The organism is Albidovulum litorale (assembly GCF_025751495.1).
In the GTDB taxonomy this organism is placed as follows: domain Bacteria; phylum Pseudomonadota; class Alphaproteobacteria; order Rhodobacterales; family Rhodobacteraceae; genus Albidovulum; species Albidovulum litorale.
The window spans coordinates 170,024-282,929 of record NZ_JAOWKZ010000004.1 but is presented as its reverse complement, the minus strand read 5'-3'; the positions used below and the strand labels follow the sequence as shown (position 1 = coordinate 282,929).

112 protein-coding genes, 2 tRNA genes and 1 pseudogene (1 of these 115 only partly in view) are annotated in these 112,906 nt (G+C 62.3%); 58 read left to right on the top strand and 57 right to left on the bottom strand.

The genetic code is table 11. The annotated features are described in order from the left end of the window. The 5 genes from OEZ71_RS16625 to OEZ71_RS16605 all read left to right on the top strand — a co-directional run. Positions 1-445: the final stretch of a DNA polymerase III subunit delta' gene (locus OEZ71_RS16625; protein ID WP_263741162.1), read on the top strand. 686 nt of this gene lie to the left of the window's left edge; 445 of the gene's 1,131 nt are visible here — the last part of the coding sequence; its start codon lies off the left edge, out of view; it ends in the stop codon at positions 443-445. Positions 446-514: 69 nt separating this feature from the next. Further along, the gene (locus OEZ71_RS16620; RefSeq protein ID WP_263741160.1) at positions 515-1,321 is read left to right on the top strand and encodes a TatD family hydrolase; all 807 of its coding nucleotides are present in this window, start codon (positions 515-517) and stop codon (positions 1,319-1,321) included. Between the two features lies 1 nt (position 1,322). Beyond that, complete coding sequence (locus OEZ71_RS16615) at positions 1,323-2,123, top strand: MBL fold metallo-hydrolase (protein WP_263741159.1); 801 nt, start codon at positions 1,323-1,325, stop codon at positions 2,121-2,123. A gap of 20 nt (positions 2,124-2,143) precedes the next feature. Then, complete coding sequence (locus tag OEZ71_RS16610) at positions 2,144-3,073, top strand: AEC family transporter (protein WP_263741431.1); 930 nt, start codon at positions 2,144-2,146, stop codon at positions 3,071-3,073. A 149-nt stretch (positions 3,074-3,222) separates the two neighbouring features. After that, positions 3,223-3,663, top strand: a complete 441-nt coding sequence (locus OEZ71_RS16605; RefSeq protein ID WP_263741157.1) for a lipocalin-like domain-containing protein — start codon at positions 3,223-3,225, stop codon at positions 3,661-3,663. Between the two features lie 234 nt (positions 3,664-3,897). Here OEZ71_RS16605 and OEZ71_RS16600 read toward each other — a convergent pair whose 3' ends face one another. The 9 genes from OEZ71_RS16600 to OEZ71_RS16560 form a co-directional block, all read right to left on the bottom strand. Next, on the bottom strand, positions 3,898-5,115 hold the full coding sequence (locus OEZ71_RS16600) for an ABC transporter permease (RefSeq protein ID WP_263741155.1): 1,218 nt from the start codon (positions 5,113-5,115) through the stop codon (positions 3,898-3,900). A gap of 5 nt (positions 5,116-5,120) precedes the next feature. Next, a complete protein-coding gene (locus OEZ71_RS16595) occupies positions 5,121-6,758 on the bottom strand; it encodes an ABC transporter permease (RefSeq protein WP_263741154.1) in 1,638 nt (545 codons plus the stop codon). Positions 6,759-6,842: 84 nt separating this feature from the next. Next, positions 6,843-7,937 (bottom strand): extracellular solute-binding protein, encoded by a 1,095-nt coding sequence (locus OEZ71_RS16590; RefSeq protein ID WP_263741152.1) that lies wholly within the window; start codon positions 7,935-7,937, stop codon positions 6,843-6,845. Positions 7,938-8,020: 83 nt separating this feature from the next. Then, positions 8,021-9,127, bottom strand: coding sequence for an ABC transporter ATP-binding protein (locus OEZ71_RS16585; RefSeq protein WP_263741150.1), 1,107 nt, complete (start codon positions 9,125-9,127; stop codon positions 8,021-8,023). Between the two features lie 201 nt (positions 9,128-9,328). After that, positions 9,329-9,574: a MoaD/ThiS family protein gene (locus tag OEZ71_RS16580; protein WP_263741149.1), complete on the bottom strand. Its 246-nt coding sequence runs from the start codon at positions 9,572-9,574 to the stop codon at positions 9,329-9,331. Further along, positions 9,574-11,814, bottom strand: coding sequence for a xanthine dehydrogenase family protein molybdopterin-binding subunit (locus OEZ71_RS16575; RefSeq protein ID WP_263741148.1), 2,241 nt, complete (start codon positions 11,812-11,814; stop codon positions 9,574-9,576). Before OEZ71_RS16575 ends, OEZ71_RS16580 begins: the two co-directional genes overlap by 1 nt. 1 nt (position 11,815) lies before the next feature. Then, complete coding sequence (locus tag OEZ71_RS16570) at positions 11,816-12,292, bottom strand: (2Fe-2S)-binding protein (protein ID WP_263741146.1); 477 nt, start codon at positions 12,290-12,292, stop codon at positions 11,816-11,818. Beyond that, the gene (locus OEZ71_RS16565) at positions 12,289-13,152 is read right to left on the bottom strand and encodes an FAD binding domain-containing protein (protein ID WP_263741144.1); all 864 of its coding nucleotides are present in this window, start codon (positions 13,150-13,152) and stop codon (positions 12,289-12,291) included. The genes OEZ71_RS16570 and OEZ71_RS16565 overlap by 4 nt, the downstream gene beginning before the upstream one ends. Positions 13,153-13,252: 100 nt before the next feature. Next, complete coding sequence (locus OEZ71_RS16560) at positions 13,253-15,295, bottom strand: NADH:flavin oxidoreductase (RefSeq protein WP_263741143.1); 2,043 nt, start codon at positions 15,293-15,295, stop codon at positions 13,253-13,255. A 148-nt stretch (positions 15,296-15,443) separates the two neighbouring features. Between OEZ71_RS16560 and OEZ71_RS16555 the strand changes: the two genes are divergently transcribed. Further along, positions 15,444-16,088 (top strand): TetR/AcrR family transcriptional regulator, encoded by a 645-nt coding sequence (locus tag OEZ71_RS16555; RefSeq protein ID WP_263741142.1) that lies wholly within the window; start codon positions 15,444-15,446, stop codon positions 16,086-16,088. Here OEZ71_RS16555 and OEZ71_RS16550 read toward each other — a convergent pair. Then, a complete protein-coding gene (locus tag OEZ71_RS16550) occupies positions 16,072-16,299 on the bottom strand; it encodes a sulfurtransferase TusA family protein (RefSeq protein ID WP_263741140.1) in 228 nt (75 codons plus the stop codon). The two genes, OEZ71_RS16555 and OEZ71_RS16550, sit on opposite strands and share 17 nt — an antisense overlap. 187 nt (positions 16,300-16,486) lie before the next feature. Here OEZ71_RS16550 and OEZ71_RS16545 point away from each other — a divergent pair, with 187 nt between their 5' ends. Together OEZ71_RS16545 and fdhF are read left to right on the top strand one after the other, a co-directional pair. Next, positions 16,487-18,172 (top strand): NAD(P)H-dependent oxidoreductase subunit E, encoded by a 1,686-nt coding sequence (locus OEZ71_RS16545; RefSeq protein ID WP_263741139.1) that lies wholly within the window; start codon positions 16,487-16,489, stop codon positions 18,170-18,172. Position 18,173: 1 nt separating this feature from the next. Then, a complete protein-coding gene (gene fdhF / locus OEZ71_RS16540; protein WP_263741137.1) occupies positions 18,174-20,954 on the top strand; it encodes a formate dehydrogenase subunit alpha in 2,781 nt (926 codons plus the stop codon). A gap of 423 nt (positions 20,955-21,377) precedes the next feature. On the opposite strand, the gene OEZ71_RS16535 is transcribed toward fdhF, so the two are convergent. Continuing rightward, positions 21,378-21,620, bottom strand: coding sequence for a hypothetical protein (locus OEZ71_RS16535; RefSeq protein ID WP_263741136.1), 243 nt, complete (start codon positions 21,618-21,620; stop codon positions 21,378-21,380). A gap of 154 nt (positions 21,621-21,774) precedes the next feature. On the opposite strand from OEZ71_RS16535, the gene OEZ71_RS16530 reads away from it, so the two are divergent. After that, the gene (locus tag OEZ71_RS16530; protein ID WP_263741135.1) at positions 21,775-21,972 is read left to right on the top strand and encodes a hypothetical protein; all 198 of its coding nucleotides are present in this window, start codon (positions 21,775-21,777) and stop codon (positions 21,970-21,972) included. A gap of 21 nt (positions 21,973-21,993) precedes the next feature. Here OEZ71_RS16530 and OEZ71_RS16525 read toward each other — a convergent pair whose 3' ends face one another. Together OEZ71_RS16525 and OEZ71_RS16520 are read right to left on the bottom strand one after the other, a co-directional pair. Beyond that, on the bottom strand, positions 21,994-22,641 hold the full coding sequence (locus OEZ71_RS16525) for a response regulator (protein WP_263741133.1): 648 nt from the start codon (positions 22,639-22,641) through the stop codon (positions 21,994-21,996). Then, positions 22,641-23,948, bottom strand: coding sequence for a sensor histidine kinase (locus OEZ71_RS16520; RefSeq protein WP_263741132.1), 1,308 nt, complete (start codon positions 23,946-23,948; stop codon positions 22,641-22,643). The genes OEZ71_RS16525 and OEZ71_RS16520 overlap by 1 nt, the downstream gene beginning before the upstream one ends. A 457-nt stretch (positions 23,949-24,405) precedes the next feature. On the opposite strand from OEZ71_RS16520, the gene OEZ71_RS16515 reads away from it, so the two are divergent. Together OEZ71_RS16515 and OEZ71_RS16510 are read left to right on the top strand one after the other, a co-directional pair. Next, the gene (locus OEZ71_RS16515) at positions 24,406-24,555 is read left to right on the top strand and encodes a hypothetical protein (protein WP_263741131.1); all 150 of its coding nucleotides are present in this window, start codon (positions 24,406-24,408) and stop codon (positions 24,553-24,555) included. 667 nt (positions 24,556-25,222) lie between these two features. After that, positions 25,223-25,441, top strand: a complete 219-nt coding sequence (locus tag OEZ71_RS16510; RefSeq protein ID WP_263741129.1) for a hypothetical protein — start codon at positions 25,223-25,225, stop codon at positions 25,439-25,441. Positions 25,442-25,695: 254 nt separating this feature from the next. On the opposite strand, the gene OEZ71_RS16505 is transcribed toward OEZ71_RS16510, so the two are convergent. Both OEZ71_RS16505 and OEZ71_RS16500 read right to left on the bottom strand, forming a co-directional pair. After that, positions 25,696-27,015, bottom strand: coding sequence for an amidohydrolase family protein (locus OEZ71_RS16505; protein ID WP_263741127.1), 1,320 nt, complete (start codon positions 27,013-27,015; stop codon positions 25,696-25,698). Next, complete coding sequence (locus tag OEZ71_RS16500; protein WP_263741126.1) at positions 27,012-27,836, bottom strand: purine-nucleoside phosphorylase; 825 nt, start codon at positions 27,834-27,836, stop codon at positions 27,012-27,014. The genes OEZ71_RS16505 and OEZ71_RS16500 overlap by 4 nt, the downstream gene beginning before the upstream one ends. A gap of 186 nt (positions 27,837-28,022) precedes the next feature. Here OEZ71_RS16500 and OEZ71_RS16495 point away from each other — a divergent pair, with 186 nt between their 5' ends. The 3 genes from OEZ71_RS16495 to OEZ71_RS16485 are packed head-to-tail and all read left to right on the top strand — an operon-like array spanning position 28,023 to position 33,180. After that, positions 28,023-29,075, top strand: a complete 1,053-nt coding sequence (locus OEZ71_RS16495; RefSeq protein ID WP_263741125.1) for an efflux RND transporter periplasmic adaptor subunit — start codon at positions 28,023-28,025, stop codon at positions 29,073-29,075. Further along, a complete protein-coding gene (locus OEZ71_RS16490) occupies positions 29,072-30,136 on the top strand; it encodes an efflux RND transporter periplasmic adaptor subunit (protein ID WP_263741124.1) in 1,065 nt (354 codons plus the stop codon). Before OEZ71_RS16495 ends, OEZ71_RS16490 begins: the two co-directional genes overlap by 4 nt. Continuing rightward, positions 30,133-33,180 (top strand): efflux RND transporter permease subunit, encoded by a 3,048-nt coding sequence (locus tag OEZ71_RS16485; RefSeq protein WP_263741123.1) that lies wholly within the window; start codon positions 30,133-30,135, stop codon positions 33,178-33,180. The genes OEZ71_RS16490 and OEZ71_RS16485 overlap by 4 nt, the downstream gene beginning before the upstream one ends. 52 nt (positions 33,181-33,232) lie before the next feature. Here the strand turns inward: OEZ71_RS16485 and OEZ71_RS16480 are convergent, their stop codons facing one another. Continuing rightward, positions 33,233-34,165 (bottom strand): ribokinase, encoded by a 933-nt coding sequence (locus OEZ71_RS16480; protein WP_263741122.1) that lies wholly within the window; start codon positions 34,163-34,165, stop codon positions 33,233-33,235. Between the two features lie 239 nt (positions 34,166-34,404). Here OEZ71_RS16480 and OEZ71_RS16475 point away from each other — a divergent pair, with 239 nt between their 5' ends. The 3 genes from OEZ71_RS16475 to OEZ71_RS16465 all read left to right on the top strand — a co-directional run bounded on the left by OEZ71_RS16475 (position 34,405) and on the right by OEZ71_RS16465 (position 37,309). Beyond that, complete coding sequence (locus OEZ71_RS16475; protein ID WP_263741120.1) at positions 34,405-34,590, top strand: caspase family protein; 186 nt, start codon at positions 34,405-34,407, stop codon at positions 34,588-34,590. 53 nt (positions 34,591-34,643) lie between these two features. Next, positions 34,644-34,859 (top strand): hypothetical protein, encoded by a 216-nt coding sequence (locus tag OEZ71_RS16470; RefSeq protein ID WP_263741119.1) that lies wholly within the window; start codon positions 34,644-34,646, stop codon positions 34,857-34,859. Positions 34,860-34,939: 80 nt separating this feature from the next. Then, positions 34,940-37,309 carry a caspase family protein gene (locus OEZ71_RS16465; RefSeq protein WP_263741118.1) on the top strand — a complete coding sequence of 790 codons (2,370 nt, stop codon included), beginning with the start codon at positions 34,940-34,942 and terminating at the stop codon, positions 37,307-37,309. Positions 37,310-37,455: 146 nt separating this feature from the next. Here OEZ71_RS16465 and OEZ71_RS16460 read toward each other — a convergent pair whose 3' ends face one another. The 4 genes from OEZ71_RS16460 to trpB form a co-directional block, all read right to left on the bottom strand. After that, a complete protein-coding gene (locus OEZ71_RS16460; RefSeq protein WP_263741117.1) occupies positions 37,456-38,016 on the bottom strand; it encodes a helix-turn-helix transcriptional regulator in 561 nt (186 codons plus the stop codon). 39 nt (positions 38,017-38,055) lie between these two features. Beyond that, positions 38,056-38,559, bottom strand: coding sequence for a hypothetical protein (locus OEZ71_RS16455; RefSeq protein ID WP_263741116.1), 504 nt, complete (start codon positions 38,557-38,559; stop codon positions 38,056-38,058). 177 nt (positions 38,560-38,736) lie between these two features. After that, positions 38,737-39,048 carry a hypothetical protein gene (locus OEZ71_RS16450; RefSeq protein ID WP_263741114.1) on the bottom strand — a complete coding sequence of 104 codons (312 nt, stop codon included), beginning with the start codon at positions 39,046-39,048 and terminating at the stop codon, positions 38,737-38,739. Between the two features lie 348 nt (positions 39,049-39,396). Further along, positions 39,397-40,629 (bottom strand): tryptophan synthase subunit beta, encoded by a 1,233-nt coding sequence (trpB, locus tag OEZ71_RS16445; RefSeq protein WP_263741112.1) that lies wholly within the window; start codon positions 40,627-40,629, stop codon positions 39,397-39,399. Positions 40,630-40,765: 136 nt separating this feature from the next. On the opposite strand from trpB, the gene OEZ71_RS16440 reads away from it, so the two are divergent. Further along, on the top strand, positions 40,766-41,785 hold the full coding sequence (locus OEZ71_RS16440) for an endonuclease/exonuclease/phosphatase family protein (RefSeq protein ID WP_263741111.1): 1,020 nt from the start codon (positions 40,766-40,768) through the stop codon (positions 41,783-41,785). Positions 41,786-41,803: 18 nt separating this feature from the next. On the opposite strand, the gene OEZ71_RS16435 is transcribed toward OEZ71_RS16440, so the two are convergent. Genes OEZ71_RS16435 through ihfB form a run of 4 tightly spaced genes read right to left on the bottom strand, consistent with a single transcriptional unit; the run spans position 41,804 to position 43,569 of the window. Beyond that, complete coding sequence (locus tag OEZ71_RS16435; protein ID WP_263741110.1) at positions 41,804-42,250, bottom strand: GNAT family N-acetyltransferase; 447 nt, start codon at positions 42,248-42,250, stop codon at positions 41,804-41,806. Then, on the bottom strand, positions 42,247-42,897 hold the full coding sequence (locus tag OEZ71_RS16430) for a phosphoribosylanthranilate isomerase (protein WP_263741109.1): 651 nt from the start codon (positions 42,895-42,897) through the stop codon (positions 42,247-42,249). The genes OEZ71_RS16435 and OEZ71_RS16430 overlap by 4 nt, the downstream gene beginning before the upstream one ends. Before the next feature lie 21 nt (positions 42,898-42,918). Further along, a complete protein-coding gene (locus OEZ71_RS16425) occupies positions 42,919-43,278 on the bottom strand; it encodes a LapA family protein (RefSeq protein WP_318527854.1) in 360 nt (119 codons plus the stop codon). Between the two features lie 9 nt (positions 43,279-43,287). Continuing rightward, on the bottom strand, positions 43,288-43,569 hold the full coding sequence (gene ihfB, locus OEZ71_RS16420) for an integration host factor subunit beta (RefSeq protein WP_263741108.1): 282 nt from the start codon (positions 43,567-43,569) through the stop codon (positions 43,288-43,290). Positions 43,570-43,877: 308 nt separating this feature from the next. On the opposite strand from ihfB, the gene OEZ71_RS16415 reads away from it, so the two are divergent. Further along, complete coding sequence (locus tag OEZ71_RS16415; protein WP_263741106.1) at positions 43,878-44,957, top strand: M14 family metallopeptidase; 1,080 nt, start codon at positions 43,878-43,880, stop codon at positions 44,955-44,957. Between the two features lie 63 nt (positions 44,958-45,020). Here OEZ71_RS16415 and rpsA read toward each other — a convergent pair whose 3' ends face one another. Next, the gene (rpsA, locus tag OEZ71_RS16410) at positions 45,021-46,706 is read right to left on the bottom strand and encodes a 30S ribosomal protein S1 (RefSeq protein ID WP_263741105.1); all 1,686 of its coding nucleotides are present in this window, start codon (positions 46,704-46,706) and stop codon (positions 45,021-45,023) included. Positions 46,707-46,812: 106 nt separating this feature from the next. Further along, positions 46,813-47,409 (bottom strand): (d)CMP kinase, encoded by a 597-nt coding sequence (locus OEZ71_RS16405; protein WP_263741104.1) that lies wholly within the window; start codon positions 47,407-47,409, stop codon positions 46,813-46,815. Positions 47,410-47,506: 97 nt separating this feature from the next. Here OEZ71_RS16405 and OEZ71_RS16400 point away from each other — a divergent pair, with 97 nt between their 5' ends. The 4 genes from OEZ71_RS16400 to OEZ71_RS16385 all read left to right on the top strand — a co-directional run bounded on the left by OEZ71_RS16400 (position 47,507) and on the right by OEZ71_RS16385 (position 50,736). Next, positions 47,507-47,950, top strand: coding sequence for a MarR family winged helix-turn-helix transcriptional regulator (locus tag OEZ71_RS16400; protein ID WP_263741103.1), 444 nt, complete (start codon positions 47,507-47,509; stop codon positions 47,948-47,950). After that, complete coding sequence (locus tag OEZ71_RS16395; RefSeq protein ID WP_263741102.1) at positions 47,947-48,588, top strand: cysteine hydrolase family protein; 642 nt, start codon at positions 47,947-47,949, stop codon at positions 48,586-48,588. The genes OEZ71_RS16400 and OEZ71_RS16395 overlap by 4 nt, the downstream gene beginning before the upstream one ends. Positions 48,589-48,663: 75 nt before the next feature. Beyond that, on the top strand, positions 48,664-50,217 hold the full coding sequence (gene bchE / locus OEZ71_RS16390; RefSeq protein ID WP_263741100.1) for a magnesium-protoporphyrin IX monomethyl ester anaerobic oxidative cyclase: 1,554 nt from the start codon (positions 48,664-48,666) through the stop codon (positions 50,215-50,217). A gap of 39 nt (positions 50,218-50,256) precedes the next feature. Then, complete coding sequence (locus tag OEZ71_RS16385) at positions 50,257-50,736, top strand: YHS domain-containing (seleno)protein (protein WP_263741099.1); 480 nt, start codon at positions 50,257-50,259, stop codon at positions 50,734-50,736. Between the two features lie 16 nt (positions 50,737-50,752). On the opposite strand, the gene OEZ71_RS16380 is transcribed toward OEZ71_RS16385, so the two are convergent. The 4 genes from OEZ71_RS16380 to trmB all read right to left on the bottom strand — a co-directional run bounded on the left by OEZ71_RS16380 (position 50,753) and on the right by trmB (position 54,466). Continuing rightward, the gene (locus OEZ71_RS16380) at positions 50,753-51,250 is read right to left on the bottom strand and encodes a hypothetical protein (RefSeq protein ID WP_263741098.1); all 498 of its coding nucleotides are present in this window, start codon (positions 51,248-51,250) and stop codon (positions 50,753-50,755) included. Continuing rightward, positions 51,247-52,596 carry a 3-phosphoshikimate 1-carboxyvinyltransferase gene (gene aroA / locus OEZ71_RS16375; RefSeq protein ID WP_263741097.1) on the bottom strand — a complete coding sequence of 450 codons (1,350 nt, stop codon included), beginning with the start codon at positions 52,594-52,596 and terminating at the stop codon, positions 51,247-51,249. The genes OEZ71_RS16380 and aroA overlap by 4 nt, the downstream gene beginning before the upstream one ends. Before the next feature lie 66 nt (positions 52,597-52,662). After that, on the bottom strand, positions 52,663-53,724 hold the full coding sequence (locus tag OEZ71_RS16370; RefSeq protein WP_263741096.1) for an amidohydrolase family protein: 1,062 nt from the start codon (positions 53,722-53,724) through the stop codon (positions 52,663-52,665). 49 nt (positions 53,725-53,773) lie between these two features. Next, positions 53,774-54,466 (bottom strand): tRNA (guanosine(46)-N7)-methyltransferase TrmB, encoded by a 693-nt coding sequence (gene trmB / locus OEZ71_RS16365; RefSeq protein WP_263741094.1) that lies wholly within the window; start codon positions 54,464-54,466, stop codon positions 53,774-53,776. 162 nt (positions 54,467-54,628) lie between these two features. Between trmB and era the strand changes: the two genes are divergently transcribed. The 3 genes from era to OEZ71_RS16350 all read left to right on the top strand — a co-directional run bounded on the left by era (position 54,629) and on the right by OEZ71_RS16350 (position 57,412). Continuing rightward, positions 54,629-55,543, top strand: a complete 915-nt coding sequence (gene era / locus OEZ71_RS16360) for a GTPase Era (protein WP_263741093.1) — start codon at positions 54,629-54,631, stop codon at positions 55,541-55,543. A gap of 102 nt (positions 55,544-55,645) precedes the next feature. Continuing rightward, a complete protein-coding gene (locus OEZ71_RS16355) occupies positions 55,646-55,981 on the top strand; it encodes a DUF1491 family protein (protein ID WP_263741092.1) in 336 nt (111 codons plus the stop codon). 351 nt (positions 55,982-56,332) lie between these two features. Next, on the top strand, positions 56,333-57,412 hold the full coding sequence (locus OEZ71_RS16350) for a DUF2235 domain-containing protein (protein ID WP_412175643.1): 1,080 nt from the start codon (positions 56,333-56,335) through the stop codon (positions 57,410-57,412). Here OEZ71_RS16350 and OEZ71_RS16345 read toward each other — a convergent pair. Together OEZ71_RS16345 and metF are read right to left on the bottom strand one after the other, a co-directional pair. Continuing rightward, complete coding sequence (locus OEZ71_RS16345) at positions 57,396-57,878, bottom strand: PaaI family thioesterase (RefSeq protein ID WP_263741428.1); 483 nt, start codon at positions 57,876-57,878, stop codon at positions 57,396-57,398. The genes OEZ71_RS16350 and OEZ71_RS16345 overlap by 17 nt on opposite strands. Before the next feature lie 94 nt (positions 57,879-57,972). After that, positions 57,973-58,839, bottom strand: a complete 867-nt coding sequence (metF, locus tag OEZ71_RS16340; protein ID WP_263741091.1) for a methylenetetrahydrofolate reductase [NAD(P)H] — start codon at positions 58,837-58,839, stop codon at positions 57,973-57,975. 103 nt (positions 58,840-58,942) lie between these two features. On the opposite strand from metF, the gene OEZ71_RS16335 reads away from it, so the two are divergent. The 4 genes from OEZ71_RS16335 to OEZ71_RS16320 all read left to right on the top strand — a co-directional run bounded on the left by OEZ71_RS16335 (position 58,943) and on the right by OEZ71_RS16320 (position 63,002). Further along, positions 58,943-59,848, top strand: coding sequence for a LysR family transcriptional regulator (locus OEZ71_RS16335; protein WP_263741090.1), 906 nt, complete (start codon positions 58,943-58,945; stop codon positions 59,846-59,848). 71 nt (positions 59,849-59,919) lie between these two features. Beyond that, positions 59,920-61,332 (top strand): MFS transporter, encoded by a 1,413-nt coding sequence (locus OEZ71_RS16330; RefSeq protein WP_263741088.1) that lies wholly within the window; start codon positions 59,920-59,922, stop codon positions 61,330-61,332. Between the two features lie 52 nt (positions 61,333-61,384). Further along, positions 61,385-62,146: a glycerophosphodiester phosphodiesterase gene (locus OEZ71_RS16325; protein ID WP_263741087.1), complete on the top strand. Its 762-nt coding sequence runs from the start codon at positions 61,385-61,387 to the stop codon at positions 62,144-62,146. A 64-nt stretch (positions 62,147-62,210) separates the two neighbouring features. After that, positions 62,211-63,002, top strand: coding sequence for an inositol monophosphatase family protein (locus OEZ71_RS16320; RefSeq protein WP_263741086.1), 792 nt, complete (start codon positions 62,211-62,213; stop codon positions 63,000-63,002). Positions 63,003-63,080: 78 nt separating this feature from the next. Here the strand turns inward: OEZ71_RS16320 and OEZ71_RS16315 are convergent, their stop codons facing one another. From OEZ71_RS16315 to putA, 3 genes are read right to left on the bottom strand one after another with little or no spacing between them, the layout of a single operon-like run. After that, positions 63,081-63,467, bottom strand: coding sequence for a GFA family protein (locus tag OEZ71_RS16315; protein WP_263741084.1), 387 nt, complete (start codon positions 63,465-63,467; stop codon positions 63,081-63,083). Next, complete coding sequence (locus OEZ71_RS16310) at positions 63,464-64,207, bottom strand: rhomboid family intramembrane serine protease (RefSeq protein ID WP_263741083.1); 744 nt, start codon at positions 64,205-64,207, stop codon at positions 63,464-63,466. Before OEZ71_RS16310 ends, OEZ71_RS16315 begins: the two co-directional genes overlap by 4 nt. A 31-nt stretch (positions 64,208-64,238) precedes the next feature. Next, the gene (gene putA, locus OEZ71_RS16305; protein ID WP_263741082.1) at positions 64,239-67,679 is read right to left on the bottom strand and encodes a bifunctional proline dehydrogenase/L-glutamate gamma-semialdehyde dehydrogenase PutA; all 3,441 of its coding nucleotides are present in this window, start codon (positions 67,677-67,679) and stop codon (positions 64,239-64,241) included. A 103-nt stretch (positions 67,680-67,782) separates the two neighbouring features. Here putA and OEZ71_RS16300 point away from each other — a divergent pair, with 103 nt between their 5' ends. The 7 genes and pseudogenes from OEZ71_RS16300 (at position 67,783) to OEZ71_RS16270 (ending at position 71,235) form a co-directional block, all read left to right on the top strand. Then, on the top strand, positions 67,783-68,247 hold the full coding sequence (locus tag OEZ71_RS16300; RefSeq protein ID WP_263741081.1) for an Lrp/AsnC family transcriptional regulator: 465 nt from the start codon (positions 67,783-67,785) through the stop codon (positions 68,245-68,247). A 41-nt stretch (positions 68,248-68,288) separates the two neighbouring features. Beyond that, a tRNA-Leu gene (locus OEZ71_RS16295) sits at positions 68,289-68,374 on the top strand. Positions 68,375-68,377: 3 nt separating this feature from the next. Then, entirely contained in the window at positions 68,378-68,554 is a 177-nt protein-coding gene (locus OEZ71_RS16290; protein WP_263741080.1) for a hypothetical protein, read from the top strand. A 160-nt stretch (positions 68,555-68,714) separates the two neighbouring features. Next, entirely contained in the window at positions 68,715-69,962 is a 1,248-nt protein-coding gene (locus OEZ71_RS16285; RefSeq protein WP_263741079.1) for a calcium-binding protein, read from the top strand. 409 nt (positions 69,963-70,371) lie between these two features. Then, positions 70,372-70,653: a hypothetical protein gene (locus tag OEZ71_RS16280; RefSeq protein ID WP_263741078.1), complete on the top strand. Its 282-nt coding sequence runs from the start codon at positions 70,372-70,374 to the stop codon at positions 70,651-70,653. Between the two features lie 50 nt (positions 70,654-70,703). Next, positions 70,704-70,832 (top strand): annotated as a pseudogene (locus tag OEZ71_RS16275) (IS5/IS1182 family transposase); the annotation flags it as partial. Between the two features lie 73 nt (positions 70,833-70,905). After that, positions 70,906-71,235, top strand: a complete 330-nt coding sequence (locus tag OEZ71_RS16270; protein WP_263741447.1) for a hypothetical protein — start codon at positions 70,906-70,908, stop codon at positions 71,233-71,235. A gap of 88 nt (positions 71,236-71,323) precedes the next feature. On the opposite strand, the gene OEZ71_RS16265 is transcribed toward OEZ71_RS16270, so the two are convergent. After that, positions 71,324-71,400: transfer RNA gene (locus tag OEZ71_RS16265), tRNA-Pro, on the bottom strand. A 61-nt stretch (positions 71,401-71,461) separates the two neighbouring features. After that, positions 71,462-72,433 carry a DMT family transporter gene (locus OEZ71_RS16260; RefSeq protein WP_263741076.1) on the bottom strand — a complete coding sequence of 324 codons (972 nt, stop codon included), beginning with the start codon at positions 72,431-72,433 and terminating at the stop codon, positions 71,462-71,464. 113 nt (positions 72,434-72,546) lie between these two features. On the opposite strand from OEZ71_RS16260, the gene OEZ71_RS16255 reads away from it, so the two are divergent. Beyond that, complete coding sequence (locus tag OEZ71_RS16255; RefSeq protein WP_263741075.1) at positions 72,547-72,996, top strand: lytic transglycosylase domain-containing protein; 450 nt, start codon at positions 72,547-72,549, stop codon at positions 72,994-72,996. Between the two features lie 69 nt (positions 72,997-73,065). Here the strand turns inward: OEZ71_RS16255 and OEZ71_RS16250 are convergent, their stop codons facing one another. Next, the gene (locus OEZ71_RS16250) at positions 73,066-73,524 is read right to left on the bottom strand and encodes an Lrp/AsnC family transcriptional regulator (RefSeq protein WP_263741074.1); all 459 of its coding nucleotides are present in this window, start codon (positions 73,522-73,524) and stop codon (positions 73,066-73,068) included. A gap of 139 nt (positions 73,525-73,663) precedes the next feature. Here OEZ71_RS16250 and ald point away from each other — a divergent pair, with 139 nt between their 5' ends. Continuing rightward, complete coding sequence (ald, locus tag OEZ71_RS16245; RefSeq protein WP_263741073.1) at positions 73,664-74,782, top strand: alanine dehydrogenase; 1,119 nt, start codon at positions 73,664-73,666, stop codon at positions 74,780-74,782. 66 nt (positions 74,783-74,848) lie between these two features. On the opposite strand, the gene OEZ71_RS16240 is transcribed toward ald, so the two are convergent. From OEZ71_RS16240 to OEZ71_RS16220, 5 genes are all read right to left on the bottom strand, one after another. Next, on the bottom strand, positions 74,849-75,694 hold the full coding sequence (locus OEZ71_RS16240) for an N-acetylmuramidase domain-containing protein (RefSeq protein ID WP_263741071.1): 846 nt from the start codon (positions 75,692-75,694) through the stop codon (positions 74,849-74,851). 157 nt (positions 75,695-75,851) lie between these two features. Beyond that, positions 75,852-76,247: a large-conductance mechanosensitive channel protein MscL gene (gene mscL, locus OEZ71_RS16235; RefSeq protein ID WP_263741070.1), complete on the bottom strand. Its 396-nt coding sequence runs from the start codon at positions 76,245-76,247 to the stop codon at positions 75,852-75,854. A 134-nt stretch (positions 76,248-76,381) separates the two neighbouring features. Further along, positions 76,382-77,554: a DNA recombination protein RmuC gene (locus OEZ71_RS16230; RefSeq protein WP_263741069.1), complete on the bottom strand. Its 1,173-nt coding sequence runs from the start codon at positions 77,552-77,554 to the stop codon at positions 76,382-76,384. Continuing rightward, positions 77,551-79,395 carry a DNA mismatch repair endonuclease MutL gene (gene mutL / locus OEZ71_RS16225; protein WP_263741068.1) on the bottom strand — a complete coding sequence of 615 codons (1,845 nt, stop codon included), beginning with the start codon at positions 79,393-79,395 and terminating at the stop codon, positions 77,551-77,553. The genes OEZ71_RS16230 and mutL overlap by 4 nt, the downstream gene beginning before the upstream one ends. 66 nt (positions 79,396-79,461) lie before the next feature. Further along, a complete protein-coding gene (locus tag OEZ71_RS16220; RefSeq protein ID WP_263741067.1) occupies positions 79,462-80,328 on the bottom strand; it encodes a LysR family transcriptional regulator in 867 nt (288 codons plus the stop codon). A 99-nt stretch (positions 80,329-80,427) separates the two neighbouring features. Here OEZ71_RS16220 and tmpA point away from each other — a divergent pair, with 99 nt between their 5' ends. The 9 genes from tmpA (at position 80,428) to OEZ71_RS16175 (ending at position 87,104) form a co-directional block, all read left to right on the top strand. After that, entirely contained in the window at positions 80,428-81,570 is a 1,143-nt protein-coding gene (tmpA, locus tag OEZ71_RS16215; RefSeq protein ID WP_412175652.1) for a 2-trimethylaminoethylphosphonate dioxygenase, read from the top strand. Beyond that, positions 81,567-82,154 carry a (R)-1-hydroxy-2-trimethylaminoethylphosphonate oxygenase gene (tmpB, locus tag OEZ71_RS16210; protein WP_263741066.1) on the top strand — a complete coding sequence of 196 codons (588 nt, stop codon included), beginning with the start codon at positions 81,567-81,569 and terminating at the stop codon, positions 82,152-82,154. The genes tmpA and tmpB overlap by 4 nt, the downstream gene beginning before the upstream one ends. 71 nt (positions 82,155-82,225) lie before the next feature. After that, positions 82,226-82,840 carry a ribonuclease D gene (locus OEZ71_RS16205; RefSeq protein WP_263741065.1) on the top strand — a complete coding sequence of 205 codons (615 nt, stop codon included), beginning with the start codon at positions 82,226-82,228 and terminating at the stop codon, positions 82,838-82,840. A 3-nt stretch (positions 82,841-82,843) separates the two neighbouring features. Next, positions 82,844-83,812, top strand: a complete 969-nt coding sequence (locus tag OEZ71_RS16200; protein ID WP_263741063.1) for a KpsF/GutQ family sugar-phosphate isomerase — start codon at positions 82,844-82,846, stop codon at positions 83,810-83,812. Positions 83,813-83,816: 4 nt separating this feature from the next. Then, on the top strand, positions 83,817-84,422 hold the full coding sequence (locus OEZ71_RS16195; RefSeq protein ID WP_263741062.1) for a hypothetical protein: 606 nt from the start codon (positions 83,817-83,819) through the stop codon (positions 84,420-84,422). Between the two features lie 49 nt (positions 84,423-84,471). Next, the gene (gene lptA / locus OEZ71_RS16190) at positions 84,472-84,933 is read left to right on the top strand and encodes a lipopolysaccharide transport periplasmic protein LptA (RefSeq protein WP_412175651.1); all 462 of its coding nucleotides are present in this window, start codon (positions 84,472-84,474) and stop codon (positions 84,931-84,933) included. Beyond that, positions 84,933-85,694 carry an LPS export ABC transporter ATP-binding protein gene (lptB, locus tag OEZ71_RS16185; protein WP_263741060.1) on the top strand — a complete coding sequence of 254 codons (762 nt, stop codon included), beginning with the start codon at positions 84,933-84,935 and terminating at the stop codon, positions 85,692-85,694. Before lptA ends, lptB begins: the two co-directional genes overlap by 1 nt. 335 nt (positions 85,695-86,029) lie before the next feature. Beyond that, positions 86,030-86,602 carry a ribosome hibernation-promoting factor, HPF/YfiA family gene (gene hpf, locus OEZ71_RS16180; RefSeq protein WP_263741426.1) on the top strand — a complete coding sequence of 191 codons (573 nt, stop codon included), beginning with the start codon at positions 86,030-86,032 and terminating at the stop codon, positions 86,600-86,602. 37 nt (positions 86,603-86,639) lie between these two features. Next, a complete protein-coding gene (locus tag OEZ71_RS16175) occupies positions 86,640-87,104 on the top strand; it encodes a PTS sugar transporter subunit IIA (RefSeq protein WP_263741059.1) in 465 nt (154 codons plus the stop codon). Between the two features lie 3 nt (positions 87,105-87,107). Here the strand turns inward: OEZ71_RS16175 and OEZ71_RS16170 are convergent, their stop codons facing one another. From OEZ71_RS16170 to cysQ, 7 genes are all read right to left on the bottom strand, one after another. After that, positions 87,108-88,523, bottom strand: coding sequence for a nodulation protein NodH (locus tag OEZ71_RS16170; RefSeq protein WP_263741058.1), 1,416 nt, complete (start codon positions 88,521-88,523; stop codon positions 87,108-87,110). Positions 88,524-88,532: 9 nt separating this feature from the next. Beyond that, a complete protein-coding gene (locus OEZ71_RS16165) occupies positions 88,533-90,230 on the bottom strand; it encodes a beta-1,6-N-acetylglucosaminyltransferase (protein WP_263741057.1) in 1,698 nt (565 codons plus the stop codon). Positions 90,231-90,240: 10 nt separating this feature from the next. Next, a complete protein-coding gene (locus tag OEZ71_RS16160) occupies positions 90,241-91,251 on the bottom strand; it encodes a glycosyltransferase family 2 protein (RefSeq protein ID WP_263741056.1) in 1,011 nt (336 codons plus the stop codon). A 251-nt stretch (positions 91,252-91,502) separates the two neighbouring features. Continuing rightward, the gene (gene galE / locus OEZ71_RS16155) at positions 91,503-92,489 is read right to left on the bottom strand and encodes a UDP-glucose 4-epimerase GalE (protein ID WP_263741055.1); all 987 of its coding nucleotides are present in this window, start codon (positions 92,487-92,489) and stop codon (positions 91,503-91,505) included. Between the two features lie 6 nt (positions 92,490-92,495). Beyond that, entirely contained in the window at positions 92,496-93,389 is an 894-nt protein-coding gene (gene galU / locus OEZ71_RS16150; RefSeq protein ID WP_263741054.1) for a UTP--glucose-1-phosphate uridylyltransferase GalU, read from the bottom strand. Positions 93,390-93,622: 233 nt separating this feature from the next. Continuing rightward, positions 93,623-94,423 (bottom strand): 3-deoxy-manno-octulosonate cytidylyltransferase, encoded by an 801-nt coding sequence (locus tag OEZ71_RS16145; protein ID WP_263741053.1) that lies wholly within the window; start codon positions 94,421-94,423, stop codon positions 93,623-93,625. After that, a complete protein-coding gene (gene cysQ, locus OEZ71_RS16140) occupies positions 94,420-95,217 on the bottom strand; it encodes a 3'(2'),5'-bisphosphate nucleotidase CysQ (RefSeq protein WP_263741052.1) in 798 nt (265 codons plus the stop codon). Before cysQ ends, OEZ71_RS16145 begins: the two co-directional genes overlap by 4 nt. 128 nt (positions 95,218-95,345) lie before the next feature. On the opposite strand from cysQ, the gene OEZ71_RS16135 reads away from it, so the two are divergent. Beyond that, positions 95,346-96,167: an ABC transporter permease gene (locus tag OEZ71_RS16135; RefSeq protein WP_263741051.1), complete on the top strand. Its 822-nt coding sequence runs from the start codon at positions 95,346-95,348 to the stop codon at positions 96,165-96,167. On the opposite strand, the gene OEZ71_RS16130 is transcribed toward OEZ71_RS16135, so the two are convergent. Continuing rightward, positions 96,164-96,736: an alpha-ketoglutarate-dependent dioxygenase AlkB family protein gene (locus OEZ71_RS16130; protein WP_412175650.1), complete on the bottom strand. Its 573-nt coding sequence runs from the start codon at positions 96,734-96,736 to the stop codon at positions 96,164-96,166. The two genes, OEZ71_RS16135 and OEZ71_RS16130, sit on opposite strands and share 4 nt — an antisense overlap. A gap of 241 nt (positions 96,737-96,977) precedes the next feature. Between OEZ71_RS16130 and dnaK the strand changes: the two genes are divergently transcribed. The 6 genes from dnaK (at position 96,978) to OEZ71_RS16100 (ending at position 104,295) form a co-directional block, all read left to right on the top strand. Then, positions 96,978-98,894 (top strand): molecular chaperone DnaK, encoded by a 1,917-nt coding sequence (dnaK, locus tag OEZ71_RS16125; protein ID WP_263741050.1) that lies wholly within the window; start codon positions 96,978-96,980, stop codon positions 98,892-98,894. A gap of 73 nt (positions 98,895-98,967) precedes the next feature. Then, complete coding sequence (gene dnaJ / locus OEZ71_RS16120; RefSeq protein ID WP_263741049.1) at positions 98,968-100,113, top strand: molecular chaperone DnaJ; 1,146 nt, start codon at positions 98,968-98,970, stop codon at positions 100,111-100,113. 68 nt (positions 100,114-100,181) lie between these two features. Then, positions 100,182-100,943, top strand: a complete 762-nt coding sequence (gene radC / locus OEZ71_RS16115) for a RadC family protein (RefSeq protein WP_263741424.1) — start codon at positions 100,182-100,184, stop codon at positions 100,941-100,943. A gap of 218 nt (positions 100,944-101,161) precedes the next feature. Then, positions 101,162-101,815, top strand: coding sequence for a protein-L-isoaspartate O-methyltransferase family protein (locus OEZ71_RS16110; RefSeq protein WP_263741048.1), 654 nt, complete (start codon positions 101,162-101,164; stop codon positions 101,813-101,815). Positions 101,816-101,873: 58 nt separating this feature from the next. Beyond that, on the top strand, positions 101,874-103,232 hold the full coding sequence (locus OEZ71_RS16105; RefSeq protein WP_263741047.1) for a TolC family outer membrane protein: 1,359 nt from the start codon (positions 101,874-101,876) through the stop codon (positions 103,230-103,232). 70 nt (positions 103,233-103,302) lie between these two features. Beyond that, positions 103,303-104,295, top strand: a complete 993-nt coding sequence (locus OEZ71_RS16100; RefSeq protein WP_263741045.1) for a hypothetical protein — start codon at positions 103,303-103,305, stop codon at positions 104,293-104,295. A gap of 95 nt (positions 104,296-104,390) precedes the next feature. Here OEZ71_RS16100 and OEZ71_RS16095 read toward each other — a convergent pair whose 3' ends face one another. Continuing rightward, positions 104,391-104,711 (bottom strand): DUF6280 family protein, encoded by a 321-nt coding sequence (locus OEZ71_RS16095; RefSeq protein WP_263741044.1) that lies wholly within the window; start codon positions 104,709-104,711, stop codon positions 104,391-104,393. A gap of 218 nt (positions 104,712-104,929) precedes the next feature. On the opposite strand from OEZ71_RS16095, the gene efp reads away from it, so the two are divergent. Then, positions 104,930-105,493, top strand: coding sequence for an elongation factor P (efp, locus tag OEZ71_RS16090; protein ID WP_263741043.1), 564 nt, complete (start codon positions 104,930-104,932; stop codon positions 105,491-105,493). A 50-nt stretch (positions 105,494-105,543) separates the two neighbouring features. Here the strand turns inward: efp and OEZ71_RS16085 are convergent, their stop codons facing one another. The 5 genes from OEZ71_RS16085 to OEZ71_RS16065 form a co-directional block, all read right to left on the bottom strand. Then, positions 105,544-106,518, bottom strand: a complete 975-nt coding sequence (locus tag OEZ71_RS16085; protein WP_263741423.1) for an acyltransferase family protein — start codon at positions 106,516-106,518, stop codon at positions 105,544-105,546. Positions 106,519-106,599: 81 nt separating this feature from the next. Then, positions 106,600-107,364 (bottom strand): CAF17-like 4Fe-4S cluster assembly/insertion protein YgfZ, encoded by a 765-nt coding sequence (gene ygfZ, locus OEZ71_RS16080; RefSeq protein WP_263741042.1) that lies wholly within the window; start codon positions 107,362-107,364, stop codon positions 106,600-106,602. Positions 107,365-107,390: 26 nt separating this feature from the next. Continuing rightward, on the bottom strand, positions 107,391-109,058 hold the full coding sequence (locus OEZ71_RS16075) for an ABC transporter ATP-binding protein (protein WP_263741422.1): 1,668 nt from the start codon (positions 109,056-109,058) through the stop codon (positions 107,391-107,393). A 202-nt stretch (positions 109,059-109,260) separates the two neighbouring features. Continuing rightward, entirely contained in the window at positions 109,261-110,367 is a 1,107-nt protein-coding gene (locus tag OEZ71_RS16070; protein ID WP_263741041.1) for a pyridoxal phosphate-dependent aminotransferase, read from the bottom strand. Further along, a complete protein-coding gene (locus OEZ71_RS16065; RefSeq protein ID WP_263741040.1) occupies positions 110,364-111,542 on the bottom strand; it encodes a thiolase family protein in 1,179 nt (392 codons plus the stop codon). Before OEZ71_RS16065 ends, OEZ71_RS16070 begins: the two co-directional genes overlap by 4 nt. Positions 111,543-111,634: 92 nt before the next feature. Between OEZ71_RS16065 and OEZ71_RS16060 the strand changes: the two genes are divergently transcribed. Then, entirely contained in the window at positions 111,635-111,973 is a 339-nt protein-coding gene (locus OEZ71_RS16060; RefSeq protein WP_263741421.1) for an STAS domain-containing protein, read from the top strand. Then, positions 111,963-112,475, top strand: coding sequence for an ATP-binding protein (locus OEZ71_RS16055; RefSeq protein WP_263741039.1), 513 nt, complete (start codon positions 111,963-111,965; stop codon positions 112,473-112,475). Before OEZ71_RS16060 ends, OEZ71_RS16055 begins: the two co-directional genes overlap by 11 nt. Positions 112,476-112,906: the final 431 nt, after the last annotated feature.

The window sequence follows — 112,906 nt, the reverse complement described above, 5'->3', positions numbered from 1 at the left end:
TGCAACCCTTGCCGGCGGCTCCGTCGGCGAGGCGATCAGGCTGACCAATCTCGACGGACTCGACACCTACGCCGCCATCGTCCGGCTGTTCTCGACGCTCCCGCGCCTCGACCGGCCGCAGGCCCTGAAACTTGCCGAAAGCGCCGCGCAACGCGGGGCGGAGGAGAAACTCTCGCTCCTCCTCGACCTCTTGGACCTCTTCCTCGCCCGCCTCGCCCGCGCGGGTGCCACCGGAACCACCGGACCAGAGGCCGCGCCGGGCGAAGCGCAGCTTCTGTCCCGCCTTGCCCCCCATGCCGCAGCAGGCCGCCGCTGGGCCGAACTTAGCCAAAGCCTCGGCGCCCGCGCCCGACACGGCCGCGCCGTCAATCTCGACCCCGCCGCGTTGATTCTCGACATGGTGCTGAAGATCGATGAGGCCGCCCGCGACACGATCAGCGCCTAGGCTAAAGCTTTCCCCATTCCCTGCCCTCGCCGCATTCCCCTCGGCTGAAAAACGCGCTAAAGGCAGGCCATGACCAGACCCGCACTCATCACTGACAGCCATTGCCATCTCGACTTCCCTGACTTTGCCGGGGAACTGCATGATGTCATCGCCCGCGCCAATACGGCAGGCGTCCACCGCATTGTAACGATCTGCACGCGGCTGAAGAATGAACCGCAGGTCCGCGCCATCGCGGAAACCCATGCCAATGTCTTCTATGCGGCAGGCACCCATCCGATGAGCGCGGCGGAAGAACCGATGGCCACGGTCGACGACTTCACCCGCCTCGCCAAACACCCGAAATTCGTCGGCATCGGCGAAACCGGGCTCGACTACCACTACACAGCCGACAGCGCCGAGGTGCAGCAGCAGTCGCTCCGCATCCATATCGCGGCGGCGCGTGAGACCGGCTTGCCGCTCATCATCCATGCCCGCGCGGCGGATGAGGATATGGCCCGCATCCTGAGCGAGGAATACCGGAACGGTGCTTACGCTTGCGTCATGCACTGCTATTCCTCGGGGCCGGACCTCGCGAAAGCCGCCCTCGACCTTGGCTTTTACCTGTCCATGTCCGGTATCGCCGCCTTCCCGAAAAGCCAGGAGTTGCGCGACATCTTCGCGAGCGCCCCGGTCGACCGCATCCTTGTCGAAACCGACGCGCCCTACCTTGCCCCCCCGCCGCATCGCGGGCGACGCAACGAACCGGCCTACACTGCGCATACGGCAAAGGTCGGGGCAGAAATTTTCGGCCTCAGCTACGAAGATTTTGCGACCCGCACCGAGGCGAATTTTGAGCGGCTCTTCACCAAGGCGGCAGCGGCCGCAAAGGCGGCCTGACATGGCGCTTATGCGCTTCACCATCCTTGGCTGCGGGTCGTCGGGCGGCGTGCCGCGCATCGGCGGGCTCTGGGGCGATTGCGACCCGGAAAACCCGAAGAACCGCCGCAGCCGCTGTTCGATGCTGGTCGAGCGGATCGGCGATGAGGGCATCACCCGCGTTCTGATCGACACGTCGCCCGACATGCGCGAACAGCTTCTGAAGGTGGAAATCGACCATCTCGATGCGGTCCTCTACACCCATTCCCATGCTGACCATGTGAATGGGCTCGACGACCTGCGCCAGTTGGTCTTCCTCAACCGCCGCAAGGTTCCGGTCTGGGCCGATGCGCCGACGCAGGAAGCGCTGATGTCGCGCTTCGCCTACGCGTTCGTGCAGCCCGAAGGCTCCTCCTATCCGCCGATCTGCGATCTGCACACGATCAGGGGCCCGGTCCATATCGACGGGCCGGGCGGGCGGATCAGCTTCGACCCGTTCGAGGTCGATCACGGCGATATCGACGCGCTCGGCTTCCGCATCGGCGGGCTTGTCTACCTGCCCGACGTGCTGGCGATCCCTGAGCCGGTCTGGCAAAGCCACCTGACCGGGCTTGACTGCTTCATCGTCGACGCGCTCCGGCGCAAGCCGCACCCGACCCATGCCCATCTGGCCCTGACGCTGGAATGGCTGGCGCGCGCCCGGCCGAATCGCGGCGTTCTGACCAATATGCATATCGACCTCGACCACGGGACGGTCGAGGCCGAGACCCCTGACCATATCAGCGCCGCCTACGACGGGATGGTGCTGGAATACGAGGTTTAGCCCTGTTGCCCGGCCTGCCGATCCAGACGCTTCTGGAAGTCACGCTGCCGGTCTTTCTGGTCATCGGGTTCGGGTATCTCGCGGTCAGGTTTCGGGCCTTCAGTGATCAGGGTGTCGACGGGTTGATGAAGTTCACCCAGAACTTCGCGATCCCCTGCCTTCTGTTCCGCGCCATCTCGACACTCGATCTCGACCAGACCTTCCAGTGGCCCTTGCTCGTGTCGTTCTACACCGGCGCCACGACGGGCTTTTTCGTTGGCCTTCTGGGCGCGAGGTTTCTATTTGGCCGTCCGTGGACCGATGCAGTGGCCATCGGTTTCTGCTGCCTCTTCTCCAATTCTTTGCTGCTCGGCCTGCCCATCACCGAACGCGCCTATGGCTCCGATGCGCTGGCTGCGAACTACGCGATCATCGCCCTGCATTCGCCCTTCTGTTACGCGCTCGGCATCACCGCGATGGAGATCGCACGACATGGCGGCGCGGGCGTCTTCACGACCGTCCGCGCTGTGATCACCGCAATGGTGAAGAACGCGCTGGTGATCGGCATTGCGCTCGGCTTCGCGGTCAACCTGACGGGCACCACCCTGCCGGGCGTGCTGACCGAAGCCATCGACCTGATGATCCGAGCCGCCCTGCCCGCCGCCTTGTTCGGGCTCGGCGGGGTACTGGTGCGTTACCGGCCCGAGGGGGACCTGCTGACCGTCCTCTACGTCTGCGCCGTGGGTCTGATCCTGCACCCGACGATCACCTGGACGCTGGGGCAAACGCTCGACCTTCCGCAGGCTCCGTTCCGCTCGGCCGTTGTCACGGCCGCGATGGCGCCCGGGGTCAACGCCTATGTCTTCGCCAATATGTACGGCGTCGGCAAACGGGTGGCGGCGACGGCCGTCCTTTTCGCCACCGCGCTTTCGGTCGTGACCGTCTCGGTCTGGCTCAGCCTGCTCGGCTAACGCGATGTCGGATCTGAGCCGGGAGCAGAAGTTTAAATTTTTCTTTTTCGCCCCTTAGCAGCTAACGACGGCTCTGGGCGCGTTAAGAACGGTGCTAGGCTGTGGCGTGGCAACAAACGATTGGAACGAATTGCGAGTTGCGTTTAGTGATGTACTACTCAGTCACAGGATCGTCGCAGATGCCGTCTCCAATTGGGACCTGGACACTTAACTCTTTCTACCTCACCGATACTGTTACCGGTGAAAAGCATATGCCGTTCGGGCGTGAGCCGATTGGATGCATTGTGATCCAACCATCGGGGCGAATGATCGCCCTACTGACGCCGTCTGGCCGAAAGGCTCCTACGACCGTCGAAGACAAAGCCGCCGCTTTCGACGCCATGGTTGCATATTCCGGACAATACAGAATCGAGGGCCAAGAATTCGTGACCAGCGTAGAAATGGCCTGGTTCGAGCCTTGGGTTGGTGGCGAGCAGCGGCGGCGCTACCGTCTGGATGGCGACACCATGAACATCGAATCTGCCCCGGCTAAGATGCCCGGCCTAGAAAACCCTGTCGTCGGAACGCTGGTCTGGACGAGAGAATCCTGAGAGACGGAAGACGTTGCTGAGAAATTGGCAAACAGCAGATCCGCCCCAAAGCAGCCTTTGATGAAAATGCAGCAAATACCCACTTCGTCCGCAAAGCGGACTTTGCGCAGGACGTAATCTCCATCCAGCGCACGCGGCCCAAAGCGATACACGCCGGGATTAACCCGGCGTGCGCTCTTGCCATACGTTTTGCAGACCGAAGGCCGACGCCCTGCCGACCGGGATCGGACGGTCTCAGGTCGGGCTCATGCCCCGCAGCCGTTCCGACCGGCGGCGCAGCAGTTCGACCGTGGTCAGAAGGATGATCGAGAAGGTGACAAGCACCGTGGCGACCGCAAGGATCGTTGGCGAAATCTGCTCGCGCAGACCGGTAAACATCTGCCAAGGCAGCGTCTTCTGGCTCGCCGAACCGACGAAAAGCACCACCACGACCTCGTCAAACGAGGTGATGAAGGCAAAGAGGCCACCCGAGATGACGCCCGGCAGAATGAGCGGCATCTGCACCTTGAAGAAGGTCCGCACAGGCCCCGCCCCCATATTCGCCGCAGCCCGGGTCAGCGACCGGTCAAAGCCCACGAGCGTTGCTGTTACCGTGATGATAACAAAGGGAATTCCGAGTACCGCATGGGCAAGGACCACCTTCACATAGCCGATGAAGTCCTGGCTCAGGCCAAGATTGCCTTCCATCCAGTTGCCGAGCTTCGAATAGAAGAAGAACATGCCGGTCGCCGAGATGATCAGCGGCACGATCATCGGCGAGATCAGGATCGCCATGATCGCCCGGCGACCGGGTACATGGCTCTGCGAAAGACCGATCGCGGCCAGTGTGCCCAGCGACACCGAGATGATCGTGGCCAAGGGCGCGATGATGAACGAGTTCTTCAGCGGCCGGGTCCAGTCGGGATTGTTAAAGAAATCTCGGTAATGCTTCAGCGAATAGCCTTCGGGGTCGAAGGCCAGCATCTCGGGCGTGAAGGTAAAGAAGTCCTGAGCGTTGAAACTCAGCGGCAAGACCACAACGATCGGAGCGATCAGGAAGAAGAAGATCAGCCCGCAGATCAGCTTGAACGTATTGTGCCACAGCACATCGCCCGCGGTCGCATAGACCGGAACGGTGCTGCGGTAATCGCCGGTGGAAAGCCAATAGGCGAACCAGCTTACGATCAGGCCGATGATCACGCCCACCACCGCGCCGGAGACGCCAGCCATGACAAAGCCCGCGATTGCCGCCACCACCGCCGTACCAAGCCGGCCGACACGGCGGTCCGGCACGAAACTGGCCAGGACAAACCCGAGGGCCGCCGCAACCGCCGCCCCGGCGATCAGCCCCAGCAAGGGCTGCCCCTTTGCGGTGCCGACGACATATCCCAGCAACAGCCCTGCAACGGCCATAAGCGGAACGGTAAAGCCGGTGAGGCTCGGCTTCGGAATTTCGGGATGACCGATGCTCATATCTCTTACCCCAGCTTCACGTTATCGATGCCGACGATCTTGTCGTAGACGTAGTAGAGCAGCAGGACCGCCCCCAAGAGGATCGTGCCCAAAGCCGCCGCCAGACCCCAGTTCAGCGAGGACGAGATGTGGAAGGCGATCCGGTTCGAGATGAACACGCCTTGCGTACCGCCGACGAGTTCCGGCGTGATGTAGTAGCCGATGGCGAGGATGTAGCACAGGATCGAGCCTGCACCGATGCCCGGCACCGATTGCGGGAAATAGACCCTCCAGAAGGCCGTCCAGTTGGTCGCACCAAGCGACTTTGCGGCGCGCAGATAGGATGGCGGGATCGTCTTCATCACCGAGTAAAGCGGAAGGATCATGAACGGCAGCAGGATATGCGTCATCGCAACGATCGTGCCGAACTGGTTGTTGATCAGCACCAATCGGCTGGCGTCATCGACAAGGCCAAGCCAGACGAGGATGTCGTTGATCACACCCTGCTGCTGCAACATCACCTTCCAGGCCGAGGTCCGCACCAGAAGCGACGTCCAGAACGGCAGCAGCACGAGGATCATCAACACGTTCGCGGTGGAGGCGCGCAGGTTGGCCAGGATCCACGCCACCGGATACCCCAGAAGCAAGCAGCAGAAGGTGATCAGCATCGACATCCAGATCGTGCGCCAGAAGAGCATGAGGTAGATCTGCTGCTGTTCGGGGCGCTGCTGAATGCCGTCGGGGCTTTTTTCAAGATCAACGGCGTTCAGGAAATAACCCGGCGTATAGCGCGCGGCATAGGACTGGATGGTTTGCCAGCTGTCGACCTCGCCCCAACCCTTGTCCATATCGACGAAGGCTTGCTTGTAGGAGATCGGTTCAAACCCGGGAACCGCCGCGCCCGCAGCCTGCAACAGACCCGCAGACGGACCGCCCACTGCCGCCAAAGCCTCGGGCGAAGCCGTTGCAAGGTCCTGTTCCAGCGCGGTGTAGAGCACGGGCCAAGGTTTGGTTTCGACCGCGCTTTTCTTGTCTTCCGTCCGTACGACCCGTGCGAACGCCGTGTAGACATCGGAGGTCAAAGGCAGCGCGGAAGTAGCCTCGGCACGGGCCGAGAAGCGCGGCTGGCGGCCATCGTCCTTCGACCATTCCGCCATATTGGCCAGCCAGTCATCGGACCCCAGAAGCGCGGCCCAAGTCGCGCCGTCCTTCCAGGCCGGATCGAGTTCGGTCAGCCTTTTGGCCGACGCCTTGCCGATATCGTCGGCCCCGCGTCCGGTCTTGCGGAACATCGAGGAAAGTCCAGGATTTTCATAGTTCAGACGGGTGCCGAGCTTGGTGTGGTTCTTTTCCTCGGCCGCAGCCTGAAAATCGACGGCGAGAGCGGCGTAGACCGGCTCATCCGGCGCTTCTCCGGTTGAGGAATCCCAGCTGGACAGCAGCCGCACGGTATGCGGGAGGGTGTCGGAGACGATCTGGTTTTCCACCGACCGGAACAGCATGTCGGCGATGGGCACCACGAAGGTCACCAGCACAAAGAACAGGAGAGGCGCGATCAGCGCAAGCGCCCTGAGCTTCTGCCGCCTGAGTGCGCGGGCGAGGCTTTTCTTCAGCGGCGTGCCGTCGGCGGCCCGCATCGGACCGGTATCGGTAGTGTCGCTCATGTCTCCCCCGTCAGAGATTATTGGTCTTCAAAGTCACAAACGAATGGGTGGAAGGGGCCCCGGGGCCCCTTCCGAAAGGCAGTCTTAGCCAGCGAGCCAGGCCTGGAATTTCGCGTCGATATCGTCGCGATAGTCAGCCCAGAACTCGAAGTTGTAGTAGAACACGTTCTGCGCGTTGGCCGGATCGGTCGGCATATGCGGCGCCATGTCGATGCCCAGTTCGGCATGCTGACCAACGAGCGGAGCCGAAGAAGCACGTGCCGGGCCGTACGAGATGTACTTGGCCTGATCCGCGAGACGCTGGGTGTCGGTGGCGAACTTCAGGAAGTCCTTCACAACAGCCAGACGGTCCTCCGGCAGACCGGTCGGAATGATCCAACCGTCAAAGCTGAACACCTGCGCATCCCAGAGCATGCCGATCGGCTGGTTCTGTTCGGCGATGGCGGAGAAGTGCCGACCGTTATAGGTCGAGCCCATCACGACTTCACCGTCTGCCAGAAGCTGCGGGGTGTCAGCGCCGGCCGACCACCAGATCACCTGATCCTTGATCGTGTCGAGCTTGGCGAGCGCCTGCTGCTGGCCTTCGTCGGTCGCCAAGACGTCATAGATGTCTTCCTTGGCGACCCCGTCACACAGGAGAGCCCATTCCATGTTGTTGATCGGGCGCTTTTCCAGCGAGCGCTTGCCGGGATAGGCTTCCAGGTCAAAGACGTCGCAGATGCTCGACGGCGGCGTGTCGCCGACCAGATCGGTGCGGTAGCCGAAGGTGGTGGAATAGACGATCTGCGGGATATAGCAGTCGTTGACGATCTGAGCGCCAAAATCTTCGGAGGCCGGAGTGCCGTCCGGTGCCGGGGCGAGCAGTTCGTCCGGGTCGTATTCCATCGCCAGCCCTTCGTCGCAAAGACGGAAGCTGTCAGCGGCGTCAACGTCGACCAGATCCCAGGTCAGGTTGCCCGCTTCGTTCATCGCGCGGAGCTTCGCCACGGCTTCGGCCGAGCTTTCGTCCCAGATGATGTTCACGTCCGGATTGGCGGCCATGTACGGCTCGGCATAGGCCTTGAGCTGCGACTTCTGGTAAGCGCCGCCCCAGGACACCAGCGTCAGGTCGATGGCCGAGGCAGCCCCGGCGGACACCACCAACGCGGATGTCGCAAGAAGAGTTGTAGTCAGTTTCATTGCTTACTCCCTATAAGCTCCCGTCTTGATCTTGTTGGTCCGCACCCCGGGATAGGCATCCGGACCAAATTCGCTTGTTTTGTTCAGGCGTCGAGCGCGCGGCAATCCTGCGGCAGCCAGCCGATCTCGATCTGCGCGCCCGGCTTAAGCCGAACCTGATCGGGGGCGTTGCGGGTCTTGACGATGAATTCGTCGTTGCCAGCAACGCGCAGGCGGGTGCGGAAGATGTCGCCCATATAGATGAATTCAAGCACCTCGGCCTTGAGCGTATGGGCGCCGGGCTGAAGCCGGGCCTTGTTGAACTCCACCCGCTCGGGCCGGATCGACACGCGGGTGCGTTCACCGGGCTTGGAGACGTTGACCGGCTTGCAGTCGATCAGTTCGCCATCGTCCAGTTCTACGACGGCGATATCGCCCTTGATCTCTTTCACAGCACCGAGAAGCGTGTTGTTTTCGCCGATGAACTGGGCGACGAAGCTGTTGGCCGGTTCTTCATAAAGCACATCGGGCGGGGCAAGCTGCTGGATGCGGCCGTCATCGAAAACAGCGACATTGTCCGACATCGTCAGCGCCTCGGTCTGGTCGTGGGTGACGTAGACCGTCGTGATGCCAAGGTCATGCGCCAGGCGGGTGATCTCGAACTGCATGTGTTCGCGCAACTGCTTGTCGAGCGCGCCCAAGGGTTCGTCCATCAACACCAGTTCCGGCTCGAAGACGAGCGCGCGCGCCAAGGCGACACGCTGCTGCTGGCCACCCGACATCTGCGCCGGACGGCGGCCGCCGAATTGGCCCATCTGCACCATGTCGAGCGCGCGCTTGACCTTCGCCTCGCGCTCTGACTTGCCCATGCCGCGTACTTCCAACGGAAAGGAAAGGTTTTCGGCCACTGTCATGTGCGGGAAAAGCGCATAGTTCTGGAACACCATGCCGATACCACGCTTGTGCGGCGGGATGTTGTTGATCGGCCTGCCACCCAGCCGGATATCGCCATGCGTCGCGGTCTCGAACCCCGCCAGCATCATCAGGCAGGTGGTCTTGCCCGAACCGGACGGCCCGAGCATCGTCAGGAACTCGCCCTTCGCGATCGAGAGGTTCAGGTCTTTGACGACCAGCGTTTCCCCGTCATAGCTTTTTTGAACGTGTTCAAATTCGACGAATGCGGCGTCGCCGCCGGTTTTGGCATTGGTCAAATTCGGGCTCCCCGTGTTGCTTTTCGTGAGTCTTTTTGACTCTTGTCCTGACTAAATCGGAACACCGTGCGGTTTTCAACCCGTTCGGCAAGAACGACGCCTTTCATACGAAATGCGTCAAATCGCGCAAGAGCTTTGACGAAATTACGACAGATCCGGAATAAAAACGACTGCCACGCCGAAAATCACCGGAAAATCGCCCTATCCGCCGGTCATATAAGGCATCAGCACAACCTCGCTATCCGGCGGAATCTCCGTAAACCACGCCTCGCGGTAGATCACACCGTTCAACGACATCGACACGCCGCGCTTAATCTGCGGTTGCAAGCCGGGATACGCCTCGCCCAGCCGGTCGAGGAGTTGCTTGAAATTCGTCGCCTCGACCTCGACCTCGGTCAGCCCGTCCGTGGCCTGCCTGAGCGAACCCCAGAGCAGGACCTTGACCATCAGGCGCCCCCGATGGCCTTCAGCACCCGCGGCGGCGACATCGGCAATTCCGTCATGCGGACGCCGGTCGCGTGCGACACCGCGTTCGAGAGCGCGGCGAGCGGCGGCACGATCCCGGTTTCGCCCACACCGCGCACGCCGTAGGGGTGGCCCGGGTTCGGGATTTCAAGGATCACCGTCTCGATCATCGGCAGGTCAGAGGCCACCGGAACGCGGTAGTCGAGGAAAGTCGGGTTCTGAAGCCGACCGTCCGCCCCGTAGATATACTCCTCGTTCAGCGCCCAGCCGATGCCCTGCACGGCCCCGCCCTGCATCTGTCCCTCGACATAGTCGGGGTGCACGGCCTTGCCGGCATCCTGGAAGACGGTGTAGCGCAACACCTTGGTCGCGCCGGTCTCACGGTCGACCTCGACATCGCAGAGATGGACGCCAAAGCTGACGCCCGCGCCATCGGCATTGACCTCGTAATGCCCCGCGATGGGCCCCCCCGTCTCGGCCGAAACCGCAGCGATCTCGGCGAGCGTCATCGGCGGGAACTTTCCGGCATTGGGTCCAGCGGGCACAGCAGCGCCATCCTTCCATTCCACGGCCTCGGGGTCGATGCCCCATATCTTTGCCGCGCGCGCGCTCATTTTCCTGATCGCATCGCGGGCAGCCTTGATCGTGGCCAGCCCCACCGCGAAGGTCACGCGGCTGCCATCTGTCACATCGTTGTACCCCAATGACGAGGTGTCGGCGACGATGGTGCGAATACGTTCATAGGGAATGCCCAGTTCCTCGGCCGCCATCAGGCTGATCGAGGCGCGGGACCCGCCGATATCCGGGTTGCCCTCGGTAATGCCGACCGTGCCGTCGGTGTTCACGTTGAGGCTGACACAGGTATTGCCGCCAAAATTGAACCAGAAGCCGCAGGACAGGCCGCGACCCTGACCGGGCTTCAGCGGGGCCTTGTAATGCGGATGGGCCTTTGCCGCCTCCAGCGTCGCCACCAACCCGATATCAGGGAAGGTCGGCCCGTAGGAGGATTTCGTGCCCTTGCGCGCGGCGTTCTTCAGGCGGGTCTCAAGCGGATCGAGGCCGAAATGCAGGCACAGTTCATCGACCACGCTTTCAACCGCATAGACCGCCATCGGCGCACCCGGGGCGCGATAAGCGGCCTCTTTCGGGCGGTTGGTCATGACCGACCAGCCGTAGGTGCGGACGGCGTCCAGATCATAGGCCGCGAAGGCCGCCGAGCAGCCGAATTCGGTCGTGCCGCAGGGAAACGCGCCGCCCTGATAACGAAGCGTCGCCTCTGCCGCCGTGATCCGGCCGTCCTTGGACATGCCGATCTTGACGTCGGAGGACGACGAAACGGTCGGGCCGGTCGCCCGGAAAACCTCGTCCCGGCTCATCACGATCTTGACCGGTCGGCCGGCTTTCTTCGACAGCATCAGCGCCACGGGTTCGATGAAGACCGTCGTCTTGCCGCCAAAGCCGCCGCCGATTTCGGAGGCGGTAACGCGCAACTGGCTCGCCTCCATCCCCATGATCGTGGCGCAGAGCGTGCGGACATAGAATTGTCCTTGCGTGCAGCACCAGAGATCGGCCTTGCCGTCCGAGGTGACCGAGGCGAGGCAGGCATGGGGTTCGATATAGCCCTGATGGGTGGCGGCGGTCTTGAAGCTGCGCTCAATGATCTTGTCGGCCTTGGCGAACCCGGCTTCCATGTCGCCGTGACCGAATTCGAAATGCGCGGTGACGTTCTCCGAATATCCCTTCGGCACATTTTCCTGCACCCGGCCCGCCTGCACGACCGGCGCGCCGGGCTTCATCGCCTCATCGACATCGGTCACGTGGGGCAGGATTTCGTAATCGACCTTGATGGCCTTGAGCGCGGCCTTCGCCGTGGCCGCATCGGTCGCGGCGACCGCGGCGACGGCATGGCCATCGTAAAGTGCCTTGCCACGCGCCATGCAATTTTCCTGCACGTCTCGGATGAAATCATCCTCGGGAACGGCGAAATCATCGCCGGTGATCACGGCCTTCACGCCCTTCAGCGCCAGCGCCGCCGAGACGTCGATGCTCTTGATCCGCGCGTGGGCATGCGGGGACCGCAGGATGCGGCCCGTGAGCATGCCGGGCGCAGTCGCATCGGCACCGTACATCGCCCGACCGGTGACCTTATCCACCCCATCCGGGCGGCGGACCCGCGTGCCGACCTGCTTGAACTCGCGACGGGTGTATTCGTCCAAGGACATGTCAGGCCCCCCTCATTTCGGCCGCCGCCGCCTGAACGGCGCGGATGATCTTGTCGTAACCGGTACAGCGGCAGAGATTGCCGGCGAGCCAATAGCGCAGTTCCTCGTCACTCGGGTCCGGGTTCTTCTCCAGAAGCGCCTTGGCGGCAACGAGAATGCCGGGCGTGCAGACCCCGCATTGCAGCGCCGCGCCGTCGATGAAATGGCGCTGCAGCGGGTGCAACTCGTCGCCATCGGCCATGCCCTCGATGGTCGTGACCTCTGCCCCGTCGGCCTCGGCACCCAGCACCAGACAGGAACAGACCAGCCGCCCGTTCACCGTTACCGAACAGGCACCGCAATCGCCGGTGCCGCAGCCTTCCTTTGCGCCGGTCAGGCCAAGGCGGTTCCTGAGCACGTCGAGCAGCGTTTCCTCCGGCGCGCAGAGGAATTCATACGCATCGCCATTGATCGTGGTGGAGACATGCAGCTTGGTCATTTCGAACCTCCGGCGCGGGTATAGGCGATAAGGGCAGCGCGCCTGGCGAGCGTTCCTGCGGTTTTGGTGCGGAAGGCGATGGTCCCGCGCTTGTCGTCGATCGGGTTGCAGATGGCTTCGCAGGCTTTGGCCATCGCCGCGAGCGCGTCGTCATCGAGTTTCGTGCCGACCAGCGCCTTGCCTGCCGCTTCGGCAAGAACAACTGTCGGCGCGACGGCGCCCAGCGCGATGCGCGCGACCTTTACCGTGCCATCGGCGTTCAGTTCCAGCGACACGCCAGCCGAAGCCACCGCGATGTCCATCTCGGTCCTCGGGATGAAGCGAAGATAGGCGTCGGCCGCGTGTTCGGGCCGCGCGGGCAGGAAGATCGACGTGATGATCTCGCCCTTCTTCAGCGTGGTCTTGCCGGGGCCTGCCGGAACGTCCGCGACGGGACAATCGCGTTCGCCATCAGGACCAGCGATTCGGGCGACAGCGTTGGCGGCGACCAGCGAGGGCACCGCATCGCCTGCCGGCGAGGCATTGCAGAGATTGCCGACCATGGTGCAGCGGCCCTGCACCTGGGTCGAGCCGATCAGCTGCACGCCCTCGGCCACACCGGGCCATGCGGCGCAGAGCGCGGCGTGTTCGCCGATCTCGGCACCCGACACAGCCGCCCCGATGCGGAAACCGCCGTTCTCGGTGACGATCCCGCGAATGCCGGGGATCTTCTTGATATCGACAATCAGGTCGGGTTCGACCATGCCGGATCGAAGCTGCACGAGCACATCCGTGCCCCCCGCCAGAATCCGGGTCAGACCCTTTTCAGCAGCCAAGGCTCCTGCCGCCTCGGCAGCCGTTTTCGCAGCCAGATATCTCATCTTTCGCCTTTCCTCCCGACCGTCGCTTGCGGTGGCATTCCCGGTCTGATCGCCGGATTCGAGCCACCACAATAACGAACGGAGACGAAAGCGAAAGACGTCAGATGTCTTTCACCAGCCGAAGCGCGTCATAGATCGCCGCATGCGTGTTCCGCGCCGAAACCGCGTCGCCGATGCGGAAAAGCTGGAACCGCCCTTCGGGGTTGGTGCGCAACTCCTGCGGCCGACCGTCGATCAGTGCGGCATGGTCGACTTCGCCACGGTTGACCGACTGCTCCTTGAGGTCGAAGTAGAGGTCGGCATTCGGCATCGTGCCGCAGTTCACGACGATCTGGTCGTAGTCCTTGTCCTTCGTGAATTTGGAGTAATCCGTCCCGAGTGTCGCCATCAGCCGGTTGCCCGCCTTGCGTACCGCCTTGAGAAGCCAGGTCACGGTGAAAGTGACGTCCTTCTCCTGCAAACTCCGCATATAGGGGACAAGGTTCATCGCCATGACATCGGGCGAGAAGCTGCGGTCTCGGGTCATGATTTCGACCTTCGCGCCGCTCGCGGCAAGCACGTCGGCCGCCTGAAGCGCCGCATGGTCGCCGGCCTCGTCGTAGATCAGGACATCACGGCCGGGCTTGGCGTCGCCAGAAAGGATATCCCAGGCCGAAACCGTGAGGTCGTCGCCGGACGAAAGGATGTCCGTGTGCGGCAGGCCGCCCGTCGCGACGATCACGACATCGGGATTGAGGGCCATGACATCGTCGGCCTCGGCCCAGGTGTTGAAACGGAACTCTACATCGCGCGCAGCACATTGCGCCATGCGCCAGTCGATAATCCCGATCATCTCGGACCGGCGCTTCGTCTGCGCGGTCAGCCGGACCTGACCGCCGGGCTGGTCGGCAGCCTCGAACACTGTGACATGGTGGCCGCGTTCGGCGGCGACCCGCGCCGCCTCGAGGCCGGCCGGACCAGCGCCCGCGATCACGATCCGCTTCGGCTGCTCCGCGCGCGCGATCTTGTGCGGCATCGTCAGTTCGCGGCCCGTCGCCGCGTTGTGAATGCAAAGCGCCTCGCCCGCGCCATAGATTCGGTCGAGGCAGTATGTCGCGCCGACGCAGGGTCGGATGTCATCCTCGCGGCCTTCCCGGATCTTCTGGACGATATAGGGGTCGGCCATGTGCGCGCGGGTCATGCCCACCATGTCGAGCTGCCCTGTCACGACTGCGTGTCGCGCCGTTGCCACGTCAGGAATGCGCGCGGCGTGGAAGGTCGGCAAGCCGACTTCGGCCCGGACCCTTCCGGCGAGGTCGAGATGCGGCGCCGAGCGCGCGCCCTGGATCGGGATCATGTCGGTCATCGCCGGGTCGGTGTGGATGCGGCCGCGGTTGATGTTAAGGTAGTCGACCTGTCCGCTCGCCTTGAACATATGCGCGATCTCGAGGCCCATTTCCTCGGTGATGCCGCCCTCTTCGGCCTCATCGGGCGCAAACCGCGTGCCGACAATAAAAGCGTCGCCCACACGGCGACGCACCGCGTCAATGATGTCGAGCGTCAGGCGCATCCTCGTGGCGAGGCTTTCCTTGCCGTAGGGCCCGTCGAGTTCGTTGGTGAGCGGCGAGATGAACTGGTCGAGGAGATGACCGTGGGTCATGATCTCAACCCCATCGAGGCCCGCCTGCTTCATCCGCTCGGCGGCATCGGCGAAATCGCCGATGATCCGTGCGATGTCCCAGTCCTCGGCGAGCTTGGGGAAGCGGCGATGCGCCGGCTCGCGGTCGCGGGTGGAACTGACAGAGGGCAGCCAGGCGCCCTTGTCCCAGCCTGTCCGCCGACCGAGATGGGTGAGCTGGATCATCACCGCGCAGCCTTGATCGTGGCACTCGTCGGCGAGCTTCCGCATCCAGCCGACGACCTCGTCCTTCCAGACGAGCACGTTGTTGAAGACCGGCGGGCTGTCGCGGCTAACCGAGGCGGAACCCGCCGTCATCGTCATCGCCACGCCCGCCTTTGCCCGCTCCACATGATAGGCGCGATAGCGGTCCTTCGGCATGCCATCTTCGGGATAGGCAGGCTCATGGCTCGTCGTCATGATCCGGTTTTTCAGCGTCAGATGCTTGAGCTGATAGGGCTGCAACAGCGGGTCGTTCGAAGCCATGGCACATGTCCTGTCGAATTGCCCGGGCCAGTCCCGGGCTGTTGTGGAATCGCTTTTAGAGCGGTTTTGGATCCTCAGAATGGCAAAAACCGACACATGTGTCGATTTTTTACGCTCGCATCCCCCAATTACGCGGTAAGCGGATGGTATGGACGACTTGGAACCCCTTGGACGCGGTTGGCGCGGCACGGAAAGCGGCTGGATCGAGGCCGCTTACGCGATGCTGATCGAAGGCGGGGTGGAGGCGGTAAAGATTCTGCCTCTGGCCAAGCGGCTACGTCTGTCGCGAACCAGCTTCTACTGGCACTTTCCCGACCGCGAGGCATTGCTGGCGGCGCTGATCACCCGCTGGCAGGAGAAAAACACTGGCAACCTGGTCCGCCAGACTGAGCTCGTCGCCCCGACAATCAATGCCGCCGTTCTTAATCTCTTCGACTGCTGGATCACCCCCGAACTCTTCGACGCGGCGCTTGACCACGCGATGCGAAACTGGGCGCGGACGGATACCGCCCTGAAAGCCGCTTTCGACGCGGCCGACGCAGCCCGAATTGCCGCAATACGCGCGATGTTTCAACGTCACGGCTATGTTGCGGAAGAGGCCGATATCCGCGCCAACGCGATCTATCTGACGCAGGTCGGTTACATCGCGCTCGGTACCGCCGAGACGCTGGAGGCGCGCCTCAGGCGCATTCCGACCTATCTGGAAACCTTCACCGGCCGCCCTGCCTCGGATGAGGAACTTCGGGTCTTTCTGGCCCGCCACCGCGAAGACGCGGTCAGCGGCGGCGGATGAGGTAGATCTGCGCCGCACCTTCCTCAGCAGTGGAAATCAGGTCATGCCCCGCCTCGGCACAGAAATGCGGCACGTCAATCACCGCAGCCGGGTCAGTTGCAATCAGCCGCAGCACCGCACCCTGCGCCATACCTGAAAGCCGCTTGCGCGCCTTGAGCACCGGCAACGGGCACAAAAGCCCGGTCGCGTCTATTTCCTGATCCCATTTCATGACGCCCGGGATACGCAAGGCGGCGCTTTCTGTCCATCGCTCTTCGCCGAAGCATGAGAAATTGTATCACTGGAAAGCGTCGCTTTTGATAGGATTCTTCTATCGGCCGACGGGATTGCGAAATTGATCCCAAAGTATCGGTTTGTCAGAAGCGGCACCTGAACTGTGTACGACGGGATACGTGGCCATGGCACTCGACGACAAGGGCGGCGTCTGGAAATCCGGACGGGGCAAGGGGCGCAAGACGCCGAAGGGGCGGCAGCTTGAGGATCAGGCATGGGCCGAGGTTCGCGCGCTCCTGGGCGACGGTCCGCGCCGCCGCGACCTGTTGATCGAGTATCTGCACCTCATTCAGGACAAATACGGCTGCCTCTCGGCCCCGCATCTGCGTGCGCTCGCCGAGGAACTGGGCACCGGCATGGCCGAGATCTGGGAGGTCGCAACCTTTTACGCCCATTTCGACCCGGTGAAAGAAGGCGAGACGCCGCCGCCCGACCTGACGATTCGCGTCTGTGAATCGCTCTCCTGCGAACTCGCCGGCTCCGAGGCACTTATCGCCGCGCTCGAAAAAGGCATGGACCCGAAGAAGATCCGCGTCCTGCGCGCGCCCTGCATGGGCCGCTGCGACACCGCGCCGGTTCTGGAGATCGGTCACAAGCATATCGACAATGCCACGCCCTCGAAGGTCGAGGCAGCGCTGGCAGACGGCCATTTCCACGCCGAAATCCCGGCCTACGAGGATTTCGCGGCCTACAAGGCTGCGGGCGGCTACGCGAAACTCGCCGAACTGCGCAAATCCGGCGACTGGGAAGAGGTGCAGGAAACCGTGCTCGCCTCCGGCTTGCGCGGCCTTGGCGGCGCGGGTTTCCCCTCGGGCCGGAAGTGGGGCTTTGTCCGTGCCAATCCGGGTGTCCGCTACCTCGCCGTGAATGGCGATGAGGGAGAACCGGGCACGTTCAAGGATCGCTACTATCTTGAACGCACACCGCATCTGATGCTGGAAGGCATGCTGATCGCCGCCTGGGCGGTCGAGGCGGAACGTTCCTTCATCTACATGCGCGACGAATATCCCGCCGTTCTGGAAATCCTGCGCCGCGAGATCAAGGCGCTGGAAGGTGCTGGGATCATCCTGAAGGGTGAGGTCGAGCTGCGCCGGGGTGCAGGCGCCTATATCTGCGGCGAAGAAAGCGCGATGATCGAATCGATCGAAGGCAAGCGCGGCATCCCGCGCCAGCGCCCGCCCTATGTCGCCGCCGTGGGCATCTTCGACCGCCCGACGCTTGTCCATAACGTCGAGACGCTACACTGGGTCACACGGATCGTGCGCGAGGGGCCGGAAGTTCTGAACTCGACCGAGAAGAACGGGCGGAAGGGCCTGCGCTCCTACTCGGTCTCGGGCCGCGTGGCGAAACCGGGCGTCTACCTGCTGCCCGCCGGATCGACGATCACCGATATCATCGACGCCTGCGGCGGCATGGCCGAAGGTCACGCCTTTAAGGCCTATCAGCCGGGCGGCCCGTCCTCCGGCCTCCTGCCTGCATCCATGTCCGACATCCCCTTGGACTTCGACACGCTCCAGCCGCATGGCACCTTCATCGGCTCCGCTGCTGTGGTCGTGCTGTCGGACAAGGACAGCGCCAAGGCCGCCGCCCTCAACATGCTGCGCTTCTTTGAAAGCGAGAGCTGCGGCCAGTGCACCCCCTGCCGCGTCGGCTGTGAAAAGGCGGTAAAGCTGATGCAGGCTGACAAATGGGACGCGGAGTTGCTGGAAGACCTCTGCCAGGTCATGGGCGACGCCTCGATCTGCGGGCTGGGGCAGGCTGCCCCGAACCCGATCCGCCTGACGATGAAACATTTCCCGGATGAGGTCTGACATGACCGACGCAATCAAGTTCACCCTCGACGGCACCGAAGTCACCGCCGCCCCCGGCGAAACGATCTGGGAGGTCGCAAAGCGCGAAGGCAAGGTGATCCCGCACCTTTGCCACAAGGACCAGACCGGCTACCGCCCCGACGGCAACTGCCGCGCCTGCGTGGTGGAAGTGGAGGGCGAGCGTGTGCTCGCCGCCTCGTGCTGCCGCAACCCGGCGAACGGCATGGTGGTGAAGACCGATACCGCACGCGCGAAGAAATCGCGCGAGATTGTGATGGAGCTTCTGCTCGCCGACCAGCCGGAACAGGCCACGGCGCATGACAAGTCGGCGCATCTCTGGGACATGGCTGCGGCCAATGGCGTCTCTACCAGCCGCTTCCCCAAGGTCGAAAAGGAGCGCATCCCGCTTCTCGACGACAGCCATGTTGCGATGCGCGTCAACCTCGATGCCTGCATCTCCTGCGGCCTCTGCGTCCGTGCCTGCCGCGAAGTTCAGGTCAATGACGTGATCGGCATGGCGGGCCGCGGGCATGATGCCTACCCGGTCTTCGACATGGCTGACCCGATGGGGCAGTCAACCTGCGTCGCCTGCGGCGAATGCGTGCAGGCCTGCCCGACCGGTGCCCTGATGCCCGCGACGGTGGTTGATGATGCGCAGGTCGGCGACCGCGCAGATTACGACTCTGAGACCACCTCTGTCTGCCCGTTCTGCGGTGTCGGCTGCCAAGTCTCGCTGAAAGTGAAGGACGGCAAGGTCAAATATGTCGAGGGCATCAACGGCCCCGCCAATGAGGGCCGCCTCTGCGTCAAGGGCCGCTTCGGCTTTGACTATATCCACCACCCGCACCGGCTGACCAAACCCTTGATCCGGCGCGAGGATGCGCCCGCCAAGGGGCTGAACGTCGATCCCGCGAACTGGTCGCAGCATTTCCGCGAGGCAAGCTGGGACGAGGCGCTGGATTTCGCTGCGGGCGGCATGAAGGCTCTTGCCGAGAAGACCGGCGGTCGCGCCATCGCGGGTTTCGGATCGGCCAAATGTTCGAACGAAGAGGCCTATCTCTTCCAGAAGTTCATCCGTCAGGGCTTCGGTCATAACAACGTCGACCACTGCACCCGGCTTTGCCATGCCTCCTCCGTGGCCGCGCTTCTGGAAAACGTGGGCTCCGGCGCGGTGACAGCCACGTTCAACGAGATCCAGAACGCGGATGTCGCCATCGTCATCGGCTGCAACCCGATCGAAAACCACCCGGTCGCGGCGACCTATTTCAAGCAGTTCACCAAACGCGGCGGCAAGCTCATCGTCATGGACCCGAGGGGCGTCGGCCTGCGCCGTTTCGCCACCCACATGCTGAAATTCCGCCCCGGCGCGGATGTCAGCATGCTGAACGCGATCATGCACACGATCGTCGAGGAAGGGCTCTACGACCGCCAGTATATCGAGGCCTATACCGAGAACTGGGAGGCCGAGAAGGCGCATCTGGCAAACTTCACGCCAGAGAAGATGGAACCGATCTGCGGCATTCCCGCCGACCAGCTTCGTCAGGTGGCGCGTGACTTCGCGACCTCCAAGGCAGGCATGATCTTCTGGGGCATGGGTGTCAGCCAGCACATCCACGGCACCGACAATTCCCGCTGCCTGATCTCGCTTGCGCTGATGTGCGGCCATGTCGGACGGCCGGGCACCGGCCTGCACCCGCTTCGCGGTCAGAACAACGTACAGGGCGCGTCTGACGCGGGCCTGATCCCGATGTTCCTGCCTGACTACCAGACCGTCACGGATGACAGCATCCGGGGCAAGTTCTCGGGCGTCTGGGGCTCGGGCGACTTCTCGAATGAGAAGGGGCTGACGGTGACGGAAATCCTCGATGCCGTCCATCACGGCGACATCAAGGGCATGTATATCCTTGGCGAGAACCCGGCCATGTCTGACCCCGACCTGAACCATGCGCGCGAGGCGCTGGCGATGCTCGATCACCTCGTCGTGCAGGATATCTTCCTGACCGAGACCGCGAACTATGCCGACGTGATCCTGCCCGCCGCCGCCTTCTATGAAAAGAACGGCACGGTCACGAACACCAACCGGCAGGTGCAAATCGGCCGCGCCGCCGTCACGCCCCCGGGCGAGGCGCGCGAGGATTGGGCGATCACCACCGACCTTGCCAACCGGATCGGGCTCGGCTGGACCTACACCCATCCGTCCGAGGTCTTCGCCGAGATGAAGAAGACGATGAAGTCCCTCGACAACATCACCTGGGAGCGGCTGGAGAACGAAGGCGCGGTGACCTATCCGTCGCTGTCGCCCGAAGACCCCGGCCAGCCCATCGTCTTTGGCAACGGCTTCCCGCGTGCGGGCGGACGGGCGAAGTTCACGCCTGCCAGCGTGATCCCGCCCGCCGAACTGCCGGACACCGAATACCCGATGATCGTCACCACGGGCCGCCAACTTGAACACTGGCATACCGGCTCGATGACACGGCGGTCGAAGGTACTTGACGCTGTGGAACCCGAGGCAAACTGCTCGCTCCACCCCGATACGCTGAAGCGGCTTGGTGTCGAGCCGGGCGAACGCATCCGCCTCTCGACCCGGCGCGGCTCGATCGAGATCATGGCGCGGGCTGACCGGGCCATCGCCGAGGATATGGTCTTTGTCCCCTTCGCCTATGTAGAGGCGGCGGCGAACATCCTGACCAACCCGGCGCTTGATCCCTACGGCAAGATCCCGGAATTCAAGTTCGCGGCCGTCAAAGTCGAGAAGATCACTGCGGACATGGCGGCCGAATAACGGCCCCCATCTCGCGCCCGGGCACCCGCTGTCAGGCCCACGCGCGCTTGAGAATGGTATTGTATCCGGAACCGGGCCTTTCCCGTTCGGTCCCGGATACTCAAATTCACCATTTCAACCCGACCGAACTCAGCAGTGCGCTTTGTCGGACCAAGGTCGGATGACTTTGTGCCGCCCATGCGACACGATTGACAACGAGCGCCTTAGGGTGGCGTCAATTGGACTGCTGGGAATGGTATCGGGGGAGCGCATGGACGGCACCGCATCGGACGAAGCAAGCGGGTTCCCCCGGCTCTGATTTGGTCATTAGTCGACGTCATGTGTAGGGTTGATCCGGAAGGAGAAGCGCTTGAGCAATGAAGCCAGACGGCTTCTGTCACGTCGTGCCGCACTGAGCCGCCTCGGTGCGCTGGCGGCTGGTGTCTATTGCGCACCTTCACTGACGACCCTCAGCACCGCCGAGGCAAAGGGATCGAATTCGGGCAGTGGCTCGGGCAGTTCCAGTTCGGGGTCGGACAACAGCGGCTCCGGGTCGGGCAATAGCGGATCGGGCAGCAGCAGTTCCAGTTCGGGAATCTCGGGTTCGGGCAGCAGCGCGTCCGGAACGAGTACCAGCGGAACCGGTTCATCGGGTGGCAAACCCCGCGTCTTCGGGGGTGACGGCATTCATGTTCAGTTCGTAGACGGGCATACCGAACGCATCCGCGACGGAAGCTTCGAGCGGCTCAACAAACGCGGCAAGGTCGTTGAGCGGCGTACTGCCCGGCGATCAGATGTCAGCAGGCTTCGCAGGCTGAAAGCATCCGCGAAAGGGCAGAGGTTGCCCGATGGCGTTCATGCCGTCATCGAGATCGACGAGGTAAAGGGGCATATCGAGATCACCGACTATCGCGGCTGGCACGAGACCGTTTCGGGCAGCACCTATGAGTTGAAGGACCCGAACGGGCGAACCGTTACCCGCCGCGCACTCACGGCCAAAGATATCTTTCGTATCCGGGATGTCCTGCATCTCGAATAATACTGGAAACGCCGCAGACGGTCACTTCTTCCAGTAATCACGCGCCATAACCGCCGCCTCAACCCTGTTGCGAACATGGAGCTTTTGCAGGATCGTGGTCATGTAGTGCTTGACCGTCTTCTCCTGCAGCGAAAGTTCCAGCCCCACTTCCTTGTTGCTTTTCCCTGCCGCGACGAGTTTCAGGATGTCCTCCTCGCGCCGCGACAGATCCTCGATCGGATTGGCCTGGCGCTTCGCGCTACTATCGGACCGCATCGCGTGGAGGATGCGCGCTGCCAGCGCGGGCGAGACATAGGATTGGCCCCGCGCCAGATCCCTGACAATCGCCACCAGTTCGCGTGAGCCTACGCCTTTCAGGACATATCCCTTTGCGCCCGCTTTCAGCGCCTGCATCACGTCGTCGTCGTCCTCGGACACCGTCAGCATCGCGATCACTGGTGGCTCGGGCAGCGTCATAATGCGGCCGAGCGCCGAAAGCCCGCCACCGCCCGGCATCGACAGGTCAAGAAGAACCACGTCGGGTCGTTTGGCTTCAGTCAGTTCGACGGCACTGTCTGCGTCCTGACCTTCGCCAACCACCGTGATCCCCTCGGCATCCGACAGGCTTCGGGCGACACCTTCACGGTAGAGCGGGTGGTCATCGGCAATGACAACACGGATCTGGTCCATCAACTCGCCTCTGCTTCGAGTTCCATTTCAATCATCGCGCCGGGACCTTCGCTGCGCGGCCCGACCTTGAACGTCCCGCCGAGACTTTCAACCCGGTCGCGCAGGCCGGACAGACCGATGCCGGAAAAATCGCTCGCCTCTGCGGGCGACATCCGGTCCGGGAAACCCGGCCCCCGGTCTGCGACACGAAGCCGGATCACACCTTGGCTGGCGGTCAGCGATACTTCCTGCCCTATACCGCTCGCGTAGCGCCAGGCATTGTTCAGTCCTTCCTGTACGAAACGATAAAGACAAATCTTGGCGGCTTCGGACAGGTCTGCGGCTCCCTCCATATCGCAGGTCAGGACAACGTCCGTGCCGGTCCGGACCATATGCGCCTCTGCCACGTTGCGGATGATGTCACAGGGCGACCGCGCCTCGATATCGGGCAACGACAGACCTTTCGAGATGCTGCGCACCTCACGAATGGCATCCTTGACCGCCCGCTCGACCGCATCGAGTTCTGCGGTATCGCCCACCGAGTCCCGCAGATTGTCGAGCCGCAACGCTGCGAAACTCAAGAGCTGGGCAGGTCCGTCATGCAGATCGGCGCCAATCCGGCGCAGCGCCTGATCGTTCATCGCCGACGCACGTGCGGCAGCCTGCTGAACACGCTGGCGCAAGGTCGTGTTGTTGGCCGACATCGCAGACAGATCGTCAAGCTGCCGGGTCAGCGTCTCGCGCTGTCGGTCGATGATGCGGCTGCCGCGTAGCACGATGAGAAAGAGCAGGCTTCCCACCGCCAGAAACAGCAGCGCAACAGCCAGCCAGCTGTTGCGCCGGGCCTCGGCCAGATCGCGTTCAAGCTGGATCGCGGAGGCGTAGAACTCGGCAACACCGATCACCTCTCCGGACCAGACCTCGCGGATCGGGCTGTAGATCTCCAGAAGCGGAATGCCGAGCGCGCTTTCGCCCTGATCCTCTTCGTCGTTCAGATCCTCGAAATCGGCCCTAATCTCGCCCCGAAACGCGGCCGTAAGGTTTTCGGTCACGGCGAAATGCTGTCCAACGATGGACTTGTCTGACGCCTCAACAACAAGCCCGTCCGGCTTCCACAGCTTGAAAGAGACCACCCTGTCGCCGAGTGGCGTGTTGTTGAAGACCTCGTCGAGCGCGCGCCTTGCACCAGGGGGTAGGTCATCCGTTTCGGCGATGTCCTGGCTAAGTGGCGCGATAATGCTGTCCATGTATTGCGAGGTCGCATAAGCGGTGTTGCGCACCACGCTTTCCTCGATCCGCGCGACAACGACATTTCCGATGAGGATCATGGCCAGAACCATGACGACACCGCCGGCGATTGCGAACTGCGCGGCCAGAGATCTGTCGCTCCATGATCTGAAATGTTTCGCTATCACAACCTCGGCCCGTCTCCTTTCGGACTGTTGTAGGGGCTAAAGGCGAGGCACGATACGGGCTTTGGTCGGAACAATGCAAATTACTCCAGCACCTGGCGCAGATCGCACAATCTGCAGCCTCATCGCTAGAAAACGCGGTTCCTGTATACGGTCTTCTGCCCCCATAGCTTCAAGGCTAACGGGGTATCACCGTGTTTCAACTGCTTCAGCTAAAGGCGGCTGAGATCCAGAATATCCTGATCCCGCTGCGCCCGGGTCGCTGCAAGTCTTGTACACCGCTTTCCGACGCATCAACGCGCCCCCGACCGGCAAGCCAGAGCTAGATCGTGCCTTTCGGAGGTGCCGAGGTGAAACTTGTGAAACCGCGTGTATGAGCGCCGATTGCATCCGCCATGGCGGCGGCGGCTTCGGCATCCTCTGGGTAAAAAAACATCGGACATTGGAAGTGCTGATCACGAGCCCGACGCGTCTTATCTCTTGCGACGAGAAGCCTGCCGTGTCGACTTCGGTCATGACCTAATCCATCTGATCCTGAGTGACACTGGCCGGAGCATGCAGCAGGACCCTTTGCGGATAGCTGATCACCGGTTCCACTCTGAAACAGCGGGCGTTGGTTCCGCCTGATTGCCCAAACTAAGGTCAACGCCCGGCGAGTCCCAGACAACGTAGTGCTGTGGCGGTTCTTCCAGAACAATTGGATCTATCCGGTCCAAACGCAATCTTGGCTGACTGTGTGACAGCGTCTGAGCGGCAAGGAGCGCCAATCCGCCCCCGATAGCGGGGCGCGGAGACGCCCCTTCCGCCGCGATCGTAGCATCGTCGGACGGAACCGCGACCGGCGGAACGGGCGGAACGGCACCGACTGGTCCCGACGACCCGAGCAGGGCGACGCGCAATGCGATCCATGACTGGATCGACGTCGGTGCGGTGAATGCCAGCACGGCTCCGATTGCAAGTCCCGCAAAGAACCCGCCCGCGACAGCAAACCGTCCAATTCTTCTTTCGGGTCGTGCAGCCGTCTTCGGCAACCGTGTTGCAGGCTCAACTGCGGCGACGGGGGGCGGCACGATTGGGCGCTTGGGTGCTTGCGCCATCGGACGCGACGCTTTCGGCTCTTCAAGGCGCAACGGCAAGATCAGGGGTTCTGATTCTTGCGGTCGCGGTTTCTCGGTCGTTTGACGTGGCTCATGTGCTTCGGGGTCATTAGCTGGTGGAAGCCGGTCCCACGGATTGCGCCGCTGCAACAAGAGATCGCTTTCATCGGCAATACCGGCTTTGGCCAAGACCCGCGCCCGCTCTTGGCGCGCTTTGGCCAGCCGTGCCTGAAAGGAACCATCGGCCAGCAAGTCTTCAAAACAGGGGGATTCGTCGCCAGAATGCGATGGCAAAATGTCATCGATCCTTGAACTTCCCATTGCGCGGACCTTTCGGCGGCAGTGACGGCCTTGAACTCGCTCGGACTCACTGAAGCACTGAAATACGGCCCCCACATTTCGGGGGCGGGACATCCGTCAATGGGCATATTATCTACAGAATCGGCAACATTCAAACCGACTGGCGGCAGTTTGTTGCTATCTGTGGCAGTCCGGTTCACGGCTCTTCGTTTGGCCGAAATGCACCCAGCAATGCTCCGGGACAGCGTCGTCGCGCAAACGCCTGATCAGGCTTTACGAATTGCGTCGGCGACAGATTGCACGGTCGCGATCTCGTCGGGGATCGGAACCGTCAGCGATCGCTCATCAACGACATGACGGCCGCGGGCAAAGACATGGGCGACGTCCTCTCGCCCGGCGGCATAGACCAGCGCGGAATAGGGATCGAAGCAGGGAATCAGGTGCGGCGCGGACATGTCGATCACGATCAGATCCGCCTGCATTCCCGGGGCCAGCACCCCGGTTCGGTCCGATTGCCCGATCGCTGCCGCGCCGCCAAGCGTGGCCATCGCAACCACCTCGCGCGCGGGCAGCACATCCGGCTCTCCGGTCGCGAGGATCTGCATGAAGGCGGCCTGACGCATCGCCTTCCACATGTCGAGGTCATTGCCGCTCGACGCGCCATCAGTTCCAAGCGACAGGGTCACCCCAGCCTGCCGCATCGCTTTGATCCGGGCGGTGCCAGAGGCAAGTTTGGCGTTCGACAGCGGGTTGTGGGACACGACCGCGCCGCGTTCGGCAACCAGTGCAATCTCTTCGTCGTCGAGATGGACCGCATGGGCCAGAAGCGTGCCGGGGCGCAGCATGCCTGCCTGATCAAGTACCCGGATCGGCGTGGTGCCGTGTTGTTCCTTGGCGAGTGCCATTTCCGACGGCGCCTCGGCCGCATGGACATGGATTGGAACGCCAAGCCGCCCAGACATCGCGGTCACCTCGGCAAGCTTGCCCGCGTCGAGTGTGTAACAGGAATGCGGCATCAGCATCAGGTCGATGCCGGGCCGGTCGCGATGAGTGGTGACGAAGTCCTCGGCAAAGGCCAGCCGCTCGGGCCAGGGCAGGTGGTCGATCCCGTCGAAGCCGATAAAGACCGGCCCCACCGTCAGGCCAAGCCCGAGCTTTTCGGCCGCCGCGACGGTCGCGGCGGGGTGGAAATACATGTCCACCACATGCGTCACCCCACCGAGCGCCATCTCAGCCAGACCGAGAGCGGCCCCCGCCTGAACCGTCTCCGGCGTCACATGCGCGGCCTCGGCGGCCCAGACGGTTTGCAGGAACCCGTCCAGCGGACGGTCGTCGGCCAGCCCACGAAAGAGCGTCATCGCGGCATGGCAATGGGTGTTGATCAGGCCCGGCAGAACCAGTCCGCCCTTCGCGTCGATCACGCGATCGGCGGTCACGCCTTCAGCCGCGGCCTTAGGCCCCAACGCCGCGATCCGCCCGCCCGCAATGGCCAGCGCGCCATCGGCGATCTCGGTAAACGCCGCATCCATGGTCAGGATGCGGGCATTGATAATCAGCGTCTCGACGCGGGTCGGAAAGGTGGTCATGCATCCTCCTTGGGCAAAGCCGGGATAAGCGCCTGCATCAGCGCCAGAAAGCGCGGCTGGATCGCGCGGGCGGTTTCCCAGACCTCGTCCTCATTGGTGATGTGGGTGTTAGCGGTGCTGTCGACGGCGATGTTGGTCACGGCCGAGATGGCAAGCACCTTCATGTCCAGATGCCGTGCCGCAATTACCTCGGGCACGGTCGACATGCCGACAAGGTCGCAGCCCGCTGATTTCAGCATGCGGATCAAGGCGGGCGGTTCAAAGCTTGGCCCGACGACATGGGCATAGACCCCGCGCCTGAGACCTCCGATCCGTTCGGCGAGCGCCACAAGGGCGGGATCATAGGCCCGGTTCATCGACACGAAGCGCGGACCGACATCCGGGTCGTTCGGACCCCTCAGGGGATCAAGGCCCGAGGCAACGGCAAGCGACAGGTGATCCTCGATCACCACCAGATCGCCTGCCCTGTAGACCGGGTTCATACCCCCCGCCGCGTTCGTAAGAACCAACGTATACGCCCCCAGTTCCTGCATCACCCGGATGGGGAAGACGACCTCCTGCGGAGAATATCCCTCATACATGTGCACCCGGCCCTGCATCACGACGCAATCGCGGCCGAAGAGGCGGCCGATCCGCAATTGTCCCGCATGGCTCGGCGCGGTCGATACCGGGAAATCCGGGATGTCGGCATAGGGGATGGCCATGCCCTGCACCTCATCAGCGAGCGGGCCGAGGCCCGAGCCGAGAACGAGCGCAATGTCGGGACGCGGGGCGCCGAGGGCCCGGATGTGATCAGCCGCCGCCAATATCCGCTCGCGCATGTCCGCTCTCCCGCAATGTTCAAAATCCTTGTCGCATCATGGCCTTGTCCGGGCAAGTCCGGCGTCGGGCCCGATGCCTGCTTGCCGCCGCGTCGCACCCGTTCTCTGCCGTTCCGCCCTCGCACCTGTCATCCCGCTTTGTTACCGTTGCCAAAGTTGCCGAGTCGGAACCGACGGAGAACAGCCATGCGTCTGACAGGACTGGCCACCCTTATCGCCCTTGTTTCAGCACCGGCCATGGCGGAAACACCGCTGGCGGTTGAGATTGTCACGGCGAAAGCAGTTCCCGATGAACGCGTATATTCGCTGACCGGGGAAATCCGCGCCCGCGATGAACTGGCGGTCGCTTTTCCGCAAGGTGGCCGCATCGCCGAGGTTCTGGTCGATGCCGGTGCCACCGTGGCACCGGGTGCGGTACTCGCAAGGCTGGATGCGGTCCAGCAGGAACAGGCTTTGCGCGCAGCCGAGGCCGGGCTGTCCACGGCACGCGCAGATCACCGGCAGGCAAGCGAGAACCTCGACCGACAGGAAGCGCTACTGGACCGCGGTGCCACGACGCGCATCGCCCGGGAAAGCGCCGAGGACGCGCTGCGCATCGCCGAAGGCGCGCTGGCACAGGCCGAAGCGGTGCTCGACCGGGCGAAGAAAGCGCTCGCCGATACCGAGATCGTCGCACCAGGTGACGCAACAGTCACGAGCCGCATGGCCGAGGCCGGTCAGGTCGTGGGCGCCGCGCAGCCGGTTCTGGAGCTTGCGCTCGGCACCGGGTTCGACGCCGTCTTTGACGTGCCCGAGGGCATGATGACGCTTGGCCCACCGCCGGAAAGAGTAACGCTCAACGCCATCGACAGGCCCGAGGTGACGTTCACCGGCCGGATCACTGAGGTTTCGCCCGTTGTCGATGCCCGCACCGGCACCGTTTCCGTGACGGTCGGGGTCGAAGACCCGCCCGAAACCCTCTCCTATGGCGATCCGGTCCGGGGCAGCGTGACGCTGTCTGGCCCCGCCCACGTTATCCTTCCCTACACTGTGATTACCGCCCTGGCCGACAGTCCCGCCGTCTGGCAGGTCGATCCCGCGACCATGGCCGTGTCGCTGAAACCGGTCTCGGTCGAACGGTACGAAACCGGCACGGTTGTGCTTGCGGACGGAATTGCCGACGGCGCGATGATCGTCGGTCGCGGTGCGCAACTGCTTTATCCCGGCCGCGTTGTCCGGGCGGTGGAGGCAGGGCAATGAGAACCGCACTTGTCCTCCTTCTTGCCCTCGCAGGTCCCGCAGGCGCCGAAACCGCCAGCATTAATGAACCGCAGGAGCCACGCCCCGTGGTGTCGGTCATCGTCCGGCCTGAGGCGAGCCTGCCTGTCTCCTATGTCGGCACCGTCAGTGCGCGGATCGAGACCGATCTCGGCTTCCCGCTCGCCGGTATCATCGCCGAACGCCCGGTATCTGCCGGCGACGTTGTTGCGACAGGTCAGGTTCTGGCCCGGCTCGATCCCGAAGAACTCGACGCCGGATTGCGCGCAGCCGAGGCTGGTGTCGCTGTGGCAACCGCGCAGCTGCGCTCCGCCCGGGATGCGACAGATCGGGCACGCGAACTGGCGGCCCGCGGCGTCGGCAGTGAAACCCGGGTCGAGGATGCCGAACGCGCATTGGTCGCCGCCGAAGCAGGGCTGGAGCAGGCCGAGGCGACATTTGCCCGGGCACGCGACCTTTTTGACTTCGCCACCCTGACCGCGCCACAGTCGGGCGTGGTGACCGGCGTATTCGCCGAACCAGGCGCCGCACTCGCCGCAGGACAACCGGTGCTGCGGCTTGCAGGGACAGGCGAGCGCGAGGTTCTGATCGACCTTTCGGAACAGGATGTTGCGAACATCGACATCGGAATTCGCTTTGGCGTTCAGCTTGTCGCGAACCCCGCGATCACCACCTCGGCCGTGCTGACACGTATCGACCCGGTCGCCGAGCGCACGACCCGCACGCGACGGCTGCACCTGACGCTCGAGTCGCCGCCCGAATCCTTCCGGCTGGGCGCACTGGCGCGGGTGTCGCCATCGGCCGGGCCAGATGCGGCCGTGGTCCTGCCCCGGGCAGCGATCCTCGTTACCGACGGCAGCCAGGCGGTCTGGCGCGTCGACCGGGCGGACCACAGTGTTCAACGGATACCGGTGACGCTAGGCATCGACATTGCCGACTTCGTCGTCGTCACGGGCGGTCTGGCCGCCGGTGATGAGGTTATCGTCAAGGGCATCCATTCATTGAAGGACGGGCAGATCGTCGGCCCGCGCGTGGCCGAATGACCCGTTTTAATCTTTCCGACTGGGCGCTCAACCACCGCTCGTTTGTCTGGTTCCTGATGATCGTCTCACTTCTGGCGGGGATAATGGCCTATTTCGAAATCGGGCGGGAGGAAGACCCCGATTTCGCCATCAAGACCATGATCATCGCCGCCGCCCTGCCGGGCGCGGATGTTCAGGAAACGCTGACCCAGGTCACGGACCGGATCGAGAAAAAACTCGAAGATCTTGATGAGCTGGACTACACGCGGTCTGTCACCCGGCCCGGCCAGTCGATGGTCTATCTCGAGTTGCTGCCGACAACCAAAGCCCGCGAACTTCCGCGGATCTGGCAGGAAGTGCGCAACATGATGGCCGATATCCGGCCCGATTTCCCGGCGGAATTCGCAGGGATGCAGTTCAACGACAATTTCGGCGATGTCTTCGGCAATCTCTATGCCTTCACCTCGGACGGGTTCACACCGCGCGAGGTGCGCGACTATGTCGAACGTGTCAGGCGCGCCGTGCAGGCCCTGCCCGATGCGGGCAAGGTGGAGCTTTTCGGCACACAGGACGAAACGATCTATCTGGAATTCTCGACCGAGCGGCTCGCCGCGCTTGGCCTCAATCAGCAGGCGGTGCAGGCGACGCTGGCCGCACAGAACGCGATCCTGCCTTCGGGCGTCATTGACGCTGGTCCCGAACGGGTTCTGGTACGGATCGGTGGCCAGTTCTCCGGCACCGAAAGCCTTGAGGACATCAACCTGCGCGTCGGCGACCGCTTCTTCCGCCTGACCGATGTCGCCGATATCCGCCGCGCCTATCAGGACCCGCCGTCGGAACTGTTCCGCTACAAGGGGCAAGAGGCGGTTGGCCTCGCCGTCGGCATGAAGAAGGGATCAAACATCCTCGAATTCGGCGGGGAACTGAACGCAGTCATGGCGAGGGCGCAGGCCGACCTGCCGATTGGGATCGAGATCCATCAAGTCGCGGACCAGCCGCATGTGGTGGATGAGGCAGTGGGCCATTTCCTTCAGGCGCTTCTCGAAGCGGTGCTGATCGTCCTTGCCGTCAGCTTCATCTCGCTTGGCCTGCGCGCGGGCTTTGTCGTGACGCTGACGATCCCGCTCGTCCTCGCCATCACCTTCGTGGTCATGCACTATCTCGGCTTCACGCTTCAGCGTATCTCGCTCGGCGCGCTGATCATTGCCCTAGGACTGCTCGTCGATGACGCGATGATCGCGATCGAGACGATGATTTCGCGGCTGGAAAAGGGTGAGAGCCTGCTTGCGTCGGCCTCCTACGCATGGACCTCAATCGCCTTCCCGATGCTGTCGGGCACACTGGTGACGGTCGCGGGCTTTATCCCCATCGGGCTCAATAATTCGGCGGCAGGCGAGTTCACCTTCTCTCTATTCGTCGTCATCGCCGTGTCACTTCTCGTCTCATGGATCGTCGCCGTCCTCTTCGCGCCGCTTCTGGGCGTGACCTTCCTGCCCGCGAAGATGGCGCACGATTCAGCCGAGCCAGGACGGGCGCGGAAGATGTTCCATATGCTCCTACGATGGGCGATGGGGCATCGCTGGCTGACGATCGGCCTAACCGTCGCGCCCTTTGCGCTTTCCGTCTTCGGCATGCGCTTTGTCGAACAGCAGTTCTTCCCCAATTCCGACCGGCCGGAACTGATCCTTGATTTCGCCCTGCCGCAGAATGCCTCGATCACAGAGACAGCGGCCCAGATGGACCGGATGGAGGCCTATCTGGAGGGTGACGAGCGGGTGCTTTTCTGGTCCTCCTATGTCGGACGCGGTGCACCGCGTTTCCTTTTGGCCTATGACGTGCCGACACCGGGGCCGAATACCGGGCAGATCGTAATCCAGACCCAATCGGTCGAGGCGCGCGACACTTTGCGCGTCGACCTGCGCGACCGCGCGGCGAAGGAATTCCCCGGCGTCGACATCTTCGTCAAGCTTCTGGATATCGGCCCGCCGGTCGGCCGCCCGGTCCAGTACCGCATCTCGGGCCCCGATATCGCGATCTTGCGCGACTATGCCCGTGAACTGACGGCCATTGCCGACACCGACAGCCGCCTGCGCGATATCGTCATGGACTGGAACGAACCGGCCCGCGTGGTGCGCGTCGATATCCTTCAGGACCGGGCGCGCCAGCTTGGCATCACGCCGCGCGACATCGCCGCCGCGCTGAATGCGATCTATGACGGCACCAAGGTCACGGAGCTGCGCGACGCCGCCTATCTGGTCGATATTCTTGCGCGCGGCGATGACGCATCGCGGCAATCGGTGGAGGCTCTGGCCGGGTTGCAACTGTCCACCACGGGCGGCGTAACGATCCCGCTCCGCTCGGTCGCGACCTTCCGGTATGAGACCGAGCAGCCCGTCATCCACCAACGCAACCGCATGCCGACGATCACCGTCAAGGCGGGGATCGAAGGCAAGGACCAGCCCGCCACGGTGGTGAAGGCGCTGGAAGGCAAGATCGCAGACTTCAACGCCAACCTGCCCTTCGGTTATGCGGTGGAGGTCGGCGGCTCGGTCGCCGAAAGTGCCAAAAGCCAGGCCCCCATCGCCGCTGTCGTGCCGCTGATGATCCTGATCATGCTGACGCTGATCATGATCCAGATGCAAAGCTTCCGGCTGACATTCGTCGTCCTCTGCGTCGCCCCCCTCGGCCTCATCGGCGTTGTTGCCGCGCTGGTGCCCTCGGGTGCCCCCCTTGGCTTCGTCGCGATCCTTGGCGTGCTGGCGCTCATCGGCATCCTGATCCGCAACTCGATCATCCTTGTCGATGAGATCGAGGTGCTGAAGCACAAGGGCCGGTCGACATGGGACGCGGTGTTCGAGGCCTCAGATGCCCGCGCGCGTCCGATCCTTCTGACGGCGGCGGCGGCGAGCCTTGCGCTGATCCCAATTTCGCGCCAGATCTTCTGGGGGCCGATGGCCTATGCAATGATGGGCGGTATCATCGCAGGAACGGTCATCACGCTCGTCTTCGCCCCGGCGCTGTATCTCGCAGTCTTCCGGGTCAAGCGTGATGCCGGTGAGGCCTGAAGTATTTTGACGCAAATCCTTTCTGGTCGATCGGACCATCATCAATGCCGGGTCAGTCGAACCTGCCTGAGGCAAGAAACGCTTCGATCTCGGACCGCGACGGCATCGATGGCGCGGTCCCCGGCCGGGTCACCGAAATGCCGGCTCCCGCACAGCCGAAACGCACCGCCGCGACAGGATCGGCACCACGCGCCAGTTCGGCCGCGAAAGCCCCGTTGAACGCGTCGCCAGCACCTGTCGTCTCCACCACCGGACCTGCGGCCACGGCCGGCACATGCACACAACGCTCGCGGTCGCGATAAAACACCCCGTTTTGCCCGAGCGTGATAATCGCGGCGCCGACACCTTTTTCTAGCAGCCGCCCGGCTGCACGTTCAGCATCTGCGATGTTTCGGACAGCAATCCCGGTAATGCCTTCAGCCTCGGATTCATTCGGCGTGACGTAGTCGCACAAGCGTAGCATGTCCGCTTCGAGGACCACCGCCGGGGCCGGGTTCAGGATCGTCACCGCCCCGCCAGCCCGCGCTATTTCCAACCCGCGTCGAGCTGCCGCCATCGGCTGCTCGAGCTGAGTTAGGAAGATCGCGGCGCTGCTGATTGCATCAGCCCGCGCCTCAACATCCTCCACCGATATCCGGCCGGCAGCCCCGGGCGCGATGATGATAGCGTTATTGCCGGTCGATTCCTCAATGAAAATATAGGCCGCACCGGTATAACTTTCGGCATCCTCGGTCACATCGGCATTAACCCCGGCCTTGGCCCATGTTTGCCGCGCGATCTCGGCAAAGGCATCGCGGCCTACCCGGGTGACAAACCGCACATCCGCCCCGGCCATGGCTGCTGCGACCGACTGGTTCGATCCCTTGCCGCCGGGGCCGAGGACGAAACTGTTGCCGAGAATAGTTTCCCCCATCCTCGGCTGCCGCTCTGCCCGATAGGAGGTATCGGCAACGAAAACCCCAAGAATGACGATTTTGTCTCTCATTCTTCCTCCTCGAAACGGTTGCGGCCAGTGTGGATATTCAGCCGAAGGTAATGAGAACCTGAATAGAAAAACAGCCGATTTGCGCTATGCTGGGCATATTGTATTTCTACCGACCGCGAGCATAGAGGCACCATGAGATTGCTACTCGCCGCTCTACGCCGGGTATTATTTTCTTCGTCCTGGCGTTTTGCATCATCCCGGGTGTGAAGGCCGTTGAAAGGCACGCAGTGGCCGTGGGCATGGACAGCAATGCGCACATCCCGCCCTTGCGGAACACCGTCCACGATACGCAGGCACTGGCACACACGCTTGAACGGATCGGGATTGACGTCACGACCCAAATGGGCGCGCGAGAAACCGAATTGGCACAGTCGGTCTGGCTGCGCCCGGTTGAGCTCAGCGAGCTGGAAACGCCGCTTCGTTGATGGAAAGCCACAAAAGTGGTAGGATAAAACATATTTTTAGTGAGGAATTTGTCATGTCAAAGCGGAGTATGATCCTCTGCGCCGTGATCGCACTTGCGGCCTGTGTGCCAGTGCCGACGGCCCCACCAGACCCGACGACAGAGACGGTACAGCCCACTGTCAGTGCACCAACGCCGACGACGCGCGCGCAACCCTCAGAACCCGTAACGCCATCCAGCTATGGCGACGGCGGTGGTGGTGGTGGTGGAAGCGGCGGTGGGTGGAACTGACCATGGCCACCGATTACAAACCTGAACCGGCCGCATCGCGCGGCCCTCTTCCGACATTCGCAACTTGGTGCGGTTCCGGAGTGGCGGCAATCGTCGCCCTTGCGTCCGCAACGCCCGCCACTGCTCAGTCGGATCAGACCTACGCAACACTGGAACGCCCGGCGGAAGTTCTTGGGATGCCCGGGCTCAGTATCGACCTCACGACACCCGCAACACGGCGCTACGCTCTGGTTATCGGCAATGGCGCATATCGCCATGCCCCGTCGCTGGCCAATGCGGTCGCAGATGCCCGGCTCGTTGCCGCCGTCTTGAAGCAGAGCGGTTATATCGTCCAGGAATACGAGGACCTCGACCGCCGCGGCTTTGAGGCGGCGCTTCGACGCATGATCACGGACACCGGCAAAGGGTCGGAGATCGTGATCTACTATGCCGGTCATGGCGTTCAGATCGGGAACTCCAATCGTTTGATTCCGGTCGATGCCGAAATCGACTCGATCTATGATCTGCCGTTTGAAACCGTCTCGCTGTCCAGCCTTCTGTCCATTGCTGGCGCGCGGTCGCGGTCGCTTGTGGTGATCCTCGACAGTTGCCGAGACAACCCTTTCCCCGATCGCGGGGCCATTGTCGGGCTGGACGCGATCCCGCAGGAACTGAGAACCGGTTTCGCGGCACAGGATTCCCCGGTCAATTCTCTCATCGTATTCTCCACCTCTCCGGGCGCGGTCGCACTGGACGGTCGGGGGGCCAACAGCCCCTTCACCGAAGCGCTGTATCAGGCGGCAATCGCGGCCCCGGATGCCCCACTCGACAGCCTTCTCAAGGATGTCCGCCGCAGGGTCTATTCGGTGACTGGTGGACGGCAGGTCCCATGGGAAAGCTCGTCTCTGATCGAAACGGTATCCTTCGATTCCGATCCCTCTGTGCCTGGCTTCCAGAACGCCCTGACAACGGACGCCGCATCTGTGGCAGAGTCGGCCGGTGTTCCGCTGGCGCTGTCCCTGCCGCTTGACCGCAAGGTGCGTGTCGGAACCGCGCTCCGCGAGACTGCGACCCAGCCGATGGATGCAGTGACGGTGACCCGCCCGCCCCAATACGGACGGCTTGAACTGACCAGCGGTGAAACCACGCGCGGACTGTTACCCCTTACACAGATGACCGAAGGGGTCGAGAACCTCGTTTATTCCAACAGCCAGCCCGAGCTTTCCGCTCTTGCGATGACCGCCCCGGCAATCACCGACGAATTCACCGTCGCGAGCGAGGGCAAGGCGCAGACCGTTCAACTCACACTGAACGTCGATCCCTGTGACTATCAGGCGGGCGATCACCTTGACCCCGAAGGTGTGGGCGTGGCCCGGTACCCGAATGAAATCGACGTCGATGCCGCCCTCACCGCCTGCAAGGACGCGGTCGCACGGAAGCCGGAGAATGGCCGGTTCCATTACCAACTGGGCCGGGTTCACCTCGCTTTGCTTGATCTCGATGCCGCTGAAGCCGAGTTCACTCTGGCCCGCGACCATGGTCATACCCGTGCCTGGCACGCGCTCGGGATGCTGGTGATCGCGCGCGAGCAGATAACGGCAGGCGCCGCCCGCACCCGCGCGCCGGAAGAGGCGCTGGCGCTTCTGGCAATGGGCGTGGATCAGGGCGATCCCTATGCCTATCACTCGCTCGGCCAGCAGCTTCTGGAACTGGCGGACGATCCTACGCTGAAGCGGCAGGGCTTCGATCTGCTCTCCCGGTCGCTGGAGGTCGGGCACACCTTCTCGATGAACACGCTCGGTTATTATTTCCTGCAGGAAGGCACCGACCATTACGAACCCGAACGCGGTCTGCGTTACGTGCAGGAAAGCGCCGCGCGCGGCGACATCTACGGCTATGACAACATGGGCTGGGTGATGCTCAACGGCGCGGGCGGTGTGGCGCGCGATCCGAAGGCGGCGCTCGACTGGCTCCGGAAGGCCAGCGAAGGCGGTCATCCGCGGGCACCGACCTCGATCGGTCGCATGTATTTCAACGGCGATCTTGGGGTACCCGACTTTGCCGAGGCGGTTAAATGGTATGACGAAGGCCTGAGCCGAGGCGATGCCTGGGGTGGGGCCAACGGTGCATGGGTGATCGCGCAGCACACACCTGAAGGCCTTACCCTTGGCGACGCTGCCGCGCGGGCAGCAAAGGCAATCGTATTGCGCGATGCCGAAGCTGCTGCCTCGGCCCGGCAATTGATCGACAAGCTGCCTTTAAATGCGCTCGACATGGGCGCTCAGGTCATGATGCGCGAGCTTGGCGCTGATATCGTGCCTGACGGCGCTTTCGGACCCGCAAGTGAAGCGGCGCTCGCAACACTGGGTGAGACATTCACCAAGACCTTCCCCGCGGACAGAAAAGAGCGGCTGAACGAACTCGCCCGTCTGTATTGGGTGGCAAACCCGTTCCCCGTCACCGTGTTCTGATCCTTGGATCATCCCGCCCGGTCGAATGCCTCAGGCTTGGCCGGGCGGCCGTCGAGCAAATCCTCTCTGATTTCGCAGCACCTCTGCGAAATCGCGGACCAGCAACCTCCGGGTCACGAAAAGCGTCATATCGGCTTCAGTCGGGGTCAGTTCACCATCTGAAGAACAGGTCTGGTTTCCACGTGATGCGGGTTGTCCGGCATCTTGGGCATCACGTTGTCGTCCATCAGGTCCTCGATGAACAACGACAGAAGTTGCGGACGCCCTGAGACTCCGGATTTGCGGTAGATCGCATTTGTCTGGGCCTTTATGGTCCCCTCAGCCGTCCCCCGCAGCGCAGCGATTTCCTGCATCGACAGGCCCTTGATGGAAAACAGCGCCACATCGCGCTCCGCCGAGGTCAGGCCCCAGTCGCTGAAACGCGACTGCATGAGTTCCATGAAAGCACCGGAAACCTGGCGCAATTGTTCCTCCGCCCGCTTCTGGCGGCGCAGACCACGTGCCAGAACGATGATGCCTAGCACAGCGCCGCAAACCAAACCAAGCACAGCGCCGATCTCCAGCAGTTCGCGCAATTCCCAACTCATGGGACGGTGTTGGATGCCTAGGGCACGAAGAAGCGTCTCACCAACCAAAAGCGACGCACAGAAAACTTGAACGACGAGCAGCAACGAAAGGGCAACCAAATCACGCTTGGAGCGGCGCATCACGACGTCCCCCGCATGCAGCTGCGACAACGACCACGCTTACTCAACACCACTGCCTCCAGTTTTGCTGTCAGCGTTGCCTTTGCCGGACTTGTCCTTGGATTTGCCTTTGCCGGATCCCTTGCCCGTTTCTTTCGAATTGTCGCCGCTTTCGGATTCTCCGCCGGTTTCACCTCCGCCAGACTCACCTCCGCCGGTTTCACCTCCGCCAGACTCGCCTCCGCCGGTTTCACCTCCGCCAGACTCGCCTCCGCCGGTTTCACCACCGCCAGACTCACCTCCGCCGGTTTCCCCACCTCCGGTCTCTCCGCCAGAAGTCCCGCCTCCGGACGATCCGGATTCCGGCGACCTTTTGTCGTCGGCCGATACGCTCTCAGAATAATCGCGAAGGACCTCGCCCGAAGTCGGATCGACGACGATTTCGCGGATCGTCTTGCCCTTTCGGGCCTTGAACCGTACCCGGCCAAGCCAGGTCCGCTTGCGGTAAGTGATGCGGTATCCCTCGCGGCGCAACCGCGCCGCGACATCGTCGTCATAAGACATTGCCAGGGAGGAACCGGTCGTCGCCAAAAGACAGGCACCGGAAAGGAGGAAACCGCGTCTCGTCATCTTCACACTACACACCGCCCCCGAGCGGGATGGTGCACAAACTCTTGCCAGATCACAAGAATTTCGGTGTTTTAGCGCGTTTTGGTTGCGCGTTCGTCAACGATTCACAGATTAACCGAAGATCTCTTCCGAAATCACGGTCATTCCATCTTCTTCGAAATGCCGTTCGACCCCGATTCCCCGCCGGTCGATCTGCTCCATCACGCAGACGCCGTCAGCGTTGAATACCCGGCAAATGTAGCCGTCGTCGCTTTTCGCATCGATCAGCAGCATGTCGCTGTTCCACCGGACGTCGACTTCGCCATATCCGCTGGCCGTCAATGCGCTGAGCTGGTCACGCACCAGTTGGCCAAGATTGGTCGCCGGACGCAGAGCGGTCACCTTTTCGAAAGGAGATGCTGTGATGTCGGTCATATGGATCATTGGTCTTTCCCTTCTCGTGTTTGCACTGGTAAGCGACGGTCGTTCTGAACTCACACATCCGACGCGTTCCGTATTGCAAATTGGCCAGCAACTGCCCCGAAAACGCCATAAACTGACGGGAGACGGCCATAAACCGAGGTTTAGGCACCCCAAAAAGTCTGAGATTACGGCATCAATGTGATGCAGTTGCGCTCTTTGCTTCCGAAATGGAGACGATAAGTCGTTTTGAGAACAATGAGTTAGGCGGGTCCCTCAGCCATAACGCCTTTGCGGCACATATCGGATAGCCCCTCAAGAGCACCAGACGAATCGCCCGGTGCGTTCGTTTGGCGCTGTTTCCAGAAGCTCTCAGGTGCGGATATCGAAGCCGAGATGCTTAGCGACGGCAAAGATATCCTTGTCGCCCCGGCCGCACATATTCATCACGATGATATGGTCCTTCGGGAGGGTTGGCGCGATCTTCATCACATGGGCCAGCGCATGGCTCGGCTCCAGTGCCGGGATGATGCCTTCCAGCGCGCAGCTGACCTGGAACGCCTCCAAGGCCTCCTTGTCGGTAATCGACACATATTTTGCGCGGCCCGTCTCATGCAGCCATGAATGCTCCGGCCCGATGCCGGGATAGTCGAGACCTGCGGAGATCGAGAAACCCTCCAGGATCTGGCCATCCTCATCCTGCAAGAGGTAAGTCCGGTTGCCATGCAGCACACCCGGACGGCCGCCCGTGAGGCTGGCGCAGTGTTCCATGCGCTCGTCAACGCCCTTGCCACCGGCTTCGACGCCGATGATGTTCACCGAAGGATCGTCGAGGAACGGATAGAAAAGCCCCATCGCGTTCGACCCGCCGCCGATCGCGGCGATCACGGTATCCGGCAGGCGGCCTTCGCCCTCCTGCTCGGCCAGTTGCCAGCGCACTTCCTTGCCGATGACCGACTGGAAATCGCGCACCATCGCCGGATAGGGATGGGGGCCCGCCACCGTGCCGATGCAGTAGAACGTGTCGCGGACATTGGTGACCCAGTCGCGCAGGGCATCGTTCATCGCGTCCTTGAGAGTTCCCCGGCCGGAGGTCACCGGCACCACCTCAGCCCCCAGCAGCCGCATGCGGAAGACGTTCGGCGCCTGCCGCTCGACATCATGGGCGCCCATATAGACGATGCACTTGAGGCCAAACTTGGCGCAGACCGTCGCGGTGGCCACGCCATGCTGGCCAGCGCCCGTCTCGGCGATGATCCGGGACTTGCCCATGCGGCGGGCCAGGATGATCTGGCCCAGAACGTTGTTGATCTTGTGCGCGCCGGTATGGTTCAGCTCGTCCCGCTTCATATAGACCTTGGCACCGCCGAGATGCTCGGTCAGCCGTTCGGCGAAATACAAGGGCGAAGGGCGGCCCACATAGTGTTTCCAGAGCCAGTCCATCTCGGCCCAGAAACTGTCGTCGGTTTTGGCCTTCTCATACTCCGCTTCCAGATCGAGGATCAGCGGCATGAGAGTTTCACTCACGAAGCGCCCGCCGAATATACCGAACCGGCCCTGTTCGTCCGGACCGGTCATGAAGCTGTTGAGTTGATCATTGGCCATGTGTCTGCCCTCTCCTGACAGGCCCGGGCTTATCGCGGACCGGGCGGCGCGTAAAGATGCCCGAACACCAGTCACCCCTCCGACATGCATTTATGCTAGGATAATGCCATTGGTTCATTGATTATCGGAGACCGCCATGGCTCGTCGCGGCGTCAGCTTTGCCAGCTTCAACCTCTACAACCTCAACGAACCCGGTCTTGCCATCTATAAAGACACCGATGGCTGGGATCAGGACGTCTATGACCGCAAGATCGCCTGGACCGCCGTGATGCTGCGGATCATGAAGGCCGATGTCTTCGGCTTTCAGGAGCTTTGGCATGCCGACAGCCTTTCGGCCGCATTGGCCACGGCCGGGCTCGACGGGGAGTATACGGCCATCGCGCCGCCGGGCCATGCGGGGCAAAAGATCGTCTGCGCCGCTGCGGTGCGACGCTCGATCCTGACCGGCACGCCGCGCTGGATCGAGAGCTTCCCCGATGACTTCATCCTGAAAAGCGGCGGTGATGACAGCCAGACCGGCGATATCGAGGTGATGATCGACGCCTTTTCACGGCCCGTCCTGCGGCTGACGATTCAGCCGCATTCCAACGCGCCCGAGATCGTGGTCTTCATCTGTCATTTCAAATCCAAGGCACCGACGCAGATCTTCCGCGAGGCCTGGTACGACAAGAACGTCCATGGACAACATTCCGAAGCCATTGGCGGCGCGCTTTCGACGATCCGGCGAACCGCCGAAGCGATGGCGCTCAGGATGCTCCTGACCGAGGAGATGAAGAACACCGATACGCCCGTCGTCGTCATCGGCGACTGCAATGACGGCCAGCATTCGAACACCCACAACATCCTGACCGGCCAGCCGCGCTTTCTGACGACGCTTTCGACGGGCGGCGGCGACAACGACCTCTATTCGGCCCAGACGCTGCAGCAGTACCGCAGCGAACGGGATGTCTATTACACCCATGTCTATCAGGATGCGCGGGAGTCGCTCGACCACATCCTTGTCAGCCAGGAGTTCTACGACAATTCCAAGAAACGGATCTGGGCCTTCGACGGGTTGGAGATCGCGAACGATCACCTGAATATCGACGACCACAAGGAAACCGGCACCGGCGATCACGGCGTTGTGCGCGCGCGGTTCGTCTACAAGCCCGCCTAGGATGCGGTTGTCTGATCTTCAGTCGAGACGGCGCTTGAACCCTGTATGCGATGGCGTGAATCCCAGACGCTCGTAAAAACGCCTTGCGTCATGCCGGTCGGCATTCATCGTCAACTGCATCAACCCGCAACCCGCCGCGCGGGCGCGGGCTTCGGCATCGGCGAACATCTCGGCCCCGATTCCACGCCCACGCAGATCGACGGCAACCCGGACGCTTTCCACCTGCGCCCGTCGCGTGGCGCGCAGCGACAGGCCGGTGATGAAGGTCAGCTGATAGGTCGCCACGATCCGGCCGTCGTCCTCGCCGACAATCACCCTATTGCCGCCTTCGGTCGCAATTGCATCGAAGGCGGAATAATAATCATCGAGTGACGCACCTTCACGCTCCGCACCAAGCGCATCGTCCCTGAGAAGCGCCACGATCGCTGGAACGTCGTCACGCCGCGCCTCGCGGAACCGGATCATACGGACACCGCTCCTTTTGACGCGGCGATGAAGGCACGGATCAGATCAGCGTCCTTCACGCCCGGCGCGCTTTCGACACCAGACGATACATCGACTTGGCGCGCGCCGGTCAGGCGGATCGCTTCGGCAACATTGTCGGGCATCAGGCCGCCCGCAAGCATCCACGGGCAGGGCCAGTATTTCTTGGCGACCAGCCGCCAGTCGAAGGCAAGGCCGTTGCCGCCGGGCAGCGCCGCGCCCTTGGGCGGTTTCGCATCAACGAGAAGCTGGTCCGCGACCTTGCCATAGGTATCGATGGCCTTCAGGTCATCGGCTTCCGCCACGCCTACGGCTTTCATCACCGGAAGACCGTAACGGGCCCTGAGCTCGGCAACCCGTTCGGGGCTTTCCGCGCCGTGCAACTGCAACATGTCGAGTGGCACGGCAGCGGTGATCGCGTCGAGGTCCGCATCCGTCGCGTTCACCGTCAGCGCGACCTTGGCAACGCCAGGCGGCACCAAAAGCGCGAGCCGGGCAGCCTCGGCAATCTCGACGTGCCGGGGGGATTTCGGATAAAAGACCAAACCGATATACGCCGCCCCGCTGTCAACGGCGGCGGCAATATGTTCAGGCTCTTTCAGCCCGCAGATTTTCACGCGGATATCCAATTGATCCCTCCGGGGAACCGGTCAGCCCGCCTTGCGGCCCTCAAGCAGCGCGAGGACATCGTCCTCTGCCTCGGGCTTTTCCGCCTTGAGCCGGCTGACTTCCTTTTCCAGACGCCCGGCCTCGCGCCTGTGCTGACTGGCGGCGGCACGGTGTTTCGCCTCGCGGAACCATTCCCAGACGAAACCAATGCCAAGACCGGCGACGATACCGGCAAAGATCGCGAGGAAGAGCGGCACCTCAAGCGACCAGCCGATGCCGAGGAACTGGTCCAGTTCTTCAGGCAACAGCCGAAGGGTGATCAGATCACGATTGGCCGAAGCAACGGCAATCAGGACGATGCCGAGAAGAGCGAGAAAGAGAAGGCGGAGCATGCGCAACATGCGCGATCCTTACCCCCCGTTGAGACGGTCCCGCAAGAGCTTTCCGGTCTTGAAGAAGGGAACATGCTTTTCCTCGACCTCGACGGATTCACCCGTGCGCGGATTGCGGCCGGTGCGGGCATCGCGCTTCTTCACCGAAAACGCCCCGAAACCGCGAAGTTCGACCCGATCCCCGCGCGCCAACGCCTCAATGATCTCTTCAAAGATCGTATTCACGATCCGCTCGACGTCGCGCTGAAAAAGATGCGGATTCTCTTCGGAGATCTTCTGGATCAATTCGGACCGGATCATTCACAACCCCCCTTGTCGGCCATCTTACCGGCAGCCGCAGATTTTCTTTGCCCGAACTATAGGCGCAATCGACGTATCGACAAACAGGAAAGCCTTTGGAAAATCAACAATTTTCGCGGCACCGCAGCAGAAATCGGGGTGATTCCGTAGCACTGACCGGCATTGCGGTGCAGCACTCAGGCAATGGGAACCTCGATTGTACGCCAACGGACTGTGTGATCATCGGACCGATTCGCGGAACGATTCAGCGCTTCAAAGCCCGTGGAACGTGGTAAGTTTACCCGTGGCAACCGTCCTGCGAGCACAAGATGCACGAGTTCAGCACGACTTACTCACAAGCCCGTACAACCTTCATGGCGGCCGCAGGAAACGCGGGTGCAGAGAACTTCAGTTATGGACGGTCGGACGTGTTCGGCGCACAGGGCGAAGCGCTGTCCGTCGACGTCGCGGTTCTCGGGCCAGCACAGGCAGACAAAGCCGCAATCGTAATATCGGGCGTCCATGGGGGCGAGGCCTTCACAGGTTCAGCGGCTCAGGTCAAGTGGCTGCAAAGCGAAGCCCCGAAGGCTCTGCCGCCCGGGTTGCGCGTTGTTCTCGTCCACGGCGTAAACCCCTGGGGGTTTTCGCATATGCTGCGAACGACCGAGGCCAATATCGATCTCAACCGGAATTTCCACACGGCCTGGCCCGTTCCGGAAAACCAAGCTTACCGCCAATTGGCTCCGTATTTTCACACAGATCAATCGGATGCCGCTGAGGATCTGCGCGCGTGGCGTGCCTACTGCTCCTATCTGGATCAGAACGGATGGGATATCGAAGGCCGGGCAATCTCGGGCCAATCGCAAGACCCGAAAGGCATATTCTATACCGGAACCGGCCCAGACTGGGCCAACCTTACATTCCGGCGCATCCTCAATGATCACTTTAACGGCGCGGCGAAAATCGGGTTCATCGATTTTCATACCGGTGTCGGAGACTATGGCGAGATCGTGCACCTGATCTTCGCAGCGGCGGACAGTGACGAGCGGGCACGGGCCATGAAATGGTGGCAACTCGACGGAGACGGCTCGTCGGGGTTCAGGGCCGGATCCGTTCCGCCATATGAAGGGCTTTTGTGCGGTGCCATCGCCCAAGAACTGCCCGACGCCCGCATTGTCGGTTCAGTGATCGAGTTCGGAACCGGCGACGCATTCAGTGTGTTCCGTCAGGATCGGTTTGAGCGGTGGCTGCGGCATGAGGGGCAACTTGAACCCGACCAGCCCGGGCTGCGCGACTTTTGTCGAGACGCGACGACGCTGCGCGACCACGGATGGCGCCAACTCGTGCTGAAGCAGGGCAGCGCCCGGATCAATCGAATGCTGATGGGTCTCGCCGCCTGGAATGACTGACCCAAAACGGAAAAGGCCCCGCGATCACGCGGGGCCTTGCCGTCACGCCAAGAGGCGCAATGCTTACTTGTCACCCGAGCCCTTGAGCGCGGCGCCAAGGATATCGCCCAGCGAAGCGCCCGAGTCGGACGAGCCGTACTGTTCCACGGCTTCCTTCTCTTCGGCGATCTCGCGCGCCTTGATCGACAGGCCGAGACGGCGGGTCTTGCTGTCCACGTTGGTAACGCGGGCGTCGACATGGTCGCCGACCTGGAAGCGCTCGGGGCGCTGGTCGGCGCGGTCGCGGGCAAGGTCCGAACGGCGGATGAAGGACTTCATGCCGTTGTACTCAACCTCAATGCCGCCATCCTCGATCGCAGTGACGGTCGTGGTGATGACCGAGCCACGCTTCACGCCGTCAACGGCATCCGAGAACGTGTCTTCGCCCAGCGCCTTGACCGAAAGCGAGATACGCTCCTTCTCGACATCCACCTCGGTGACAGCGGCCTTGACCACGTCGCCCTTGCGGTAGTTCTGGATCGCATCCTCGCCGCGCTGTTCCCAGCTGAGGTCGGAGAGGTGAACCATGCCGTCGATGTCGTTCTCGAGGCCGATGAACAGACCGAATTCGGTGATGTTCTTGACTTCGCCCTCGATCTCGGTGCCCACGGGATGGGTTTCCGAGAAGACTTCCCACGGGTTGCGCATCGTCTGCTTGAGGCCGAGCGATACGCGACGCTTCGCGGTGTCGATCTCCAGCACCATGACGTCCACTTCCTGCGAGGTGGAGACGATCTTGCCCGGATGGACGTTCTTCTTGGTCCAGGACATTTCGGAGACGTGGACGAGGCCCTCGACACCCGCTTCCAGTTCGACGAACGCACCGTAATCGGTGATGTTCGTGACGCGGCCCTTGTGGACCGAGCCCAGCGCGAACTTTTGTTCCACTGAATCCCACGGGTCGGACTGAAGCTGCTTCATGCCGAGCGAGATACGGTGGGTTTCCTTGTTGATCTTGATGACCTGGACCTTCACGGTCTCGCCGATCGACAGGATCTCGTTCGGGTGGTTGACGCGGCGCCACGCCATATCGGTGACATGAAGGAGGCCGTCAACGCCGCCGAGATCAACGAACGCACCGTATTCGGTGATGTTCTTGACCACGCCGTCGACCGTCTGGCCTTCGGAGAGGTTGCCGATAACCTCGGCGCGCTGTTCGGCGCGGCTCTCTTCGAGGATCGCGCGGCGGGAAACGACGATGTTGCCCCGGCGGCGATCCATCTTGAGGATCTGGAACGGCTGCTTCATGCCCATAAGCGGGCCAGCATCGCGCACCGGACGGACATCGACCTGCGAGCCGGGCAGGAACGCAACCGCGCCACCCAGATCGACGGTGAAGCCACCTTTGACGCGGCCGAAGATGGCGCCGTCGACGCGCTCTTCCGCAGCATAGGCCTTTTCGAGACGATCCCATGCCTCTTCACGGCGGGCTTTCTCGCGGCTGATGACAGCTTCGCCCCGGACGTTCTCGACCCGGTCGAGATAGACCTCGACCTCATCGCCGACGGCGATTTCGGCCTGTTCGCCGGGATTTGCGAATTCCTTGAGATCGACGCGGCCTTCCATCTTGTAGCCGACATCGATGATGGCCTGGCCCGCCTCAATGGCGATCACCTTGCCTTTGACGACCGAGCCCTCTTCGGGGGTGTCGATCTCGAAGCTTTCTTTGAGGAGGGCTTCGAATTCCTCCATGGTCGCTTTAGCGCACATGCGTGTTCAGTTCCTTTTCATGTGTTTCTGGCCATGCGGTTGGCTCCGCCGGTCTTTGGTTTCGCGTCTTTCGGGCAAGCCCCGGACAAAGACAAAGGGCCGCAGCTTACGCCCGACCCTGCTCAATCCGTTTTTCTATGGCCTCAATCGCCTTATGGACGGCTGCGTCTATAGAGAGTTCCGTCGTATCTAGCAAGACCGCATCGTCGGCGGGTTTCAGCGGGGCCGTAGCCCGTTCTGCATCCCGTTTGTCGCGCTCGATCACCTCCGCCAGCACCTGAGCTTCATCACCCCCCACTTCCAGCCAACGGCGATGCGCCCGGACTTCGGCGCTGGCGGTGACAAAAAGCTTCACCTCCGCCTCGGGGCAGATCACAGTGCCGATATCGCGGCCATCGAGCACCGCGCCGCCCTCGCGCCGGGCGAAGCTTCGCTGGAATTCGGTCAGGGCCGCCCGCACCTCCGGGATCACCGCTACCCGGCTCGCGGCCTGACCGGCCTCCAATGTTCTCAGATCATCGCGGGTCAGGTCGGCTTCGCTCAGGCTGCGTGCGGCTTCCACGGGATCGCCGCCCTTGGCCCCGACGGCACGATAGAGCAGCCCGGTATCGAGATGGGCAAAGCCGAAATGCCGCGCCACGGCACGGCTGATCGTGCCTTTTCCCGCCGCTGCCGGTCCGTCGATTGCCACCGTGAAGATCATGCGTCGACTCCTCCGGTACTCTGACTAGGCCAAAGTATCGGCAAGCTCAATTCGGCTTTATTGACATTATTAATGTCATTATGACAATGTGCATGTCATGAAGGATCTACACAAAATCATTTGGCAGACCCGACCCCTGCTTCAGCAGATTGAAACCGCCGTTGCCGCGGGCCTCGATGGCACCGGTCTGACGGTAAGAATGCGTGCGGTGCTTGAGATCCTCTTTTCCGACGGACCAATGACGGTGCCCGCATTGGCGCGCCACTTGTCGATTCAACGCCAATATGTCCAGATCATGGTCAACGAGACAGAGGCGGCGGGATTCACCACGCGTCACCCGAACCCGGCCCACAAGGCATCCCATCTGGTGGACCTGACCGAAGCGGGTCGCGATGCCATCGGCAAGGCCCTGACCCGTGAGGCGGAGATTGTCTCAAGGATCGCCCGGCAGTTCGACCCGGCCGACATCGCTGCAGCGAAACGGGTCAGCGACGGGCTGATTTCGGCATTCCGGCAGATCAACGGGGAGGAACCGGCATGATCCTCGCAGTTTCACTCGCCGCCCTTGCTATCTTCCTCTGGCTCGCCATCACGCTCTGGCGCTTCGTCCGGGTCAGCCGCGCTGAGGATATCGGCGACCGGCGTCAGGGAACCGCTCTCCTTCTCATCGACTTGCAGAAAGATTTCCTCGACGACGGCCCCTACCCGCCCGAGCAACGCGCCCAGGCCCTGGAAGCGGCATCCCGGGCAGCGCTTCAGGCGCGAAGGAACGGATGGCCGGTGATCGCGGTCCGGCAGGCGGTCCGCAGCCCGTCCCTGCGGCTGCTTGCGCGACTCGCCCTCGGCGGCAAGGGAATGGACGGCACGGCAGGCAGCGATCTTGTGCCGGAGGTTGCCGCCCTGTCGGACCATGTTCTGAGCAAGGAGGTCAAGGATGCATTTGCATCCGGCGAACTCGACCGCCTGCTTGCACAACATGATGTCGCGCATTTGCGGATCGCTGGTCTGGACGGCGAGCACTGTGTTCGCGCCACATGTATGGCCGCACTACAGCATGGATATAACGTGACCCTGCTCTCCGATGCCATCCTGACCGCGCGCCAAAACGGCTGGGACAAGGTGGCGCAGCAGGCCGGGCTGCAGGGCGTGACCGTCGGTACCGTTGCCACGCTCTGCTGACATTCTGCTGAAGCCGTCACCGTCGCCTGCTGCCTGCCGGGCTACTTCCGGTCTGACCAACAGACCGGAGACCCCATGCGCCTGACCCTTCTGAACCCGCCCCACACCGCCATCGGCAGCCGTGTCCCGAGTGAGCACCTGCCACCCTTCGGTCTACTCTCAATCGGCGGCCCCCTGATCGACGCGGGCCATCGGGTGCGGTTGGTTAACGCCGATCCCGATCCGATGGATATGGCGCGGATCGTGGTCGAATGTCTCTACGATTGCCCCGATGCGGTGCTGATCGGGCATTCCGGCTCTAGTTCCGCCAATCCGACGGTGGTCGAGATTGCCCGCGCGCTGAAACGGGCCCGACCAGACCTCACGATCATCTATGGTGGGGTCTTTCCCACCTATCACTGGCAGGATGTTCTGGCCGAGGTGCCCGAGATCGACATCATCGTGCACGGCGAGGGCGAGGTGACCGCGCCTGCCCTGATCGCGGCCCTCGCTGCCCGCCAGCCGCTGGTCGAAATCGCCGGTCTGGCCTATCGGGAAAACGGCAGGCCAGTTGCAACACATTCAGCCCCGATGCTGACCGATCTCGACGGCACACGCATCGGCTGGGAACTGATCGACTTCGCCCAGCATTCCTATTGGGGCGGGCGGCGGGCCGTCATCATGCAGTTTTCCCCCGGCTGCCCGCATCTTTGCACCTATTGCGGCCAGCGCGGCTTCTGGACCCGCTGGCGCCACCGCGACCCGGTGAGGTTCGCCGCCGAGATCGCCCGGCTTGTGCGCGACCACGGCGTCGAACTCATCAACCTCGCCGACGAAAACCCCACCTCATCCCGCCGGGCATGGAAGGCGTTTCTTGAGGCGCTGATCGCCGAGGATGTGAACGTCACGATCATCGGCTCGACCCGCGCCGACGATATCGTGCGGGATGCCGATATCCTGCATCTTTACAAACGGGCAGGTGTGTTGCGCTTTCTGCTGGGGATCGAGGGCACCGACGAGGCGACCCTGAATGCGATCAAGAAGGGTGGCAGCCGGTCGAAGGACCGCGAGGCGATCCGGCTCTTGCGCCAGCATGGCATGATCGGGCTTTGCACCTTCGCCGTGGGCTTTGAGGAGGAAACCGACCGCGACTACTGGCGCATGCTGCGTCAGCTACTGGCCTATGATCCCGATCAGGTCATGTCGATCTATGCCACTCCGCATCGCTGGACGCCCTTCCATGCTCAGTCCGCGACCCGTCGGGTGATCCAACCCGACCTGCGCCTGTGGGATTACAAGCATCAGGTGCTGGAAACCCCGAACGTCCCAGCCTGGCGCGTCTTTCTTTGGGTCAAGGTGATCGAGGCCGTATTGCAACTCAGGCCAAAGGCACTCTGGCGGACCTACCTTCACCCCGATCCCGAAATCCGCCACGCGATGCGCTGGTATTCACGCATGGGGCGGCGGGTCGTGCTGCATGAGGTGCTGTCGTTCCTCTTCCGCGAAAGACGGTCCGCCGGGCCGAGCGTTGCCGCATTCTGGGGCGGAAAGCAGTTTGACGAAGAGGCGCTGTCGCGTTCGGGACGATCGGGAAAGCAAACGGGACGGATGATCATGGGCGGCACCAGGGACCCTGCCTATCTGCGGTGAACTGGGGGCCAGCCCCCGTCACCCATGAAAGGAAACCTGATGAAACCCACTCTCATTATCGCCGCCCTGACCGCAGCCCTGCCGGTCTTCGCCGCCCCCGCCTTCGCGGCCGATGAACTCAACATCGCGCCGGGCCTCTCCTATGCCGGGGCGCCGGTCGGCCTTCACGGCGCAGACCCGGTCGCGCTCGTGAACGGCGACGTCGTCACCGGCGAGGGCGAGTTCTCCTCCGTCCTGAACGGCGCGGCCTATTACTTCGCCTCGGCCGAACACAAGGCCGCCTTCGACGCCAACCCAGCCGCCTATGAGCCGCAGAACGGCGGCTTCTGCACCTATGGCGTCTCGGTCGGCAAGAAGTTCGACGGCGACCCCCGCCACGCGGTCGTGCACGAGGGCAAGCTCTATGTCTTCCTGAATGCCAAGACGCGCGAACTGTTCCTTGAGGATGTCTCGGGCGCCCTGACCAAGGCAACCGAGAACTGGTCGAAAATCGAGCACGTCGCGGCGAGCGAACTCTGATTACCCGCGCGCGCCCCTACCGGGGCGTGCGCCTTTGACCCAGCCAGAGCCGGGCCAGCGCGCCGAACAGCACCGCGAGAAGCAGCCATTTCGCAAGTGTCAGAAAACTTGTCGCCGTGGCAACGACGTCGGCGAAACCTGCGGGGTTCTTCAGCATCACCCGGATGAGCGCGTTTTCCAGATAGTCGATGCCGGCTGCAAAAACCGCGACCTTGGTCAATCGTCGCGCCAGCCTCTCCGGCGCCCAATGCTCAAACGCCTCGCGGAAAGTAATACAGAGAAGTGCCGGGAAGATGAGATCCAGCGCCTGCACGATCCAGAGATACCGCCACAGCGCACCTTCGGACAAAGCCGCCAGATAGGACCGTGCGGTCCCGGCCTCATAGGGCAGATGCGGTGCGTCGAAGCTGCAAACAGCCCAGACGCCGCCGCACTCCATCGGGCTCGCGGCAACCATTGCAACGAACAGGAGAGCCGCCGTTATGGCAGCCGCCCTGAACGCCTCGTCAGTCACTTGTCCGACCGCTCGACCGTGGCGCCGAGGCCAGTCATCAGACCTTCGAAGACCGGGAAGGAGGTCGCGATGGGCGAACCATCATCGACGCTGACCGGTTTCTGCGTGGCAAGGCCGAGAACGAGGAAGGACATCGCAATCCGGTGGTCGAGATGGCTCTTGCAGGTCGCGCCGCCCGGCACGCCGCCCAGGCCCATGCCGTGGACGATCAGCGTATCCTCGTCCTCCTCGATCCTCACACCGCAGGCTTCGAGCCCCCGCGCCATCGCATCGATGCGGTCGCTTTCCTTAACCCGGAGCTCTTTTACGCCGCGCATCACCGTCGTACCTTCGGCGCAGGCCGCGACCACGGACAGGACGGGGTATTCGTCGATCATCGAGGCCGCGCGTTCTGGCGGCACCTCGATGCCTTTCAGCGATGATGCCTTCACCCGCAAATCGGCGACCGGCTCGCCGCCTTCCTCGCGCGGATTCTGGAACTCGATATCCGCGCCCATCTCCACCAGCGTTGTGTAAAGCCCGTTGCGAGTCGGGTTCTGGCTGACGCCGGGGACAAGGATATCCGACCCTTCGACGATCAGCGCGGCGCAGACCGGAAAGGCGGCTGAGGACGGATCGCGCGGCACGGCGACCGTCTGGGGCTTCAGCTCCGGCTGGCCGGTCAGGGTGATGACATGGCCCTCTTCAGTGGCTTCCACCGTCAGTGCCGCACCAAAGCCGCGCAGCATGCGCTCGGAATGGTCGCGGGTCGGTTCCTTCTCGATCACCACGGTCTGGCCGGGGGCATTGAGACCCGCCAGCAGCACCGCCGACTTCACCTGCGCCGAAGGCATCGGCACCGTGTAACGCACCGGCACGGGATCGGCCGCGCCGACGATGGTCATCGGCAGCCTGCCACCCTGACGGCCATAGGCCTTCGCCCCGAACAATGCCAAGGGATCAGTCACCCGCCCCATCGGCCGCTTGTTGAGGCTCGCATCGCCCGTGAATGTCGCCGTGATCGGCGTCGTCGCCATCGCCCCCATGATCAGCCGCACGCCGGTGCCGGAATTGCCGCAGTCAATGACGTTCGACGGCTCGGCAAAGCCGCCAACGCCCACACCATGAACCGACCAGTCGCCCGGCCCGTGCTGGATCACCTCGGCGCCGAAGGCCCGCATCGCCTTGGCGGTATCCAGAACGTCCTGCCCTTCGAGAAGCCCCGTGACCTTGGTTTCGCCCACCGCCATCGCGCCAAGAATGAGCGAGCGGTGCGAGATCGACTTATCCCCCGGCACCTCGGCCCGGCCCTTCAGGGGACCCGACTTGCGGGCGGTCATCGGGATCGGATCACCATGGGCGGACATTAGGGCTTCCTTCGCGCTGAACTCGGCCCCTGCCCTAGCGCAAGCCCGCGGAACGGTCCAGCCCGGTCACACCTCTTCGCCAAGCCAGATCGAGGGATTGGTCTCGGCGATGCGGCGGAAGAGGTCTTCGCCCAAAGCCACGCGCAGACGGAAACACACGGCGCGTTCCGACAGCACCTCCTGCCTTGTCATGTAATAGTCAGAGCCGAACAGGACGCGAGAGGCAACATTCTCATCTTCCAGAAAGAGCCGCAGGAACGGCACGAAATCGGTGAAGTGAAAGAGCGTGTAGGAAATATCCGTCCAAAGCCCGGGATAGTCGCCGCAGGTGATCATTCGGCGGATCGCAACCTGCCAGTTGCCCTCGACCGCGTCGGGGTCGGTCGTGTCCACGCCGTCCTCCACATAAGCGCGCCAGTCGCGCTGACCGCCGAAATGGGCAAGGCAGACGCGCAGATCGGGGAAGGCCTTCATCACCGGGATGAAGGCCTGCGGTCTTGTATACATGTCGGCCACGTCATCGACGATGCCTTTGCCGGTGACGCCGCCCCGCGAGCAATGGCTCATCACCGGCAGGTTCTTTTCGACAAGCATTGGATAGACCTCGTCCATCAGCACCCGGTGATAGGGGTCGAAGCCGAGACGCGGATAGAGCTTCAGCCCGCGAAACCCGTGTTCCTCAATGCAGCGGCGCACCTCATTTGCCGCGCCCGGCAGGCGGGGATCGCAGGTGGCAAAGGGCAGCACCCGGTCGCGATACCGCTCTGACTTCACCATTTCTGCCAGTTCGTCGTGTTGGTCTCGAAGACCGACCGGCACCCGACCGTGGTCGATCCCGGCCATTTCCATGGGCAGGACCACGAAGCGCGTATCGGGGGGGTAATGCGGCACGAGCCGGTCGAGCAGATCGGACTGCCGCTTCACGCCCGATTCCTGGCTGAAGCGGAAGAGACGGTCGAGGTTGTCGGCAATCGCCTCGTGCCCCACGAAACGGAAGAGAAAGGCAAGAAAGCGCACAAGCACAGGCACCTTCTTGAATATCCACAAGAGCGGATGCGGGTAGAGAACCGGCACATGCTGGTCAGTGAACGTGTGGACGTGGCAGTTAGTGATCCGGATATGCGCCATGGAAATGCCCTCTGAAATGCGGACATTCTAGCACATTTCCGACCTTCGGTCAGCGGCGTCGGAAGGTCAGGTAGTGCGGCGTACGGCCTTCCCGCAGGGCCTTCTGCTCATAGCGGGTGGACAGCCAGTCTTCCCACGGCTCCGCCTCCTGTCCGACCAGGTCGAACCCGGCCTGCGGCACCTCTTCCAGCGTCTGGCGGACATAATCGGGAATGTCGGTCGCGACGCGGAACTCGGCCCCCGGCTTCATCACCCTAGCCAGCGGCAGAAGATGTTCCGGCGTCACGAAGCGGCGGCGGTGATGACGTTTCTTTGGCCAGGGGTCAGGGTAGTTGAGGAAGGCCTTGGCGATGGAGGCGTCTGGCAGGACATCCATAAGATCGCGCGCATCGCCGGGATGGACCGAAAGGTTGGTGACGCCTGCATCACGGATCTTGCCCAGAAGCATCGCCACCCCGTTGATAAAGGGTTCACAGCCGATGATGCCGACATCAGGGTTTCGCGCGGCCATATGAACAAGGTGTTCGCCCCCGCCAAAGCCCACCTCCAGCCAGACATCCCGCGCATCACCGAAGATGGCGGCGGGGTCGATCGGGCGGCGGTCGGGATTATCCTCGCGCGTGATATCGCGGGGCTGCAAGGCCCCCAGATCCTCGTTCAGATAGGTCTTCTGGCTGGCACGCAGGGTCTTGCCGCGAATGCGGCCATAGAAATTGCGGCGGGGCTGGTCGGGGCTGGTCATGGCGCCCCTCTAGCGCCGGATCGCGCATATCGCAACCATGGTGCTGACGTTGGCACTGGCGACGAGGCCCAAACCTGTCGCGCCATGGGACAGGCCCGTTAAAACACGCCCGCTGGCATGCCGGAGCGGAATCGGCTAGGGCTGAGCGAACCCCAGACAGGAATGCCCATGACCACCCGTGCCGGATTTGTCGCTTTGATCGGAGAGCCCAATGCGGGCAAGTCCACACTTCTGAACCGCATGGTCGGGGCGAAGGTTTCGATCGTCACCCACAAGGTGCAGACGACACGCGCCCGTATCCGCGGCATCGCGATGGAAGGCGAGGCGCAGATCGTCTTCGTGGATACGCCGGGCCTGTTTCGCCCACGCCGCAGGCTTGACCGGGCGATGGTCAAGGCGGCATGGGGTGGTGCTGCGGATGCCGATATCGTCGTCCTTCTGATCGAGGCGCATCGCGGGATGACCGAAGGTGTGAAGGCGATCATCGACCGTATCGCCGATGAGCTTCCCAAAGGCGTGCGGGTGGCCCTTGCGATCAACAAGATCGACCGGGTCAAGGCCGAGGCGCTTTTGGCCCTGACCGAAGAGCTGAACGCCGCCTATCCGTTCGAAAAAACCTTCCTCATCTCTGCAGAACGCGGCCATGGGGTGGAGGATCTGAAGAAGTGGCTGGGTGCCCAGTTGCCCGAGGGTCAGTGGTTCTATCCCGAAGACCAGATTGCCGACCTGCCTCTGCGCATGATCGCCGCCGAAGTGACCCGCGAGAAGCTGACGCTCAGGCTGCACGAGGAACTGCCCTACCAGTTGACGGTCGAAACCGAGCGGTGGGAGGAAAAGCCGGATGGTTCCGCCCGGATCGACCAGTTGGTCTATGTCGCTCGTGACGGGCACAAGGGCATCGTGCTGGGCCGCAAGGGCGAGACGATCAAGGCGGTCGGTCAGGCCGCGCGCGCCGAGTTGATGGAGTTCCTGGGCCGCCCCGTACACCTCTTCATACAGGTCAAGGTGCGGCCGAACTGGCTGGAGGAGAAAGAGCGCTATTCCGAGATGGGCCTTGAGTTCAAGGATGGTGATTAGGGTCCTTCCTCGCGGATGGGGCCGCCTCGGGTGGCATCGAGCTCCCGCTCGGCGGCTTGCCTCCGGCGGGAGTATTTCTCGACAGAAAGTGGGAGGGGCGTGGTGAGCGCCCGGCTGACCGCGGACTTCTGGGTGCGCGCTTATCTGGCGCGGCTGCAGGCGGCGCATATCCCGGCCTATATCGTGGCGCGCGGGGATGCGACGGCGGGTGCGGTGCTGGTGAAGCTTGCCACGCTCGACGGGCAGGCGCGCCTGTTCCAGCGGTCGTTCGACCTCATGACCGGCGCGCGGGCCTGGGTGGTGCTGGCCGAGGGAGCCGAGGCCGATGTAGACGCCTCGATCGCGCGTCAGCGGCGCAGCGATCCGGACCTCTGGGTGGTCGAGATCGAAAACCGCGAGGGGCGGACATTGCTGGACGAAGACGGGCTGGCCGAGTGAATTTAGCGGCGGAGACATCCGTTGCCGGTCGTGAGAATGCCCGCAAACGGCCACACGGCTGCTCAACCTTTCGTCAAACATGTTTCCATATCCTCCAATACTGGCGGCGTCCGACCTAGGTTAAAAAAGGACACCCGGTCATGCCAACCGGCTGCCGCCAAAGCGGGACAAGCACATGTCAGTACCGACCCTCACCGACCGAAGACTGGACATGCGGTGCATGGTGCGGGAACTGTTGCCGCGAGGGAAACAGAAACAAGCGGTAACAGGAAGTTACGGAATCCTGACTAGGTGCGACTCGCAGTTCAGGTTAGGATTCAAATTGGGTGACGGGACGGAAGGACGGGAAGGGTGACACGGCTCACCAATCAGCTTCTGAAACTTCTACGGATCGGCCGCCGGGTTGAGACGCAAAGCGCCAAGCGCGGGCGCGGCCCCACCGATCATGTCATCCTTCTGGACGGAACACTTTCCACGCTCTCGCCTGGACATGAGACAAATATCGGGCGCATTTACCGGCTTCTGCAGAACTGCCAGTCGGCGCAGATGTCGATCTATTACGAGGCGGGCGTACAGTGGCACATGTGGCGCCATACGCCCGATGTGGCGATGGGACGCGGCATCAACCGGCAGATCCGCCGCGCCTATGGCTGGCTCGCCACCCGCTACCGGCCCGGTGACCGGATCTTCCTGTTTGGTTATTCGCGTGGCGCCTATGCCGTACGCTCTCTGGCAGGCATCATCGATCAGGTTGGCCTTCTGAGGTCCGAAAGCGCCACCGAACGCAATGTGAAATTCGCCTATCGCTATTATCAGCGCGAAAGCGAAAGCCCGTTTGAGGCCGCATTTCGCCGCCGCTATTGCCACGAGAAGGTGGAGATCGAGATGATCGGCGTCTTCGATACGGTGAAGGCGCTGGGCGTGCGGTTGCCGTTCCTTTGGATGTGGACAGAGCCGCAGCATGAGTTTCACAACCATGCGCTCGGCCCGGTCGTGCAGCATGGCTATCACGCGCTGGCGCTGAACGAGAACCGTGCGGCTTTCGACCCGATCCTGTGGGAGACGGAGGGCGGCAACTGGGACGGGCGGATCGAACAGGTCTGGTTCCGGGGGGCGCACGGCGATGTGGGCGGACAGCTGGGCGGGTTCAACACCGCACGGCCCCTGTCCAACGTGCCGCTTTACTGGATGCTGGAGAAGGCCGAGGGGCATAACCTGTCGCTTCCGCGCAACTGGCGCGAGGGGTTGGAGATGGATGCCACCGGGCCCTCAGTTGGCACCACGCGCGGCTGGGGCAAAGCCTTCCTTTTGCGGGCCAAGCGGCACGTCGGGCGCGACCCGTCAGAGAGCATTCATCCGACCGCGCATCTTGACGATCCGGCAAAACGACGCTGGGCTATGCCTGCGATGCGGCTTACCCGCCGGACATGATCAGGCAGGTCGTTGTCCCGGTCGCGTAGATGCGGCCATCTTCAACGCCCCTGATCTCTCCCCGCGCCACACCGGTCGAGCGGCCGGAATGCTGGACGACCCCCTCGGCCTCGATCTCGATCCCCAGCGAAAGTGCACGTGTGATATTCACCGAATAGTCAAGCGTCGTGTAGAACCGCCCCTTCGGTACCGTCGTCATCACCGCGCAAGCCATGCAACTGTCCAGAAGCGTGCCGTACCAGCCGCCGTGAACCGCCCCCATCGGATTGGTGTGACCAAATCCCGCCTTGCCACGAAAGACCACCCGCCCCGGCTCCACGAGGTGCAGCGTGTAGTTCAGTGTCCGGGCAATGGCCGGCCCGGCGATTCTGCCTTCAAGAATGCCGAGCATGAATTCGAGGCCCGACATCGACAGAAGCGTCTCGCGGCTGGCGAGGTCTGTCGGGGCTTGGGCAACGAAAGGCATTGGCATCACGGTCTCCGGTCTTGTCGGTGCCAACCTGCAACAAGAACCGGCCCCGGACAATGACTTGTCCGGGGCCGGGTTGCACAACGGTGCCTTAAGCCACGTTCTGCAGGGAGACCTCCGGCACAATGCCGAGCGCGAAGCAGACGTCACGGGTCAGCGTGGGCCGGTTGAGCGTGTAGAAGTGAAGGTCTTCGACACCGCCCTGCAAGAGGTTGTCGCAAAGCTCGGTGGCGACGACGGTGGCCAGAAGCTCCTCGCGCCCGTCGCGCTGGGCTGCGGTGAAGGCTTCAGCAAGCCAGCCGGGGATACGCGCGCCGCAGCTTTGGGCGAAGCGTTTGGTTCCGTCCCATGAGATGATCGGCAGGATGCCCGGGATGATCGGCGCGTCGATTCCGGCCTTCACGCAGGCATCGCGGAAGCGGAAGAAGCTTTCGGCCTCGAAGAAGAACTGGGTGATGGCCGAGGAAGCGCCTGCATCGATCTTGCGCTTCAGCCAATCGACATTAGCTGCCATGTCGGCGGCTTCGGGATGCGACTCCGGGTACGCGCCAACGCGGATCTTGAACTTGCCGGTATCGGCCAGCGCCTCGATCAGTTCAACGGAGGACGCGAAACCTTCGGGATGGGCCGTGAACGTCTCCGTTCCTTTCGGCGCGTCACCACGCAGGGCCACGATTTCGGTCACGCGCGCCTCGGCATAAGCATTGGCAATCTCCAGCGTCTCGGCCTTTGTCGCCTCGACGCAGGTCAGATGCGCCGCGACATTCACGCCGTAATGTGCGCCGATCGTCGTGACCGCCTCATGCGTCAGCTTGCGGGTCGTGCCGCCCGCGCCATAGGTGACCGAAACGAAGTTAGGCTTCAGGGGCGCCAGCATCTGCGCGGTTTCCCAAAGCTGGAACGACGCCTCAAGCGTCTTCGGCGGGAAGAACTCGAACGAGATGCGGGGTGCAGGCATGACGGTATCCTTGTCTTTGGTATCCCCTTGTCCCACGGATAAAGACGTGAGACAAATTCATAATCCTCAAGAACTATATGAGTCTGATTGAAAGTACTCCGCGATGCATCTGGAACTGCGCCATCTCAGGACGATCAAGGCGATCCACGACACCGGCGGGCTGGCCCGCGCCGCCGATACGCTGAATATCACGCAGTCGGCGCTGTCGCATCAGGTCAAGGGGATGGAGGATCAGGCGGGGGTGGAACTGTTCGTGCGGCGGACAAAACCGCTGAAGCTTTCCGCTGCTGGTCTGCGCCTTTTGCGGACCGCTGAACGGGTGCTGCCCGAGATGGAGGCGCTGGCCGACGAATTCCGTAGCTTGCGCGCAGGCCGGTCGGGGCGGCTGCATATCGCCATCGAATGCCATGCCTGCTTCGACTGGCTGTTCCCCGTCCTCGAACAGTTCCGACGTGCATGGCCGGAGGTCGATGTCGATATCCGCCCCGGCCTTGCCTTCGGCGCCATGGAGGCCCTGATGCGGGAAGAGGTCGATCTGGTGATCTCGTCTGATCCCGAAACTCTGCCCGACGTCATCTTCAACCCGCTTTTCGACTATGCACCGACGCTGGTCGCGGCGCGGTCCAACCCTTTGGCGGAAAAACCTTATGTCGAGGCCGAGGATTTCCGCGATCAGATGCTTATCACCTATCCGGTGGACCGCACCCGGCTCGATATCTTCTCCGAAGTCCTGACGCCTGCCCGCGTCGAACCCCGCGCGGTACGGCAGGTGGAACTGACGGCGGTGATCCTGATGTTGGTCGCGTCCGACCGGGGCGTATCCGTCCTGCCGGATTGGGTGCTGCGCGAGGTAAAGTACCAGCCGGACTATGTGACCCGGCCAGTGACGAAAAAGGGCCTGACCAAACGCATGTATGCCGCAACGCGGGCAGAGGATGCGACAAAGCCTTTCATGGCGCATTTCCTCAGACTCGCGCGCAGCGAACCGGTAAAGTTGCAACGGGTGTGATTTGACGCTTGACCTCAACTTAACCAGAGCAATTACGAAGATGCCGGTTGTTGCAGGCAAAGGGCACGAAGATGACGATGGCGGATCGGGTGGAAGGCGCAGCATGGCGGGACCTTTTGCGGCGGGATACGGCCGCGTCGCTGGCGCTGGTCTGCCTTGGCGTCTGGCTTCATGCCGCCGACAGCCTGATCGTGGCGACGATGATGCCCGCGATTGTCGCCGGGATCGGCGGCGATCACCTCGTCGCATGGAACTTCGCGCTTTATGAAACCGGTTCCATCGTCATCGGCGCGGCGAGCGGCCTGATCGCAATCCGCCACGGGCTGCGCCGACCGATGACAATCGCGGCGCTCGCCTTCGGGGTGGGCTGCATGGTCAGCGCGCTGGCACCGGCGATGCAGGTCATGCTGGCGGGCCGGGTCCTGCAGGGGCTGGGCGGCGGTGGGCTGACCGCGCTCGCCTTCGTCTCGGCGCGCAGGCTGTTCCCGGCCCGGCTCATCCCCCGGGTCATGGCGTCGATGTCGGTCATCTGGGGCACCTCGGCCTTTCTCGGCCCGCTCTTTGGCGGGCTCTTCGTGACCTATGCGAACTGGCGTACGGGCTTTGCCGTTTTCGGCCTGCAGGCACTGGGTCTCGCCCTCTGGATCTGGTTCGGTCTGGCACCGGCTGACGCCCCTGCCGCAGATGGGAAAGACAAGGAGCGGATACCGTTCCGGCGTCTTGGGCTCCTCAGCCTTGCGGTTCTCTCCGTCACCTATGCCGGGATCACCGCGACACCGGGTGGCATGGCGGGGGCCCTGTCGGCGGGGCTTACCGCACTGGCGCTCTTTGCCCGGCTTGACAGTCAGAGCGCGGGCGACCGGCTGCTGCCGCGCCGCGCCTTCGATCCGCGCGATCCGGTGGGGGCGGCACTCATGATGGTGCTCGCGGTCAGCATCGCGACGATGGGCCTGTCGACTTACGGCCCGCTCTTGATGGCTCTGATCCATGACACCCCGCCCCTGCTCGCGGGTTATGTCGTCGCCACGATCTCCATCGCATGGACCGTCGGGGCGGTCCTGTCCTCCGGCCTTGCCGAGCGCCACGATCCGAAGATCATCGCTGCCGGTCTGTGCCTCATCTTCGCGAGCGGCGTCGGCCTGCTCTACGCGGTTCCAAATGGCCCGGTGGGTCTGATCGTCATTTTTGCAGCCTGCGAAGGGTTGGGCTTTGGCCTGTCATGGACCTTCATCCTGCGTCGCGGCACCCGGCTAATCCGCACCGAGGATGCCGACCGTTTCAGCGCGGGCCTGCCGACCATCAGCCGCCTTGGTTATGCCTTCGGCGCCTCCGCCGTCGGCATCTTCGCCAATGCCGCCGGGTTCAGCGCCGGGGCGGGCCTGGATGAGGCCGCGCATGTCGCCCGAGTGATCTTTGCAGGCAGCCTGCCCTTCGCCGGTATCGCACTATTGGCGATGCTGCGGTTCGTCACGGCGCGGACGTAAGGAGACTTGCGCCCAAACGGTCTCGGGTCGCATGATCCTCAAAGGAGGGATCATGGCCAGCAGCTCCGGACAGCATCCATTCCTCGATCACGACGGCCCCATCGCCTTCGCGCATCGCGGTGGGTCGCTGGAGGTCGAGGAAAACACCATGGCGGCCTTCGCCCATGCGGTGACGCTTGGCTACAGCCATATAGAGACCGACGTTCAGGCGACATGCGACGGCGTTGCTGTGGTCTTTCACGACGACACCCTGACCCGGATGACAGGTGAGCCGGAGCGGGTCGCGGACCTGACATGGGCGGAACTGAAGAAACGTCGCACCAAGGGGGGCGAGGCAATCCCGCTTCTGGAAGACCTGCTAGCGGCATGGCCGGACCTGAAGGTAAATCTGGAGGCCAAGGCCGATGCAGCGGTCGAACCGATGGCACAGGCGATCCGGCGGGCAGACGCGTTGAACCGGGTCTGCGTGGGGTCGTTCGACGCAAGGCTCACCGACAGACTGCGCAGTCTGCTCGGCCCCGGCCTCTGCTGGTCGCCCGCCCACAGGGGCGTGCTGGGCCTCTGGCTGCGCGGGTGGTCCTTGCCCGGTCGGCAGCCCGATTTTCCGGTCGTACAGGTGCCAACCACATTCCGGGGCATTCCCCTCGTCACCCTGCGCTTCGTCCGCGCCGCCCATGGCCACGGCGTTCACGTTCATGTCTGGACCGTGGACGAAGAGGCCGAGATGGAGCGGCTTCTTGATATGGGCGTTGATGGGCTGATGACCGACCGGCCAAGCCTTCTGAAGCAGGTCATGGCGCGGCGGGCGGGCTGAGGGGGCTTCACATCCCTTGTTTCACCGCGTATAGCCGCCCCCTGATCCGCCGGAGTGATGACCGATGCAAGGCAGTGCCAACCTCAACCTGATGATCAAGGCCGCGCGCAAGGCGGGCCGTTCCCTCGTGAAGGATTTCCGCGAGGTCGAGAACCTGCAGGTCTCGGTCAAGGGCGCAGGTGATTTCGTCAGCCGCGCCGATACGGCGGCGGAGAAGCTCATCAAGGACGAGCTTTTGGGCGCCCGCCCGACCTATGGCTGGCTGGGCGAGGAAACCGGCGGGGCCGATGGCGCCGACCCGACGCGCCGCTGGATCGTCGATCCGCTCGACGGAACCACGAACTTCCTGCATGGCCTGCCGCACTGGTCGGTCTCCATCGCGCTGGAACATAAGGGCGAGATCGTCGCTGGTGTGGTTTTCGACCCCGCCAAGGACGAGCTCTTCTGGGCCGAAAAGGGCGCGGGCGCCTGGATGAACGAAAGCCGCATCCGTGTGTCGGGCCGACGCTCACTGGGCGAAGCGCTCTTTGCCACCGGAGTGCCCTTTGGTACGAAAAAGACCCTGCCCGCGACGATGCGCGATCTGGCCCGGCTGATGCCGGCGACGGCCGGCGTCCGGCGCATGGGCTCGGCCGCGCTTGACCTCGCCTATGTGGCGGCGGGCCGCTATGACGGCTACTGGGAGCGCGAGCTGAACGCCTGGGACATGGCAGCCGGGATCCTTCTGGTGCGCGAGGCCGGTGGCTTTGTCGAGGCCGTTCGCGAGGGCCGCGAGATTTTCGAAAGCGGGTCGGTCCTTGCGGCGAATGGCGAAGTCTTCTCCGCCTTCGCGAAAGTGCTGCGCGCGCCGGAATGACAGCGGTGGGGGCTGTCTGCCCCCTCTTGGCGCTGACGCGCCAATTCACCCCCGAGACTATTTCAGGACAGAAAGTGATCAGGTCCGGTCGGACGGGTGGTTGATGCCATCGGTCCAGGCAACCGGGCCCAGATCACGCGGATTGACCCCTTCGAGGCAGGCGGCATTGACGCCGTATTCGTTCGGGTTCGAGCGGCGGCGGTGATGGGTGTAGATGCCACAGGTCTTGCAGAAATAGTGCTTCGCCGTGCCGGTGTTCCAGGTGTAGAGCGTGAGGTTCTCCGCCCCCTTCACCACCCTGACCCCATCAAGCGGCGCGCTGACGGCAATGGCCCCGCGCCTTGCGCAGAAGGAACAGTCGCAGCGCCGCGCGCTGGCCAGACCCTCGTGCAGCGTCACCTCCAGTTCAACCGCGCCGCAGTGGCAGGTGGCGCGATGCGGCGTCTTGATTTCCGGCATCGTCATTTCCGGCGCCTTCTGATGACGGGAATGCTCGAGGTCGAATAGCGGGTCTCGGGATGCGGTGGGTGGCCTTCAGTCTTTTGCCAATAGGCCCGCGCGCCGCGTCTGAGCCAGACGGGCAAGGCGAAGGCGATTCCGGCGATGAAACCGCCCGCATGGGCCCAATAGGCCACGCCGCCGCCATCGGCCGGGGTCGAGACGCCGGAAAAGATCTGCATCGCGAACCACAGGCCAAGCATGACGAAAGCGGGAATCGTGAAGACCCGGAAGAAGACCACAAAGATGATGAGGATATCGACCCGCGCCTTTGGGAACAGCAGAAGATAGCCGCCAAGCACCGCACCGATCGCCCCCGAGGCTCCGACGGTCGGCACGACCGAGTCAGGGGCCGAGGCGATGTGTGCGAGCGCGGCGGCGACGCCCCCGGCGAGGTAGAAGATGAGGAAGCCCAGATGGCCGAGCTGATCCTCCATATTGTCGCCGAAGATCCACAGAAACAGCATGTTGCCCGCAAGATGCATGAGGCCTGCATGCAGGAACATCGAGGTGAAGATGCCGTGAACCTCTCCGCCTTGTGTGACGGCGGCCGGGATCATTGCCCAGTCGCGCCAGAAGCCCAGCATCGCCCGTTCACTGCCCGTGTAGGGAAGCTGCAGAAGGAACGCGATCGCGTTCGCCGCGATCAGGGCATAGACGACATAGGGCGTCCGTTCAGAGGGGTTGTGGTCGCGGATCGGAAACATGGCGCCACGTTTTCCGATCCGCGAAGGGGCGTCAAGCGTTACCCGCCTCGGCCAGAAGCTGGGCATTGCCGCCCGAGGCCGTGGTGTCGACGCAGACATGGCGTTCGAGCGCGACGTGGCCAAGGTCCGGCATCGCCGTGATCAGGGGCAGGATCTGACCCTCGCGGCCTGCCAGCGCGAGGTTGTAGGCCCGTGCCGCCGCTTCGTCGCCCCACCAGAGAACACCGGCAAAGCCCTTGAGCGTGGCCAGCGCCTGCGGATCGAGCGCACCCGCCACGGCGATGGCCTGCCCGCCCAGCGCGTGGATCGCCTCGGCCTGCGCCTCGGTCGCCTCGCGTCCCGGGCCAAGGCACAGGAACGGCGCACGCGCCAGCAGCGTCAGGCGGTTCGATTCGCCGGTTGGTCCCGGCAGGTCGATACGGGTCAGGATCGCCGGAAGCGGCGCCGCGTTCAGCGCGGCCTGCACCTTGGCGGGATCCGCCTTGGCATCGTCTTTGCCGGCCTTGCCTGCCGCGACAGGCTGGGTGAAGCGGTGCAGATATTCCGGCCCGCCCGCCTTCGGGCCGGTGCCCGAAAGCCCCTCGCCCCCAAAGGGTTGGGAGCCCACGACCGCGCCGATCTGGTTGCGGTTCACATACATATTTCCGACATGCAGCGCCTCGGTCAGTTCCTGCACCCGGTTGTCGATGCGGGTATGCAGGCCGAAGGTCAGGCCATAGCCGGTCGCGTTGATGTCGTCGATGATCTTCGGCAGCTTGTCTGCGTCGAAGGTCGCCACATGCAGGACCGGGCCGAAAATCTCGCGTTTCATATCGGCGATGCCTTTGACGCGGATCACCGTGGGGGCGATGAAATGACCGCCCTTCGGGGTCGAGAGCTGACGCAGCAGACGCCCCTCTTTCCGCGCCTTCTCGATATGTTCGCGGATGCCCTGTTCGGCTTCCTCGTCGATCACCGGGCCGACATCGGTCGCAAGGTGCCACGGGTCTCCGACGGTCAGTTCCTCCATCGCGCCGAAGAGCATGTCGGTGAAATGGGCGGCGATGTCTTCCTGCACATAGAGGCAGCGGAGGGCGGAGCAGCGCTGGCCCGCCGACTGGAAGGAGGACGCGACGATGTCGCGCACCGCCTGTTCGGGAAGTGCCGTCGAGTCGACGATCATCGCGTTCAGACCGCCGGTTTCCGCGATCAACGGTGCGCCGGGGGCGAGGTGTTTCGCCATCGCCTTGCGGATCAGCATCGCGGTGTCGGTCGAGCCGGTGAAGCAGACGCCGTTCACGCGCGGGTCGGAGGTGAGTTTGGCCCCAACGGTCGCGCCATCGCCCGGCAGAAGCTGCAGGGCCGAGGCCGGAACCCCCGCCTTGTGCAACAGCGCCACCGCATGGGCGGCAATCAGCGGCGTCTGTTCGGCCGGTTTCGCCAGCACCGCGTTTCCGGCGGCAAGGGCGGCGGAAAGCTGGCCGGTGAAGATCGCCAGCGGGAAGTTCCAGGGGCTGATGCAGGTGAAGATGCCCAGGGGCGGCTGTTTCAGCTCCAGCCCACGCGCGGCGTAATAGCGCAGGAAATCCACCGCCTCGCGCAGTTCGGCGACGGCATCCATCAGCGACTTGCCCGCCTCGCGCGCCAGCAGCGCGAAGATCGGGCCGAAGTTTTCCTCGTAAAGGTCGGCGGCGCGGTTCAGAACGGCGGCGCGTTCGGCAGGCGTCGCCTTCCACGGTTTCGCAGCGGCCAGCGCATGATCGACATCGGCGGCTGAGGCATCTGTGACGCGGCCGACAAGCTGACCGGTTGCGGGGTTCAGAACGCGGCGCGGCTTCAGCCCCTCCACCTTGCAGGCCAGCATCGGCTGGGCCGCGAACTCGGTCTTCGCATATTCGTCGCGCGCGGCGTCGATACGGGCAAGCGTCGGCGCATCGGTCAGATCGAAGCCTTCGGAGTTGCGTCGTTCCGGCGCGAACAGGTCCGGCCCCTTGCGGATCGCCTTGTTCGACAGGCCCGGCAGCATCGCCTCGACCGCATCAAACGGGCAGGCGGCGACCTCTTCGGGGGCCACATCCTCATCGACGATCTGGTTCACGAAGGAGGAGTTGGCGCCGTTTTCCAGAAGGCGGCGGACGAGATAGGCGAGAAGGTCGCGATGCGCACCCACCGGTGCGTAGATGCGGCAGCGGGTCTTTTCGCGCTTCAAGACGATGTCATGCAGCCGCTCGCCCATGCCATGCAGGCGCTGGAACTCGAAGGGTTTGCCTGCCCCCATATCGAGGATCGCGGCGACGGTATGGGCGTTGTGCGTGGCAAACTGCGGATAGATGCGGTCGGTCATGCCCAAGAGCTTCTTCGCATTGGCGATATAGCTGACATCGGTCGCTTCCTTGCGGGTGAAGACCGGGAAATCCTCCAGCCCCATCACCTGCGCGCGCTTGACCTCGGCATCCCAATAGGCGCCCTTGACAAGGCGCACCATGATCTTGCGGTCAAGCCTCTGGCTGAGCGCATAGAGCCAGTCGAGCACCGCGCCTGCGCGGCGCCCGTAAGCCTGCACGACGACGCCGAAGCCGTCCCATCCGGCAAGATCCTCATCCGACAGCACGGCCTCGATCACCTTCAGCGAGAGCGTCAGCCGGTCGGCTTCCTCGGCGTCGATGTTGAAGCCCATCCGCGCCTGCGCGGCCTGCAGCGCCAGCTTGCGGACCACCGGCACCAGTTCCTTCACCACGCGGGCTTCCTGCGCAACTTCGTAGCGGGGGTGAAGGGCCGAAAGCTTCACCGAGATACCCGGATTGTCACGGATGTCATCGCTTGTCGCGGCCGAGGCGATGGCGGCGATGGCCTTGGAATAGGACTGCGCGTAGCGCTCGGCATCCTCGGCGGTTTTCGCAGCCTCGCCCAGCATGTCGTAGGAATAGGAATAGCCCTGCGCCTCCATCTTCGCGGCGCGTTCCATCGCGGCGTTGATGGTCTCACCCAGAACGAACTGGCGGCCCATCTCTTTCATCGCCTGACGGGTGGCCCGGCGGATGACCGGTTCGCCCAGACGCTTCATTGCGCCCCGCAGATGGCCAACGATGCCCGGCTCCTTTTCCTCCAGCACCTTGCCGGTCAGCATCAGGGCCCAGGTCGAGGCATTGACGAGCGAGGACGCCGAGTGCCCCAGATGCTTGCCCCAGTCGGACGGCGCGATCTTGTCCTCAATGAGCGCATCCATCGTGTCCGCGTCGGGGACACGCAAGAGCGCCTCGGCGAGACACATCAGCGCGATGCCTTCCTCTGTCGACAGCCCGTATTCAGCAAGGAAGACCTCCATCAGGCCGGGGCGCACATCGGCGCGGATCTGTCGGACGAGCGACGCGCCCTCACCCGATATTCGGGCCCGGTCGGACGCATCGAGCGCCGCGTCAGCGATCAGTCGCTGGAGCAGCGGGACTTCAGGTGCAAGTGAGCCGGTGTCGATGGCAGTCCAGAGATCGGTCATGGGGTCCTCCGCGTGAATGCCCTATATTATCGCTTGCGGCAAAGTCGATTTAACTTAATATTCTCAAAACATAGTCGATAAGACCAAACTTAGAGAATAATACATGGCAGATGGACTTCCACACCTCGACCGTTACGACAGCGCGATTCTGCGCGCCCTGTCGGAAGACGGCCGTATGTCCGTCACCGAACTGGCCCGACGCATCGGGCTGACAAAGACCCCCATACAGGCGCGGGTGAAGCGGCTGGAAGAGATCGGCGTCATCGCTGGCTACCGTGCCGTCCTGAACCCGATCCGCATGGGGCTCGCCCATGTCGCCTTCGTCGAGGTGCGACTGTCGGATACGCGCGAGGCGGCCCTTCAGGCCTTCAACAAGGCGGTCAGGGGAGTGCCCGAGATCGAGGAATGCCACATGATGGCGGCGAGTTTCGACTATCTCATGAAGGTCCGCACCGCCGATATCAACGATTTCCGGCGTATCCTGGGCGAACGGATTTCAAGCCTGCCACACGTTGCTTCGACCTCGACCTTCGTCGCGATGGAGGCGGTTAAGGAAACCGGCCTCTGACCCTTGCCCGGGCCGCAATTTCTTCTATGGTCGCCGCGCTGGCCCGCGTGGTGGAATGGTAGACACAGGGGACTTAAAATCCCTAGGCCGAAAGGCCGTGCCGGTTCAAATCCGGCCGCGGGTACCAGCGATGACCCACACGAGACCTGTCCAGCAACCAGCGGTTTCAGGACTTGTTGGCCGGGAAAAATTTTTCGAAAATTTGCCAAAAAAAGTCACAATCGGCTTGCAAAACGCTGCTTGCGAGCTGCAGTTCAAGCCTGAAATCGCTTTACCCAATAGCGCGAATGCACATTTCTTTGGGTGATTAAGGTTGTAAGGAGATTGGAATGACAACACTTTCCGTCGGCGGCGACATGGTGGCCGCGCTCAACTCGTTTCAAAGCCACCTCTCCGCTTCAATCGAAGTATTCATGAACGATTTTGGCGCGTGGTAACGGCTTGTACCGAGCCCTCAACAGCATTTCGTGTTTTCAGTAAATGGAACCTTCGATCTGTCGGACAACGCGGGCACGCTTACGGATGTCCAGATGTCGCTGGTCGATCAGTATCAGTCGAGCCCCACATTCCTCGATAGGATCTGGGATCTCTCTTTCGAAAATCTGAGCGTGAATTTCTCGAGCTATCTTCACGTCAATTCCTACATCATCAACAACGGCTTCGAGCAGTCAACGAGCGTCTCGATCAATGCGCAGGCATTGATCGCCGACATTCTCGCGCAGGGCATCCAGATTACAATATCCGGTACCGTTCCCGACTCGGTCGTACAAGCGACTGCGACTTTCGCGCTGATCGGAAACGACACCATCTCTGGATCGCATCTTGACGACGAGATTCACGCCGGCGCAGGGGCGGATACCGTGAATGGCTCGCTGGGGGACGATACGATCCGTGGAGATGCCGGCTTCGATACGATCGACGGCAGTTACGGCACGGATCTCGTCTATGGCGATGCCGGGAACGACAGCCTGCGGGGCGGCTCGGGCGACGACACCATTTTCGGGGCCGGACACAACGACAGCCTGTTTGGCGATACGGAGAGTGATGAACTCTGGGGTCAGGGCGGACATGATTACCTGTCAGGCGGCTGGGGTGGCGACCCCCTGATGGGCGGCAGCATGAATGACACGCTCGACGGCGGTGATGGTGGCGACAATATCCATGGCGGCGGCCATTTGGATCTGCTCGACGGCGGTGCCGGCAATGACACGCTGTTCGGGGAAGGCGGTCAGGATATCATTAATGCGGGTGGTGGCGACGACCGGGCGCTCGGCGGTACGGGTGCGGACCGCATCTTTGGCGAGGGCGGTGCCGACACGATCTTTGGCGGGGCCGGCGACGACACGATCTTTGGCGGCGCGGACAATGACCGAATCGTTGCCGGGGCAGATGACGATACTATCTTCGCGGGCCTCGGTGACGATACGATCATCGGTGGAACCGGAAATGACACTATGTCCGGGCAGGCCGGTGCGGATGTGTTCATCTTCGCAGGCGCCTTCGGACAGGACGTCCTCACCGATTTCGACGCCATATCCAACGCTGAGCGGATCAACCTTGCGGGTGTCACGGCGATCACCGATCTGGCGGACCTCTTGGCCAACCATGCGACCCAGGTGGGCGGCGACGTGGTGATCGACGATCTGGCGGGCAACACGATCACACTGACCGGCGTCACCCTTGGCGATCTCGACGCGACGGATTTCGTGTTCTGAGGGAAGACATAGACGCGCGGGAAGTTTTCCTACAGAGAGGCGGTGCCGACAGGCTAGGAAACGTGGTCATGCCACAAGGGTTTGACGTCGCGCACCACCCCGCCATCGGTCTTGGCCGGGGCCGGTGACGGGGCTAAAGTAGCAGAGATCGGATACAGAGGGTCAGACGGGGTATTGGACTTGTACCCCGTTCCCGACGACGGCTTTTGTGCAGGTGCTGCGCTTCGAGCTGATGGTAGACAAGGTCTGTGTGAAGCAGCCCCAAGCATAAGGCTGGAAGCGCGGCAGGAAACATTATGCCGGATTGGATGCTTCGGTGAAAGAGACGGCGATCTGCATCGTCGATGAGACTGGGCGGATTTGCCGGGAAACCTGGGTTGTCGGCCATCCCGAAGATATCTAGGCAGCCTTGTTAGAAAGTGGTTTCCGCATCGAACGGATTGGGCTCGAGGCCGGTCCACTGTCGCATTGGCTCTGCGAGGGATTGGCGCGCACCGGTCCACCCATGATCTGCGTTCAGACGCGTCACACCAAGGCGTTCCTGAGGGCGCAGATCAACGCCAGCGACCGCAACGACGCACCGGGGATCGACCAGATGCTGCGCGACAGCTTGTATCGTCCTGTGCATGTCAACACACTCGCGAGCCAGAAGCGTCGTGATTCGCTGCGGGCACGCAGCTCCTTCAAGTAGGGGCGATCGCGTGCCGTTATGCGGCGACGGCATGATGCGAGGGCTGCTTTATGAGACTGTTCTCCAAGACATTCGAAGGGCTGGCTTCGGAAGCAACCTACATGACGACGATCAAGACCGGCGCGACTTATCTGGAAGCCCTTCGCACGGTATCGCGCCTACGGTCGAAAAAGGCGGGCTATTCCTTGGCGCGTCACGCGCCTGCTGCGGCAATCCACTCAACAGGTAAGCATGGGAAGCGCGAAACAAGCGATGATGGTGGACGACAAGAACCCGGCCCTTGCGGCAGTCTATCTCGTAAGCCAAGGGAAGCTCGAACAGTGCGAGGTTCACGGGGGCATCTATGATGGAGGGTTCTGGGGCCTTGAAGCCGATTTCTGGCGGTTCGCCATGGCTGATCGGTATCGCGGTGACTGCGGCCCCATCCCGTGGGCGGCCGAACCGGAAGCCCGCGAATTTACGAACCTTATCAAGGAAGCATACGAGGAGTACCGCGGGGACTGCTGTGCTTACTGCGCCAAAAAACTCAGCGTACTAAGCCTTGCTCCTCTGACGAATCCCGATTCAATGGATGCGCCCTGAGCTGCTACCTATTTGCTTGCTGAATAGGTCCAAACGCTAACGGCCACCCTGCTCGGGGCGGCTAAGCGATTCTAACACGCGGGAAAGTTGGTCGGAGCGAGAGGATTCGAACCTCCGACCCCCTGCTCCCGAAGCAGGTGCGCTACCAGGCTGCGCTACGCTCCGACCGTGCGCGGGGACTAGCGATTCTGCCGGGCTTTGGCAAGGGCATATCGGCTACCCGGTCTTATTGACCGTCTATCCGGCGCCCTGGTGTGATTGCGCGCTGCAGCAGGCTGGCGCGCGGGGTCACGGTTTCCGACCGGCTGCGTGTCTCCAGCACCGGGCGGTTCGCCGAAGCGCCGGCCCGCCCTTCGCGGAAGACGATGTAGATGCCCGAGGCGATGATGATCCCGGCGCCGATCACGGTCGCCCGGTCCGGCGTTTCGGAAAACAGGAAATAGCCGTAAGCTGTGGCCCACAGGATCTGCGAATACTGCATGGGTGCGACGATCACCGCCTCGCCTTCGCGGTAGGCGAGGATCACGAGGAAAGACCCCGCCAGACCGAAGACAGCGATGACCGTAAGCAGGCCGAGATGCTCGACCGGCATCGGGCGGTAGACGAAGGGCAGCGCGATCCCCATCGCGATCACATTGCCAACCATCGGAAACAGCAAAAGCACGACCGACCGTTCCTCCTGCCCGATCTTGCGCACGATGACCGAGGCCATGGCGCCGCAGATCGCCGCCGTCAGCGCCGCGAGATGGCCGAAGGACAGGTCGGTCTGACCCGGGCGCATCACCACGAGAACACCGATCAGACCGGCAATGACCGCCGCCCAGCGGCGCAGACGCACCGTCTCGCCCAGCATCGGGATGGAGAGGACGGTGATGACAAGGGGCGTCGCGAAGAGGATCACATAGACCTGCGCGAGCGGCAGGGTGGAAAAAGCGTAGAAGGCCGCGACGCCGGTCACCGTCGTGCAGAGCGTGCGGAATGTGATCCACCATGGATGGCGTGGCATCAGGCTTGCTTCGCGCGCGTCGCTGAGAAGGATCACGGTGACGATGGGAAAGCTCAGAAGCGCCGCGAAAAAGACGATCTGGAAGGCGGAATAGCTGGCGCCGAGCGTTTTCACCACCACGTCATGCGTGGCGAAGATGCCCATCGCGGCCAGCGCGGTCACCGCGCCCTTGATATTGTTCGCCTGAGCCATGCGTCTTTCCGCCGAATTCCGGCCCTTCATTGCCTGTCGGGCCCGCCATGGCAAGGGCACCCTTGCGGCGCGCGCGGGCTTCGTTATGACGGAAGGCCCGAGAGGAGACCACTATGCAGATCCATTCCCGCCGCGCAGCGCTTGCCCTTCTGATCGCGGGTCTGGCCGCCTGCGGCCGCCGCGAGCCGCGCGGTCGGCGCCATGCCGGCACCGCCCAGGTCAACCGGCTGATCACGAAATACGCGCGCATCTACGACATGCCCGAGGATCTTATGCATCGGGTCGTCGAGCGTGAGAGCGGTTACAACCCGGCGGCGCGCAACGGCCCCTATTTCGGACTGATGCAAATCCACCCCCAGACTGCCGCAACCATGGGGTACCGCGGAGCGCCCGAGGGGTTGCTCGATGCCGAAACCAACCTGAAATACGCGGGCAAGTATCTGCGCGGTGCCTGGCTGGTGTCGCGCGGCAATCGCGACCGGGCCGTGATGTGGTATTCCAAAGGTTACTATTACGAGGCCAAGCGTATGGGGCTGCTGAGGGAGACCGGGCTCCGGTCGTGACCAGCGACGAGTGGCGCAGCCTGCGAGGAGCGGCTCCTCAAGCCCGTTCCAGACACTCGCTGCGCGGCCTCAGACCGGAATCGCCGTCGTCTGCCTGACGGTCCTGAGCGCGAAAGAGGAATGCATCTGTGCCACGCCGGGCAGCCGGGCGAGGTATTGCCGGTGGATGCGGGCGAAATCCTCGGTATCCTGCGCCACCACCTTTAGTAGATAGTCGGCCGAGCCCGCCATCAGGTGACATTCAAGGATATCGGGCACCAGCGTCACTGCCCTCTCAAACGCCTCCAGAACCTCATCCGCCTGACCCGACAGCGTGATCTCGACAAAGACCGTCGTCGGCCGCCGCATCTTTCGGGCGTTCAGCAGGGCGACGAACCCGTCGATATAGCCCTCTTCCTCTAACCTTTGCACGCGACGATGACAGGCCGATGGCGAAAGGTTCACCCGCTCTGATAGTTCCGCGTTGGTGATCCGGCCCTGCTTCTGCAAGACCCCGAGTATTCGCCTGTCTGTCGCGTCGAGTTCCATATCTGTGCAATCTTCTTCGTAGAAATTGTCTGTTCCTCGAATTTATTGCCGAAAACACCACGATAAGCCAGCCGAATCTCAAAGCAATTTCATACCCGAATGCGCATAATCCGCGCAGGATTATTTCGGGAGGACCCCCATGAAAATCGGATGCCCCAAGGAGATCAAGCCGCAGGAATTCCGCGTCGGCATGACCCCGGCGGCCGCTCAGGAAGCCATCAATAACGGCCACAGCGTGGTGATCGAGACCAATGCCGGCGCGGGCGCCGGTTTCGCTGATACTGACTATACCGCTGTCGGCGCGAAAATTCTCGGCACCGCCAAGGAGGTCTTCGACACCGCCGACATGATCGTCAAGGTCAAGGAACCGCAGGCGGTCGAGCGCAAAATGCTGCGCGAGGGCCAGACGCTTTTCACCTATCTCCATCTGGCACCCGATCCGGAGCAGACCAAGGACCTTCTGGCCTCGGGCTGCACCGCCATCGCCTATGAGACGGTGACCGACCGCAATGGCGGCCTGCCGCTTCTCGCGCCGATGTCCGAGGTCGCGGGCCGTCTGGCGCCGCAGGTCGGCGCATGGACGCTGCAAAAGGCCAATGGTGGCCGCGGCGTGCTGATGGGCGGTGTGCCCGGTGTTGGTCCTGCACGGGTCCTCGTGATCGGTGGTGGTGTCGTCGGCACCCATGCGGCCAAGATTGCCGCGGGCATGGGCGCGGATGTGACCGTGCTCGACCGTTCGATTCCGCGTCTGCGTTACCTCGATGACGTTTTCGGCGGCACGTTCAAGAACTCCTACGCCTCGGCCGCGAACACGATCGAACTGGCCCGTCAGGCCGACATGATCATCGGCGCCGTGCTGATCCCGGGTGCCGCTGCGCCCAAACTGATCAGCCGTGCGCAACTTTCGGAACTGAAGCCCGGTGCGGCGCTTGTCGATGTTGCCATCGACCAGGGCGGCTGCTTTGAAACCTCGCGCGCCACGACGCATCAGGACCCGATCTATGAGGTCGATGGCATCATGCATTACTGCGTGGCCAACATGCCGGGCGCGGTTGCCCGCACCTCGACCATCGCGCTGGGCAACGCCACGATGCCGTTCATGATCGCGCTGGCGAACAAGGGCTGGAAACAGGCCTGCGCCGACGATGTGCATCTGCTGAATGGTCTCAACGTCCATGCCGGCAAGCTGACCTACGCCGCCGTGGGCGAGGCGCTCGGCCTCGACACGATCGACCCGAAACAGGCGCTTGCCGCCTGACTTCCGGAACATACGTAACAACGAAGGCCGGACCAGACATATTGGTCCGGCCTTTGCTTTTTGTGCTTACTCTACCGCCGCGCCGACACCCGACAGCGCTTCCAGCCGCGCCAAGGTCGCGGGGCCAGCGATACCATCAACCGTCAGCCCCTGTTCCGCCTGAAACTCCTTCACCACGCGCAAGGTGGCGGGGCCGAAATCACCGTCCACCAGCAGGTGAAAGCCCTGCCCCCTGAGCATGCGCTGAAGATCCGCGACGCGATCGTTCTTCATGCCGACCCGCAGCGAGACTGGGTCGACATCCTCAGGCGATACCGAATTCTGACCTGAGTATTTCTTGTACGCCCTGCGCATCAGTTTTGAATAATGTTCGACCTGACCGGGTCCGTTATAGACCCGTGCAAACCCGCGCCAGTCATGGGTTGCAAGCTCATCGCGCAGCTTTTTCTTTTGTATGAAGGCCAGCATGACCGCGAGCTGCCCCTCGATCCCTTCCATCGCTCTTGTCGCAAGCGCCTTCGGTGTGCCGAAACCGAGCCAGTCGGCGTTTTCACCGAGAACCTGCCCAACGCCCCAGGAGCAGGCGGCATAGGCGGCCTGTTCGTTGATCGCGGCTGCGCGGGACAGTTGGTTGTAGCGGGCTTGCTGGCTTTTGGCATAGGGCAGATCGCCCCAATGGCGCGCGGCCAATCCACGGTTGACCGCTTCGCTCCGCTGCGCATCGGTCAGCCCGGGATAGCGGTAGAAAACATGATATTCGTAAAGGATCAGCGGCATGTCCTTGCCGTCGATTGTAGTGAACGCCCTGCCCCCGCTTTCAACATCCACGACGGTCCGAAGGGCGGCTGGTTCGATCCCTTCAGCCTGTGCCACCGTGGCAACCTTGCCCATAACATCATTCAAACTGGTCATTGCTGTATCCCTTTCAAAAAATGTCTTGGTTAATCCGCTCAGAATAGCCGATTTCCGTGATTTCAGCGTGAAAATCTGTGCAAAGGCCCCGAACCGGCGCCCAAATAGCAAAAGGCCCGCCTTATGGCGGGCCTTCTGGGTCAGCTTGTGTTGCGGATTATTTCTTGACGAGAGCGTCGCGGATTTCCATCAGCAGGTCCTTTTCCGACGGACCGGGATCGGCAGCCGGGGCGGCCTCTTCCTTGGCCGTGGCCGCGTCCTTCACCTTGTTGACCATCTTCACCAGCATGAACACGACCCATGCGATGATCAGGAAATTGATGATCGCGGTGATGAAGCTGCCGTAATTGAACGATGCCGCGTCTGCGCCGTCACCGAGAGCGATCTTCAGCCCCGAAAAGTCGATCCCGCCGGTGACCAGCGAGATGATCGGGTTGATCAGGTCATCCACCAGCGAGGTCACGATGGCGGTAAACGCCGCGCCGATGATGATGCCGACGGCCATGTCCATGACATTGCCCTTGGCGATGAAATCCTTGAATTCCTGGATCATTTCATTGTCCCCACATTGACGATACTCATGACCGCGCGTTTCCAGTTCTGCGCGTCGGTGCGCGGAAGCTAACACGAACTGCGGGAGTGGCACTCGCTTTTTTCACCGCAAAGGAATCTCCGGCGGCGATATGCTCAGGGTGTCTTCGCGAGGGGAACGATACGGGGGGTATCGGCCTCCGGGGCGATTTCCTCGAAATCGAAATTGTCCAGTTTGGCGGCGCGCTTGCCTGCCCGCTCGGCCGCCGTGGTGATCCCTTCGAGATCGCTGCGGGCCTGATGGAAATGGGTGGAGAGCTTGTCGACCCTCTCCACCACAAGTTCAACGTCGCGGTGCAATTGGCGGAGCGTCGTGCGGATCGCGCCCGCCTGTTCGCGCATGCGGGCGTCCTTCAAGACCGCGCGCATCGTGTTCAGGGTCGCCATGCAGGTCGTGGGCGAGACGATCCAGACCTTGGCGTTGAACCCCTCGCGCACAAGTTCAGGGAAGTTAGCGTGTAATTCGGCATAGACCGCCTCTGAGGGCAGGAACATCAAGGCGCCGTCGGCGGTTTCGCCGTCGAGGATGTATTTCTCGGCAATCGCCTTGATGTGATTGCGGACGGCGATCCGCAGCATCCGTTGCGCCTCGATCAGCTGCGACTGGTTTTCGGCCCGACGCAGGGCCTCATAAGCCTCCAGCGGGAATTTCGAGTCGATGACGATGGGGCCCGGCGGGTTCGGCAGGTGGATCAGGCAGTCGGCCCGTTTGCCGTTCGACAGTGTCGCCTGCATCGTGAAGGCATCGGGCGGCATCGCCTTGCGGACGATGTCATTCAGCTGGATTTCGCCGAAGGCGCCGCGCGTTTGCTTATTCGACAGGATGTCTTGCAAGGACAGCACATCGCCCGAAAGCTTCTCAATGTTCGACTGCGCCTTGTCGATCGTCTCCAGCCGCTGCTGCAACTCGCCTAGGGACCGGGCCGTGCGGGTCGCGGTGCCCTGCAGGCTTTCGCTCATGCCGCGCGACACCTCGGTCAACCGCTGTTCCATCAGTTGCAGGACCTTGGTCTGCGATGCGGCCTGCGCCTCGGACACGTGATGAAGTCCTCCCGTCAGCCGTTCCTGCCCGGCAGTCAGGTTTTCAACCCGGTTGCCAAGCTGGGTCAGGTGATAACCGAGGGGTTCGGTCATCCGCGCCGAGCGTGCGGCGGCGCGCAGCGTGACGATCAGTAAGATGAAAAGGAGAAGCACCAGCGCCGCGCTGCCGAGCGCGGCGAGAACGAGCGGGTCGTCAAGCGAATAGGTCTGGCCGTTCAGGGTGATCATGTGCGTCCGAAAAGCCGTTCAATGTCGCTGAGTTTCAGTTCGACATAGGTGGGTCGGCCGTGATTGCACTGGCCGGAAAGCGGTGTTTTCTCCATCTCGCGCAGAAGAGCATTCATCTCGTCAGGCCGCATGTGGCGGCCCGACCGGATGGAGCCGTGGCAGGACATACGGGACAGGACCGCGTCGATCCGGCTTTGCAGGCGCTGGCTGTCGCCGAGATCGTGAAGCTCGTCAAGGATGTCCTTCAGAAGCGCGGTTGCGTTGACCTCGCCCAGAACGGCCGGGGTTTCGCGCACCGCGATGGCGCCGCCGCCGAAGGGTTCGATGGTGAGGCCCAACTGCGAGAGCGCCTCAGCATGGTCGAGCAGCAGTCTTGCGTCGCCTTCGGAAAGGTCAACGATCTCGGGGATCAGAAGCGCCTGTGCGGCGACGCCGTTTTCCGCGCGCTGGCGTTTCAGACGTTCGTAGACGAGCCGTTCATGCGCGGCGTGCTGGTCGACGATGACAAGGCCGGTTTCGGTCTGGGCGATGATGTAGTTTTCATGCAGCTGCGCCCGGGCGGCACCCAGCGGACAGGTTTCAATGGCCTCCTCGTGCGCCTGCGGCTTCTCGTCGGCGGGCGGGTCGAAACGGGCGGAGGCTTCGGCGAATTCGGCGGCAAGCGGGGCCTGCGCGGAATAGGCGGCGCGGAGCGCGGTCTGCGACGGCCGGTCCATCTGATAGATGCGTGGGCCAGCGGGTTCGGACCGCATCGCGCCAAGGGTGAGGCTGGAGACGGTCGATGAGGCACGGTGCCCGGCCTCAGCCAGAGCGTGCCGCAGCGCCGAGACGATTAGCCCGCGGGCGACGCCCGGCTCGCGGAACCGCACTTCGGCCTTGGCCGGATGCACGTTCACATCCACCCGTTCGGGATCGCAGATGAGGTTGAGGACCGCAGCGGGATGCCGGTCGCGCGACAGAACGTCCATGTAGCCCGCCCGAAGCGCGCCGATCAGCAGCTTGTCGCGGACCGGGCGGCCATTGACGAATAGGAACTGCTCCACCGCAGCGCCGCGCGAATAGGTGGGCAAAGCGGCGAGGCCGGTCAGGCGAATGCCTTCGCGTTCGGCATCGATGGGCAGGGCATTGTCGGCGAAATCCGGACCGATGAGTGACCTGAGCCTCCGGCTCAGGGCTTCGAAGAGGTCGCCCTGTTCGACATCGGCGCGCAGCACGACGCGACCCTCGCCACCGCCCGTCACGTCCCGCAGGACGAAGCCGACGCCGGGTTCGGCCATCGCCAGCCGCTGGATGACATCCTTGATCGCCTGTGACTCGGCCCGGTCGGAGCGCAGGAACTTCAACCGAGCGGGCGTCGCGTAGAAGAGGTCGCGCAACTCCACGACCGTGCCCTTCGTCAGCGCAGCGGGGCGTACAGGGGCCATGCGACCACCGGCGACCGCAATGGCGGCGGCCTCCGCCCCTTCTGCGCGCGAGGTGATCTTCAGCCGCGCCACCGCGCCGAGCGACGGCAAAGCCTCGCCCCGGAACCCAAAGGAGCGGATGTTCAAGAGGTCCGACCCGTCGATCTTCGATGTCGCATGGCGTGAGAGCGCCAGCGGAAGGTCTTCGGCGGTCATGCCGCAGCCGTCATCGGTGACACGGATCAGAGTCTTGCCGCCATCGGCATAGGCAACCTCGATCCGTGCAGCACCCGCATCGAGCGCGTTTTCCACCAGTTCTTTGACGGCAGAGGCCGGGCGTTCGACGACTTCGCCAGCTGCAATCCGGTTCACAGCCGCTTCGTCAAGCTGGCGGATTACGGGCCGTTCAGGCGTTATTTTGGGGCTCTCGGCGTTCATCCTACAAGAATTAGCATGGGCCGAAAGATTCGGCCATGGTTTGTTCCTGTCGAGACGCTAAGAAAATCAGGCGGGTCCAGAGGCGAGGCTGTCGCAAAGCGCACCCCACTGGGACCGGCTGATCCGTTCCTTCGCGGCGAGCAGCCAGTAGGTTTCGTGATGGGCCAGGCGGTCCTCGCTGACCTGTACCAGAAGGCCGGATTGCAGATCGGCCTGACAGAGCGGCAGAGATCCCAGCACCACGCCCTGCCCCGCCCGCGCCGCCGCCAGCGCGGAGGAAAACGTGTCGAAGCGCAGCGATGGCACCGGGGTGGTCGGCGTGCCGGTCCGGGCGGCCCAGTCGGTCCAGCCCGGGCGCGGGCCTGAGACGGCAATGCGGGGCAGGTCATGCCACGATGTCCCGGCGCTGAGCAGCCCCGGTGCGGCAAGGGGCGCCATGACTTCAGAGTAAAGTGGCACCTTCAGGGCATGTGGCCAGTCGCCCGCGCCATAGCGGATACGGACCGTATCGTCGTCATGCGCGGTCTCGGCGCTGAGCACCATGGTGCGGAATGTGATCTGCCCGCCTGTCGCAGCCCGCAGCCGGTCAAGGCGCGGTGCGATCCAGAGGTCGATGACCGAGGTGCTGGCCGAAATCGTCAGCCTGTCGCGGGCGACACCGAAGAGCGCTTCGGAGCTTTCGCGCAGGCTTTCCAGCGCCGTGCGGACATGGGGCAGCCAGGCCTCGCCTTCGACTGTCAGCGCAATGGAGCGCGCCTGGCGGACGAAAAGCCGCGTGCCAAGCCGTCGTTCGAGATGGCCGATGCGCTGGCTGATCGCCGATTGCGTCAGCCCGGTTTCCCCCGCCGCGCCGGTGAAACTACCGCATCGTGCCGCCGCCTCGAAGGCGCGGACCCATTCGAGGGGCAAGTTATCGAAGCTCCGGTCAGCCATTAGGAAAACAATTCCTCAGATCGTGAACGCTTAATTTGAATTTATAGCTCAATGACCAGAGACTGTCGCCGGTTCTCTACGCGCGAAAGGACGACCGGGATGGGTAATGTGATGATCGAGGCAGGCGGAGCTTATCTGGCGCTTGAGACGGGGATGGGGCGACAGCGGTTCCATGCCGTCTGGCTGCGCGACAATGCCTGGGATGCCGAAACCCGCGCGCCCGGCAATGGCCAGCGCCTGATCGCTCTGCGCGATATCAGCCCCGATATCCGGATCGAGGCGGCAGAGATCGCGGGCACCGACCTGAATGTGACCTTCGCACCAGAGTGCAAGACCATTTCCTACGACCTGAACTGGCTGGAGGTGCATGCCTATGACCGGCCTACGCTGACCGAGACCGGCTGGACCGCACCGGGGATCGAGGTCTGGGACGGGCGGCTGATGGCGAATGTGCCTGTGGCCAACTTCGGTGCGGTCAGCGGAAATGTGGAAGCAAAGCGCGACTGGCTGGCCAAAGTCGCGCGCTATGGCTTTGGCAAACTGACCGGTGGGCCGGTGACGCCGGGGGCGCTCTTCAAGGTCGTGGAGCTTTTCGGCTATGTGCGCGAGACGAATTACGGCCGCCATTTCGAGGTCAGGACCGAGGTCAACCCAACGAACCTCGCCTATACCGGCCTTGGCCTTCAGGCCCATACCGACAACCCCTATCGCGATCCCGTGCCGACGGTTCAGGTGCTCTATTGCCTCGAAAGCTCCGCTGCGGGGGGCGAGAACATGGTTGTGGACGGCTTTGCCGCCGCTTTGCGCCTGCGCGAGGAAAACCCCGACTGGTTCGACGTCCTGACGAAATACTGCGCGCGGTTCGAATATGCGGGCGAAAAGGGTGTGCGCCTGCGGTCGCGCCGCCCGATGATCGAACTATCCCCCGACGGCGAACTGATCGCCGTGCGGTTCAACAACCGCTCCGCCGCCGCCATCACCGACGTGCCCTTCGACGACATGGCGACCTATTATGCCGCCTATCGCCGTCTGGGCGAGATCATCGACGACCCGGCGATGGAGGTGACGTTCCGCCTGAACCCCGGCGAATGCTTCATCGTCGACAACACCCGCGTGCTGCATGCCCGCAAAGGCTATTCCGGCAGCGGCACCCGCTGGCTTCAGGGCTGTTACGCGGACAAGGACGGCCTCTTGTCCACCCTCGCTGCACTGGAGCACCGGATGCCGGAGGCGGCGGAATGAAGCCCGATTTCACGACGCTCAGCCGCGACAATATCGTCGCCTTCCTCGGCGATATCTTCGAGCGCTGCGGGGACGAGGAATACCTGGGTGAGCCGGTGACAATGGCGCAGCACATGCTGCAGGGCGCAACCATTGCCGAACAAAACGGGCTGGATGAGGAGATTATCGTCGGCGCGCTGCTGCACGATATCGGGCATTTCACCTCGGAATTCGGGACGTTTTCCATGGACGATACCGAGGACCGGTTTCATGAGGAGGCGGGGGCGGAAGTGCTGGCCGAATTCTTCCCGTCGGTCATCACCGATTGCGTCCGCTACCATGTCGCCGCCAAGCGCTATCTCTGTGCCACGAAGCCCGACTATTTCGGGCGGCTCTCGGAGGCCTCCATCCATTCCCTGAACCTTCAGGGTGGACCGATGAACGCCGAGGAAGTGGCCGAATTCGAGAAAAACCCGAACCTGAAGAAGATCGTTCAGGTGCGCTATCTCGATGAGGCGGGCAAGCGGCCGGATATGGAAACGCCGGATTTCTGGCATTTCGCCCCTATGGTTCAACGCATCGTCGATGCGCATTGCCCCGCCTGACGGCCCGCACCCTTGTTGCGTCCGGCCCCGGCAAGCCTTATTGCCGGGAGGATCAGTAAAAGGGTTTCTGCATGGCCTATCATCTTTATCAGGGCGACCTGCCCGACGGGCTGAACCTTGGCCCGGTTGTCGCCATCGACACCGAGACGATGGGCCTTGACCCGCGCCGTGACCGGCTGTGTGTCGTGCAGCTTTCGTCTGGCGACGGTGATGCGCATCTGGTGCAGATCGCCAAAGGCCAGAAACACGCGCCCAATCTGGAGCGGATGCTCGCCGATCCCGCCACGCTGAAGCTCTTTCATTTCGGGCGTTTCGACATCGCCGCCTTGAAGAACGCCTTCGGCGTCACCACCTCGCCGGTCTATTGTACCAAGATCGCCTCGAAGATGGTCCGCACCTTCACGGACCGCCACGGGCTGAAATATCTGTTGCAAGAGCTTCTGGGGGTCGATGTGTCGAAGCAGCAGCAGACGTCGGACTGGGGCGCGGCCACGCTGACCGAAGCACAACAGGATTATGCAGCCTCCGACGTGCTCTATCTGCACCGGCTGAAGGCCGAACTGGACACCCGCCTTGCCCGCGAAGGCCGCACCGATCTGGCGCAGGCCTGTTTCGATTTCCTGCCCACCCGCGCCGTTCTGGACCTGATGGGCTGGGGCGACGAGGCGGACATCTACAGGCACTGACCGATGACCGACGCCGAGACCTTCCTTGCTACCGCCCGCCGCGTCATCGAGATCGAGGCGCGGGGCTTGACCGCCTTGTCGGCGGCTTTGGGCGACAGCTTTTCGGCCGCCGTTGACCTGATCCTGAAGGCGAAGGGCCGCGTCATCGTCTCGGGCATGGGCAAATCGGGCCATGTCGGACGCAAGATCGCGGCGACACTCGCCTCGACCGGTACGCCCGCGCAATACGTTCATCCCGCCGAAGCGAGCCATGGGGACCTTGGTATGGTGACCGACGGCGACGTGGCTTTGGTCTTGTCGAATTCGGGTGAAACGCCGGAACTGTCCGACATCATCGCCCATACGAGGCGCTTTTCGATTCCGCTGATCGGAGTCGCAAGCCGTCCGGGCTCGACCCTTCTGACACAGGCCGATGTCGCGATCACCCTGCCTGCGGCAGAAGAAGCCTGCGGCACCGGGATCGTGCCCACGACCTCGACCACGATGACGCTGGCGCTGGGCGATGCGCTGGCCGTGGCGCTGATGGAGCATCGCCGTTTCACGCCCGAACATTTCCGCACCTTCCACCCCGGCGGCAAGCTGGGCGCACGGCTTCTGAAAGTGGCCGACCTGATGCATGGCGGCGACGCGCTGCCCTTGGTGGCCGAGGCGACACCGATGAGCGATGCGCTTCTGGTGATGAGCCAGAAGGGCTTCGGCGTGGTCGGCGTGACGGACTCGCAGGGCCGGTTGACCGGCATCGTCACCGATGGAGACTTGCGCCGCCATATGGCGGGGCTTCTGGATCATACGGCGGGCGAGGTGATGACCCGCAGCCCGCAAACGGTTGACCCCACATCGGTCGCGGAAAAGGCGGTGGCGATCATGCGCGACCGCAAGATCACCTGTCTCTTCGTCGTTGCCCCTGATGGCGACGGACACGCGGCCGGTATCCTCAATATCCACGACTGCCTGCGCGCCGGCGTGGCCTGACACCATGGCGACGCGGGACAATGTCTATTCCAGCGTGATCTTCTGGCTGAAGATTGCGCTGCCGCTTATCGCATTGGTGATCCTCTCCACCCTCTTCCTGTTCTCGCGCCGGATCGATACCGAAGCCAGTCTGCCCTATGCCGAGGTCGATATCGACACTCTGGCGCGGGACCAAAGGCTCACCGCGCCGGAATATTCCGCCGTCACCACCGATGGCGCGGCGCTGAGCGTCAGTGCGGACATTGCCCGGCCATCGCAGGGCGAGGGATCGGCCAGCGCCGAACAGCTGGTCGCGGCTTATGAGACCCGCGACGGCCTTCGCATCGACCTGACGGCGGCTGCGGGCGAGCTGGACCGCGCGGCAGGAAGACTGCTGTTGTCAGGCGGTGTCGTGATTGTGACGTCGGAAGGTTACCGGATGATCACCGCCGGGCTTGACGGCGCACTGGACCGGACCGAACTTGTGTCGGACGGTGAGGTGGAGGCGGACGCCCCTTTTGGCAGGATTGAGGCCGGGGGTATGGAAATCAGCCATAGTGATGCCGGGATGCCTGGCTATGATCTGGTTTTCAACAAGGGCGTGAAGCTGATATACGAGCCGGTGAACTGAAGGACCGCAAATGCCGATCAACCTCCGCGCCCTGACGGCCATCCTGGCCATGGCGGCACTCATGCCGCTTTCCACGTTTGCGCAGGGGGCAGCGATAACGTTTGGCGGTATTCGCGCCGATACCAGCCTGCCGGTGGAAGTGACTGCGGATCAACTCAATGTCAGCCAGACCGACGGAACCGCGACCTTCACCGGCAATGTCCTGATCGGACAGGGCGACATGCGGTTGTCGGCGGATGAGGTGCTGGTCGAATACGGCGGACAGGACCGGACCCGGATCGAAAGACTGCATGCCAAAGGCGGCGTGACGCTGGTCAACGGTTCGGAAGCGGCCGAGGCGCAGGAAGCTGTGTATTCCGTCACGGCCGGAGAGGTCGTCATGACCGGCAGCGTTCTTCTGACCCAGAATGGCAGCACGATCGCAGGCGAGCGTCTGGTCGTCGATCTTGCGTCGGGCACCGGCCGGATGGAAGGCCGGGTCAAGACCGTTCTACAGCCGGGGGCCAATTGATGCCCCAACGCCCGGACCTGAAAGTCGCGGAGGGCAGCGCGGGCCTTAAGGTGGTTCATCTGCGCAAAAGCTATCGCCGTCGCCCGGTGATCCGCGACGTGTCGATCGAGCTGGCGCGGGGCGAAGTGGTGGCGCTGCTCGGCCCCAACGGGTCGGGCAAGACGACGTGCTTTTACAATATCGCCGGGCTGATCGCCGCCGACAGCGGTCAGGTGCTGATCGACGGGCGCGACGTGACCGGTCTGCCGATGTATCGCCGCGCGCGGCTGGGCATCGGCTATCTGCCGCAGGAGGTCTCGATCTTCCGCGGCCTGTCGGTGGAGGACAATATCCTCGCTGTTCTGGAAATCACCGAAAGCGACATCCACAAGCGCCGCGAACGGCTTGAGGAACTGCTGTCGGAGTTTTCGATCACCCATCTGCGCCGCGCGCCGGCGCTGGCCCTGTCAGGCGGCGAGCGGCGGCGGGTGGAGATCGCGCGTTGTCTGGCGGCCAACCCGAAATACCTGCTTCTGGACGAGCCGTTCGCAGGTGTCGATCCGATCTCGGTCGGTGATATCCGCACCCTGGTTCACGATCTGAAGTCGCGCGGAATCGGTGTGCTGATCACCGATCACAATGTCCGCGAGACACTGGAGATCGTTGACCGCGCCTATATCCTGCATGACGGGACCGTTCTGATGAGCGGCACGGCCGACGAAGTCGTGCGCGATGAAAACGTTCGTCGTGTCTATCTGGGGCAGAGTTTCCGCATCTCCTGACCTGAGCCCCCGCGCTCGCCGTTCCGGCACTTCAGAAGGCGGCGTTTCACGATCTGGGCATGCGCGCAAAAAACAGCTTCTACCTCGCCTCACCATGAACCGATATCGGCCAGATAGGTCAAAGAGGGCGTTGACATCCCGTGCCGAATTGTCGCCAAATATATCAAATGCATGCGCGTACCCTCATTGATCGGGCGATAGCGTCGGAAGGTTTTCAGACAGAACCAGCCGCCAGGCGTGCACAAGGCAAAATCGCAAAAAATGTATCCAATTCAGTCGTCCTGAGCATTCAGGGCGAGAGGCAGAGAATCAACTCACCCAAAAAAGGAGGTGTCATGAGATACAGAATCAGTGGCAGGCAGATCGACGTCGGCGATGCGCTTCAGACCCATGTGCGGTCGGAACTTGCAGAAACGGTCGAAAAATATTCTCAGCGCCCGACCGACGCGACGGTGATCTTCGCCCGCGATGCACATGAGTATTCCTGCGAAGCCACGGTGCACCTTTCGACCGGCCTGACCGCGTCCGCGAAGGGACAGGCGACGGAGATCTATTCGGCGTTCGAAGCATGCCGTGAAAAGATGGATAAGCAGCTTCGGCGTTATAAGCGGCGTCTGCGGGATCACCATCGTGACCGTACGGCCCCGGTTGAATTTGCGGGCGCACCCATGTATGTGCTCGCCGCGAATGGTGAAGCGGCGGATTCTGAGCCGGAAAGCCTGCAACCGATGATCATCGCCGAGATGGAGACTCAGATCCCGTCCCTTTCGGTTGGTGAGGCGGTCATGCAGATGGAACTGGCCGGGGCGCCGTTGTTGGTGTTTCGAAACGAAAAGAACGGCGGGGTCAGTGTGGTCCACCGCCGGGATGATGGGAATGTAGGCTGGATCGACACGTCGACCGGCTAGACAAAGCGCCACGACGGCGCAGGAACAGTTAGGGCACATGGAACTATCGAGCCTTTTGAAGCCGGCGGCGGTCCGGGTCCTCGGACACGCCACCAGCAAGAAGCGTCTGTTTCAGGATCTGGGTGACATCACCCAGTCCATCTACGGGCTGGAGGCGACCGCCACCGTAGACGCGCTTCAGGAGCGTGAGAGCCTGGGCCCGACCGGTGTCGGTCATGGCGTTGCGCTGCCGCATGCCCGGCTCGAAGGGCTCGATCATGTCGTTGGCGTCTTCCTGCGGCTGGAAAAGCCGCTGGATTTCGACGCTGTCGACCGCCAGCCGGTCGATCTGGTCTTTGCCCTCTTTGCGCCGAAGGATGCCGGCGTCGAACATCTGAAGGCACTCGCGCTCGTCTCTCGGACGATGCGCGAGTCCTCGATTTGCGCGAAACTGCGCGCAAACGCCGACCCAGCGGCCCTGCACGCCGTCCTGACCGAGGCACGGTCGAACCAAGCGGCCTGACGTTCAGTCGAGCGGTTTCCAGCGGGAGAACCCGAAAGTGACGTAGTCGCGCGGATAGGCATCCCGTGCTGCGTCCTCCAATTCATCGTCATGGATCGCGGCGAGCGGCACCGGTGCCAGCGGCTCTGTCCGTGGCGCCTGCGGCGGCGATTTGACCCCGGCGCCGCGACACAGGAACGCCAGATCCTGCTCCAGCCGGTCCTCGCGGCAGAGAAGGTCGGGCGGCGCGAACTGGGCAAATCCCTGAATGATCGTCCATTGGCTGGCCCAGAGCATGTCTTGCCGGTGCGGCGTCTGCCCGTTCAGATTGACCTTCAGGAACCGCAGGAAGCCAAGCAGGGCAGCGCGGTAGTCGCTGGCACTCATCCCCGCCAGTTCCTCGTCTGGCGGCAGGGCCACATCGTATTGCGCCCGCAGCGCCCGGCGCAGATCAGCCTGTCCGTCGCGATCGAGCACGGCGGCGAAGATGTCGTGGGCGCGGGTCAACGGATGCCGGATCACGGTGAAGCTGCGATGACCCGGCGCCTTTCGCATCCACGCGCGAAGCGTCTTTTGCGTGAAGTCCTCGGCCAGACCGCCCTTGCCGAGGCGTGACAGCCAGTCGCGTATCGGCCCATCACCCAAGGGCTGGATCGGCATGTAAAGAAGCGGCGCGCCTGCCGCCGCGATAAAGCGCGGCACGCCGGGGCCGCGGCGCGGTTCGAAATTCGGTGTCCGGGCTAGGTTCGACCAGTCGATCCGCTGCAAAGCCGCTTCCATTTCGGGGAAATTGCGAACCTTGTCGGCCATCTCTTCCGGGTTCTGGCGCACGAGCGTGTCCGCGACGCTGTCGATCATTGCTTCAAACCCCAGATGCTTGAGAAGCCCGTTGATCACCTCGGGGCGCAGTGAATCCTCATAGTCCATATAAAACGCGGTCTGACCGGTGATCTGAAGCGCGTTCTGGATGCGGATCTGGAACTCTTGGCGATCTTGCAGAAAGGCCTCGAACTCCGCCGGTTTGAAGGGCGGCTTCCAAGCGATCTTGTCCTTCACATCGGTCAGCTGCCAGCGCTTGGTATTATAGGCGATCTTGAGGCTGATGTAGCAATCGACCGGATTGCGGGTCAGCACGATCTTGGCGCAGCGCGGGTCGTTCAGGATCGCATCGACCACGCGCGGCTCGTGATCGAAGAAGAAGCGGAAGCCATTGAAGCCGTCGGCACTGCGTATGCGATGGAGCAGCGCCAGAGGGTCCTTCAGCCGGTCGGCCATGGACATGCCGAAAAGCGCATTGAGCTTTGGCGAACCGACATAGTCGGGGTTGAACGCCTCGCCGTGGCAATGGAGGCCATCCACCTGGGTCAGCGTCGCCTCAAGCAGGTTCGATCCCGTCCGCATCTCTGCGAGGATCACGAAATAGTCGAATGCCTTGGTCACATACCCACCTTATCGCACGATATAGGGGCGACCACGATCCCGGTCTGCTGGTTGCGGTTCGCCGACATTGGCGAAGTCGCCCATCACGGTCGGCTGCATGCCCTGGTTCTTGAGGTTCTGCAGGAACTGGCCGAACCCGGTCAGATCGACCATGCGTGGTGCTTCCGTCAGGCGGCGGGTAGCACGGGGGCGTATCTCGTCAATGATGGCTTGCAGGGGTTCCATGGGATTTTCGATGAACTCCGCCATCGTCCAGACCCTGACACGGGCCTTCACATACATCGTGCCCAGGATATCCAGATGTTCTTTCTCGATCTTCTGAAGCCGCGCCGCCTCGCGCCGGATTTCGGAAAAGTTGCTGTTCTGGCGCATTAGCGGAATGGCCCATGTCCCCGAGACGACCGAAATTTGCGCGTTGGGATCGGTCGCCATGAACCAGTTGCAGTCCTGATTGTCTCGGGGGCCGAACTGGAAGCACTGATGTTCACCCCGGGTGTTCCAGATCAGGTTGGTCAGGAAGGATTTTGGGTTGTAGTCGCGAAGCGCTGCGCTGTCGGTCAGCGCACCATTAAAGATTTTCTCGCCGCCCGAGAACTCGACCCGCCCGGGGCCGAAGACATGCCCGTGGACGCGGCCCCCGATGGCCTTCGACAGCCAGATATCGAAGTTTTCGAACAGATCGGAAAAGCCATGAAAGACCGAATAGCGAGCACAGGTCTTACCGTTTTCGTGGTCCTGCACGGGATACCGGCTTTGCATGTATAGCCCCGCCCGGCCGCGGACGCGCCGTTCCGCCGCCTTGGCGAAAAGTCGGTCAATCTTGCCGGGATTGGGTTCCGCCCGGGCCGCCTGTTCGGATGACGGCGACAGGAACGCGCGATAGAGCCGGTCGGCCTTCGGCCAGATCTTCCGCGCCATGAAGCAGTCTGACCGGCGCAGAAGCTGCAAATGATCGTCGTAGAAGGTGTGCGGTTTGCCCTGATAGTCGAATTTCGACAGTGTCAGCGACCGGCTTTCGATCCGTGTCGAATAGATCCGCGCCAGCGTCTGGAAGTAGCTTTCATCCGGGATCCACACGCGGCGGAAATAGCGGTCATAGGCCTTGCGGTTCGGGTCTTCCAGAATGGCCGACAATGTCTGACGGGTCAGGCACCACCATTGCGATCCTAGATGAGGGTCGAGACCTTCGGGAATGCGGCGTTTGAAGCCGAAACGCCGCTGAAGCCGGACATAGAAATCGAAGGCCTTCCGCTGCTTTCGCCACGAAAACGGAAAGCGCAGGGTGAACCGTTCCACATCGAGCCCACCAATGGTCCAGCCGACATCCGCAGTGGTCACGCTTTCAATGAAATCCGTCGTCGGCCGCGCATCGAGATAGGCGATCAGTTCGGGCAGCGGGCGCAGCGGCAGACAGGAACCGGAGGAGAGAAAAACATGCCGAACCGCCTTGTTCCGGGCCAGCATCTGTTCGGATGCCGCCTGTGTTGCGGCGACGAGCGACCAGGTTCCCCAGTCACAGGCGAACCGTTCCGAGAAACTGATCGTATCGATATCCGAAAGTGCCGCGACCAGCTTGTCATAAGACCGGTGGCGCACCCGCTTGTCGACATGGATCACGACCGGGCAGCCGGCCTCGGCCATGAACCGCGCGACCTGCGCGGCGCGATCCAGCGCTGTGTGGCACATCATGATGAAGCCAACCGTCACGCGCCGATCCTCATGCCCAGTTGCCCTTCGACATCAGTCCAAGGATCTCAAGCTGCCGCCAGTTCACGTATTTCTCGGACCATTTGCACCAGAGATTGGTCTCGCCCTTCAGCGACTCGGCGTAGGCGAGGTATTCCCGGCTGCCGGCGAAATGTTCCCGCCGTTCAAGTTCCTCTTCCACCTTGGCCTCGAAGGTCGACAGGAACTTGGCGTGGAGAAGACAGCCCGAAGCCTTCTCGCCCCCCCATTCGTCATAGATCTGGTTCAGACCGCGCGGCAAGAGCATGTGGGTGGAACTGGCAAAACAGTAGGACCAATGCCATTTCACCAGCGGGATCTTGTTCAGCGATGGTGCGTCCTCAGGCGCATCGGAGAACATTGTCCGTGCTCTCGGACCGCCCTGTATCCAGAGGTTCTGGAAACTGGGATTCTTGGAAATGGTGTAATTACCCGCGTCGAAATAGGCGGCAATCTCGAATGGGTTCTGGCCTTCACGGTATCTATCCGCACCGACAGGCCCCTTGGGATACATATCCAGCACCATCGCCGGGAAGCTGCGAACATTGTAGGTGTCCAGCCAGTCGGTCAGCGCCTGAACCGGTCTGGTATCGCAGAACGGATAGACGAAGAACTCATCGACATCGAGCGCGAGGATCCAGTGCCCGCGCGCATAGCGGAACAATAGCCAGTTTAGCCAGTCCGCGCCGAACCGCGCGGCCTTATAACTGGCATTGGTCGACCAGAGCGACACATCTTCCTGCTGGGCCAGATACTCCCGCGAACCGTCGGTCGATCCGTTGTCGATCATGAAAAAATGCCGGACCCCAAGGTCACGGTAATAGCGCAGGAAATACGGCAGGCGCACACATTCGTTGCGCAGGACCGCGACGGCGATAACGTCGCGGGGACCGATGGACGATGTCCGATCCTTCAGCGGCGACAACTCACGGCGCTTGCGGAAGGCCCGCAAGCGCAGCTGCTTGCGCTTCAGCCGCAGCCGGTATCGTTCCCAGATGCCCAATCGATCCTCTCGACGCCGCGCCCCCGCAGGCGGGTCAACTGATAAATGCAAGCTGCTTAAGACCGAGTTTCAAGCGACCGCGCCCAAGCCCGGTCGTCCCAGTTCCTGCCGTCCTGCCTCGTCCCCGTCTCCTGTCGGGAAAGAATACAGATCGGCACGGTGCCGGTAAACTGTGGATTCATCGTTTCCGCGATATGATTGGCAAGTGACTCCAGAAGGTTGTCGGAAACCTGTTCCGAACCCCGGATGCCCTATTCGTTGTAGTCGCCGGACTGGTGCCAGCGCCACGCATCGGTAATCATCGTAGTCAGGTCCGAACGGAACGGCGTCCAGCCAAGCTCGCGCACCGCCCGCTCGCTTCCGCAAACAAGGCTGACGGCGTCGCCCGCACGACGTTCACCATAGATCACCGGGACTTCCCGGTTCGTGACGGCGCGCGACTGGGTAATAACTTCGCGTACCGTAAACCCCTTGCCAGTGCCGAGACAGAAGGCTCGCGAACCGTGTCCAGCCTCCAGCCATTTCAATCCAGCCATATGCGCATCGATGAGATCAGCGACATGCACATAGTCCCGCACGCAGGTTCCGTCCCGGGTTGGATAGTCGGTTCCGAAAACGGTCAAAGCGGGGCGGCGCCCGTCGATCGCATCCAGCATCAGGGGGATAAGATGGGTTTCCGGCCTGTGGAATTCACCCAACTCGCCATCCGGATCGGCGCCCGCGACGTTGAAATACCGGAAGATGACTGAGTTCATACCATGCGACGCCCCGAAATCGCCGAGCATCTGCTCTATCGCGAGTTTGGACTTTCCGTAGGCGTTCAAGGGATACTGCGGCGTCTCTTCGTCCAGGATCACACCGTCCTGATCGCCGTACGTGGCACAGGTCGATGAAAAGACGAAGTTCCGGCACCCGGAGGCCAGAGACGCCTCAATGAGGTTCAGCGCACCGAGGACATTGACGCGCCAGTAGGTACCGGGGTCGCGCATCGCATCGCCGACAAGGCTGATCGCGGCGAAATGCAGGACCGCCTCGGGCTGCCAGCGGGCAAAGACCTCGTCAAGCCGCGCCCGGTCGGCAAGATCGCCTTCCTCAAGCGGACCGAATTTTACGGCGTCCCGCCATCCGGTCGCGAGATTGTCGAACGTGATGGGCGTATAGCCTGCGAGTTTCAGCGCCTTGCAGGCATGAGACCCGACATAGCCGGCGCCCCCAGTGACCAGAATATGCCGGGTCATGCGTCCTTACTCGGCAGCCTTCCGAACCGCCGTCATCGAGATGAGGAACTGCTGAAATTCGTCGCGCAATTCGTCACGCGCGAGGCCGAATGCCACGGTGGCCTGAAGGAAACCTGCCTTGGACCCGCAATCGAAACGCTGGCCGCGGAAGCGGAAACCGTAGACATTGTTCGATTTCCGGATTTCTTCGGCAATCGCATCGGTGAGCTGGATTTCGCCCCCGGCGCCGGATTTCATCTTGTTCAGGTTCTGCATGATCTTCGGCGTCAGGATATAGCGGCCGATCACAGCAAGGTTCGAAGGTGCTTCATGGGCTTTGGGCTTTTCGACCATGCCCTTGACCGAGACCATGGCGCCCATATCGTCGCACACGTCGAGTACACCGTAGGAGGATGCCTTTTCCGGCGCAACTTCCATCGCGGCGACCATGTTGCCGCCGATCTCGGCATGTGCCTCGACCATTTGCTGAAGGCAGGGCTTTTCGGCCGCAATCACGTCATCCGGCAGGATCACCGCAAAGGGCTCGTTCCCGACAAGGCGGCGCGCGCACCAGACCGCGTGGCCTAGGCCGAGCGCCTTGTGCTGGCGGATATAGGCGATGGCGCCGGATTCCATGTTGGTTGCGCGCAGAACGTCCAGAAGGTCATCCTTGCCGGATTTCCGGAGGTGCGCCTCCAGCTCGTTGGCGTGGTCGAAGTAATCCTCAAGCGCACCCTTGCCGCGCGAGGTAACAAAAATAAACTCTTTGATACCGGCCGCGCGGGCTTCGTCGATCGCATACTGGATCAACGGACGGTCGACGAGCGTCATAATTTCTTTTGGAATCGACTTTGTCGCTGGAAGAAATCGAGTTCCGAGACCGGCAACGGGGAAAATCGCCTTTGTGACTCTGCGCTTCATCACACACCATCCAATTTATCGCAGCGCTCAGCCGTTCGGCTGTCCCCTAAAGCGCTGCTCAGTTCATGCCCTGCTTTTGGTACTAGAGCAAGGATACGACATTTGTACGACCCGCAGTGACTAAATTTGGCTAACAGCGGGCCGATTTGGCAACGGTAGGCCTTGGTATGCCTAGATTGTAGTCAGGTTTTCCCTAGCCAATCACGAATCTCCATGCAACCCGTACGGGAAATTCAGTTCATGTTCATGTGTCTCAGCATCGCTTCGATTCGCGGCACGTCTTCGGGATTGTTGAGTTCCCAGAAATGACGGCCACGCGCCTCCACCTCGACGCAGAGAACCGGCCTGCCCTGCTCCAGAAAGCGGAGTTGTTCCAGACCTTCGAGGGCTTCAAGCGGGCCGGTCGGCCAGCCGGGATAGGCGGCGAGCGCCGCAGGCCGGTAGGCATAGACACCGACATGGTGAAAGACCGGCGTCGGTTCATCGTCGCTATATTGTCTGCCGGTAAAGGGGATCACTTCTTTCGAGAAATAAAGCGCGCGGTTGCCCTTACCGAAAACCGCAGTGGTTCCGCCGACACGCCCATGGCGGCGATCCTCGATGAATCCCTTGAGAGCTCGCCCGTCGCAACGCAGTACCGGGGTCGCGATATCGGCTTCGGGATCCGCAAGCAGCCCGGCGATCAAAGACTCGACGAACCAGTGCGGTGTCAGTGGAGCATCTCCTTGAAGATTAACGACAATATCATATCGAACACCCAGAACTTCATGCGCCTCAGCGCAGCGTTCGGTCCCGTTGCGGCAGGCCTCTGACGTCATGACGACCTCGGCGCCGAAGCCTTCTGCGACGGACCGGATACGGTCGTCATCGGTCGAGACTACGACGCGGTCGACGCCGGAAACCTGCATCGCGGCTTCCCAACTGCGCTGGATCAGGGTACGGGCCCGTCCATCGGCACCGGTCAAGGCAACAAGCGGCTTGCCCGGATAGCGGGTGGAGGCATAGCGCGCCGGAATGACGATAAGGACGCTCATTCCTTCACCAGAAGAACGCCGGGAGCATAGGCGATGAAAAAGGGATTCTCGAAACCGGGTTTGCCGTAGGTGAACGGCGTGTGATCGTCGAACCGTACCATTTCTCCGCCAGCGCCGCGCAGAACGGCATCACCGGCGGCCGTATCCCATTCCATCGTGCGCCCCAGACGCGGGTAGAGGTCCGCTTCGCCGGTTGCGACAAGGCAGAATTTGAGGCTCGATCCCGCGCTGGTCATGTCGCGCACGGCGTAGCGGCCGATATAGTCGTCAGTTGCCTGATCGCGATGGGATTTGGAGGCGACGACCATCAATGCCCGATTGTCCGGCACCGAAACGCCGAGTGCAACCTGCTCGCCCGACTCTTCCTTGTCGAAATCTCCCTTTTCTTCGACCGAGCGGCCGTCAGGGAGAGTGTAAAACAGGCGGCCCTTTGCCGGTGCATAGACGACCCCGCGGAGAGGAACGCCATCTTCGACATAGGCTATGTTCACGGTAAAATCGCCACGCCGCTGGATGAATTCCTTGGTTCCGTCGAGTGGATCGACGATGAGAAAGGTAGAAACCGCCTGCCCGTGGCTCGTCGCCTGCTCTTCGGTCACGATCGCAACGGAGGGGAATGCCTCGGCCAACCCTTCAGAAATCAGTGCGTCGGCGACCTCGTCGGCTTCGGTCACAGGGCTTGCATCCGACTTGGAGCGCACCTCGAAGTCCTCGGCATTGTAGATCGCCATGATCCGGTCGCCTGCTTCGAGCGCCAGACGGCGCATCACGCGGGTGAGGTGTTCATGATCCAACGGTTTCTCCCGATACGCTCAGTTGATCGCAAATGCGGTTAACCTTATGATCGCGCGCTAAAGGAACGGCAAGATTCCTGTGCGAAAAACCTTGAGGCAACGTACCACAAGCGGAAACGACGCGAGAGATGTTCAGGGTCGAGACACAGAAATCGGGGTTTAACTCGGCGCTCTTGGTTCTTGAACTGATTTATCACAGTACCGTCCAGTCCGTCCGTCGATCCCACCGTCACGCGATGGTCGGGCTGATAATGAACATTTTTCAGACCGTTCTGCTCATCGCGGTCTTCTATGTTATGTTCAATTTCCTGGGGATGCGTGGCAATGCGATCCGGGGGGATTTTGTCGTCTACCTTATGTCGGGCATCTTCCTGTTCATGGCCAATACTAAGGCGATGGGGGCTGTCCTGTCTGCTGACGGGCCGACCTCGGCGATGATGCTGCACGCGCCGATGAACACGGCAGTGGCGATCTGTTCTTCTGCCCTGGCATCACTCTACATCCAGGTCTTGTCGGTCACGGTAATACTCGGCGTCTATCATATAGCCTTCGGCCCAATACAAATTGACGATCCCGTGTCCTGCCTGGGCATTTTGCTTCTTTCCTGGCTAAATGGTGTCGCAGTGGGGATGGTGGTAATGGCCATGCGGCCGTGGTGGCCGGACTTCGTCAAGCTGGCGCGTACGCTTTATATGCGCGTCAACATGTTTGCCTCGGGCAAGATGTTCGTCGCGAACACGTTGAGCTATGCGATGTTGAAGATGTTCGACTGGAATCCGCTCTTTCATATCATCGACCAAGCGCGCGGTTACGCGTTCATCAACTATTACCCGCAGAAAACGTCGCTTACCTATCCGCTTTATATAACGCTCGCGCTTCTTATCCTGGGCCTGATGGGCGAGTTCTATACCCGTCGAAATGCGTCGCTTAGTTGGACGGCCGGGCGTTAGTCGACAACCCTCATGGTCAGATTGATCCGTCCACCCTTTGGCAGAAGCGATGATGTGCCTGGCATGATCCGGTCTATACCGTGGTAGGCAAGCCGCGCCTCTCCACCCAGCTGCAGAACGTCGCCCGAACGCAGCCGGACGCTTTCGGTCGGGCCTCCGCGCGTCGTGGTGCCGATCCGGAACCGCGCGTCGTCACCAAGGCTGACCGACAGGACCGGCCAGCGAAAGTCCGCCTCGTCCCGATCCTGATGCAGGCCCATCCGTGCGCCGTCGGTGTAGAAGTTCACCAGACAGCAATCCGGCGTCCGTTCCGACCCGACGAGGCGACCCCATATATCCAGCACGCTGGCCGGGATCGGGGGCCATGTGCCGCCTTGCGGATGCCGGTCTGTGTAACGATAGCCCTTGCGGTCGGAAAACCAGCCATACTTTCCCGCCGACGTCATTCTGACCGACATCGGCTTGCCCCAAGGCGTCAGTGGCGAAAAAAGCGGCGCAGCCGTGACCACCCGGCGGATATCGTCAATAATCCGCGCCTGGTCTGCCCCGTCGAGCAACCCAGAAAACAGGGTTGCGCCGTTGATGACAGCGGTCGGCACGGGCGCGTCGGCACGCTTTGATTGCGCGGATCGGTTTTCCACAAATTTTCCCTGTTTTTCCTACTGCCAGAGCGCTTGCAGCGCCCCATGCCCCTCCTTATATACCCTGCGAAGCCGGTCAGGGTGCCATACCCGGCCGAAATCTTGGGATCGGGGCCAGAGGCCGCAATCGGATCTGGCGCCACTTAATCGCCGAAGGAAAGGTATACATATGGCTAAAGTCATCGGGATCGACCTCGGGACCACGAACTCCTGCGTCGCCATCATGGACGGGTCGCAGCCGCGCGTCATCGAAAACTCGGAAGGCGCCCGCACCACCCCCTCCGTCGTCGGGTTCACCGACAGCGAACGCCTCGTCGGCCAGCCGGCCAAGCGCCAGGCGGTCACAAACCCCACCAACACCGTCTTCGCGGTCAAGCGCCTGATCGGCCGCCGCATGACCGACCCTGAAGTCGAGAAGGACAAAAAGCTTGTCCCCTACTCCATCGTCAACGGTGGCAATGGCGACGCTTGGGTCGAGGTGAAGGGCGAGAAATATTCCCCCGCGCAGATCAGCGCCGTGATCCTTCAGAAGATGAAGGAAACCGCCGAGAGCTATCTGGGCGAAAGCGTCACGCAGGCCGTCATCACGGTTCCGGCCTATTTCAACGACGCCCAGCGTCAGGCCACGAAAGATGCGGGCAAGATCGCCGGTCTTGAGGTGCTGCGCATCATCAACGAACCGACTGCGGCCGCCCTCGCCTATGGTCTCGACAAGAAAGAGACCAAAACCATCGCGGTCTATGACCTTGGCGGCGGCACCTTCGACATCACGATCCTTGAGATCGACGACGGCCTTTTCGAAGTGAAGTCGACCAACGGCGATACCTTCCTTGGCGGTGAAGACTTCGACATGCGCATCGTGAACTACCTCGCCGAAGAGTTCAAAAAAGAGCATGGCGTCGACCTGACCGGCGACAAGATGGCGCTTCAGCGTCTGAAGGAAGCGGCGGAAAAGGCGAAGATCGAACTTTCCTCCAGCCAGCAGACCGAGATCAACCAGCCGTTCATCTCGATGGACAAGAACACCGGCACGCCCTTGCACATGGTCATGAAACTGACCCGGGCGAAGCTGGAATCGCTGGTTGCAGACCTCATCAAGAAGTCGATGAAGCCCTGCGCCGACGCGCTGAAGGATGCGGGCCTGTCGAAAGGCGATATCGACGAGGTCGTTCTGGTCGGCGGTATGACCCGGATGCCGAAGGTGATCGAGGAAGTGACGAACTTCTTCGGCAAGGAACCGCATAAGGGCGTGAACCCGGACGAGGTTGTGGCCCTTGGTGCCGCCATTCAGGCCGGTGTGCTTCAGGGCGATGTGAAGGACGTGGTCCTGCTGGACGTGACACCGCTGTCGCTCGGCATCGAAACGCTTGGCGGCGTCTTCACCCGCCTCATCGACCGCAACACCACGATCCCGACGAAGAAGAGCCAGATCTTCTCCACCGCCGAGGACAACCAGAACGCCGTGACCCTGCGCGTCTTCCAGGGCGAGCGGGAAATGGCGGCAGACAACAAGCTCTTGGGCCAGTTCAACCTTGAGGAAATCCCGCCCGCGCCTCGTGGCCTGCCGCAGATCGAGGTCACTTTCGACATCGACGCGAACGGCATCGTCTCAGTCAAGGCCAAGGACAAGGGGACGGGTCGCGAACAGGCGATCACCATCCAGGCCTCGGGCGGTCTGTCGGACGAAGAGATCGAGAAGATGGTCAAGGATGCCGAGGTCAATGCCGAAGGCGACAAGGCCCGCAAGGAGCTGGTGGAGGCCAAGAACCAGGCCGAAAGCCTGATCCACTCGACCAAGAAGGCGCTTGAGGAGCATGGCGACAAGGTCGATGCCTCGACCGTCGAAGCGATCGAACTGGCCATCGGCGCGCTTGAGGAAACGCTCAAGTCCGAGGATGCGGGCAAGATCAAGGGCGGCATCCAGAACGTCACCGATGCGGCGATGAAACTGGGTGAGGCGATCTACAAGGCGCAGCAAGCCGAAGGCAGTGAAGCCGAAGTCGACGAAGACAGCCCGCGCGGCGTCGATGACGACATCGTGGATGCCGATTTCGAAGATCTCGGCGACGACAAGAAGCGCAAGTAACGCGACCGGAACCATAGGATCGGCCTGACCCTTGCCGTCGGGCCGGTCCGCGCGTTCCCCGAAAGGGCGAAGAATGGCGAAACGCGATTATTACGAGGTTCTGGGCGTCGCGCGCGGTGCATCCGCCGACGAGATCAAGAAGGCCTATCGCACGAAGGCCAAGGAACTGCACCCCGACCGCAACAAGGACAAACCCGAATCCGAGGCCCAGTTCAAGGAAGTGAACGAGGCCTATGACGTCCTGAAGGACGACACCCGTAAGGCAGCCTATGACCGCTTCGGCCACGCGGCTTTCGAAGGCGGCGGCCCCCGCGGTGGCGGCGGTCATGGTTATGGCCAGCAGGGCGATTTTGCCAGCGCGTTCTCGGACGTGTTTGAGGATCTCTTCGGCGACTTCATGGGCGGACGCGGCGGCGGTGGACGGCAGCGCGCTCAACGCGGTTCCGACCTGCGCTACAACATGCGGGTGACGCTGGAAGAGGCGTATAAGGGCGTCCAGAAGTCGATCACCGTGCCGACCTCGGTCGCCTGCGGGTCCTGCAACGGCACCGGGGCAGAGGGTGGCGCGGAACCGCAGACCTGTCCGACCTGTTCCGGCATGGGCAAAGTCCGCGCCCAGCAGGGTTTCTTCACGGTCGAACGCACCTGCCCGACCTGCGGCGGTCTGGGCCAGACGATCAAGAACCCCTGCAAGACCTGTCACGGCGCGGGGCGCACGGAAAAGGAGCGTCAGCTTTCGGTCAATATCCCGGCAGGCGTCGAAACCGGCACCCGTATTCGCCTCGCCGGTGAGGGCGAGGCGGGGATGCGCGGCGGGCCGTCGGGCGACCTTTACATCTTCATCGAGGTCCGCGAACACGCGCTCTTCCAGCGGGATGGCGTGAACCTCTATTGCCGGGTGCCGGTGTCGATGACGGCGGCAGCCCTTGGCGGCGATGTCGAGGTGCCGACGATCGATGGCGGGCGGTCGAAGGTCAAGGTTCCGGCTGGCACCCAGACCGGTAAGCAGATGCGGCTGCGTGGCAAGGGCATGCCCGCGCTTCGCGGCGGCGGCACCGGCGACATGCTGATCGAGGTCGCGGTGGAAACGCCGGTGAACCTGACCGGCAGGCAAAAGGAATTGCTGCGCGAGTTCGAACAGCTCAGCAAGGACAACAACCCTGAAGGGTCATCCTTCTTCTCCAAGGTGAAGAATTTCTGGGACGGAATGAAAGGGTAAGGTGGTTTTAAACCCACCTTATGACAGCCGTTAACTCTTCTTTCACCATGCCGCGCGACGCTCGACCAATGTGCCCGAGTCGTGCCTTTCATGAAGCCCCGTTGCCGCTCTTCCCGGGCGACGAGGCGCCTGAATTACCATTGCCGCAAGGGCGACTGCCCTCTTACATCAAAGACCACAGGCGACGCCTGCGCGCCCGCTTCATAGAGGCCGGTGCCCAGGCCCTGCCCGATTACGAGCTTCTCGAACTCGTCCTATTCCGTGCCATTCTCCAGCAGGATGTAAAACCACTGGCCCGGAGGCTGCTGGACCGGTTCGGCGATTTCAATCGGGTCCTCTCCGCCCCACCGCACCGGCTGTCCGAGGTCGAAGGGGTGGGCGATGCCGTCGTGCAGGAACTCAAGATCGTGGAGGCCGCCGCGCACCGACTGGCGCGGGCGAAGGTGATGAACCGGGCGGTGCTGTCGTCGTGGGACGAGCTTCTCGACTATTGCCGCACCTCGATGGCGCATCGCGAGACCGAGCAGTTCCGCATTCTCTTCCTCGACCGCAAGAACGTGCTGATCGCCGATGAGGAACAGGCCCGCGGCACCGTCGATCACGTCCCCGTCTATCCGCGCGAAGTCATCAAGCGAGCGCTGGAGCTGAACGCCACCGCCCTGATCCTTGTTCACAACCACCCGTCGGGCGATCCGACTCCGTCAGAGCAGGACATCTCCGTCACCGGACAGATCCAGGATGCGGCCGGAATCATGGGGATCGCGCTGCACGATCACCTCATCATCGGAAAAGCGCGGGAGATGAGCTTTCGCGCGGAAGGATTACTCTGATATCCGATCAGAATCGCCCCTCGCCGGTCATTTTCGGTTCGCCAGAACACCCGGTTTGATGCGCGGTGAGCGCTCGGGGGAACCCACATGACAGTACACAGAACTTCAGTTCTGCATATCCTTGCCCCACGTCACTGCGCGGCGTCCTGCCCCGTTGCCCCCCCTCTCGTTCTGTGGCAAGACAGGCCAGTCACATACCAGACCGAAGAGTTCAGTAGATGGCCGATTTCGCTGCACGTCGAACGATGATGGTGGACACTCAGGTGCGCCCCAATGACGTAACCAAATTCCCGATTATCGAGGCGATGCTGACGGTGCCGCGCGAGACATTCGTGCCCTCCACACTGCGCGAGGCGGCTTATGTCGGAAACAATATCGAACTCGGCGGCGGCCGGGTGATGCTTGAACCGCGCACGCTGGCGAAGATGCTCGACGCGCTCGATATCCAATCGGATGATCTGGTTCTCGATATCGGTTGCGGGCTTGGCTATTCGGCTGCGGTGATCGCGCATATGGCCGAGGCCGTCGTTGCGGTAGAGGAAGATACCGGACTTGCCCAGCAGGCCGAGCAGCGTCTCGCTGACGTCGGTGCAGATAATGCCGCGGTGATCACCGGGCCACTTGCCGCCGGATCGGCAAAGCACGGCCCCTACGACGCCATCACCATTCAGGGCGCGGCAGAGACCGTACCTGCGGCAATTCTTGATCAGCTGAAGGAAGGCGGCCGCATTGCCTGCATCTTCATGGACGGGGTGCTCGGGCTGTGCCGGATCGGCCACAAGAACGAAGGCCGCGTCACCTGGCGCTTTGCCTTCAACGCCTCCGCCCCGGTCCTTCCGGGCTTTGAAACCGAACGCGCATTCACCTTGTGACCCGACCCGACCTGGCCTCCTCGACGGATTCGGGAAACGAACCGAAAGATGAAACAAGATGAGACTTCCGGCATCCAGGGCGCTGATCGTTGCGTGCATATGCGCATTCGGACTTTCCGGCCCGGCCCGATCCGAGACACTGGCTGATGCGCTGGTTTCGGCCTACAAGAACTCCAACCTGATCGAACAGAACCGCGCGGTCCTGCGCGCCGCGGACGAAGATGTCGCCTCAGCGGTTGCGGCTTTGCGCCCGGTTCTCGAATGGGTGGCAAGTGCATCGCATGTCGATTCCCCACAGAACCCGGGCGTTTCCTCGACGCTCGCCATTCAGGGCCGTGTTCTGGTTACCGATTTTGGCCGCTCGAAGATCAACATCGACATCGCAAAAGAGGCTGTGCTCGCAACGCGTCAAGCCCTCGTCAATGTCGAGCAGGACGTACTTCTCTCTGCTGTCTCATCTTACTTCGGCGTCCGCAGCGCGATGGAGAACGTCGCCATCAACCAAAACTCGGTCCGCGTCCTTGATGAGACGCTTCGGGCTACGCAAGATCAGTTCGACGTGGGCGAGGTGACGCGCACCGATGTCGCGCAGGCAGAGGCACGGCTGGCGGCGGCGCGGGCCTCGCTTGCAGCGGCAGAGGGTCAGCTTGCCGCGGCGCGTGAAGCGTACAAAGCCACCACGGGTCAATATCCGACGGCCCTTGCCACCGCTCCGACACCGCCTGCCCTGCCACGGGTTTTGGACGATGCGCGCTCGATTGCGCAGCGGTCTCATCCGGCAATCCGGCAGGCCCAGCATCAGGCCGCCGGCGCGGATCTGAGTGTCGCCTTCGCGGTAGCCCAGCGTCTGCCAGTGATCAACGGAACGGCAGGGGTGAACCTGAACGAGAACTCGGCGAATACGTCATCCATCGGCATCGAGATGCGGCAGACGATTTATTCGGGCGGCGCGCTGTCGGCTGTTCACCGGAAGGCGATTGCCAACCGCGACGCCGCGCGATCGGCACTTTTGCAGACCAGCGTGATCGTCACGCAGAATGTCGGCAGCAGCTGGGCCGATATCGAAGTCGCCCGTGCGCAGATCACGGCCACCGAGCGGCAGATCGCCGCAGCGACCATAGCCTATGATGGCGTGCGCGAAGAGGCCAAGCTGGGCGCGCGCACGACGCTCGACGTTCTGGATGCCGAACAAGCGCTTCTCGATGCCCGGTCCAACCGGATCACGGCCGAGGCAAATCTACAGGTAGCGATTTATTCGCTTTTGTCTTCTATGGGTCTTCTGACGGCAGAATATTTGAACCTGAGCGTGCCGATCTACGACCCCGAAGCCTATTACAACGCGGTCAAATCCGCACCGGCTACCTCGGTGCAGGGCGAGAGCCTGGATCGCGTCCTGAAAGCAATCGGGAAGAACTGATGGCATGACAACGGTTGTCCGAGCGGGCCGACAGGCCTAAAGTTGCGTTCGGGGGCGATAAGGAAACAACATGTCAGAACCGTTGGCAAATTTGGAAATTCAGGATGTGCTTTCGTCGATCCGGCGCCTGATTTCCGAAGACAAGCGCGAAGTCGGCCGCCCGAACGCCACCGGACTCGATTCGATCGAGGCCAAGGCGGTTGACTCGCAATCCGACAACAAGCTGATCCTGACCTCGGCCCAGCGGATTGACCGCGGTGTCTCGGCGCCTGAGGTGGCCGCAGAAGGACGCAGCGGCGTCACGCTGGAAGACACGATTGCCGAACTTGAAGCCGCCGTTGCCGGGATCGGCGATGATTTCGAGCCTGATGGCAGCGAAGTCGCACATGCGCGGGCGGGCGCCTCGGATGATGAGTTGGAACGCGCATTCGAGGACGGATTCGAGGTCGATATCGGGGACGATACCGACCGTAGTGAGCACGCCCCTCAGTCGAAACATGCAGTCGAAGATGCCGAGCGGGAATCTGTGTCGGAAGATGAACAGGACGACGAAGTTTCGGGCGAAATGTCTGCACCAGTAGAAACCTCTGAAACCGTTGACGCCGAGCATCATGAGCCCATCGCCGGCGATCTGGATGAGACCAGAGCGGAGCCGACGTATACCGTGGCATTTGTGGAAGGCGAGAACATCTCTGATCCCAGTCCGTTGCCGCAGTCAGTTGAGCGGTCGGCGGCGGTTGGCACCACGGGGCGGCGCATCCGTCGGCGGCTGAATCTGACGGCGCAGGACATGGTGACGGACACGGCACCCTGGGACCGGGCGGACGCGCCGGAGCGGAGTGCCGAATCGGGGGAGACAGCCGAGGTTGGTACGGCAGCACCCGGTATTGGTGACGAGATTGCCGGCGTGGAGGGTCTTGATGCCGATGCGTTGCGCGACCTGATCACAGAGATCATCCGGCAGGAATTCAAGGGCCCGATGGGTGAACGGATGACCCGCAATATCCGGATGCTGGTCCGGCGTGAGGTCAACCGCGCATTGGAAAGCCGCAACGCCCGTTGACCGGCGTGGTCAGAAACCGGCCACATCTACCTATCCCAAAAACAAACGCGCCCTTTCTCAAGGGCGCGTCTAAATTCATCGCGGCGATAAACTGATCAGGCCGCTTCGGCCTCTTCGGCAGCGTGGCGGCGTTCACTTTCCTCGCGCGACAGCGCGACCGAGGTGCGTACACCCTTGCCTACAAATTCCATCAGACCTTTCACAACCCGCTCGTTGGGGTCGATCCCGGCACAGGACAACACTTCGCGGCCATCACGCGACCGCGCCCAACGGGCGATCTGTTCCGGCCCGTTGCCATACTTCTTGTCGTCGGCAATCGCATCATCCAGCGCCGCGAGGACCACAGCCGCGAAAAGCTTACGCGACCTCTGGCCTTGCTCGTAGTTGAATGCGGTGCCGTCCACGAAATCGCGCATCTTCCAGTTTCCGTTCTTATTGCTCTTGCGTTTTCCGGCGTCCTGCTGTCTATGGCAAAACGCCGTCGATTCGGTATTCCCCTTTTCGAATAACAGCCATGCTTATAGCGCATAGCTTCGGCAAAGGGCACACTTTATCTAGTTGGCTTGCCACAAACCTGCCCGGCATATATAGGTGCCGCCCAATTCCTTTCAACCTTCCGATAAGGTTCGGTCCGATGCCCAAGATCAACGGCAATGAAATCCGCCCCGGCAATGTGCTGGAGCATGACGGGGGCCTCTGGGCCGCCGTGAAAGTCAACCACGTCAAGCCCGGCAAGGGCGGCGCGTTTGCCCAGGTGGAACTGAAAAACCTGCGCGATGGCCGCAAGCTGAACGAGCGCTTCCGGTCCGAGGACAAGGTGGAGCGCGTGCGGCTGGACCAGAAGGACCAGCAGTTCCTCTATGAAAACGACGGCATGCTGGTTTTCATGGATAACGAGACCTTCGAGCAGATCGAACTGCCCGCCGACCTCCTCGGCGACCGCCGCCCCTTCCTGCAGGACGGGATGGTCGCGACGATCGAGTATTATGGCGAAGAGGCGCTGTCGATGCAGCTGCCGCAGAAGGTGGTCTGCAAGGTCGTGGAGACCGAGCCGGTGGTGAAGGGCCAGACGGCCGCTAACAGCTACAAGCCTGCGATCCTCGACAATGGCGTGCGCATCATGGTGCCGCCCTTCATCGGCCAGGACGAGGACATCATCGTCCACACCGAATTCATGGAATATTCCGAGCGCGCCTGATCCGGGCAGCCTCTGATTGTTAAACCGCCGGCCACCTGTCGGCGGTTTCCTTATGCTTGCTTGGCTTCTGCCCTGCGTCGCAGTCCACGGATGTAACTGGCCCGCCATTTTTCAGCCGACCGGTCTACGACAAGGAAGAACAGCGCCGCAAATGCGAAGGCTCCGGCGATCATTGCCAGTTTTCCGATATCGCCGATCTCACCACCCGCCATCTTCCGTATGACAAAGAAGAAAGGATAGTGAACGAGATAGAGGCTGTAGGAAAAATCGCCCGCATAGCGATCGAACCTGCCCGACGGCAACCGAACCGCCCAGCCGACAAGCGGAACCAACATCAGACCGACAAAAAGCGTCGGTCCCGCCCCTTCCACGCCGAAGCGCGCCTCGGCGGCGATCTCCGGAGCGCCAGGAAAACCGATCTTGAAGGCTATCAGGATCAGTAGTGCCACCACGATCCCGATTGCAGCGTGATATCCGCTGAAGGTCAGGTTCCACGCATGAATAAGCGCGCCGAGCCCAAAAGACGCGATGTAGATGAAGACGGTCGCGAGGCCGGTGGCTTCCTTAATTTGAAAGCCGATCCAAGTGAACAACGCGATCAGGCACAAGATGAATGCGCCACGCTTGAGCAAAGGAAAGGCTAGGGGGGCGATCAGGTAGAACTGCATTTCCAGGTCAAGCGACCACGATACCCCTAAAAGATCGTGCGAATGCGTGGCCACCCCCAACAGCGGTAGGGCTTGCGGCCAGTCCGGATCGTAGGGGAGACCAAATCCCTTTCGCACCGCAAAGGCGAGAACCAGCGCTACGACATAGGCAGGATAGAGGCGTAAGAAACGCGACAGGTAGAATGTCCGCAGAGGTGAGGTCTCGAGGCGGTATTTCAGATCGTATTGCCGGGTAACCCAATAGCCGCTCAGTATGAAGAAGGCGATCACGGCAACCCCTCCGAGCTTGATGCCCGAAGTGTGAGAAAGAACAACCAGAGACGCCAGAACGACTCGTAATATTCCGGGACCGAACACGCGATTTCCAGCTTGCTGCGACAAGCGAGGACCATCGCGCGTCACTCCTTGTGCGTCAACCACACAAATCCGGTGCAAGACCTAATCCTGTTTCGGCACCGTAATTGTTGCATCGCCAGCAGCAAGGGGTCCATCTGCCCGATCGATACGGAGGTAAGCGATCGCCCGATCGCCGGAGCCGGTAAAGACCATGCCAATTGAACGTCCATCGCCTAGCGTGATGGCCGTGCCCGGCTCGGCATTTCCATCAATCCGAACGGTAAGGAACCGCTTCCGCAGTTCGGCCTTGTGCTTCATCCGGGCGGTCACCTCCTGCCCGACATAGCAACCCTTGCGGAAGTCGACTCCGTTCAGTTGGTCGAAGCCTGCCTCAAGGATATAGGTGTCTTCAGGGATCAGTTCGATCCCGGTTTCAGGTATGCAGTGAGCTACACGGATCGCATCCCAGTCGATCTCAGGAGATGTCCCCGGCGTCTCGCTGTAAAGCCGCCAGCCGAGGTCCGGATGCCGGGGATCGGCAAAAGCACCGTCGGGCACCGGTCCGAGACCCCGCGTGACGTGAAGCTCTGTCACGGAAATACTCACATCCGCGCGCAAGCGGTACATTCCCAACCGTCGGATCAGACCCTCAGCCAGATCGGCATGGATATCGATCAGGATGCGCTCCCCATCGGGGACCAAAAAGAAATCAGCCAGATACTTGCCCTGCGCGGTCAGCAGTGCGGCATAGACCAAACCCGACGACAGCCGCCGGACATCGTTGGTGACGAGGCCCTGCAGGAAGCTTTCCCGGTCTGCGCCGGAAATGGCAATCACCCTGCGGTCCGGCGCGTTTTCCCCGATCATCCCGGTGACTCTCCTCGCTGGCACGGTTATTCGGAAAACTGCAGGCGGCAGAGGCTGGCGTAAAGCCCGTTCCCGGCAACCAGCGTCGTGTGGGTCCCTTCCTCGACCACGCGACCACGATCCATCACAACGATCTTGTCAGCATCGCGCACGGTCGCAAGGCGGTGCGCGATCACCAGCGTTGTGCGCCCCTTGCTCAGCCGCTCCAGCGCTTCCTGTACCAGTGCTTCGGATACCGCGTCCAAGGCCGACGTCGCCTCATCCAAGAGCAGTATGGGCGCATTTCGCAGAACTGCCCGCGCAATGGATACGCGTTGCCGCTGCCCACCCGACAACGCCGAGCCACGCGGACCGGCATGTGTGTCGAGCCCGCCCGGCAGGGCTTTCACGAACTCGGTGACATGAGCGGTTTCGAGCGCCGTGGCCAATGCCGTTTCCGATAGATCGGTGCGACCGAGAAGAACATTTTCGCGAATGGTCTCGTCGAATAGCACTGCCTCTTGCGAAACTACCGAGAAAAGGTCACGCAACTCGCCCAGATCAAGCTCGTCAATGGGTTCGCCGCCGACCGTGATCTTGCCGGATGACGGGTCGACCATCCGCGTGAGCAGATTGAACACCGTCGATTTTCCCGCGCCGGACGGGCCAACAAGCGCAGTCGTCTTGCCCGGCTCCGCGACAAAGCTCAGGCCGTTCAGAACCGGATGATCACCATAGGACAGATGCACGTCAGCAAAGGCGATCCCCGTTTTGGTCGGGTCCGCAGGTCGGGCGGCCAGGGTATGGCGGATGGCCGGTCTGGTATCGAACAACCGGTACAGCCGCGTGAGACTGGCCGCCGCAACCTGCCAGGTTCCCGCCATGTCACCCAGACGACGCAGCGGCTGAAACGCAAGCGCCATCGCAGTAAAGAACGACATGAACTCGCCGACGGTGCGTTCGCCCGACGTGATTTCACCGCCCGCTAGCAGCAGGACGCCAAAAAAACCAAGCCCTGTGACGATGTCGATTAGCGCCGGGATCGCGGCGCGGCTGGCAGCTGTCTTGACCTCGGCCCGGACTATCCGGCCGACGATGTCGCGAAAACGCGAGATCTGATAGTCCTCCATCCGGTTCAGCTTGACCGCGGCGATGCCGTGAAAGACCTCATCCAGCCGCGTTGCCCGCTGTCCCGCCTGGGTTCGTACATGATCGGTCTTGCGCCGGATATACCGCTGCACCGCAAGCGTCGGCAGGATGAGGAGCGGCGCGCCAACAAGCGCCGTCACGGTCCAGCGCGGGTCGATTGCGACCGCAACACCGAATAGCGATACAAGCGCCACCAGATCGCGCCCGACCCCCGTGATCAGAACAGACCAGACGCTTTGCACCGCCGCCGTATCACCCTGCACCCTTTCGATCAAGGCGCCGGGCGGATTGATCTGAAAGAAAGGACCATCGAGCGTCAGGACATGAGCCAAAAGATCGACCTGCATCGCTGTCGACGTCTTTTGCGCAACTCGTGTCAGCAGCGACCGATTGATGATGAGCGTCGTCGCACGGATCAGAAACAGAGCAAGGATGAACCCGCCGACGAGCCAGATCAGATCACCTTCGCCGCCTACAAAAACCCGGTCAAAAAGAGGTTTCAACGACCACGAAAGCGCCGCGAGCGTGGATCCTTCCAGCACCATGAAAACAAAGGCCAGCGCCATTACCCATTTGTGACGCGACAGGTAGCCATGCCAAAGCCGCACGAAAAGCCGATGCGACGTATATGCATTTGCGGCTGCGGATTTGGGCGTGCTGCGGGTCACAGGCTGTACGTGCCTTTGTCTGGGTGGCGGCGCGGGGCCGCCGCAGGTCTGCGCGATCTAGCCCGAAAGCATTACAACTGGCAAGGCAAGGGCTTCCCATTCAGCCCCTCGCGGCACCAAGCGCCTCAGGAAGGGCCGCTGCAAACCGCGCCAGATCCTCGGCGCCGCTGCAACTGACGCGAATGCAGCGGTCATGGGGCGCCACGAAGGGCATTCGGACAAAGATATCGCGCGAGATCAGTTCCGCCAGAACGGATCGCGCAAAGTCACCGTCGCGCCCGCAATCCATCGTCACGAAATTCGTGGCGGAGGCTAGCGGCGTCAGGCCGTTCGCGGTCGCAATGCGGCGTAGTTCCGTTCGTGCCATTTCCACCCGCGCCCTGATCTCAGCCAGCCACGCCTGATCCGAGAGGGCCGCGAGGGCACCCACCTGGCTGATCCGGCACATGCCGAAATGATTGCGTATCTTGTTAAAGGCGGTGATCAGGGCCGGCGCCCCGATTGCGTACCCCACCCGTGCACCCGCCATGCCATAACCCTTGGAGAAGGTGCGCATACGGACCACGCGCGGGTCGTCCGGCTCAATTGCCGGCGAGATATCCTCGGGTGCAAGCTCAATATAGGCCTCGTCGAGGATCAGCAGCGTTCGGTCTGGCACGGCGTCGATCATCCGCCTGATGACCCGGGCCCCGTGCCACGATCCCATCGGGTTGTCCGGATTGGCCAGATAGATCAGTTTCGCGCCGCTTCGCGTGGCAGCCTCGATCAGCGCCCCGGTGTCTTCATGGTTGCCGTTATAGGGCACCTTAACCAAGGTGCCGCCAAACCCAGAGACGTGGAAATTGAATGTCGGATAAGCCCCGTCCGAGGTAACTACCGTATCGCCGTGACCGACCAGCATCCGCACCAGATAACCGAGCAATCCGTCGATCCCCTCACCGACGATGATGTTCGCCGGGGCAACCCCATGATGAGCGGCGAGCGCCGCCTTCAGATCGTGGTTTTCCGGGTCGCCATACATCCAGACGTCGCGCGCAGCCGATGCCATGGCCTCGATCGCCTTCGGCGAGGGTCCGAACGTATTTTCATTCGCGCCTAGGCGCGCGGCAAACGGGCGGCCCCGTGCCCGCTCCTGCGTTTCGGGGCCGACGAACGGAACCGTCGCCGGAAGACCCGCGACAAGCGGGGTGTAACGCGGGCCGGTCATGGGCGTTCAATGGCGATGGCGGTGCCCTCTCCGCCACCAATGCAAATCGCGGCGACCCCGCGTTTCAGGCCACGCTTTTCCAGCGCATTCAGCAGCGTGACCATGATCCGGGCACCGGACGCGCCGATCGGGTGGCCCAGCGCGCAGGCGCCGCCATTGACGTTCACGATGTCATGCGGAAGACCCATTTCATGCATGAACGCCATGGGAACGACGGCGAAGGCCTCGTTCACTTCCCACAGATCCACGTCCTTCGGGGTCCAGCCAAGCCTGGCGAGCAACTTCTTCGCCGCAGGAACCGGTGCGGTTGGGAACTCGGCAGGTGCGTGGGCATGCGAGGCATGGCCAAGGATACGGGCGCGGACCTTCAGTCCCGCCGCGTCCGCTGCTTCCCGTGACGCAAGTACCAGCGCCGCCGCGCCATCCGAGATGGACGAGGAGTTGGCTGCCGTGACCGTGCCGTCCTTGCGGAAGGCCGGTTTCAGGGTCGGGATCTTCTCGGGCCGTGCGGTCGCGGGTTGTTCATCGGCATCGACGATGGCCTCTCCCTTGCGGGTCGTCACAGTGACGGGCGCGATTTCGCCTGCGAATGCACCCGCCTTTTGCGCATCGAGCGCGCGGGACAAGGAGGCGAGCGCATAGTCGTCCTGCGCCTTTCGTGTGAACTGAAAGGCCGAGGCGCAATCCTCGGCAAAGGTGCCCATGAGGCGGCCCTTGTCATAGGCGTCCTCGAGGCCATCAAGAAACATGTGGTCGATGACCTGTCCATGCCCCAGACGGGCGCCGCCACGCATCTTCGGCAAGAGATAAGGCGCGTTGGTCATGCTTTCCATTCCACCGGCGACCATGATACCGGTTTGCCCAAGCGCGATCTGATCATACGCGATCATCGTAGCCTTCATGCCCGAGCCGCACATCTTGTTGAGTGTCGTTGCAGGCACGGAGTCATCCAGTCCGGCACTGAAGCCGGCCTGACGTGCCGGGGCCTGACCCTGCCCGGCGGGCAGGACGCAACCCATCAAGACTTCTTCGATCTGTGCCGGGCTGGCACCCGCGTCGGACAAAGCTGCCGCAATTGCAGCGCCGCCGAGTTCAGACGCCGTCAGAGAGGCGAAGGCCCCCTGAAATCCGCCCATGGCTGTACGCGCGGCACCGGCGATTACGACATCTTGCATGGCAGCCCCTTCCAATTCGGTATCCGCCACCGGCATACCGAATAGTAACGATTGCCGTCTAGCCTTCCGATGAGTTGAAGGAGGAACAGGACGTGGATTTGACCTCAGACCCCGTCGATGGCGCCCTGGTCGTGCGCGTAAATGAAGACCGTATCGACGCCGCTGTTGCCATTCAGTTCAAGGACCGGATGCGTGAGCTGACCGTAGACCGGACGGGAACCGTGATCCTCGATCTCGGCCGGGTGGATTTCGTGGATAGCTCCGGACTTGGTGCCATCGTATCCGTCATGAAGTTTCTCGCCCCGACCCGCAAGCTGGAGCTGGCCGCCCTGACGGCGAATGTCGGCAAGGTTTTTCGCCTGACCCGCATGGATAGCGTCTTTGCAATTCACGAAAACGCACCGGCTCAGGAAATCGGGAATGCTCAATGACCTTTCAGGCGGGATGGATGCAGCCTTGAAGCCCGGTGCGGCTGCCGTCAGGAACGGTCGAGAATGCCGGTTTCATCTAGTCTTCCGGGCAGAGCCGGAGGTGGTACGCATCGCGCTGCGCTACGCCGTTGCCCGATTTACCCGTCAGATTAATGAAAACGTTTCCGGAACGCTTGAACTGACACTTGCAGAAGCCCTGAACAACATCGTCGAACATGGTTATGCGGATCAGTCCCCGGGCCTGATCGATCTCAGTGTTACTCTGATGGTCGGGGCGCTTACCTGCCGGATCGAGGATTTCGGCCGGCCATTGCCCGGTTGCGCCCCCCCGAACGGCGGCCTTCCGCCGGTTACACGTGATGTCGCGCGGCTGCCTGAGGGTGGCTGGGGCTGGGCGTTGATCCGCGCGCTTTCTACCGATCTAGGATACGAGCGGAATGGCAACCGAAATGTGCTGACATTTCGCATTCCGATCGGGGATGCGGGCGGTCCGGATTTCTGACTACCGTAAAAGTGCGAGTTGCACCGGCGCGGCCATTGCAAGTGCGAACTCGCCGAGACCTTGAGCAGATACTAGTCGCGGATGCTGGTTAGATGGTTTTCACAAGAAGCGCGGTTTACGCTCCAATTGAACTGTCGCCGCTTTCGGCACGATTCGAACCAGAATCGACTAGCGTCTTGAACTGCTCAACGCTGGAATTACAGCGCCAAACCGTCCAGATTCTTTCGGATTAAGGTTCTTTCCAAAATTTCTCGAAATTCCGCGCTGAACAATATCTCATTATAAATCAATTATTTAGTATAAATTTTACTCTCGAAAATCAACATGTACGGTCAATTCCTCGCCGCCGCAAATATGCCGCAAAGCCTCCCCAACTCGGCCGGAAAGTATGGGGAGTATGACCCTGTAGCTGCTTAAGGCTTCCCTCGGCG

Bases quoted from the DNA above. Each gene is read 5' to 3' on its own strand.
- OEZ71_RS16135 (WP_263741051.1), top strand. From the start codon at position 95,346: ATGTTCAGGGTCGAGACACAGAAATCGGGGTTTAACTCGGCGCTCTTG.
- OEZ71_RS16105 (WP_263741047.1), top strand. From the start codon at position 101,874: ATGAGACTTCCGGCATCCAGGGCGCTGATCGTTGCGTGCATATGCGCA.
- OEZ71_RS16425 (WP_318527854.1), bottom strand. From the start codon at position 43,278: ATGTTGCGCATGCTCCGCCTTCTCTTTCTCGCTCTTCTCGGCATCGTC.
- OEZ71_RS16615 (WP_263741159.1), top strand. From the start codon at position 1,323: ATGGCGCTTATGCGCTTCACCATCCTTGGCTGCGGGTCGTCGGGCGGC.
- dnaK (WP_263741050.1), top strand. From the start codon at position 96,978: ATGGCTAAAGTCATCGGGATCGACCTCGGGACCACGAACTCCTGCGTC.
- OEZ71_RS16070 (WP_263741041.1), bottom strand. From the start codon at position 110,367: ATGACCGGCCCGCGTTACACCCCGCTTGTCGCGGGTCTTCCGGCGACG.
- OEZ71_RS16300 (WP_263741081.1), top strand. From the start codon at position 67,783: ATGGCAGATGGACTTCCACACCTCGACCGTTACGACAGCGCGATTCTG.
- OEZ71_RS16145 (WP_263741053.1), bottom strand. From the start codon at position 94,423: ATGAGCGTCCTTATCGTCATTCCGGCGCGCTATGCCTCCACCCGCTAT.
- OEZ71_RS16455 (WP_263741116.1), bottom strand. From the start codon at position 38,559: ATGTCTTATGACGACGATGTCGCGGCGCGGTTGCGCCGCGAGGGATAC.
- OEZ71_RS16570 (WP_263741146.1), bottom strand. From the start codon at position 12,292: ATGACCAAGCTGCATGTCTCCACCACGATCAATGGCGATGCGTATGAA.
- lptA (WP_412175651.1), top strand. From the start codon at position 84,472: ATGGCGGCACTCATGCCGCTTTCCACGTTTGCGCAGGGGGCAGCGATA.
- OEZ71_RS16535 (WP_263741136.1), bottom strand. From the start codon at position 21,620: ATGCCGTCACCCCCGAAGACGCGGGGTTTGCCACCCGATGAACCGGTT.
- OEZ71_RS16500 (WP_263741126.1), bottom strand. From the start codon at position 27,836: ATGCGCGAGCGGATATTGGCGGCGGCTGATCACATCCGGGCCCTCGGC.
- OEZ71_RS16590 (WP_263741152.1), bottom strand. From the start codon at position 7,937: ATGAAACTGACTACAACTCTTCTTGCGACATCCGCGTTGGTGGTGTCC.
- OEZ71_RS16110 (WP_263741048.1), top strand. From the start codon at position 101,162: ATGGCCGATTTCGCTGCACGTCGAACGATGATGGTGGACACTCAGGTG.
- aroA (WP_263741097.1), bottom strand. From the start codon at position 52,596: ATGTCCGCCCATGGTGATCCGATCCCGATGACCGCCCGCAAGTCGGGT.
- OEZ71_RS16440 (WP_263741111.1), top strand. From the start codon at position 40,766: ATGGCTCGTCGCGGCGTCAGCTTTGCCAGCTTCAACCTCTACAACCTC.
- OEZ71_RS16555 (WP_263741142.1), top strand. From the start codon at position 15,444: ATGGACGACTTGGAACCCCTTGGACGCGGTTGGCGCGGCACGGAAAGC.
- OEZ71_RS16545 (WP_263741139.1), top strand. From the start codon at position 16,487: ATGGCACTCGACGACAAGGGCGGCGTCTGGAAATCCGGACGGGGCAAG.
- OEZ71_RS16055 (WP_263741039.1), top strand. From the start codon at position 111,963: ATGCTCAATGACCTTTCAGGCGGGATGGATGCAGCCTTGAAGCCCGGT.
- OEZ71_RS16575 (WP_263741148.1), bottom strand. From the start codon at position 11,814: ATGTCCTTGGACGAATACACCCGTCGCGAGTTCAAGCAGGTCGGCACG.
- OEZ71_RS16480 (WP_263741122.1), bottom strand. From the start codon at position 34,165: ATGAGAGACAAAATCGTCATTCTTGGGGTTTTCGTTGCCGATACCTCC.
- OEZ71_RS16450 (WP_263741114.1), bottom strand. From the start codon at position 39,048: ATGATCCATATGACCGACATCACAGCATCTCCTTTCGAAAAGGTGACC.
- radC (WP_263741424.1), top strand. From the start codon at position 100,182: ATGTGCCCGAGTCGTGCCTTTCATGAAGCCCCGTTGCCGCTCTTCCCG.
- mutL (WP_263741068.1), bottom strand. From the start codon at position 79,395: ATGAACGCCGAGAGCCCCAAAATAACGCCTGAACGGCCCGTAATCCGC.
- OEZ71_RS16240 (WP_263741071.1), bottom strand. From the start codon at position 75,694: ATGACCAGTTTGAATGATGTTATGGGCAAGGTTGCCACGGTGGCACAG.
- fdhF (WP_263741137.1), top strand. From the start codon at position 18,174: ATGACCGACGCAATCAAGTTCACCCTCGACGGCACCGAAGTCACCGCC.
- OEZ71_RS16470 (WP_263741119.1), top strand. From the start codon at position 34,644: ATGTCAAAGCGGAGTATGATCCTCTGCGCCGTGATCGCACTTGCGGCC.
- OEZ71_RS16065 (WP_263741040.1), bottom strand. From the start codon at position 111,542: ATGCAAGATGTCGTAATCGCCGGTGCCGCGCGTACAGCCATGGGCGGA.
- OEZ71_RS16370 (WP_263741096.1), bottom strand. From the start codon at position 53,724: ATGGCGCATATCCGGATCACTAACTGCCACGTCCACACGTTCACTGAC.
- OEZ71_RS16270 (WP_263741447.1), top strand. From the start codon at position 70,906: ATGATGGTGGACGACAAGAACCCGGCCCTTGCGGCAGTCTATCTCGTA.
- OEZ71_RS16260 (WP_263741076.1), bottom strand. From the start codon at position 72,433: ATGGCTCAGGCGAACAATATCAAGGGCGCGGTGACCGCGCTGGCCGCG.
- trpB (WP_263741112.1), bottom strand. From the start codon at position 40,629: ATGGCCAATGATCAACTCAACAGCTTCATGACCGGTCCGGACGAACAG.
- OEZ71_RS16495 (WP_263741125.1), top strand. From the start codon at position 28,023: ATGCGTCTGACAGGACTGGCCACCCTTATCGCCCTTGTTTCAGCACCG.
- trmB (WP_263741094.1), bottom strand. From the start codon at position 54,466: ATGACCAGCCCCGACCAGCCCCGCCGCAATTTCTATGGCCGCATTCGC.
- dnaJ (WP_263741049.1), top strand. From the start codon at position 98,968: ATGGCGAAACGCGATTATTACGAGGTTCTGGGCGTCGCGCGCGGTGCA.
- OEZ71_RS16335 (WP_263741090.1), top strand. From the start codon at position 58,943: ATGCATCTGGAACTGCGCCATCTCAGGACGATCAAGGCGATCCACGAC.
- efp (WP_263741043.1), top strand. From the start codon at position 104,930: ATGCCCAAGATCAACGGCAATGAAATCCGCCCCGGCAATGTGCTGGAG.
- OEZ71_RS16400 (WP_263741103.1), top strand. From the start codon at position 47,507: ATGAAGGATCTACACAAAATCATTTGGCAGACCCGACCCCTGCTTCAG.
- OEZ71_RS16460 (WP_263741117.1), bottom strand. From the start codon at position 38,016: ATGCGCCGCTCCAAGCGTGATTTGGTTGCCCTTTCGTTGCTGCTCGTC.
- OEZ71_RS16580 (WP_263741149.1), bottom strand. From the start codon at position 9,574: ATGGTCAAGGTCCTGCTCTGGGGTTCGCTCAGGCAGGCCACGGACGGG.
- OEZ71_RS16290 (WP_263741080.1), top strand. From the start codon at position 68,378: ATGACCCACACGAGACCTGTCCAGCAACCAGCGGTTTCAGGACTTGTT.
- OEZ71_RS16605 (WP_263741157.1), top strand. From the start codon at position 3,223: ATGTACTACTCAGTCACAGGATCGTCGCAGATGCCGTCTCCAATTGGG.
- OEZ71_RS16520 (WP_263741132.1), bottom strand. From the start codon at position 23,948: ATGATCCTCATCGGAAATGTCGTTGTCGCGCGGATCGAGGAAAGCGTG.
- rpsA (WP_263741105.1), bottom strand. From the start codon at position 46,706: ATGTGCGCTAAAGCGACCATGGAGGAATTCGAAGCCCTCCTCAAAGAA.
- OEZ71_RS16220 (WP_263741067.1), bottom strand. From the start codon at position 80,328: ATGGCTGACCGGAGCTTCGATAACTTGCCCCTCGAATGGGTCCGCGCC.
- OEZ71_RS16395 (WP_263741102.1), top strand. From the start codon at position 47,947: ATGATCCTCGCAGTTTCACTCGCCGCCCTTGCTATCTTCCTCTGGCTC.
- OEZ71_RS16415 (WP_263741106.1), top strand. From the start codon at position 43,878: ATGCACGAGTTCAGCACGACTTACTCACAAGCCCGTACAACCTTCATG.
- OEZ71_RS16620 (WP_263741160.1), top strand. From the start codon at position 515: ATGACCAGACCCGCACTCATCACTGACAGCCATTGCCATCTCGACTTC.
- OEZ71_RS16490 (WP_263741124.1), top strand. From the start codon at position 29,072: ATGAGAACCGCACTTGTCCTCCTTCTTGCCCTCGCAGGTCCCGCAGGC.
- OEZ71_RS16515 (WP_263741131.1), top strand. From the start codon at position 24,406: ATGAGCGCCGATTGCATCCGCCATGGCGGCGGCGGCTTCGGCATCCTC.
- galU (WP_263741054.1), bottom strand. From the start codon at position 93,389: ATGAAGCGCAGAGTCACAAAGGCGATTTTCCCCGTTGCCGGTCTCGGA.
- OEZ71_RS16435 (WP_263741110.1), bottom strand. From the start codon at position 42,250: ATGATCCGGTTCCGCGAGGCGCGGCGTGACGACGTTCCAGCGATCGTG.
- hpf (WP_263741426.1), top strand. From the start codon at position 86,030: ATGAGATACAGAATCAGTGGCAGGCAGATCGACGTCGGCGATGCGCTT.
- OEZ71_RS16315 (WP_263741084.1), bottom strand. From the start codon at position 63,467: ATGACGATGCCGGAAATCAAGACGCCGCATCGCGCCACCTGCCACTGC.
- OEZ71_RS16475 (WP_263741120.1), top strand. From the start codon at position 34,405: ATGGACAGCAATGCGCACATCCCGCCCTTGCGGAACACCGTCCACGAT.
- putA (WP_263741082.1), bottom strand. From the start codon at position 67,679: ATGACCGATCTCTGGACTGCCATCGACACCGGCTCACTTGCACCTGAA.
- OEZ71_RS16250 (WP_263741074.1), bottom strand. From the start codon at position 73,524: ATGGAACTCGACGCGACAGACAGGCGAATACTCGGGGTCTTGCAGAAG.
- OEZ71_RS16255 (WP_263741075.1), top strand. From the start codon at position 72,547: ATGCAGATCCATTCCCGCCGCGCAGCGCTTGCCCTTCTGATCGCGGGT.
- OEZ71_RS16230 (WP_263741069.1), bottom strand. From the start codon at position 77,554: ATGATCACCCTGAACGGCCAGACCTATTCGCTTGACGACCCGCTCGTT.
- OEZ71_RS16325 (WP_263741087.1), top strand. From the start codon at position 61,385: ATGGCCAGCAGCTCCGGACAGCATCCATTCCTCGATCACGACGGCCCC.
- OEZ71_RS16330 (WP_263741088.1), top strand. From the start codon at position 59,920: ATGACGATGGCGGATCGGGTGGAAGGCGCAGCATGGCGGGACCTTTTG.
- OEZ71_RS16200 (WP_263741063.1), top strand. From the start codon at position 82,844: ATGACCGACGCCGAGACCTTCCTTGCTACCGCCCGCCGCGTCATCGAG.
- OEZ71_RS16075 (WP_263741422.1), bottom strand. From the start codon at position 109,058: ATGGCGCTGGCCTTTGTTTTCATGGTGCTGGAAGGATCCACGCTCGCG.
- OEZ71_RS16560 (WP_263741143.1), bottom strand. From the start codon at position 15,295: ATGGCTTCGAACGACCCGCTGTTGCAGCCCTATCAGCTCAAGCATCTG.
- OEZ71_RS16320 (WP_263741086.1), top strand. From the start codon at position 62,211: ATGCAAGGCAGTGCCAACCTCAACCTGATGATCAAGGCCGCGCGCAAG.
- ald (WP_263741073.1), top strand. From the start codon at position 73,664: ATGAAAATCGGATGCCCCAAGGAGATCAAGCCGCAGGAATTCCGCGTC.
- era (WP_263741093.1), top strand. From the start codon at position 54,629: ATGCCCATGACCACCCGTGCCGGATTTGTCGCTTTGATCGGAGAGCCC.
- tmpB (WP_263741066.1), top strand. From the start codon at position 81,567: ATGAAGCCCGATTTCACGACGCTCAGCCGCGACAATATCGTCGCCTTC.
- OEZ71_RS16095 (WP_263741044.1), bottom strand. From the start codon at position 104,711: ATGCGCGATTTCGTGGACGGCACCGCATTCAACTACGAGCAAGGCCAG.
- tmpA (WP_412175652.1), top strand. From the start codon at position 80,428: ATGGGTAATGTGATGATCGAGGCAGGCGGAGCTTATCTGGCGCTTGAG.
- OEZ71_RS16600 (WP_263741155.1), bottom strand. From the start codon at position 5,115: ATGAGCATCGGTCATCCCGAAATTCCGAAGCCGAGCCTCACCGGCTTT.
- OEZ71_RS16525 (WP_263741133.1), bottom strand. From the start codon at position 22,641: ATGGACCAGATCCGTGTTGTCATTGCCGATGACCACCCGCTCTACCGT.
- OEZ71_RS16405 (WP_263741104.1), bottom strand. From the start codon at position 47,409: ATGATCTTCACGGTGGCAATCGACGGACCGGCAGCGGCGGGAAAAGGC.
- OEZ71_RS16345 (WP_263741428.1), bottom strand. From the start codon at position 57,878: ATGCCTTTCGTTGCCCAAGCCCCGACAGACCTCGCCAGCCGCGAGACG.
- OEZ71_RS16510 (WP_263741129.1), top strand. From the start codon at position 25,223: ATGTGCTTCGGGGTCATTAGCTGGTGGAAGCCGGTCCCACGGATTGCG.
- metF (WP_263741091.1), bottom strand. From the start codon at position 58,839: ATGCCTGCACCCCGCATCTCGTTCGAGTTCTTCCCGCCGAAGACGCTT.
- ygfZ (WP_263741042.1), bottom strand. From the start codon at position 107,364: ATGATCGGGGAAAACGCGCCGGACCGCAGGGTGATTGCCATTTCCGGC.
- OEZ71_RS16565 (WP_263741144.1), bottom strand. From the start codon at position 13,152: ATGAGATATCTGGCTGCGAAAACGGCTGCCGAGGCGGCAGGAGCCTTG.
- OEZ71_RS16310 (WP_263741083.1), bottom strand. From the start codon at position 64,207: ATGTTTCCGATCCGCGACCACAACCCCTCTGAACGGACGCCCTATGTC.
- lptB (WP_263741060.1), top strand. From the start codon at position 84,933: ATGCCCCAACGCCCGGACCTGAAAGTCGCGGAGGGCAGCGCGGGCCTT.
- galE (WP_263741055.1), bottom strand. From the start codon at position 92,489: ATGACCCGGCATATTCTGGTCACTGGGGGCGCCGGCTATGTCGGGTCT.
- OEZ71_RS16485 (WP_263741123.1), top strand. From the start codon at position 30,133: ATGACCCGTTTTAATCTTTCCGACTGGGCGCTCAACCACCGCTCGTTT.
- OEZ71_RS16550 (WP_263741140.1), bottom strand. From the start codon at position 16,299: ATGAAATGGGATCAGGAAATAGACGCGACCGGGCTTTTGTGCCCGTTG.
- OEZ71_RS16195 (WP_263741062.1), top strand. From the start codon at position 83,817: ATGGCGACGCGGGACAATGTCTATTCCAGCGTGATCTTCTGGCTGAAG.
- ihfB (WP_263741108.1), bottom strand. From the start codon at position 43,569: ATGATCCGGTCCGAATTGATCCAGAAGATCTCCGAAGAGAATCCGCAT.
- OEZ71_RS16100 (WP_263741045.1), top strand. From the start codon at position 103,303: ATGTCAGAACCGTTGGCAAATTTGGAAATTCAGGATGTGCTTTCGTCG.
- OEZ71_RS16505 (WP_263741127.1), bottom strand. From the start codon at position 27,015: ATGACCACCTTTCCGACCCGCGTCGAGACGCTGATTATCAATGCCCGC.
- OEZ71_RS16205 (WP_263741065.1), top strand. From the start codon at position 82,226: ATGGCCTATCATCTTTATCAGGGCGACCTGCCCGACGGGCTGAACCTT.
- bchE (WP_263741100.1), top strand. From the start codon at position 48,664: ATGCGCCTGACCCTTCTGAACCCGCCCCACACCGCCATCGGCAGCCGT.
- OEZ71_RS16175 (WP_263741059.1), top strand. From the start codon at position 86,640: ATGGAACTATCGAGCCTTTTGAAGCCGGCGGCGGTCCGGGTCCTCGGA.
- OEZ71_RS16385 (WP_263741099.1), top strand. From the start codon at position 50,257: ATGAAACCCACTCTCATTATCGCCGCCCTGACCGCAGCCCTGCCGGTC.
- mscL (WP_263741070.1), bottom strand. From the start codon at position 76,247: ATGATCCAGGAATTCAAGGATTTCATCGCCAAGGGCAATGTCATGGAC.
- OEZ71_RS16595 (WP_263741154.1), bottom strand. From the start codon at position 6,758: ATGAGCGACACTACCGATACCGGTCCGATGCGGGCCGCCGACGGCACG.